We start from the raw sequence: 115343 nt of genomic DNA, 5'->3' as shown, positions 1-115343 counted from the left end.
AAGAGAATTTATAAATAAGTGTATATTTTTATAATTATTTATAGAATTTAACTTTAAAACATGAAGATTAATATGAATATTTTATACTAGTTTTATATTTATGAAAGGAGGTAATTATCAGCTTTAAATAGGTTGATAAGTATTTATGCGAAGTAGAGTTAATAAAATAAATAATCGTACAGTTGCTGCTTTAGGAATAAAAAGTTTAGATGAAAATTTAGAGAAAAGTATAGTTAATATAATAAATTGTAATCCAGAATATATTATTTTAGGGTGTAGTGAAATTCCTTTTACAGAAAGAATTTTGAAAGCTTTAAACAATGCTAATTGTCCTAAGATTTTAATACTTACCTTTAACTATAGGTTTAGAAATCAAAGAGAGATAGTTAATGAAATTAAATTTATGAAAAATTTCCCTGAAAATAATATAGCAATTATATTAAATTCAGTAAATGATTCTAATTTTATCTTAACGGATAAAATTTGTTATATATCTTCAGGAAGTTTAAATAATAATGGTATAGCAAACAATGTAAATTCCTATGAAATAATGAATGACAAAGATTGTAATTATAAATTATGGGAATCAGAAATCTTTGATTTTATAAATAAAGAAATAATAAATTACAGGAGTAATAATCAAAGGGAGCAAATAGAATACATTTTAAAGGAACTTAAAAAAAGGTTGTTTATCAATATTTCTAATAATTCCAATATATTAAATGAGGAGTATATATACATTCTTCTAGATATATTAAATAGCATAGATAGATTTATTATGATAGGAACTGATGTTTATCAATATTTTGATAGGGATTTTTTAGACATAATAAAGAGTAATAAAAAAATATTAGCTAAAATAAATTCCATAAGAAATGAATTATTTAGAATACTTTTAAACATCAATGAAGGAAAGAATGATATTAATAACAAGATTTTTAATTGCTTAAAAAATGAATTTTTAGTTCTTTTAGAAGAATTAGAGGAGTTAATAAATTTAAGAGAAAATAAATATCATAATTCTATTATGTCATGGAGAAAGGATGAAAGTATAAGCTCATTTTTATCAGCTAATAATACAATTAATAATTCTTTGATTAGGAAATTCTATGAAAGAATTATTTTAAATTGTGAAAGATAAGGAGTAGTGATAAAAGTGAGTAATGTAAAGAATAAATTTGCACTAGGAAATTATACAAAGGGAGCGGTTAAGAGTTTTGAAAAGAATATAGTTAGCGAAAGGGATTATTTAGAAAAGATAAAGAAAAATAAATAAAGTGTTTACTCTAATAAACAATAATAATTAATTTATTATTGTTTATTTTTTTATAAGTATATTTTTAGCTTATAATATAAATATAAAACTTAATTATAGTATTATTCTAGAATTTACTATAAAAATAGTATAAGTTTTTGACAAGAGGTGATAAAACATGTGGAAGAAACAAATTATGTATCTTAAAATGTTTTTGATAGTGGTAATTTCTATACTAATATTTGTTTTATTATTTGGAAAAGAAAATCTTTTTATTGGATTAGCCGCTGTTATTACAGTTACTACAATGTTTGGAGAGGATTATACAATAAATCCAATACATCATACATTATACTTTACTGGAGTTGAACTTTTTGTAGGTTTAGGAGCATATTTTGCAGGATTAAATCCTATTTTAGGGGCCATAATGACTTTAATTGTATCATTCTTTATATACTTTTCTTTTACTTATGATACAAAGCCTACTAAAGCCTTAGGATTTATACAGTTATATTTATTTTTATTATATGAACCAGTTACAACTAGCGAATTACCAAAAAGAGTATTTGCTTTAGTTTTTGGTGGTATAGTCATAATGACACTTTACTATATCTTAGCTAGATATAATTTTAATAATATATTTAACAAATCAATAAAAGGGTGTATTAATTCATTAATTGAGAACTTAAATGAATTGATAAATACTGGTTGTATAGAAAAAAATAATAGTGAAAAGGTAGCTTTAATGATTAAAGAACTTGAGATAAAGGTTTATGAAAGATTGGAATTAGATAAAAATCAAGTTTATTCTATATATTCAAAAGATTTAATAGTAGTTTTTCTAAAGAGAGTATCAAGTCTTTCATCTGAAGCCATGAAGAGAGATGTTAATAAGGAACTTATTAAAAAGACCATTGAATTACTTAAAAATGTGCAAGACTTTATAGAGGATGGAAATAAGGAAAAGTTAAAAAATATACTAAATGAATATTATAATTATTTAGATTCTTTTAAATTAAGAGATGATTTAGATAGGTATAGCTATTACAATGCTAAATTAAGTGTAAAGGAGTTTTTACAAGGACTTAATGTGAAAGAAAATCAGATTGAAAGCTATTCAAATTATATTGCAAATTTTTTAAAAGCTTTAAAATCTAATTCAAATAATTTTAGAAAAAGCCTAAACATAAGATCCCTAAGATTTAATTTGGCAGTAAAAGCAGCCATAACATTGGCTTTTTCAGTATTTATAGTAAATTACTTTGAAATTTTTCAAGGTAAGTGGGCATTATTCACTATTTCCTTATTATTAATTCCCTATGCGGAACAAAGTAATAAGAAGGCAAAGGCAAGGGTTTTAGGAACTATAATAGGAGCAATTTTATTTAATGTAATTTTTTATTTTATTCAGTCAAATGTAATACTGATATTTGCTTTTATAGTTGTTTGTATATACTTAAGTATGTCTGTTGTTTCTTATAAAATTAGATGTATATTTATAACATTAAATGCATTATTAATGGCTGGGGTAATGGACCCATCACATACTCCTTATTATGTGCTAAGTGAATATAGGGTATTTTTTATCTTAATAGCATCTATAATTGTTGCTATAGTAATGAATTATATTTTCCCTTATAAAATGAAGGATGAAACTAATAAAGCAATAAAATTATATGTTTATTTAAATGAGAGAATACTAGATGGTTTAATAGAAGAAAATTCAGATAAGGAAAAATTAATATTATCTTTTTTTGAAAGTTATAGAATATGGAAGAAGATAAATTATAACAATAAAGAGATGAAATCAGAGCAAATTCAAGAGTTATTGATATTGCAAAATGATTTTGTATCAGATGTAAACTTCTTAATAAAAAGCCCTATGATACATAATAATAAAAGCTTATTTAAAAAGAGCTTTGAAGACTTTAAAAATTATACTAAGAAAAAAGACTTTGAAGATTTAGCAATAGAAGATTTAGAGAAGGCAAAAACAGAAGAAGAGAGATTAATACTTGTATTGCTTTATAAGCTTTTCTATGTGATAAAAGAGATGAGAAAGTTAAGTGATTTAATATGTAAAGAATAAAAATGGCATATATCAAAATATAATATAAAACTTACAAACATATTCCGAGAATTACTAGATTTCGCTAAGAATTTATAATTATTACTCCGAAGATATTACTAAAACTTCGAAACTTGCTTCGTTTCGAACAGTCTCAGTTTTTTTACGTAATATCTTCTCCATAATAATTTAAATTCTAAAGCTCATCTAGATATTCTCTTCATACTGTTTGTAAGTTTTATAAAAAGTTATTCTGATACAGCCTTTTTTATTCTTCTGGCAAAGTTAAATCGCAGGTTGAAAGCATATTAAGGGTTTCATTTACATCATGCTTAACTCCAGCAAGGATTACTAGGTCATTTTCCTCTAGAATTGTATTAGCATTAGGCATAAACTCATGGTCATCTCTTACCATTGAGAAAATCCTACATCCTGTAGGTAACTTACAATCCTTTAAGGCTTTACCTATATACCATTGGCTACTAACAAGTACTTCACGGATTATTATTTTTTCATCTTCTTCTACAGTATCATTAGTATCTCCATTAAGTGTAATTAATTTTTCAAATAGTATCGGGAAGAAGATACAAGTTATTACTGTGGTAACTACGAAAGCAGAGTAGTCTGCAGCAGTTATGTATCCTAAATTCAATGCCATTTGAGAACCAACTATAACTAAACTAAGCTGGGCTGTTAATAACATAGATGCTGCTAAGGAATTTCTCTTTCCATATTTCTTTTTAAGTAAAAGTGATGGAATGAATTTTACTAAGAAGAAAATTAGTATAAACAAAGGTATTTTAGCAATTGATTGAGGATTTTCAACAACTGCCTTTAAATCAACATTAACTCCTACCATTATAAAAAATATAGGAATTAAAAAACCATACCCAACCACATCTAATTGGTGAGAAATTTCTTCTTTGGCTTTCCCAACTATTAATGAAAATACCATACCAGCTAAGAATGAGCCTAGAATTATCTCAGAGTCTACTTTTTCAGCAACAGCAACAAGTACCAAAACAAGAACAAAGGCACCTCTTACGCTAAGGTGAAGGTTTTTAAAGGCAATAGTAGAAAAATCATGAACTTTAAATATAATCTTTGATAAGAAATATACTACTATAGCCACTGCAAATATTATTAAGAAAGTAAAACTCTTTAAGGTAATACCATTTACTGCAACAGAGGCCACAAAAGTAACACCTATTAAACTTACTAATTGAGTTATTATTCCAAAAACAAGTAAAGTTTGACCATAACTACTATTTATTATGTGTTTTGTTTTTAAAATAGGTACAAGTAATCCAGGAGCAGCAGCTGTAAATAGCAATGCAAAGAATATATACCCTTCTGAAATACCTGCAAATTTTAATGTAAATGATAAAATTATAGCTGTTATTATAGATACAATAAACATCTTTATACTAGTGAATAACTTAGAATCCTTTAAAAGTTCTCCCTCCTTAGGTTTAAGCTCATCAAAATCTATAGCAAGACCGCTTAAAAACATTAAATAAGCTAATCCTAAGTTTGATAAAAATAAAATCCAAATATCTGGTTTAATTATGTTTAAAAAACTTTTACCCAATAATATACCTATAAATATTTCCCCTACTTGATAAGGGATATTTACTCTTTTTAGCCTTGAAACTAAAAATGGAGTAAAAAAGGCTACTACAGATAAGATTAACAATGAATCATAATTTATAGTTTCATTCATAAATAAATCCTCTCTTTTCTTTAGTATTTTATATTAAATTTAAATAACTAAGTTCATATATAAGGATTTTTTCTCTTGAGTCATATTCATACTTATTAGGAATCTTTATTTCCTTCTTTAAAGAAAATGGAGTGTAGTTTTCTAAATAGTATATGTAATCATCAGAGGGATAATAAAGTATAATATCTACTGGTCTCTCATGATTAGATACAGAATCAAGAATATTTCCAACAACTTTTATAAATATTTGCTCTGAAAAGGGATTAAAAAAGTAAAATTTATTATCCTTTGAATCTATAGGATACCTTTCAGCAAAACAATTTATAAAATTTAATTTATCTTCCTTAACTTTATTTTGTGATAAATAAGATTTTTTATTTCCTAAGCATTCATTAAAAAAAAAGTTATTCATCTCTATTCCTGTAACTTTAATATTTAAAAAGTAATTTAAATAGAAATTAAGTCTTCCTTTACCACAGCCAAAATCGATTAAGGAATCTTCTTTAGAAAATTCATATTGAGAACACATAGCTTCTAATACATCATAAGATGTAGGTTCATATCTATTGTAATGTAGAGATTCATTAAATATTTTTTGTTCTCCAGAAGTTTTTATGTTTAGTAATTTTTCAAAATATTGTTCTTTCATTTTCTCCTCTTTCATAAAAATTTAGTATTTAAATTTACAATTATCAGTATAGTATTTTACCTTAAATAGGGCAAGGTAAAATTTAGGGTGAGGAATTCTTAGTTAATTGAAAATACTTTATGTAAATTAAACTAAAGAAGAGATAATAGATTTATAGAATGGAAATTTAATGTTGGTCAAATTTTTATAATTAGATACAATAGTAAATGAATGTTTAAATACATAGGAGGAGTTTTAATGAGAAGCAATTATCATACACATACATATAGATGTAATCATGCCACAGGAACTATTGAAGATTATGTTAAAGAAGCTATAAAAGCTAATATAGATGAAATTGGAATTTCTGATCACTTACCACATCCAGGTAAGAATATAGATAATTATCACAGAATGGCTTATGAAGATTTAGAGGATTACTTTGGAAAGATAGAAGAAGCTATAGAAAAGTATGGAGATAAAATATCAATAAAAAGATCCATAGAATGCGAGTATTTCCCAGACTTCGGATGGCTTTATGAAGAGCTAAAGGAGAAATATAAGGCAGATTATTTAGCTTTAGGAGTACATTTTTTCCCTTATAAAGGAGAATGGGTGTATGTTGGAACAATAGAATTAACGCCAGAAATCCTAATGATTTATGCTGATTTTGTAGTGGAAGCAATTAAGAGTGGATATTTTTCATATTTAGCTCATCCAGATTTATTTGGAATGACATATAGAAATTGGGATAAACATGCAGAAGAGGCCTCAAAAAGAATTTTAAAAGCTGCAGAAGAAATGGATATGCCTATAGAAATAAATATAAATGGAATGAGAAGAAATAAACTTTCTTATAATAATGGAGAAAGATATCAATATCCAATAAAAGAGTTTTGGGAATTATCTAAGGAATACAATGTTAAAAGAATAGTTGGAATTGATGCTCATAATCCAGAAGAAATGCATGATTTAGATATGGGGTTAAACTTTGCTAAAGAACATGATTTAACTATTATAGATAGATTAGAATTTAATAAATAAAAAAATAGGAGCTTAGTTAAGCTCCTATTTTTTATTTATATGTTGTTTTACTTGATGGCTCATTGGATTCATATGGAGTGTTTTCATTAGCTTTATTTTTAACTTTTTCATTATAATTATTTGAACATGGTGAGATGGAATCAGTTTTATGTTTCTTACAGTTTTTACTCATGATTTGGCCTCCTATTTATTGTGAGAAAGTTTTGATCTTTTAGTATATTTTTTACCACTTGAATGGGAACCTTTTTTATGACCATTTTCAATTCCTATTTCAGAACCAGCTTCTGAATACATTTTTCTTTTCTCAGCATTTGATTTAGGTCTATCTTTTAATCTGTTTTTATTATTATCCACCTTTTATTACCTCCTTAATATTTAGCTATATTTTTATTTAATATTGACTTTTAAATTAAAATACCATTAAAGCAGAACTTAATTATGGTTTAAAAATCAATATAGGTTTAAGATTTTAAATCTTGATAATAGCTTATCCATTTATATATTTCATATAACAGGCAAAAGGGTGAATTATATACGTTTTTTGGTAATAATAAAAAAGGCATGTATTAAAATAATTTTTAATAAAACTTACAAATATATTTTCATAGACATTATATTCATAATACTTGTAAGTTTTATTTTTATATTTTCATACAGCCCATTATTTTGCTATTTAAACTTTATACATGTAGGAGATGGAATAAATATATCATTTTTTAAAAGTTTTAGTGTTCCATCTGGATTTTTAAGATAAATTGTTAGGTTATCTGATTTTTCATTTGCAATGATTAAGAACTTATTACATGGACTGATTTCAAAATCCCTAGGGAAATCACCATGTGAACTATAGTGATTTATAAGTGATAAAGAACCAGTTTCTTCATTTATTCTAAAGGCTGATATTCCATTAAAGCCTCTGTTAGAAACGTATAGGAATTTATTACAAGGACTTATTTTTATTGCAGAACCAAAATTTTGTCCTCCAAAGCCATTAGGAAGTACATGAATATACTGAACTAATTTAAATCCTTCTTCTCCTAAATATTTTAATATAATGATTTCAGAACTATTTTCACATATAACATATGCAAACTTTCCATTCTTTGAAAATTCTATATGCCTTGGACCGCATCCTTTAGCACAATAAAAACTTAGATTTTCAATGTAACTTAAGGTATTATTAGAATTAATTTTAAAAAGTTCTATTCTATCCATACCTAAATTTACAGCACATATAAATTTATTATCTGGAGTTATTGATGCAAAATGCATTTTTGAATCATCTTTATGAGAAAATGCACTTAGTGAAGTATCTATATCAAAATTCTCATTTAATGAATAAGTATTAATTGATTTTTCATGATAATTACTTGAAACTATTAAGGATTTATCTGCAATTATATTAATATGACAAGGTTTTTTACCTTGAAGTAAACTAGCACCTGTTAATTTTAATGAATAATCCTCTTCTATATTATAAGAAGCAACACCACCTAGGGTATCTAGAGAAAATGGGTTCCCAACTGTATATAGTTTATTGTTATGTATGCACAAATAAGTAGGATTACCAAATCTAGCTACTAAGGATAAATCTTCAATATTTCCTTTATCAGTATCTAGACATAATCTATAGATACCTTCACTAGCCCCATTTGTGTAAGTACCTATATATGCAATAGATTTGTTCATTTTTAAAGCCCCCTCTGACTTGAGTATATTGTTAATTTTACGTTTTATTTGTATGATATAAGATATATTAACAATTTTTATAAATAATATTAAAGATTAAATATTATTTGTTATACCATATAAAACAAAAATAGTAAAGAATATAAAATAAAAAACATATATAATTTTTAACGTTTAGATTTTTTTAATGGAGGACAAAGATGAAGAAGACTATTGGTATATTAGCTCATGTTGATGGAGGAAAAACCACTTTTTCTGAGCAACTTTTATATCATACAAAGAGTATAAGAAATAGAGGAAGAGTTGATCATAAAAATTCTTATTTAGATAATAATGAAATAGAGAGGGATAGGGGGATAACTATATATTCTGAGGTGGGGAAATTTTCTATAGAAAATCAAGAATATTATCTTATAGATACTCCAGGGCATATAGATTTTTCACCAGAAATGGAAAGAGCTATTAGTGTTTTAGATTATGCTATTTTGATTATAAGTGCAGTAGAAGGGGTTCAGGGACATAGTGAAACAATATGGGAATTATTAAATAAGTATAAGGTTCCTACTTTTATTTTCATAAATAAGATTGATAGAGAAGGAGCAGAAGTAAATAAAGCTATAAATGAAATGAAACACAAACTTAGTGAAGATATTATTTTCTTTTCAAGTAAACTAGAGGAGGGGACTATAGAAGAAGTAGTTGAAAGCGATGAGGACTTACTAAACTTATATTTAGAAGGAAATTTAAGTGAAGAAGAATTATTAAATAAAATACCAAGCATGATAAAGGAACTTAAAATTTTTCCTTGCTTATGTGGTTCTGCTTTACTAGATGAGGGCATAGAAGATTTTATAAGGTGGTTTCACAACTTATCATTTACTAACTATGAGGAAAGAGAAGATTCTTTTAGAGGAAGAGTTTTTAAAGTAAGACATGATGAAAAGGGAAATAGATTAACTTTTATAAAAGCTCTAAGTGGAACTTTAAGAACTAAGGAAGAATTGACATATTTAAAAGAAGGAAAAGAGTCTTTAGAGAAAGTAAATGAAGTTAGAATATATAATGGAAGTAAATATGAACTTGTAAATGAAGTCAGGGCAGGAGATATATTTGCGGTGGTAGGAGTTAAAGGACTAGAATCAGGTGATGGGATTGCTATAGAAAATATTGATTCATATGATATGATTCCTACTTTGAAGTCTAAGGTGGTTTATAGAGAAGGGTTAAATCCAAAGGAAGTACTTTCATGGTTTAAAATTTTAGAAAGTGAAGAGAGTACTTTAAGTGTATCTTGGGATGAAAGATTAAAAGAAATTCACGTTAATATTATGGGAAAAGTTCAATTGGAAGTTCTTAAAGAAGTTATGAAAAATAGATTTAATGAAGAAATAGAATTTGGAACTCCAGAGATATTATATAAGGAAACATTAAATGAAGAAGTGATAGGATATGGCCATTTTGAGCCTTTAGGACATTATAGTGAGGTTCACTTAAAAATTGAGCCTGGGGAAAGAAATTCAGGAGTAGTATTTGAAAATAAGTGCCATGCAGATGATCTTACACCAGGAAATCAAAATTTAATAAGGACTCATATATTTGAATGTGAGCATAAGGGAATATTAACAGGTTCGCCTATTACGGATCTTAAAATAACCTTATTAACAGGAAGAGCTCACAATAAACATACAAGTGGTGGAGATTTTAGAGAAGCTACCAAGAGAGCTTTAAGACAGGGATTAGAAAGTGGGGAAAATAAACTTTTGGAGCCCTATTATAAGTTTAAAATAGATGTGGATCTTAACCTAATAGGAAGAGTAATGAATGATATACAAAGGATGAATGGAGAGTTTAAGGATCCTATTATAGATGGAGAGAGAGCAACCATAGAAGGAAAGGGGCCTGTTTCTACATTTACAAATTATGGTATGGAGTTTCAGTCATTTACTAAGGGAAAGGGAGGACTTTCTCTTAAGTTTCATGGGTATGATTTATGTCATAATGAAGAAGAGATTATTGAAAAGAGGGCATATGATAGAAATGCAGACATTGATTATACTTCTACTTCTATATTTTGTTCAAAGGGTCAAGCTTATTTAGTTAAAGGAGAAGAGGCAAAAGAACATATGCATTGTTTAGTTTAGAGAAATTTTTGTTTTTAATATGGCTTTGTATAAACTTTAAAGAAATTTATGAAATTAAAATTTAACTAAATTATATTGATTAGACAAAAATATATAGCTTAGTTATAATTTATAGAGAAAGTTTAAACTATTTAAGATGAATTAATTTTCTATGAGGTGAAGAAATGGAATTAGTAAATATTTATGATGAATATAGAGAAGTAAATAAAAATTATGTAGATTTTATAGAGGAACTAGTAAATAAAAATTTTGAAGGATTTAGCGAAGATTTTGTAATGGGCAATCTAGAAAATTTTCAAAATTCCATTGGAGATTTAAAACTAAAGGCTGATGATCTTCAGGTTGAGGAAGAAAATAAAGATAATTTAAAGGATTTAAAATATTTAATTGTTGATACATTATTCCTTACCTTTGATTTAAATAACTTTTATAAGCTTAAAGAATTTGAAAGATTTAAAATGAGATTTGCAAATTATGTTAACAAAAGAAGAAGAGATGAGATGTTAAAATCTTTTTAGAATAAAGAGAGGGCTTTTATCAAAAAATAATAATAAAACTTACAAACAATATGAAAAAATACTGTTTGTAAGTTTTATGAAAAGTTATTTTGATGAAAGTCCTTTATTTATAAACACGTTTTAAAGTAGTGTGTTCAGTAGATCCTAATATTAAAGGAACATTTTCAATTTCAATTTCACTAGATTCAAGGCCGAACCATTTAGCTGGAGAAACTGTGAATTTTTTTATGAAAAGCTTAGCTTTAATTATCATTGAATTCCATGATTTAAGCTTGCTTTCTGATGATAAACATTCATTTATAAGAATAAATCTGAAATCTCCTACATTTCTGTTAGGAAGTGTAGTATACTTTCTATTTTGAACCTTAATATCACCATTATTTATAAGTTCACATACTATTTGACGTAAAAATACATTTAGTTTTTGGTTAACCCTAAAACCAAGTTTAAGTTGCACCTTAACCATATAATCAGTGCCAAATGTATTTACAGTATATTCAGCTGTATAGGGTTCATCAGTTACAATTACATTTACAAACCAATATACATCTGCTCTTTTAGGCCTTTTATCTAATATAGAATACATTATTTTTCTTTCTATTCTTTTGGATTTTTCTGAACTTGTTAAATAAACAAGATTTGTTGCATATTTAGGTCTATCTACATCATTCTTTAATTCTTTTAATTGATTTTTATAATTTTCAATAGGAATATAGTCTAATAGACTCATTTTTATATAATGACCTTTTATCCATATATACATTATGCTTAAAATACATAAAGCTATTAATACTGAAACAAAACCACCTTTTTCGAATTTAACTGCACTTGAAATTAAGAATGAAAATTCTAAAGAGCCAAAGAAGACTAGTATAATTAGTGCAATTGGTAATGGAGTTTTTATTTTTAATAGATAATTGAATAAAAGTATGGATGTCATAAGCATTGTTACAGTTATTGATAATCCATAAGCTGCTTCCATATTATCTGAACTTCTAAAATATAAAACTATAGCTATACAAGCTATCCAAAGTATTCTGTTTATAGCTGGCATGTAAATTTGTCCCTTAGAATTAGAAGGGTAAAGACATTGTAATCTAGGGAATAAATTCAATTTAATAGCTTCTGAAACTAAGGTATATGAACCTGAAATTAAAGCTTGAGATGCTATAATAGCTGCTAATGTAGAAATTAAAACTCCAAATAGTAAAAGCCAACTAGGCATCATTTGAAAAAATGGATTTAAGCTTTCAATTCCATATAATTTAGTATTATTTTTTTGTGATAATATCCAAGCAGCTTGACCAAAATAATTTAATAGTAAGCATATTTTAACTAAAGGCCAAGTAAGATAGATATTCTTTCTACCAACATGACCAAGATCAGAGTACAAAGCTTCAGCTCCAGTTGTTGATAAAAATACTCCTCCAAGAATAAAAAAACCTAAATGATTATTTGGACTAAATAAAATTTTTATTGCATAATGAGGAGAAAGTGCTTTTAAAAGATACAAATTTCCTGATAAATTTACAATTCCTAATATGGCTAAAAATGCAAACCAAATAAACATAACTGGTCCAAAGATTTTACCTATTATTTCTGTACCAAAATGTTGAATAAAGAATAAAAAACTTAGTATTACTAGTACAATGATTATAATTATATCTTGATTATTTCCAAATATATCATTAAAACTAGGCAAGATTTTTAAACCTTCAATGGATGAAGTAACAGTTACTGCTGGGGTTAGCATTCCATCAGCTAGCAGAGCAGAACCTCCTACCATGGCAGGGATAATAAGCCACTTAGCACGACGACGAACTAAGGTATAAAGAGAAAATATACCTCCTTCTCCCTTATTATCAGCCTTTAATGTTATAAGAACATACTTTATTGTTGTTAATAAAGTCATAGTCCAAAAAATAAGAGATAATACTCCAAGGATAAAATCAGGAGTAATGCTTTCTAAACCTCCATTGCCATTTATTATTGATTTCATAACATAAAGAGGAGAAGTTCCAATATCTCCATAAACAACTCCTAAGGCTATTAAAAAGCTTCCTAAAGTAATTTTTTCAATAGAACTTTTATTAGTACTCATATCTATTCTTCCTTTATTATCATAAGTTAATTATTAAGTTGAAAAATATTAATAAATTATTAATGTGTACACATAAAATTAAAATCTAATAAAATTTATACTAGCACCATTATGAAATGATGTAAAGTTATAAATTAAAAAGAAATTAGTTCTATTTTATTAAAACTTTTACATTGAAAAGTTTATTAAAAAATATATAAGTTTTTTGAAAAAATTATAATGAATTCCTGATGAGTATTAAAGTAATCTAGTAAAATAAAAAAGGCTGTATCAAAATATAATAAAGATTACAAACAGTATGAAGAGAATATCTAGATGAACTTTAGAATTTAAATTATTACGTAGAAGATATCACGTTATAAAGCTGAGACTGTTCGAAGCGAAGCAAGTTTCGAAGCTTTAGTGATATCTTCGAAGTAATGATTATAAATTCTTAGTGAAATCTAGTAATTCTCGAAATATGTTTGTAAGCTTTATCAAAAGTTATTTTGATACACGCCCTTTTTATTGGTAACTTTAAATTTAATCTATTTTGTAGTGGTTGGAGGAGTGAATACTCTTGCTGCTAATTCATCATCCATCATATATAAGGCAGCAGGGTTACCTTCAGATCTTCTAACTTTCTTTAATAATGAGTGGAAGTTGTTTTCTTCTTCAACTTGTTCATCTATAAACCATTTAAGTAAACTCATAGTTGCATGTTCTTTTTCTTCAAAAGCAACATCTGCAAGACCATATATTTTACTAGTTACTAATTGTTCATGTTCATAACCTTTTTCAAAGGCTTCAATTATATTTGCAAAATTAAATTTAGGTTTATCTATTTGTTCTAATTCAACAACGCCATTTTTTTGGAATATATAATCGTAAAATTTCATTGCATGGAATAATTCTTCTTGAGCTTGAACTCTAAAAAAGTTAGCAAAACCGCTTAAATCAACTGATTCAGCATAAGCAGCCATAGCTAAATAAGTATATGATGAATAGAATTCAAAATTAACTTGTTCATTAAGTCTTTGTAATAGATTTTCACTTAACATATATGTACACCTCTTTTTATTATTTCTATAAAATAATTGTAGTCTTAAAAAGAAAATTAAGCAAACTAATTTATAAAAATTATTAACAGAAATTATTATTCTATTAATAATAGATGGCAGAATCTTCAGATTACTTTATAATACTTAAATTATGTATTTTTTTCTTCAGATGGAAGTAATCCCATATACTTTTTATAAGTTTTTGAAAAATAAGATAAGTTATTAAAACCGCTTTTATAAGCACTTTCAGATATAGTATATCCATTATATAGGATTAAATTTCTAGCATTAATACATCTAATATGATTAATATAATCTAAAATAGTTTGCCCTGTTACCTCTTTAAAGGTACGACAGGTATAATATTTACTAAAAGCAACATGGTTACATATATGATCGATTGAAATTTCTTCTTTATAGTTTTCTTTTAAATAATTTATTATTTCTTTTACCATTAGTATTTTATTGTTATCTTTTATTTTTATTAATGATGAGTTTTTTTGAGCATGGTTTCTCTTAATATGAATTAAAATTTGAAGTATATCTGATTTTATAAATTCTTTAAAATAATCATTTTTATTATTTAATTCTCTATTTATTTCCTCAATCTTGGTCTTTAAAAAGGAATCTTTAACTAAGTTTTTAAATCTAAAATTATCAAAATCATTTAAATTATCATTAAGTAAATCTTTATCTATAATAAGACAGTAATATTTACAGGAATCAGATATTTTTTCTATGGAATGAAGTTCCTTTGAATTAATTATTATAATATCATCAGCTTTAGCTTGAAGTATTTTATTATCACAAACAACCTTAGCATGTCCATCTAAGAAGTAGAGAAGTTCTATATTTTCATGATAATGCATCAAAAAACTAGGTCTATTTTTATTTAAAATATCACAATGAAATATTACTGGAAAATTAGGATCCCTATGAAAGTGATTTTCATATATGTAATTACTCATAAATCCTCCTATATAAAAGCAATATTGTGTTAAATAACAGCAAAATACTTACTTAAATAACTAAAATTATTTTATATAATAATAGTAAACATTTAAATTGTTTATTACCATTATGAGCAAATTTTTGTAGAAAGTAAAGTATTATTAGGGGGAAGAGAAATGCATTTAATACCAAGACCAAAAAGTGTAATTAATCATGAAGGTGAATTTTTTATAGAAAGAGATACTGAAATTATATTAAGTAGTGAATTATCCTTTGAAGATTTAAATTTAGCAATTATGATTCAAAAGGAAATAGAAAGAGTATTAGATTTTAAACTTAACATAAATAAACTTTTTATGGATAAGAAATATAGTAACTCAATAATTTTAAGAGAATGCAAATTTGAAAATGAAGAGGAATATAAAATAGAAATAAAGGAGAATAAGGCAATAATAGAAGGGGCTGGTGCTGGATTATTTTATGGATGTCAGAGTTTTAGACAACTTGTAAGAGAGTTTGGAGCATGTATTCCAAATCTAACAATAGAAGATTCACCATATTTTAAATATCGTGGATTTTATCACGATGTAACAAGGGGAATGGTACCAACCTTAGATACATTAAAAAGCTTAGTTGATAAGGCAGCTTTTTATAAAATAAATCAGTTGCAACTATATATAGAGCATACCTTTGCTTTTAAGGGAATGAGCGAAGTTTGGATGGATAAGGATCCTTTAACAGCAGAAGAAATATTGATTTTAGACAAGTATTGCAAAGAAAGACATGTGGAACTTGTACCATCATTATCAACCTTTGGTCATCTATATGAAGCTTTAAGAAGTAAATCCTTTAGAGAACTTTGTGAATTAGAAATAGGAGATGAAGAATATTCTTTTGTAGATAGAATGGCACATCATACCTTAGATGTTACTAATCCTAAAAGTTTAGACTTTGTTGAATCAATGCTTTTAGAATTTATTCCTTTATTCAGTTCAGATAAGTTTAATATTTGCTGTGATGAAACCTTTGATTTAGGAAAAGGAAAGAGTAGAGAGAAGGCTGAAAAATTAGGAGTAGGTAAAATATATACAGAGTTTTTAAATAAGGTATACAACATTGTAAAAAGGTTCAATAAAAATGTTATGTTCTGGGGAGATATAATAGTTGGATATCCAGAGCTTTTAAGTGATATACCAGAGGATTTAACTTGTTTAACTTGGAACTATCATCCACAGGCTAATGATGTAGCTACAAAAATTATAGCAGAGCATAATAAAGTACAATATGTTTGCCCTGGTGTAGGTGGATGGAATATGATGATGAATCTTATAGAAGGTTCTTTTAGTAATATAAGAAGAATGGTTAACCACGGAATGAAATATGGAGCTATAGGTGTTTTAAATACAAACTGGGGAGATTATGGAAATATAAATCTATTAGCTAATTCAATACCATCTATGATTTATGGAGCAGGAATTTCATGGAATCCAAAGGAAGAGGAGTTTAATGAAATCTTTAAGTCTATATCCCTTATGGAATTTGGTGATGAATCTATGAATGTAGTTTCTTTAATGGATAAGCTTTCTAAAAATCAAGTTGCAGGTTGGGGAGAGCTTGTTAGATGGAAAGAAAAGTTTAATGAAAGAGAAGAAACCAAGGAAGAAATTAAGAATATAGATACTTTAAAAGTTTTTGAAGGATATAAGGTTGCTTCAGAGGTAAGAAGAGAGTTTATTAAATTACTTAAAAATACAGAGGATAAAGAAGCTATTCAAAGCTTTGTTGTGTCTTCAAAGGGATGGGAGCTTATAGATAAATTTTTTATGGTATTACTTGAAAGAGAGTTTAATAAAAAAAGTTTATTAGATATAGATAAAAAAGACTTAGCTAAGGATTTAGAGCTTTGGTTTTATGATTACACATCAATATGGAGAAAATATAATAAAGAAAGCGAGCTTAATAGAATAAGAGAAGTTATAGTATATATGTGCTCATATTTAAGGGGTTAAGAGGATTTTTAAAGGCTAAACAAATATAAAATTAAAGAGTATAATAAATTATAAAGTAATATTTACTTTGTTGATAACTTTATTTTTATACTAATAGAATGAAAGAAGGTAATAATTATGAATTATTGGCAAATATCAGCAGAGATAGGTAACACAAATTTAATAGATATATTCTTTGATTTAGGAGTAGCAATTGTTGGCCCTGGAGACAAAGGAGATTATTTTGACAATAAAGAAGAGTACGATATCTTAGGTAAAGAGGGAATAGTTATAAAGAGATTTGCTGAAGAAGTTAAGGTAGGAGATGTACTTATTTTAAAACAGATAAATTCAAGGGATGGAAGCTTTACTATTGTAGCAGCTGGTAAAGTAACAAGTCCATATAGATTTGAACCTGTATTTAACAAAGTAGGACTAGATGAATTGCCTATGCAGCACTGTAGAAGGGTAAAATGGTATATTCCTACTGATGGCTTAGTAATAGATAAAGAAGGGTTAAGTATTGGATTACAAAAGCTTAAGGATGATAGCCCACTAAAAATAAAAGCTCAAGAATTTATGAATGAATTAAAGGATGAGAATTAAAAATTAATTATAAAAATTAAAAACCAAGCTTTAGCTTGGTTTTTTAGTTTGCAGTTTAGAAATCTCCATAATGTTTTTATAATTATTATTTATAAATTATTTTAGTGAAGTTTAATTTTATTAAGGCTTCAATTTATCAAAGTAGTCAAGAGATTCAATATCATCTACTTGAAGTATTGTATCAGCTAACCATTTATCCTCTTTTCTTATAAATTTCCAAAATTCTTCAAATGAATTTGCTGTTGAATAGTCTCCATCAATTATGCAATTATTTTCTTCATTTATAGTGTAATCAATCATTTTAGCCTTTAATAAAACCCAAATAAAATCCTCTCCATTTTCATCATTTTCTACTGCTAATATAGGAGTTACCTTCTTTAATTCTACATCAGATAAAATATTCTTTTCCTTCTTTAAAAGCATCCAATTCATTTTTACAGTATGAGTATCAAAAAAGTTATCTGTCATTAAATGTTTTACAGGTGAATAATCCCTATTCATCCAAGCCTCTTGAATTAGAGGAAAGGATTCTTCAATCTGAGTTTCTATTTCATAGAAATTCCATGCTGGATTTTCAATCTCAAAGTCTTTTAGAGTAGACATAGCTTCTCTTTTTTTAGAATAAACTTTATATCTAGATACACTTCCGTTTTTCACAAACAAGAAATTTATTCCTATGAATGAACTGAATATTAAGAAGTTAATCATATTTCCATAAGGGGAGCTTGAGCTGCTTCCATGAGAGCTATGTGAAGAAGATCCTCCTCTACCACCTCCGCCACCTCCACCACCTCCGCCTCCGCCACCACCGCCACCACCGCCGGCACGACAAAGAACTGTTGTGGATGGAATTAAAAATAATAGTATTAACATTATACTTAAAATCTTTCTTAAATTTTTCATTTATTGTCCTCCTTACTCCTATAGAGTATTAATTACTACAATATTTAACAAAATCCTTCTTTTTTTATTAAATATTCTTATTTATTAAATGAAAAATTAAGAAATTTAATATAATGTAATTAAATTTTGATTATTCTTCTTTTTGCTTAGGTACTAATCTTACTCTAAAGATAAGTGCTTTAAGTGCTTTCCAGTCAAGGGGAATAAGAGGATAAAGATAGGAATCACCAGTTAAAGTTTTATTACTTGCAATTAAAACTATTCCTATTATTAATCCTACAAAAAATCCTATTACATTAAATAGGCTTGTTAATATGAGTAGGAGAGTTCTCCAAAATTTTAAGGCATAGCTAAGTTCTAAACTAGGTTGAGAAAAGCTTCCTAGTGTAACTATGGCCATATATAATATGGTTTGTGGTAAAAACCACCCAGTATCTACAGCAAATTGACCAAGTATTAATCCTCCAATAACAGATAAGGACATACCAAGGGCATTTGGCGTATTTAAAGAGGCAAGTTTTAATCCATCTACTGCAACTTCAAGAAGTAAAAATTGTACTATCAATGGAACTTTATAGCCATCAACAGGTAATAAAAATTTTAAGTAATCAGGTATTCTATAGGCATTTTGGATTAAAAGCAAATAAAGTGGGGTTATAAAAATAGTAGAAATTAGTATAAAATTTCTTATTAAACGAATAAAATTACCTGTTATTACAGGAAGATAATAATCATCAACATCCTGTATAAAATCAAAGATAGTAGTTGGTAAAATTATAACTGAAGGAGAGTTATCTATAATAACAACTATCTTTCCCTCAGTTATATGGGCAGCTGCAACATCAGGCCTTTCTGTATATCTAACCTTAGGGAATGGATTATACCATGAGGCATTTGAAAGAGATTCAACAAGGCTTTGTTCGCTCATGGTTAATGCTTGTATATCTAAGTTTTCAAATTTCTTTTTTATTAGATTAAGAGTTTTTTTATCAACTACCTCGTCTAAAAATGATATAACCACATCTGTTTTTGATACATTTCCTATAGACATCATTTCAAAGGTAAGTCTAGGATCTCTTATTCTTCTTCTAATTAATGCAGTATTAAATACAATGGTCTCTACAAAGCCATCCCTAGAACCCCTTAATACTTTTTCAGTTTCTGGTTCTTGAGGCCCTCTAACTGGATAGGTTCTTAAATCTATCATTATTGCACTGGAGAATCCTTCTAAAATTAATGCTGTCTGTCCACAGAGAACTTGAGATACTATTTTATCTATGGATACTTCTTCAGCTACTTCTACATAAGGGATTTGTCTTCTCATAAAATCCTTAGGTGATTTTATTAAGTTCATTTCAGTTTTGCTTAAGGAAAAGAAGTCACTCATGATTAATTCCATTACGTCATCTTTTACAAATCCATCAATATAATACATTGTGGCTTTTTTATCCCCAATTATTATTGAACGCTCAATTATATCAAAACTTTTTCCAACCCTTAAAGCTTTAGATAAAGTATTTATATTTTTATCAAAATTTGATGTTAAGTCCAAAAAAATTCCTCCTTAGTAAATAATATAAACTTATTATTTCAAAGGAGAATAAATAATATTCCTATAATAATTTTATAGTTTAGTATTCTTATAATAAAAAAACTTACAAACATATTTAGAAAATTAATAGATTTTCCTAAGAATTTAAATTCCAAAGCTTATCTATATAATTTTCATATTGTTTGTAAGTTTTATAAAAAAGTGATTTTAATACACTAATATTTTAAATGTTTTAAAAGTGTACCTGTACTAATAATAGTAAGGCTGCAAAGGCTGCTATAATTCCCATTAAAGGCATAATAAATTTCAGCCATTTATTATAGGTTACATCAACCATAGCAAGGGTAGCTAAAATTAATCCTGTTGGAGTTATAAAGGAGATTAATCCTTGACCAAATTGGTAAGCACTAACTATAACATCCCTTGGTAAACCAACTGTATCTGCAAGTGGTGCCATTATTGGAATTGATAAAACAGCAAGACCAGATGAAGATGGAATAAAGAATCCTAAGATTATGAATATAACAAGCATTAATATTATAAATATATTTTTATCCATACCTTGAATTCCATTTGAGGATACATAAAGTAAAGTATCTGATATTTTACCATTTTCAAGTATTAAGTTTATAGATCTTGCAACACCTATAACTAAGGCAACTCCTACTAAATCAGCAGCACCAGCTATAAAGGTATTAACAAATTTCTTTTCTCCAAGTCCTGAAAGGAATCCTAAAATTATTCCAACTACAAGGAATAGAGCAGTCATTTGTATAAATCCCCATCCTTTAGCTGAAACTCCATAAACTAAAATTATAAATGAACCAGCGAAGATTAAAAGCATAAGTTTAAGTCTCCAAGTAAATACTGGCACATCATTACTAGATTCATGAAGGAATTTAGAATCTATTTCATCTTTTTGATCATATACAAGGGATTTAGAAGGATCGTTTTTAACTTTTTTAGCATATCTAAGTATATAAATTATTGTTATAAGTGTAGCTAAAACTAATCCTATCATCCTAAAATCAAGGCCTTCTTTAAAGCTTATTCCAGCAGCTGTTGAAGCTATTACTGAAGAGAATGGGTTTACAGTTGAGAACATTGTTCCTATAGATGAACCCATGTATATTGTGGCTATACAAACTATAGCATCATAGCCAGAAGCTAGGAAGATTGGGAGCAGAATTGGATAAAGAGCAATTGTTTCTTCTGCCAATCCAAAAGTAGTACCACCAAGAGAAATAAGTATTGATAATAATATTATAAGTATATATTCTTTTCCCTTAGTTATTTTAGAAAGGCTAGCAATTCCAGCATTAAATGCTCCAGTTGTATTTAAAACTCCTATTACTCCACCAATTATTAAAACGAACATAATTATATCTATAGTGTCATAAGTTCCTTGAATAGGAGCTTCTATTATTTGAGCAATACCTTGAGGATTTTGAGCAACCTTTTCATAAGTATTTGGTATAGCTATTGGCTTATTTATACTTCCATCAGTAAATTTACTTAAGTCTATTTTTATACCAAGTTTATCTAAGGTATTTTGGGTTGCAGCTTCCTTAGTGCTTTCCCCTTGAGGATTTGTAACAATAAAGGTATTTTCAGCTTCATTATAAGACAACTTTGAATATGATCCTGCTGGAATCACATAAGTTAAAACAGCTGATAAAATTAAAACAATAAATAATACAGTAAAGGCTGTAGGGAACGAAATTTTTTTCTTTTTACTCATTTTTTTACCTCCTCTTAAGTTTTTTATATTGTTAAAGTTTACAATTAATAATATTAATAAATAAATTTTATTAATTAAATACTTGTATTATATTAATTATACTCTTTTGTAATTTAGGGGTAAAATTAGAAAAAATTATTAAAATAATGAATTATTGATTAAATAAAGATATATATACTATTAATTAACTTTAAATGAAATAATTTGAACTTGACTTAATATAAAATTTAATGTAGAAAATATATTTAATATATTATTTTATCATATTTTTACATAATTAAAATAAACTTAATATATTGTTTTAAAGTTCCAAAATGAATATAATAAAAATAAAATAAGGGAAAGAATGTTTTAACTTGAAAATAATTGATTTTCATAACTTAAAGGGGAGTTATACTATTATGAAGGATTTTAATTTTGAAGAAATATTAGAGTCATGTCCTATGGATTATATTTATGGGAAGCTAAAGAATAAAGATTCTAGTGATTTATTTGTACTTAAGTCTAGCATAAAAGAATTTAATAGCAAATTGTTAAGTGAAGTACTAGGTAGTGATATAGATTTTAAAACTATATTTAGTAAAAGTAATATTCATGGAGAAGGGTATTATAAAGACTTAAATGAAAACTTTAGTTTAAAGCTTCTTAATAATGATTATGTAATTATTTGGTTTAGTCAATATTTATTGGAGAAATATAATAAACTAGAAATTAATCTAAAAAAAGAAAAAGACATGTTAGATTTATTTTTAGATTCTTTAACAGATTACGTATTTTTTAAGGACATTGATGGAAGATATATAAATTGTAATAAGGCTTTTGAAAATAAAGTTGGAATTGAGAAAAAATATATAATTGGAAAAACTGATAAAGATATATTTTTTGATGATCCAAGTAAGGTAGACACATTTATTAAAACAGATAGAGAGGTTATTAATTCAAGAGAAAAGAAAGTTTATGGTGAAGAATGGGGATTTGAATGTGAAGATGGGTATTTAGAAGAGACTGTAAAATCCCCATATTTTGATGAAAACAATGAAGTTAAAGGTATAATTGGACTAACAAGGGACATTTCCTATAAAAAAGCTATAGAATATAGGCTTAAGAAAAATGATAAAATGTTTTTTGAAGTTTTTAATTACTTAGATGATGTTGTAATTATAAAAGAAGGAGAAAAAACTATTTATGTAAACCATGCCTTTGAAAAATTATATGGATTAAATTGTAAAGAGTTATATAAAGAAAAAAGTATGATTGTGAAATTAGATAGAATTCATCCAGAGGATAGATATAAGTTTAGTAATATTGATTTTGGGAATTTTTTTATGGAGAAGGCTAGAATTGTTAGAGCAGACAATGAAGTTAGAAATGTTTTGTTTAGAGCAAACTCCATAAAAAATGAAAATGGAGAATCTATAAGGAGAATCATAGTTATAAATGATATTACAGATACTATAGAAAAAAGTAATGAGATGGAAAAGCTTAGAGTGGAGTTCTTTGCTAATATATCTCATGAATTTAAGACACCTGTAAATTTAATATACAGTGCACTTCAGCTTTTAGAATTAAAGTTGAAAAATAATATAGATAGGAATGAAGAGAGTTATATTAATTATATTAAAATGGCTAAGCAGAATGTTTTTAGATTATTAAAGTTAATAAATAATTTAATAGATAGTACTAAGCTAGAAGCAGGCTTTTTTAATGTTAATATTAAAAATCATGATATAGTAAGTTGTGTTGAGGATATAACAATGTCTATATGTGGTTTTGCTGAAAAAAATAAAATTTCCATAACTTTTGATACAGAAGAGGAAGAAAAAATAATTGCTTTTGATTTGAATCATTTAGAAAGGATACTATTAAATATTTTATCCAATGCTATAAAATTTAATCGGGAAAATGGTAATATAGATGTCTATATGAGTTTTGATGAAAGGTATGCAAATATAAGTATTAAAGATACGGGTATAGGCATACAAAAGGATAAAATAGACTTGCTTTTTCATAGATTTAAAAAAATAAATAATAGATTAACCAAGGTTAATGAGGGAAGTGGAATAGGACTTTTTATAGCTAAGGAGCTTGTAAAAATTAATGGGGGTGAGATGAGAGTTAATAGTGAACTAGGAGAAGGAACAGAGTTTATAATAAAACTTCCAATTAAAAAGATTGAAAGTGAAGTTTTAGATGAGATAGCCTTAACATCCTGTGAAAGAGAAAATAGAGAAGAACTTTACAAAGTGGAATTATCAGATATTTATAGCCTTTAGAAGAAAAGCTGTATCAATTGATACAGCTTTTTATTTTTTATTATACTATTAAAAGTTTAAATTTGAACATTTATGTTATTTATTATACAAATTTTTAATAAGTAAAATAAATTGTAAATTATACCATGAAAACCTTTTCTAGGGTGAAATGCTGTTGTAAAATGATTTTACTAATAAAATGATTTTATTATTAAATTTAAAAAATACATAGGGGGATTTTATTATGCAAATCTTATTTGGAACATTATTATTATTATTAGTATTAGGAGGCTTTACATTATTTAGTTATAAGGCACCACATGGAATGAAGGCTATGGGTGGATTAGCAAATGCTGCCTGTGCAAGTTTTTTAGTTGAAGCCTTTCATTTAGCATTTTTTGGAGATGTATTTCAAATACCTTTTTTAGCACAAGTAGGTGCATCTAATGGAAGTCTTGGAGGAGTTGCAGCTGCAATTTTAGTACCTTTAGCACTTGGAGTTTCTCCTGTATATGCAGTATTAACAGGTCTTGCATGTTCAGGATTTGGAATATTACCAGGATTTATAGCAGGTTATCTTGGTTCATTTGTTATAAAGTTTTTAGAGAAAAAAATACCAGCTGGTCTTGATTTAATAGTTATTATTGTTCTTGGAGCTCCACTTGTAAGGGGAATAGCAGCAATCTCAAATCCACTTGTAGAAACAACTCTACAAAATATTGGAGGAGTTATAACAGCTACATCAACAGCTAGTCCTATAATGATGGGAATTATACTTGGAGGAATAGTAACAGTGGTTGCAACTGCACCTTTAAGCTCAATGGCTTTAACAGCTATGTTAGGATTAACTGGACTTCCAATGGCAATTGGAGCATTAGCAGTATTTGGTTCATCATTTATGAATTTTGTATTCTTTGGAAAAATGAAATTTGGAAGCAAAAAAGATACTATTGCAGTTGCTATAGAGCCTCTTACACAAGCAGACATAATTTCTGCAAATCCAATACCAGTGTATGTAACTAATTTTATAGGGGGAGCTCTATCAGGAATAGTTGTTGCATTAATGGGTCTTACAAATAATACACCAGGAACTGCTACGCCAATAGCTGGTTTTGCTGTAATGTTTGCATATAACCCAGCTATTAAAGTTTTAATTACTGCGGCAATAATAATAGTTCTTAATGTTATTGCTGGTATGATAGGATACTTAATATTTAGAAATTATAAAATAATGAAAGCAGATGAAATTAGAAATAATAAAGATTCTGAAAATAATTTAAATGTTGAAGATGAAGAAGTTTTAGTAGTTTAATAATGATGGATAAATAGAGGAAGGGATAGTTATGAATAATCTTTGTGTTTTTGATATATTAGGTCCAGTAATGGTTGGACCATCATCATCTCATACAGCGGGAGCAGCTAGACTAGGAAAGGTAGCTAGAGCAGTTGCTGGAGAAAAAATTGTAGATGTTAAATTTTTGCTTCATGGATCTTTTGCTAAAACATATAAAGGTCATGGAACTGATAAGGCTTTACTTGCAGGTATATTAGGAATGAAGCCAGATGATGAAAGGCTTAGAAGTTCATTATCTATTGCTAAAGAGGAAGGATTAAACTTTGAATTTATAGAAAGAGATTTAGGAGATTACCATCCAAATACAGTTAAATTTGTTATGGAGTGTGAATCTGGAAAAGTTTGCGAGGTATTAGGTTCATCAGTAGGTGGAGGAAGCATAGAAATAGTTGAAGTAAATGGAAATGAAGCTAATTTTAGTGGAGCATATCCAACACTTATTACATGTCATGATGATAAATTTGGTACTGTAAATAAAGTAACAAAACTTCTTCTTGAACATGAAATTAATATTGCTTTTATGAACGTTTCAAGAACTCAAAAGGGAATGGACGCTACCATGACTTTAGAAATAGATAATAAGATTGATGAATCTGTTATAAAGAGAATGGAAGAAATAGATGGAATAAAAAAAGTTATACTTATAAACTTAGAAGAAGAGGAGAAATAACATATGAGAGTTGCAAAAACTGGAGAAGAACTTTTAGCTATATGTAAAGAAGAAGGGATTAAGCTTAGTGAATATGCTTTAAGATGTGAAATGCAAAGTAAAAATCTGTCTAAAGAAGAAGTTTTAGAGAAACTTTCAAAAACTTTAGAGGTTATGAAAAAATCATCATCAAAAGGAAGAGAAGAAGAAGTATATTCACTTAGTGGATTAATAGGAGGAGATGCTTTTAAACTTCAAAAGTATTTAGAATCTGGAAAATCTTTCACAGGTAATGGAGCTATATTAGCTATGGCTATGGCTATTTCTTCATCTGAAGTAAATGCTTCTATGGGAAAAATAATTGCTTGTCCAACAGCAGGTTCTTGTGGAATTCTTCCTGCGGTAATGTTAACAGCTAAGGAAAGATTAAATCTTCAAGATGAAGATTTATTATATGGACTTTTAGCAGCATCAGCTATTGGACTTATAATTGGGAAAAATGCTACATTTTCAGGAGCAGAAGGTGGATGTCAAGCAGAATGTGGCTCAGCATCTGCCATGGCAGCTGGTGCCCTTGTAGAACTTATGGGAGGGACACCAGAAATGTCATTAAATGCCGCTGCAATAGTAATAAAGAATATATTAGGTCTTGTTTGTGATCCTGTTGCAGGTCTTGTTGAAATTCCTTGTGCTAAAAGAAATGCTTCAGGTGCCGTAAATGCTATATGTGCAGCAGATCTTGTAATGGCTGGAATAGAATCAAAAATACCTTTTGATGATACAGTAAGTGCTATGGCTCAAGTTGGAAAGGCTCTTCCAGAGACCTTAAGAGAAACAGCACTTGGAGGAGTAGCTATTACAAAAACAGGGCTTATGTTGAAGAAAAAAGTATTTGGTAAGTAATTTTAATAATATAAATTTATATTATGTATTTACAAAAAAAAGTGTACAAGTTAATACTTGTACACTTTTTACATTTTCTTTACAATTTCTTTATCCCATACAAACATTTGATCAGTATTAGTTAAAGATTTAAATAAATTTTTCTTAAAACCAGGCATAGTTTTATCTAAACTTCTAATAAGATTTTTCATATCTTCTCTTTTAGTTTTACCATCTGCAGGACAAGGATTTTTTATTACTGGGAAATTATATTCTGTTGCTGCCTTTCTTATTTGACTTTCCTCAATAAACACCATAGGTCTTATAAGAGTTAAATTATTTTTATGCATAAAGCTTTTAGGAGAGAAGCAGTTTATTCTTCCTTCATAGCTTATGGAGAGCATAAGGGTTTCTAAGGCATCATCTTTATGGTGTCCTAAGGCAACTTTGTTGCAACCAAGCTTTTCAGCATTATCATTTAATGCACCCCTTCTGAGATTTGCACATAAGGAGCATGGATTTTTTTCTTTCTTTATATCAAAAACTATTTCCTTTATATCTGTTTGAATTTCATAAAAAGGAACATCTATATTTTTACAAAGCTCATGTAATGGACTGTTATCAACTCCTCCAGGATTTAAAGTTATAGCTATTAATTCAAATTTTTCAGGAGAAAATCTTTGATAGTTTTTTAATATATGTAAAAGTGTTAGACTATCCTTTCCACCAGAAAGTCCTACGGCTATTTTATCACCATCTTCAATAAGGTTATATTCTTTTATAGCTTGTCTAGTTTTACTTAATAATTTTTGCATGGTTTTCATAAAAATCACCTCTTAATCTTTATTTAATTATCTTATAATAAAAAGGTGAAAATTAAAAGAGTGAAAATTTTAGAATAAAATTAAATTTGTTGTCAGATATTTAAATTGATATTCCAATTTAAACATGTTACATTAAAACTTAGATTAAGTATTAAAATTAAAAATTTAAATTTATATATTTAAATTTTTTTTGAAAGGAAATTAAAATGAGAAATATAAAAATTACTTTAGATTATGATGGGAGTAAGTACAAGGGATGGCAAAAGCAAAACCAAAAGGGAAGTAATGTTTCCACAGTTCAAGATAAATTAGAAAAAGTACTAACTAAAATGACTAGTGAAGAGATTCAACTAATTGGTTGTGGAAGAACTGATAGTGGTGTACATGCAAAAAATTATGTAGCAAATTTTAAGACAAATTCTCTTATGACTCTAGAACAAATTATTGAATACATAAATGAATATTTACCTGAAGATATAAGGGTAACGGAAATAAGAGAAGCAAGTGAAAGATTTCATGCTAGATTTAATGTTAAGTCTAAAACTTATGAATATACAATTGATAACAATAAGTTCAAAGATGTATTTTTAAGAAAATATGCATGGCATGTTGAAGAAAAGTTAGACCTAGAAGCTATGGAAGAAGGAGCAAAATATTTATTAGGCACTCATGACTTTAAGAGTTTTACAAGTTTAAAATCAAAGAACAAATCAACTTTAAGAACTATAAATAGCATTGAATTTCATGAAAATAATAATATATTAAGTATAAAGATAAATGGAAATGGCTTCTTATTAAATATGGTTAGAATAATAGTAGGAACTTTAGTAGATGTAGGACTTGGAAAAATTGAACCCAAATATATAAATGATATACTTGAAGCGAAAGAAAGAGCAAAAGCTTCAGAGAAAGCACCAGCTCATGGACTTTGTCTTTTAGAATTAAATTATTAAATAAAATCTGTATAAAAGAGTAGTTAAACTATTAATTAGTATTTATACTCTTTTATACAGATTATTTTATGCTTCTAATAAATCTTTTTCTAATTCATTCATAAGTGTCTCTACAGATACTATTTTATCTATTTTTGAGGCATTTTCACCACAAAAAATAAGTCCATTATCTATATCGCCTTTTACGGCATTTATAAGTGCTTGACTTATGCAATAAGGAGTATCAGCAGGATTACAAGGGATTAGGCAATTATAACAATGAGAAACCTTAGATTTTTCTGTTTCTGTAAATTGAACAAAGGAGTTCCTAATAGCTCTTCCTGGCATTCCAACAGGACTTTTTACTATGGATATACTTTCTTTATTACAATTTATATATGCTTCTTTAAACTTTATATTTGCATCACATTCATAAGTTGCCACAAAACGAGTTGCCATTTGAACTCCACTTGCACCTAGTTTTAAATATTTTGCAATATCCTTTCCATCAAAAACTCCACCTGCAACTATTATTGGAATTTTCTTTTCATATTTATCTTCATAAATAGAAGTTTCTTTTATTATATCTAGTATTGTTGAATCAAACTTTTTACTTTCATCTTCAAGTGATTCTTTAGTAAATCCTAAATGTCCTCCAGCTTTTGGTCCTTCAATTACAATCATATCTGGAGATACTTTATGATGCCTATCCCAAAGTTTTAAAATTACTTTGGCAGCTTTAAGGGAAGAAACTATAGGAGCTATTTTTACATTGCTACCTTTCGTAAATTTAGGAAGATGAGAGGGAAGGCCAGCTCCTGAAATTATTAAGTCAACTCCAGAGTCTATAGCAGCCTTTACATGCTCTGCGTAGTTATTCATAGCTACCATTAAATTAACGCCTATAATTCCATTTTGTGATTTTTCTTTAGCTATTCTTATATGTTTTTTTAAAGCTCTTAAATTAGCTTCTAAAGGATTATTCTTAAAGTCTTCTTCTAAGTATCCAGGTTGAGCACCGGATATAATTCCTATTCCTCCAGCTTTTGTTACAGCACTAGCTAAATTTGAAAGGGACACTCCAATTCCCATTCCTCCTTGTATAATAGGTAATCTAGCTGTTAAATTTCCAATTGTAAGTGGTTTTATATTCATAGAAACTATCCTTTCTGTCAAAAAAATTAGAAAAACAAATATTTTGATTGTTAAAATATTTGAATATAAATATATTATAAGGATAAGTTAGGAAATAAACAAGTATTAAAATAAATTAATTAATAGTAAAAAAATATGAATAAATATATTATAATTAATACTAAAGATATAGGATTATAAATAAGAAGTTAGGAGAGAGCTATGAAAAAATGTGATTGCAAGGGCTATAAAAGTTGTTTATGCAACAAGGAGCTTACTATATTTAAGGATTTAACAGAGGAAGAATTTAATAAATTAGCTACTGGAATGACATGTTTTCATTTTAATAAAGGGGAATATATATGTTATGAAGGTGAAAAGCTTTCGAAGCTATTTCTAATAAGTAAGGGAAGTGTAAAGACATCAAAGTTGACAAAAGGAGGAAAAGAGCAAATAATGCACATATTCTCTGTAGGGGACTATTTTGGAGAGACAAGCCTCTTTAATAATGAGGGAGGAATTTTATTTAATGCTATTGCTTTAAATGATGTTATAGTTTGTGCCGTAGATAAGGATAAAGTTGATAGTGTCTTAGAAGAAAATCCAAGAATAGCTATAGTTGTTTTGAAATCCTTAACTAATCGTTTAAAGGACACTGAAGAATTTGCTCATAAATTAGTAACTAATGATGTTAGAGTTAGAATAGCATATATGTTAAAAGAGTTTAAGAGAAAATATGGCAAAATAGAAAATGGGGAAATATTTATTGATTTACCAATTAATAGAGAAGATATGGCTAATTATTGTGGTATAACTAGAGAAACAATGAGTAGAAAACTCTCTATATTTGAGCACGAAGGATTAATAGAAATTAGAGGAAATAAATCTCTAATAATAAAAGACATAGAAAAATTAAATAAAATAATTTCATAGGAAATATTTATTCCTATGAAATTATTTTATTTTTAGAAAAAATTCTATTTAAAAGTTTATTTTTTCATAACTCCTTCATATTTAAATGAGGGAACATAGGCTTTTGAGTTAGTTCCACTTTCTTGTATAAATGCATTTTTAACTCCTAAAGATGCTGCATAATCTATAAGAGATTCATAATGTTTAGGGTTTAAAGGCTTATTTATTTCAGGATAATCACAAGACTTATTCATAGGAGTATATTGATTCATAATGCTTATGTAAACATCATCTCCAAATTTAGAAAATATAGTGTCTATAACTTTCTTTGAATCAAATAAAAGACCTGGAAGCATTAAATGTCTAATTATCATGCCCTTTAAAAGTTTACCTTCCTCTGAAAATTTTGGAGAACCTACTTGTCTAAACATTTCATCTAATACTGGAATTAAATTGTCCTTATAATTTTTTATCTTTGAATATTTAAGTGCATAATCATCCTTAAAATATTTAAAATCAGGAAGATACACATCTATGTAACCATCTAATAATTTTATTGTTTTTAAACTATCATATCCATTAGTATTATAGAGAATAGGAATACTTAATCCTTTTTCTTTTGCTATTTTTAAAGCCTCTATTATTTGAATTGCATAATGTGTTGGAGTAACTAAGTTTATATTTTCAGCTCCCTTTTCTTGAAGCTCTAAAAAGATTTCTGCTAACCTTTCAATTGATATTTCAAGTCCTTTAAAATCTTGACTTATTTCATGGTTTTGGCAAAAAACACATTTTAAATTACAATGAGAAAAAAATACTGTTCCAGATCCATTCTTAAAGGAAATAGGAGGTTCTTCCCAAGGATGAAGTTCTGCTCTAGCTACCTTAACTTTTTCACTAGCCTTACATACCCCAAGAGATTTAAATCTATTAACTTTGCAGTTTCTAGTGCAAAGAGTACATTCTTCTAATAGTTCTTTATTTTCCATTAAAACACCTCTAATCTATATTCAATATTAATTATATATTTTAAGAGATTAAGTAACAAGATTCTTAAAAATAGAAATAGTAATTTATGGCATTATATGGCCTATATGTTATAATTAATATATAAATAGAGGGGGCGAAATATATGGTAAGTATAAACAAAGATTTTATTTTAGATGTAGCAAAAGAAATTTTAAGTTTCCATAGTCCAAGTGGATTTTGTTTTGAGATTATGGAAAAGGTAGAAACAATAGTTGGTGAGCTAGGATATAATATAGAATTGACTAATAAGGGATGTGGAGTAATAACCATTCCTGGAGAAAGTGATGAAAAGGTTATTGGATTAGCTGCTCATGTAGATACCTTAGGGGCTATGGTTAGATCTATAACACCAAATGGAACTTTAAAGTTTGATTTAGTAGGAGGTCCAATAGTAGCAACTTTAGATTCAGAATACTGCATAATAAGAACAAGGGAAGGTAAAGAGTATACTGGAACTTTCTTAAGCACAAGCCCATCAATACATGTATTTGATGATGCATCAAGCAAGCCTAGAGATCCTAAGAATATGGAAATCAGAATTGATGAAAGAGTTTTAAATAAAGAGGATGTAAAGGCCTTAGGAATAAACAATGGAGATTTTATTTTTATAGATCCAAAAACAACAATAACTGAAAGTGGATTTATAAAATCAAGATTTATAGATGATAAGGGAAGTGTATCAGCTTTAATAGGATTATTAGAGCTATTAAAAAGAGAAAATATAAAGCCTAAATATAAAACAAAAATCTTTATATCTGTATATGAAGAGGTAGGACATGGAGCATCATATTTACCAGAGGATATAACTGAATTTATAGCAGTAGATATGGGATGCATTGGTGATGACTTAAGTTGCACAGAGTATGATGTTTCTATTTGTGCAAAGGATTCAGGTGGACCTTATGACTATAAAATTACATCAGATCTTATAGAATTAGCTAAAAATAATAATTTAAGCTATGCAGTAGATATATACCCTAGATACGGCTCAGATGTTGGAGCTGCCTTACGAGGTGGAAATAATATAAAAGGTGGCCTTATAGGCCCTGGAGTTCACGCTTCACATGGTATGGAGAGAACTCACCATGATGCTTTAGAAAACACCATAAAACTAATATATTTATATTTAACAAGGTAAAATAAGAAAAATAATTAACAAATTTGAGTCATCTAAAAGTAAAAAATACTTTTAGGTGACTTTTTTTAGATTATTATATAACTATTTATATATTTCACTTAAAAATATAAGATATGAACTACATAATTAATAATTTTTTTACTTGAATTAAGGATTAGCTAATATTAAAATTAATAAAACTGAGAATAGTTAAATTGAATTTTATTACTTAGATAATATTAGAATTAAGTGAAATTAAATTATAAGGTGATTAATAAATAAAACTTTTGTAAATAATATACTTAAGATAAAGTTGATTGGAGTGTAGAGAATGAAAGAGTTTTTAATAGTAAGTATTTTAGTTTCTACTTTATTCTTAAGTGAAGGATTAATTTATGGAAGTACTTTTTTAGAAAAAGAAGTTAATTTAAACAATGCTACAAGTATTTCCTTAGATAAGGAGTCGTATAAAGATTTGTATTATACTGGGGAAAAAGCCCCTTTAACTAATGAAGAAAAAAAGATAATAGAGAATTATGCTTTAAAATATAGGGAAAGGACTACTTTCTTAGATTTAGGCGCTAATATAGATGGATTTAAAGAAATAGGAAAGGAAATATATTATCAAATAACCTTATATTCTAAAAGTGTAAAAGGTAATGATTTAACAGGAATAGTAGATAGAGTTCTTATAAATAAAAAGGGAAATGTTTTAAAGGGTGAAAATGGGGAACCTTTAAGTGGAATAGAGGGTCTCATAACAAATTTGAATATAAGCAATAATGAGATTATGGAGTTAGAGAATATTGCAAGAAATTATGAAGCAAAATTAAATAATAAAGATTTAGATGTAGACATATGGGGAGAAAAAGAAATTAATAATGAGATTTATTATGGAGTTAATATATACTCTAATACTTTGAAAAAAGAAGGAATTTTTGAACCTTTAGAAAAATTATATATAAATAAATCTGGAGAAGTTATTAGAAATACAGAGACTTAGATTAGGAGGGTATAAATGGAATATGGAGATATTAAATTTTTAGTTAGGAAAAGTTTAAATACAGAAGAGGGACTAAATATAAGGCTTAAGATTAAAGATGTTAATTTAAGAGAAATTCAGCTTTATAGGGGTAAAACAAAAATAAACAATATAAAGTGTAAAGAGGAGTTTTATTGCGATTCAAACTTTATATATATTAATAATAAAAGCAGGGATTTGATTTTAGAATATGAGGTTTTAATAGGTAACTTAGGAAAGCATGGAAAAGGTGGAGAAATAGAAGAGGATTTAATAAGCTTTATGGGTGAACAAATACTTATGTTACCAGTTGAAATGCTTACAATGAATGATGACCTAAAATTAAATTGCATCCTAGAAATAGATTTTACCAATCTTATAGAAGATATAAAGAGTGAAGTCTATAGTGAAAAGGATTATAAAAGTATAATACCTTTTAAAGAAAATGATTTTAAGTCAAAGTGTGTAGGGGGTACTTGGAGCGATCTATATGAAATAATGAAGTCTTCATATACTTTTAGCTTTTTTGAAGAAATAGTTTTAATGAAAAACTATGGAGAAGTACATTTATATAGTAGTATTGAAAATTCATTTTTAAATGACAGTAGTAAGGAAGAGCTTATAAGAAATATAAAGTCTATTTGTGATTATTATTATGATTTATTTAAAATAGATTCTTTAAATAAGAAAGATTTGAATATAGTTTTACTTAGAAAGAGTAAAAAGGAGAACTCTTATATATTAGGCGGAAGTGGGAAAAATGTTATAAGTGCTACTTTTGATATGAATAAAAAGAGAGATTGGCAATTATTATCCCATAGAATATTTCATGCCTTTATGGATGATCTTTTAAAATCAAGAGTTTATCATCTTCCTCCAAATCTTTGGTTAACAGAGGGTTTAGCTACTTATTATGAAAACTTAGCTTTAGAATCCTTAGAAGAGGGATTAAAAGAAAGACTAGATATAAAGTTTAAAAAGGAAATGGCAAATTTATATACTAGATATTTATATATGACTTTAAAAGAGCCAAGCAGATTTAGAATAATTCCTATGGAAGAGGGAAGCATAAGAAGTCATGGTAAAATAGAGTTTTTACATTATACAAAGGCTCCCTTATTAGTATATTTTATAGAAACTTTAAATAATTCATGTGGTAATAAACATGAAATAATAGAATATTTAATTAATAACAAAGACAAAAGTTTTTCTATGCAAAATCTTTTTTATAATCTGTTAGGTTTTAGGTGTGATAGCTTTGCATCTAAATATTTATTTGGAAATAGTATAATTCCTCTATGGAATTTAAAAGAACATTTAGATGACAAAGAGGTTATTTGTAACTTACAGGAATATGAGTATATTTTGTGGACATGGTTTTTAGGAGAAGAAGAGAATTATATTAAAGATGATCTTAGGGAATATAACAAAAATATTGAGGAAATCATAAGCCTTAGAAATATTAATATTTATAATTCTTATTTAACAAAGGAAATTGAGGATTATTCTAAGGAATTAAGCTTTTTATTAAAGGCTTGGATTATTAGAAGTAATATATGTAGTGTTTCTTCTCAAGATGAAAATATTAGATATAAACTTTTAAAGGATAAAGAGAATCTTAGAATTTGGAAGGGATTTGTACAGCAATCCATAAAAAATAAGGTGAATATATAAGATAAGGCATCTATTAATTTTATGAAGGTTATAATATGATTTTTTTAGTTATAATATAAAATATTTAATAAATCAACATAATATATAAAGCTAACAAAATAATATAAATGAGCCTTTAGTAAAGTTAATATTATTATATTAACTTTATAATAAATACATTATAAGCTTATTCATTATGTCTAAATATAAAAATATATAAAGATAAAAGTTAAATATCAATAATTTTAATAAGGGTATTTTATAAGAAGTGAAATATACTAAATAATAGTAGTAGGTTATTTATGATATAATAATTTATGAAATAATTATATTTAAGAGTGGTAATATTTTTGTTTACAACTTTAAAGAATCTGATATAATAGAGTTTGTTATTTAAAATGAAATATTTTAGTGCTATGATGAAGAAGAGTATATAAGTAATTATTTTAAAGCGATTTAGGGAGGGTGAGAGCCTAAAAAATAATCTTATAGAAAGAAGCTTCGGAGCTTAGACTGAAAATCTTAAATTTTAAGGAGTAGGTCTAGGGGTAATTCCCTTAATTGATTATGAGTGAGTTAGCTTAGCTAACTAATTTAGGTGGTAACGCGGAAGTTAAGTCTTTCGTCCTAATTTTTAGGACGAGGGACTTTTTTTATTACATAAATTTAGAAAGGAAAGTGAAAAGAATGAGTTATGAAAATTTAGCTAATTTAATATTCCCAAACATAGACAAAACACCGGAATATTATTTTGAAAAATATCCAAAGAGAGATTTAAAAGAAGGGGCTAAAGTATTAAGATATGCACCAAGTCCAACTGGATTTCAACATATAGGAGGAGTTTTTGCTTCATTAATAAATGAAAGATTAGCTCACCAAAGTGGTGGAATATTCTACTTAAGAATAGAAGATACTGATCAAAAGAGAGAAGTTGAAGGTGCTATAGATGATACTATAAAAACTATGCATAACTTCGGAATGGATTTTGATGAAGGAATAACTGGTGAAAACTCAGAAAAGGGAGCTTATGCACCATATAAACAAAGTCAAAGAGCTGATATATACAGAGCTTTTGTTAAAGATCTTTTAAGAAAAGGATTAGCTTATCCATGTTTTATGACTTCTGAAGAATTAGAAGCTTTAAGAGAAAAACAAATTGCAGAAAAATTAACTCCAGGATGTTATGGAGAGTTTGCTAAATATAGAGATTTATCACCAGAAGAGGCTATAAAGAGAATTGAAGCTGGTGAAAGCTATGTTATAAGAATGAAGTCACCTGGAAATCCTGAAAAGAGAGTTGTTGCTCATGATATGATAAAAGGAGAGGTTTCATTCCCAGAAAATCTTCAAGATGTAGTAATAATAAAAGGTGATGGCCTTCCAACTTATCACTTTGCTCATGCAATAGATGATACATTAATGAGAACTACTCATGTTATAAGAGGAGAAGAATGGTTATCATCACTTCCAATACATCTTCAAATGTTTGAAGTTTTAGGAGTAGAAGCACCTAAATATGCTCATATTCCAACAATAATGAAAATGGATGGAAGTTCAAAAAGAAAATTATCAAAGAGAAAAGATCCAGAAAGTGCAGTAAGTTATTACAGTGAAAAAGGATATCCATCTCAATCAGTTATTGAATATCTTTTAAATATAATAAACTCAGCTTTCGAAGAGTGGAGAGCAGAAAATCCAGATGCAGATTATCATGATTACAAAGTTGAACTAGATAAAATGAGTAAGAGTGGAGCTTTATTTGATTTAGTTAAATTAAATGATGTAAGTAAAGATGTTATCTGTAAAATGAAACCAGAAGTTGTTTATGATTTATATACAAACTGGGCTAAAGAGTATGATAAAGAAATGTATGATTTAGTTACTTCTAAAGAAGCTATGATGAAAGAAGTATTCAATATAGATAAAGAAGGTCCAAAGCCAAGAAAAGACTTTGCTAAATGGGATGAAGTTAGAGAAAAAATATTCTACTTCTTTGATGAGTTATTTGATAAGGAAACAGCTAATGATGTTGAATTACCAAAAACTTTAGAATTAGAAGAAGCTAAGAGAATAATAGAAGCTTATGAAAAAGCATATAACTTTAATACAGATAAGGATACTTGGTTCTCAGATTTAAAAGAAGTTGCTGTAGAATTAGGATATGCTACTGATAGAAAGAAATATAAAAAGAACCCAGAAGAATACAAAGGAATGGTTTCTGATGTTGCAGGAGCTGTAAGAGCAGCTTTAACTCACAGAGCTAATACTCCAGATCTTTATACAATAATGCAAATTATGGGAGAAGAAGCTGTAAGAGAAAGATTTAAAAAATTCTTAGCTCTATAATTTGATTTTAAGAGGTTTTAACACAATGCTAATAAAAAGCTTGCAATGTTAATTTTTTAGTGGTATAATTAGAACATAACAGAAAAAGCTTTAAAAGATGAATAAAATTTTCCTTAAACTTAAAGAAAATTTTTATTAATCCATTTAAATCTTTAAATTTAAGGAGGATGTCAAAATGGCAGATAGAACATTAAAATGTAAAGACTGTGGAGCAGATTTCATATTCACTGAGGGAGAGCAAGCTTTCTACAAAGAAAAAGGATTTGAAAATGATCCAGTAAGATGCTTAGATTGCAGAAGAGCAAGAAAAGCTCAAAGAAACAATAGATAATAATTTGTTTATTATAAGGTTGTAAGATTAGTCTTACAACCTTTTTTATTTTTATAATAAAAAATTCTTTCTAAATTTAAACTATATATAATTTTTAATATATAGTGAAAAATCTATATTGTTATTAAATAGGGGTTGTAAACTTTAAAATAAACCATTTTCTAAAAGAGTTAAAATCAATATTGATCTTAGTTTAGTATTATAATTAAATTTTGGAGGTGTTTTATATGGAGATATATACTATAGGACATTCTAATTATGATTTAAGTAGACTTGTTGACATGCTAAATAAATATAATATAAATTGTGTAGTTGATATAAGGGGAATACCTTATTCTAAATATAATGTGCAATACAATAAGGAAGCAATTCAAAAAACTTTAAATGACTTAGGATTTACATACATATATATGGCAAAGGAATTTGCTGCAAAGAGAGATAGCAAAATATCTTACAATAAAGAAGGCTATGCTGATTTTCATAAGGTTATTAATGAGGAATCTTTTAAAAATGGAATAGAGAGACTTAAAATAGGAATAAGTAAAGGATATAGAATAGCTTTGTTAGGTGCTATGCAGGAACCTGTAAGATGTCATAGGAGTATATTAGTCGGAAGAGAATTAGAAAAATACGGATTTAAGGTTAATCATATACTTCACGATTATTCAATATGTGATCAAAGAGAAATAGAGAATATGCTTTTAGATAAATATTTTAAGGATAGAGGGCAGATTACCATAGATTCACTTATAGGAAATGAAAAGAGTGAAGAGGAAATGATAGAAGAAGGATATGATTTAGCAAATAAAGAAATTGGATATAGGATGGAAAAGCTAAAATAGTAGTTTAGAATAACTACTATTTTAGCTTTTATTAATTAAAGTTTAATGTTAGGTGTAATAAATAAAGTTAGGTTACAATAATATTTTATTTTTTATTTAGTTGAAGATTTCCAATAATGAACAAAATCCTCAAGGATTTTTCTAAGTACAGTTCCTATTTCTGAATAAGCATCATCATCTAAATTAGCTAAAGATATTCTTACTGACCATTCAGGCCCTTGGAATCCACCACCGCTTAATAAGACAATAGATGATTCCTCAGCTAATTTATATAAAACATCTACAGGTTTATAATTTGATTCTAAATAATTTGCAAATTCAGGACCATAATTTTTAAGAGCCCATTGCAATAAATCAAACTCAGCATAATATGATGCATCATATGGATTTTCTTTAATCGGTAAGTCTAGTCCTTCAAATAATAATTTTTGACGTCTGTGGCATATATCAATAGTTTGATTTTTATATGTATTTTCTTTATCAACTAAAGAGAATGCAGAAAAGAAGGCCATTTGCACTTGTTGAGGGGTTGAAAGCCCAGCAGTGTGATTTAGTGCTACTTGGCGGCTATCAGCAACTATTCTATCAATAAATGGAATTTTTTCTGGGTCTGTTGATAGAGACTCATATCTTTTATTTACCATTTCCTTTTTCTCACTAGGCAGTTCACTTATTAGTTTATCAAATATATTATCTTCATAAAGGGCCAAGGTACCAAGTCTCCAACCAGTTACTCCAAAGTATTTAGAATATGAATAAACACCTATGGAGTTATTAGGAAGATCAGCCACTAATGATTGAAACTTATTAACGAAGGTTCCATAAACATCATCAGAAATTATCATTAAATTTGGATTATAGTTAGTAACTATATCCTTTAAAAGCTCCTTACTTTTATCATGAATGGCCATAGAAGGAGGATTGCTTGGGTTAACTAAAAATAAAGCCTTTATTGATGGATCTTTTAATTTGTTTAATTCCTCCTCTGGATACTGCCAAGTATAGCTTCCTTCTTCATTTATTTCACTAGCATGAATATATATACTTTCTAAATCATATCTAGGGAGTTGAGGAATTTCTAAATAAGGAGTAAAAATAGGTGTCATTATAGCTATTTTATCTTTTCTTTGAAGTAACTCATTTGCTATTAAGGAATCAAAAATATAGCACATAGCGGCAGTAGCACCTTCAACAGCAAAAAGTTTGAATTTTTTTGAAGGTGGAAGATAACAAAGTTCTTTTAAAAGATAATCATGAACTATAGCTTCTATATGAGGAAGCATTCTATCTGGATAGGGATAATTATCTCCAATGATTGCATCACATAATTCATATAGGAAATCATCAGGATTAAATCCTTTTTCCTTTATGCCATAGTTAATTATTTTTTCTAATAATTCAATGGCTGGAAAATTTTTGTTTTCTTCTATAAATTTTAAAAATCTATTATATATTCCTTCTTTATGAGGAATTCCAGCTAAATCACAAGATTCAAAGGTTCTTTTTGTTTCAGATACAGCAAAATGACCAAAGGTAAAAAAGGCATCACGTGGTGTAGATGCTGTCCAGTTAGGATTTCCACGTCCAGCATCTAAAAGAATATGGGCACTTTTTTTGTCCTTAGCTAAATCTATTAATTTATTTTTAAATTCAAAGGGACTTATTTTTCCATATATTTTTTTTAGTTCTTCTAATTGTAGATTTTTATTTGTCATTGTAATTCCTCCTAAAATTGTGCTTAGTCATAGTATAGGTATAAAGAGGAATTTCTATAATCATAAAATAAAAAAGGGCATGTATCAAAATAAGTTTTATTAGTATATTTGATACAGCCACTTTTTAGTGATTATTTATTTGACATTGCTTGAAAAATTTCTAAGAAAAATTCTTCAAGTTCATTTATTTTCTTTTCAAGGTTACATACACGTTCTTCTAAAGATTTATCCCTATTACTTTCTAAGGAATCAGAGTTTATATTTTTTATAAAATCTGAATTAATTTTTAAATCTCTAAAGTCTTTTTTTAAGTCTTCTAAGGAATAGGCATTTGAATTTAAAAAATTCATTTCATCTAAGTCACAATCTACTTTAGGAATTCTTCTTCTACCTTTAAAGTTTTTAGGTATTTTTATTTCAAAAGGTAACTTGCTTTCACTGTTAAGACCATGAGAAGTTGTTTCTATTTCATCATTCACAGGAAGTTTTTCTATAGCAACTTCTTCTAATATATTACTATTTGTAGATTTTATGTTGATTTCTTTCTTATTAAAATTATCAGTATATTCTATCTTAGAAGAAGAAGGTTTATTTTCTTTCTTCTTAATTAAAAATATTTTAGAAAAACTATTTTTAAAATATGAAATCATCCTTTTAATTAGAGTTTTCTTTTTCTTCTTTTTTCTTCTAGCTGTTCTAGATACTCTAGGAATTTCTAAAGTCATACTTTGAGAAGTTTTAGTATTATCCTCTAAATTATCTTCCTTAGTAACACTAACTTTTTCAGATGTTTTAATTTCAGGTAACAATATACTAGTAGTTTCAATATCTTTTATGTTTAATTTTTCATTTATAGAATCTATTATAGATTGAACATCCTCACGTTCTGGTGTTTTAGGAAGGGAGGATTTACTTGTTTCAACTGAAGGCTTTATATCTATTGAAGTAGATTCTTCTTTATCCTTTTTAAAATAACCATCTGTACTATCAAAGAAAAAACCTTCTTCATTCATAAATTTTATTATATCTTTCTTTTGTATATCTATTTTTTTTGAAAGCTCTTTAAGAGAAATTCCATCTAGAACTAAAGAGTTATTTATTAATTTAACCTTATCTGAATTGTTCATATTTTTAAAGCTTATTTTTTTGTTACTCATAATTTCTCACCCTTAATACAAATATAAATTATGTCAATAGTAATGTGAGCTTTGCCATATTACAAAAGTTTCTAAAAATATTATAAAATAAAAACGAAGAATTTGAAATATATTACAATTAAAATAGGGAAAAATTTCAAAGATTTTTACATAATATATATAATTTTTATATATATTATAATTTAATTCTCATTTAATGAAGAATTTAGTAAGAAAGATTGTTGCTAAAAAATAGATACAAATGTAAAATAATATTAGAAATAAATTAAATCAAATTAAAGTTATACTAAAAAGGAGAATAAACATGAATATAGATGAATTAACAAAAAGAATAAATGAATTACACAAGAAGCATAAAGAAGAAGGTTTATCAGAGGATGAACATAAAGAAAGAGAAGAACTTAGAAAAGAATATATAAATAGATTCAAAAGCAACTTAAGAGAACAGTTAAAAGGAATTGAGCCGAAAAATAAGAAAAATTAAGGGTGATTTATGTGGGTGTTACAATAGAGAAGTTAATAAAGGATTTTAGTTTAGAGGTAATTCAAACTGGCGAAGAGAATGTCCCTATAAATGTTAGTGATGTAAATAGACCAGGATTACAATTAGCTGGCTTTTATAACTATTTTGCTCCAGAAAGAATTCAAGTTATAGGGAAAGCTGAATGGAGCTTTTTAGAAGATATGTCTCCAGATCTTAGGAAGAAAAGATTAAATAAATTTTTTTCATTTGATATATCTTGTCTTATAATAACTAGAGGTTTAGAGATACATGAGGAACTTTTAAAAGCAGCTAGAAAGAGAAACTTATGGATTCTTAGAAGTGACATGGTAACTACTAAGTTTATAAGTAAAATCACTATGTATTTATCAGATAAAATGGCTCCTGAAACAAGATTACATGGGGTTCTTGTTGATGTATATGGTATAGGAATGTTAATCACAGGGGAAAGTGGTATAGGTAAAAGTGAAACTGCCCTAGAACTTATTAAAAGAGGACATAGATTAGTAACAGATGATGCTGTTGATATAAAAGAAATAGATGGAGATTTAATAGGTAGATCGCCAGAGATAACTTTTGGAATGCTTGAAGTTAGAGGTATGGGAATAATCGATGTATCAGCACTATATGGATTAAGTTCAATTTTAAATTCTAAGCAAATAAAGATAATAATTCATTTTGAGCATTGGAAAGATGATGGAGATTATGATAGATTAGGTGTAAACGACGAATATCAAGATATATTAGGTGTTAAAGTTAAAAAACTAAGGGTTCCAATAAGACCTGGAAGAAACATAGCAGTAATAATAGAAGCTGCTGCAGCTAATTATAGATATCAACGTATGTCAGACATTTCACCAGTTGATATAATTGAAAAAAGAATGCTTGAAAGCATGGAAAAAGAGAGTAAAATTTAATAAAAAGTATAAACTATAACCATATCAGAATTAAAGGTGATGATATGGTTATATTTAATATTGAGGAAAATTTTAAAGTAGTTGAAGAATGGAAAAAGGATGAGTTTCCAGCATGGATTTTAATGGAAGAAGATGAAGTCAATCTTTTAGAAAAAATGTTTTCTTATGAGTGTATAAATGAATGTATTGACTATAAACAGGAACAAAGAATAGACTGTTTCAAGGATTATACATTTATTTTAATTAATATAATAGAGCAAGTTGAAAAGCAAATTATCTCTAAAGAACTTGATATATTCTTAGGAAAAAGTTTTATAGTTACTGTTTATAAGAGTAATATCTCACTTCTATATGATTTAATTGAAGATATAAAAGAAGAAAAGAATTGCCAGTTATTTAAAGTAGATAAGAGTCCATCTATTATTCTTTATTACATTTTAGATAGGATTATAATAAATAACTATAATATAATATCTGATTTGGAGACTGAAGGAGATAAGATTGAGTTAGAAATTCTTAAAGATCCTGAAAGCAAGCATTTAAATTCCCTATTATTTATAAGAAGAGAAGCTTATAAACTTAGAAAACTTATAAAGCCAATTAGGTATATTGGAGATACCCTTGTTATAGATGAAAATGAAGTAATAGGAGAAGGGAATAAAGTTTATTTTAAAAATATAAATAGTAAAATAGAAAAGTTAATTACATCCTTAGATACCTTATCACAGGAGTTAGCAATTGTAAGAGAAGCTTATGAATCAGAACTAGCCAACAAGACAAATGAATTAATGAAGGTATTTACAATAATAACAGCAGTTTTTTTACCTTTAGAATTAATAACGGCTATATTTTCTATGAGTTTTGAATCTATGCCCTTTAAAACATGCCCTTATGGATTTTATATTTTAGTTTTTATATTAAGTTTAATGGCTATAATCTTGCTACTAATATTTAAAATAAGAAAATTTCTATAGTTTGACAAAATATTACCAAAAATATAGAATTGAATTAGAAGATAAAATAGATTGGAGGGCTATATTATGAAAGATGTAAAAGTTTTAAAAAAAGAATATGAAAATGCTTGGACTAAATATGAAGAGGCAGATTTAAAACAGGTATTTTCATTAAGTGATAGATATAGGGAGTTCATGTCAGTTGCTAAAACTGAAAGAGAATGTGTTAAGGTTTTAGCTCATATGGCAGAAAGTAAAGGGTTTAAAAATTTTTATGAAGTTATTAAAAATGGAGAAAAAGTGACAGCAGGGGATAAACTTTATTCTATAAACATGGATAAAACAATAACTTTAATAAAAGTAGGTTCAGAACCATTAGAAAAGGGATTAAGAATAATAGGAGCTCACATAGATTCTCCAAGAATGGATGTTAAACAAAATCCATTATATGAAGATTCCGGATTAGCATTATTAGATACTCATTATTACGGAGGAGTAAAAAAATATCAATGGGTAACTATACCTCTTGCAATACATGGAGTTGTTGTAAAAAAAGATGGAACTAAGGTAGATATTAAAATAGGAGAAGATGAAAATGATCCTGTTTTAGGAATTTCAGATCTTTTAATCCATTTATCAGCAGATCAATTAGATAAAAAAGGAGCTAAAGTAGTAGAAGGAGAAGACCTAAATATTTTAGTTGGAAGTATGCCATTAAAAGGAACTGAGGAAAAAGAGGCTGTTAAAGCTAATATATTAGTTTTATTAAATGAAAAATATGGCATAACTGAGGAAGATTTTGTATCAGCTGAGTTAGAAGTAGTTCCTGCTGGTAAGGCAAGAGATTATGGATTAGATAGAAGTATGATTTTAGCATATGGTCACGATGATAAAATATGTGCATATACTTCAGCAGAGGCTTTAATGGATTTAGAAAATGTTGATAAAACATGTGTAGCATTATTAGTTGATAAAGAAGAGATAGGTAGTGTGGGAGCTACAGGAATGCAATCAAGATTCTTTGAAAATATAATTGCAGAACTTATGGATAGAAAAGGAGAATATTCTGAATTAAAACTTAGAAGATGTCTTCAAAATTCAATGATGTTATCAGCTGATGTTACTGCAGCTTTTGATCCAAACTATCCTTCTGTATGTGAAAAGAAAAACACAGCTTATTTTGGACATGGAGTAGTATTTAGCAAATATACAGGAGCTAGAGGAAAAGCAGGTTGCAATGATGCTAATGCAGAATATATAGCTCACTTAAGAAATATAATGGATAGAAATGGTGTTGTATGGCAAACTGGAGAGCTTGGAAAAGTAGACCAAGGTGGCGGTGGTACAATCGCTTATATATTAGCTCAATACAATATGGAAGTTATAGATTGTGGAGTAGCATTACAAAATATGCATGCGCCTTTAGAAGTAGCATCTAAAGCAGATTTATATGAAACTAAAAAATGTTATAAGGCATTTTTTGAAGAAGCATAATTAATCAGTTAAGAAAGGCTGTATCAAAATATCTAATCTAATATATATGATTTAGAGTATATTAGATGTATTTATGGTACAGTCCTTTTTATATTAAAATAATTTGTTTGATAAGGATTTATATATGAATAAAGTATTAAAGGGGAATTTAATTTTTTTAAGTTTTATATTGTTAGTAACATTAATTTTTATAGAAAGATATAATGGTGAAAATATTCTTTTAATTTTAAGTTTGATTTTTTATCTTGAAATAATATTTATAACAAGGAAATTTCTTAAATACATAAATTTAGGTCAAGCTATAAAAAATAGGAGTATTTTTAGTAGAGAACACAAGAATAAAAATAAATTTATTAATAAAGTTTTGTTAGAGGAGAGATTAGACCCTCTAAGCAATGTATTTACTAGATTTGAATTTAAAAATAATCTTGAAATGTGGAAAGGAGAATATACACTTTTCCTAATTGATTTAAGAAAATTTAGTTTAATAAATGATGCTTTAGGCAGAGGTAAAGGAGATGAAGTTTTAAGGGAGTTTGGTAATGGATTAAATAATATATCAAAAAGCTTAGCTTCTAAAAATTTATATGGTGTATATGGAGGAGAAGAATTTTTAGTTGCAATTAATAGTAAAAATAAAGAAGATATAATAGAAGTTTTAAATAAGCTAGATAATTTGAAAAAAATAAGATTAAATAGCCTTAATAAAGAAATTAAAATGGAATTTAATATAGGATATTCTATAAATTTAGGAAATAAGAGTTTTGAGGAAATAATTGAAGAAGTGTTTTTTGCTAAGGAAAGAGCTAAAAAAGAAGATTTTATATCTGTCATAGAATATACAGAAGAACTAAAGGGCATAAGAAAAAAGAATAATTTAATAATAAGAGATATTAAAGATGCATTAATAAATAAAAAGTTATATACTGTTTATCAACCTCAAATATCATCCTTAGATGATAAAATAAAAGGTTATGAGACTCTCATAAGATGGAATCATGAAACTCTAGGCTCTATATCAGCTAGTGATATAGTTAAAAGCTTAGAAGAAATAGATGCTATTAAGGATTTAGATTTATATGTTTTTGAATCAACCTGTGAATTTCAAAGTAGGTTAATTCAAAATAATATTGAGTTACAATGTTCAGTTAACATATCAATAAACACCTTAAAACATAGAGGGGTAGGATCTAATCTTTATAAGATAAGTAAAAATTATAACCTTAAACCAGAAAATATTACCTTAGAGATTTTAGAGAATTCTGATTTAGAGGTTAGCGGAAATGCTATAAATGAAATTATTAAGCTTAAAAAATATGGATTTAAAATATCTATAGATGATTTTGGAAAGGGGTATTCATCTATAAATAGAGTATTAAAGATACCTTTTGATCAAATAAAAATACCAAAGGACTTTATATCAGATATACCTAATAGTAAATATATAGCCATAATAAATTCAATTTCAAATTTTGCTAAGACTTTAGGAGCTGAACTTGTTATTGAAGGTGTTGAAAGCAAAGAATACTATGATTTTTTTAAGTTATTAGATTTTGATGTTATTCAGGGTTTTTATTTTTCAAAAGCATTAAATGAAAAAGAGTTCTTAGAATATGTAAATAATTTAGGTGTAAGTGTTTCAATATAGGATTATTTAAATTTATAAAAGTTAATTTATTGTTTAGTTTAAGTTATTATTTCAATATGTTCTTATTTAGGATATAATTAATTGTGTAAATGTTTAAAAAAGAAAGGAAATTTTACGAAAATAAACATAGTTACTTTGTTTGTTTAGGGAAAAAAAGGGGAGAGTCAAATGAAAATAGCATTAATAGCACATGATAAGAAAAAAGAAGAAATGATAGAGCTTGCAAAAGATTTTGAAGATAAGTTAAGTAAACATATACTTGTTGCAACAGGTACTACAGGACTTAAAGTTATGCAAAATACATCTTTAGACGTTAAAAGATGTAAAAGTGGCCCACTAGGGGGAGATCAAGAAATAGGAGCAATGGTAGCAAACCATGATGTTGATATGGTAATTTTCTTAAGAGATCCATTAACAGCTCAACCTCATGAACCAGATATTAGTGCATTACTTAGACTTTGTGATGTTTATAAGGTTCCACTAGCTACAAATACAGAAAGCGCTAAGCTTATAATGGCTGATATTTAAAGTTAATATAATAAAATAAGAAGTTAAAAGGTACTTTTTTATATTAAGTTACTTCATGGTTAAGAAATAAAAATTCCATGATTAAATAATATAAGGAGGTATCTTTTTTTATGGTTAGAAAGAGAATTGCTAAACAAAAAATACAACAATTTGATATGAAAGTATCAGAATTATTAGAAGAATATATTAAGGAACTCAAAGTAAATCAATGTTCTATTCATACAATAGAAACTTATCGAACTGCATTCAAACGTTTTATAAAAGATGAAGGTGATTTAAGCATATCTGATATTAATATAAGTGTTATTAATAATTTTAAATTAAATCTAAAAGATAAGGTTAGTCCTAGAACAATAAACACGTATACTTCTCATATTAGAACAGTTTTTAATTATGCTTATAAACAAGAGTATATGGATAAGTTAGATATTAAATTAATTAAAGTGCAACAAAAAGTTAAATATATACCAACAGAAGAAGAAATGGAATTATTGTTATCAGAAGCTAAAGGTGAAACCTACAGTAATTATATATCTAGGTTAGCTTGTTTAGTAATGAGTACAACTGGAATAAGATGCGAAGAATTTCTAAGTTTAAAAATTAAAAATTATAACAAAGACTATATAAGTACAGAGCATACAAAAAATAGATCGCTAAGATATATGCCAATACCAACTTTAGTATCTAAAGAAATAAAATCTTATATAAAAAATTATAGAAAAGATGCTAAATTAGATGAGACATTATTTGTCAATGTATATGCAAAACAATATACATCTAATGGTTTTAGAAAAAGTTTTTCAGAGTATGCAAAGAAGAAAATAGGACATTCAATAGGAACACATTCACTTAGAAGATATTTTATAACTAAAGCATTAAATAACAACGCTAATCCGATTTTATTGTCTAGGATAACTGGACACCATGATACTAGAATGTTCCAGTACTATTATAAATGCAATATAAATGACTTAATAAGAATGGATAGTATAAACACTATAGCAGATTTAAATATAGATAATTCTCATAAAAAAATGCTTAGAAGATAAAAAAATAGTAGGCACTCACAATACCTACTACTTAAAACTTAATATCGTTTTATAAAACTTTGCATATCCTCAACTAAAAGGATATACCAATACGCTAATAGTATTATCTCAAAAAAAGTGAGGATTTGCAAGCTTTATTTCCTATACCCTAAATTAAGTATAGGTTGAGTTGTTAGGCACTATGCAACTTCTATAAATAAGATAGTAGGTATAATAGAGCCAATGCAGAAAGTCTATTCGGTTACTTTTATAATATACATTTATAAAGTATGACGTAAGTCTTAGTGAAACTTTCTTGAAGATGTTAAGTCTAAGGTAAACAATATTTACTATGACAAAATAGAACGGTTTGAGGCGTATCAGTAGTAAGATAAATTACTACAAAGAAAGGAACATACAGAACAATAGAAATATTGGACAAGTAGGGGTGCAATTCTTGTTTTGATGTATGAATTAGTTGAAATACTAATTACTAATGTATTATTACCAAGACCATAGGTTAAAGTGGCGAGGCTCTAAATACAGAAGTATAAGAGTGGTAATATAGTTGTCTTGTTGATTTTTAGTGTCGACAGGATAACTATATACATTTGGAGGATAAGCCAGAAGTATAACGCCTTTGGCACTTAAAAATCAATGTCTACTTAAAGAAATATTTAGAATATAGTAGAAATTTCTTTACATAAATTTGTAAATATATTACAATAAATGTAAAGAGCAAATGTGTATAGGGGAAATATGTATGATATTAAGGTTAATAAATGATGGTACTGTAACAAAACATGAGGAAAAAACAGTTAGAGACTTTATAGATAATATTATTTACAAAACAGAAGATAGAGAAAATAAAGTGTTTGTAATCCATACTATACAAGCGTTAAATGGTAAACAAAATATGATATTATATTTCCAAGATGGAGTTTTAAAAAGTCATCATACAACATTTCAGAAGTTTGATTATAATGATGTACTTGATTATGAAATTTCTCCTTCTTATAAAGTTAAATATGTGTTGTTTGAAGATATACGTAGTGTAGATGATGACTATGAAGAACAAATGGAAGATAGCTATAGTAGAAAGAGAGTAAGTAATTATAGATTTTCTTATATATATAGACATGATGATATATTAGAAAGAATGTTTGATGATGATAAACTTAAAAGTTTTATAAAGGAACAAGAAGATGATAAATTGATCGAAATAGTTTCTATTTTGTGTGATAAAGTTTTAGAGAATGAGAGTTATATTTTATCTCTAAAAAACACTGTAAATAATCATGCTAGAGATATTTATATATTAGAACAACAGATTAAATGGTTAAGTAAAAAGAGTGAAATAAAAAAATCTAATGGAATAGATGCTCTAAGTGAAGAAGACTTGGATGATTTATTTGATATAGATGCATTTAGATTTTAATAACAACCAATAGAGAGTATATCCAGGTGGTATGCTCTTTTATTATGCCTAAAAACAGGAAGATATATTTCCCTAAAAGCATAATATAATGTTGCAATTATTATTGTAGTAAATTCCTAATAGGAAAGTACTTATATCACATCTGAAAATTGAATAATGCATAATATGCACTTTAGGAAATGAGGATATGGTACGTTACACTTTGCAACTAATGGACTAATTGTCCAAAACTCAATAGAAGGCTCATAGAACACTTTATTTTAGCTTAGACTTATAATTCATCAAAACTACTCTAAGATTAAAAATATGAGCCATTTAGCTACCAAGTAATGCGTATTGTAGCTATATGTAGATATTAGATTTGTCGACAAGTTTGGATATAGATTTAACCGACATCCGAAAATTCGCTCGTTAAAATGGATTAGTCAAAATAATTACGAAGGCAAAATGCCAACGTAGATATATGCTGCATGTTATTTATGTAGCTTTTTCTTATGCAAAAAGATAAGACCTAGCCATAAGACTAGATCCTATCTTAGGTTTACTTTTTAACCCATTCAATTTTATAACCAATTATATCAGCTATTTGTAATACTTCACTGTACTTTAAAGCTTCCTTACGTATTTTATTACTTAGGTTTTGTACAGTATAATCACTACCATTACGTTTATTTAGTTCTTCTGCTAATCTGGTAATAGTAAACCCAGAGGATATTATATAAGCTTTGATGTCTTCTCTTATTCCCATAATATTCACCTCAGTAAAATTGTAACATTCAATTTAAAAATGGTCAAATAGATTGTTTTTTTAACTATTAAATTTAAAATTAAATTAATAGATTTAAAAAGTTGTTGACATTTTAAACTTATAGGTTTAAAATTAAATTGTAGACACGAGTTAACAATAAATTAATATCTACAATTAAATATATGCGGAGATGAGAATTATGAGTGTAAAAACCTTCAAGAAATTCATTGAAGAATTAAGAGAGCAAGGTATAAGCATTGAGAAACTTATCACAAGTAAGCGAAAGTATGAAATTATATAAGATTTTAAATAAGTAAAAGGGAGAGAAAAAATGATTGATTTAAATTTTAAAGTTTGTGATGGAATATTTATAGATCCAAAGGAATTTTTTAGTAAGACTAAAAACAAGGAATTAAACCTAGAAAGATTTGTTTATGATAATAAATCAGTTCTTTTTAAAGAAAGAATGAGTGGATTTGATTTTAGATGTTTGTTAAGCGGTATTATAGAAGAAGTTGAAGCTGATGGAGAATACATAACAATAGCTAAGGTTAACGACGGAATTATGATAAGACATAAGGTATTTAATGAACTTGAAGGAGAACTTATCAATGAATGGTTTCTTAGATATAGAGGAATAGATTAATATACCTAAGTAGTAAAATTGTAAATAATTTGTTAATAAACTCTTTTTGAATACAAATGCGACTTTTATAGGTGTATAATATGAATACAAAATACTTAATGTATTCAAAAGGAGTTTGTTAAAATGATAGGATTAGAATATTTATGTAGTTTAAACAATATTAGTTATTCTGAATTAGCTAAAAGAATGAATATAAGTAGGCAAACAGTTACAAATTGGATTGCTGGTAGAAGAAATATAAATGAAAAATATTATGAAGATCTAAAAGATATTTTTGGAATAGCTCCAGAATGGATTGTTAAAGAAATAAATAATATAGATAGGATTAAAATTCAAGATATATTATTACAAACAAGTTTAGAAGAATCTTCAAAAAAGTCAAGAAGTGAAATTATTACTAAAGATGTAGTAAATAAGTCTGTAAGAGATTATAGAATTGCAAAACAAGAGTTAGTGGAAAATCTAATTGATTATTTTGAAAAAGTATATATAAATGCATATGAAGAATATGAAGATGATTTTGATGCAGCATTAACAGCTAAAAGTGTAGTAGATATATTTAGCACAATTTTAAAAGTTTTAGATAAAAAATATATACATAGGGGTACAGTACAAACTATAGTTTATGCGTTGGAGGTTGCTAATAATCCAGATATTGATGAAGATAATCTAAATAAAAAAATGAAGCTATTTAAGGCTATGATTGAAGCAGAAGAAGAAATAACAAGTTGTGAAATGTTTGCATTAGGAGCAAATTGGGAGTAATTAAAATAAAATTTTTAAACAAAAGGAGAAATATATTATGAGAAAAGAACAATTAACCAAAGAATTAAAAAGTGAAGGAGTAGAGAATATGAGCGTTATTAGAGAAGACTTTATAAGACTTAGTAAGCAAGAGATAATGTTAGAAGACCTACAAATAATCAAAGAAATAACAGGAACTAGCAAAATAACAAAGGATACAGTTCCAGATTTATTATTTGCATTACAAAGTCATTTACTATTAGTAGAAGAAGGAAAGACAGAGCTTAATACGGAGTTTACAGAAACAATAAGTTTGTTAGTAGCTAAACTGTATAATAGATAAAACTTAAAGAAATACAAATCTAAAAACAAAAGGAGAGAAGTATTATGACAAAAGTAATTAACTTAGCAAACTATAAAAAAGAAAAGGGGGCTTTATTAGATGAAGAAGAAGTAATTTATGATATTGTAGATTTAGATATTACAAAAACTGAAAATGGGAAATTATTAGTTTGGATAGAAGGACACATATATTTTGAAAGTTTAGAAGATTTAAAAGCAACTTATATAAATTTTAGAGATAGTGTTTGTAATGACTTTAATATAATAAACAACAACAAATTAGATGAGGTTGATTTTAAACTTAAATATTCTAAAAAAAGTGAATTTTATAATGTAGATATAAATGATTTTTATATAAATGATTATGAAAATTTAGTTGAAAAACTTAATTATATAATTGCAAATATAAAAAAAGATAATGTTAAAATACAAGAATAATATGTAAATAACTCAAGGCTTATACCCAGGTATGAGCCTTATAATAACTAAAAATATATTAAATAAAAAAGGATGGGATGGAATTTATGAAGAAATTACAACAATACAAAGTTAGTTACGTTAGAAATGGAGAAAAGGTAAAGGAAATAAGTCTTAGTCAGAACGTTATTTTAGAAGCACTGAGTATTTATAATAATATAAGATATAAGAACGGAGAATATATAGAAGATATAATAAAGGTTATTTTTAAAGATGGAGAACAATTAGAAAATCTTAAGAATGAAATTACATATAATGAAGAAAAATATATACCACTCTTAACAAGTCCTTCTATGCAAAAACATGAAGAAAAGATCGGTAAGAAAACATACAAAATGGAATATTTATTTATTAAAGAATCTAAAGCAGAATTTAGAGATATATTAGAAAACATATTAAGCTTAGGTAAATCTAAACAATGGGAAGGAAAAAATATTCCTATAGTTAAAGATGTTACGGCTAGACTAGGTTTAGCAATATCAGGTACAAATAAGATTAATTACACACCTAAATTTATAGTATTACAAGACAGAGAATATACATATAAACAAGATAATTATGTAGCCTTTACAAATGGATTAGATAAAGTAGAACCTATTACTCCAGAAAGTCATCCAGAAGCTTATAAACATACTATGTTCGATGGTGCTGGTCTTATGTCTCCTAAAATGGCAGAAATAATACAGGAGCAATTAGGATTAAATTATAACGTAGACTTTGCTATTATCAGGGGATATAACGGATTAGCTATCAAGGGATTATGTCTTAAATTCGACTTTATGCAATACATAGCCGATAACTATAAAGAAGATATAGAAGGACATTTTGAGAAGAGAGAAGATGGATATTATGTTAGAGATTTTTGGGGAGATATGCAATGTATAAATAATGTAGACTTAATTCTTACAGAAAGTCAATGTAAATGGGCAAAGAATTTTTCTAGCATGACAGAATACTTAATAGCAAGAGAAAGTTTCGATAATAAATATAAAACAATTACTAATAGTTTATATATCACAAAAACTAATAAAGATCCTAAAAAATTAAAAACACACGCCTTAACTAATTATCAATTACTTAACAATTTAGCAATAACTTATAAAGAACTAATAGAATTAGCACAACCAACAATAGATTATTATAAAAAGCTTATAGACTTCGATTTAGATAGTATAAGACTTTTTCTAGGAGATATAGCTAAAGACATCATAATAGATGATGACGGTATTGTTAACAACTCAGAATTATCAGCTTCTTTTAAAGCTCATAGAATGCTACAAACAATAGGAGATAGTGCTTTAAAAATTAAACCAGTAAGAACTACAATAATAAACATGATTAAAAAGAAAATAAGATTGCTTAAAGGTGGTAAATTTTATATAGAAGGTGGATATAAGATTATAGCACCTTGCCCTGTCACATTCTGTAATATGCTAATGTTAGGACATAGGGGAGATAATGGACTAGCAGAAAAAGAATTTTACATACCTACTTGGGCTAGTGAAAAAGTTACAATATCTCGTAATCCTATTGCATGTTATCAAGAGATACAAAAAACAATTCTTACAGATAAGTTAGATAAATGGTGTAAAGATTATACTTCAGAAATAATTTTCTTCAATCAAAAAGACAATACTCATATGTTGATGTCAGGAGCTGATGAAGACGGAGATGGATGTTTAGTTTCTAAAAGTGACATATTATATAACGCAGTAATTACTTCAGAAAAAATATTTGTAAATTTATCAGACGGAATAGAAAATCCTAAGCATATATATAGTAGAAAACAACGTTGGGAGAATGAAGTGCTATCGAGTGGTAATCTTATAGGAAAAATAGCTAATAGTACAGTTATTATAAATAGTATTGCACAAACTAATTATTATTATAAAAATGATCATAAGTATTCCTATTTTAAACTTAGAGATATTTGGGGAGAAAATAAGTTAGGCAAAGAAAAATGGGAAGAATTAAATGAGATTTGGTCTAAGCATGACAGAAAAGCTAAAAAAGAAGAATGGATAAAACTACAAAAAGAATTCAGGGAAATAAAAAAAGAATTCAACAAAGCTTTAGAAAAAAGTTTAAAGAAAGGTACTTTAGTAGAACAAGTTAGTTTTGATTTAAATAAACAAAAAGAATTAATAACCGAAGGTTTCTTTGATAAATCTATAGCATCATATCAATGTATTCAACTATCTATGCAAGCAATAGATGCACCAAAAACATTGAGATTTCCTGGGGAAGAAGATTTGTCTTATATAGAAAAATGGGAGAATATAGATAAACCTTATTTTATGAAATTTAATAAAGATGATATTTATAAAGTTATGAATTATAATAGTTCTTTGGATAAATTTGCAAAATATGTAGGCAAGGAATTGAAATATGATATAGATAAAATTAATGATGATTTTACCGAAGAAGAAATAGAAGGATCTAAAGAAGACTTTTCTACTGATACAGTAATTAGTAAAAAAAGTAGTATTAAGAGCAATAAAACTTTATTATTTGAAGAAATAGATAAAGCTGTTGATATGACAGGACTAGGGAAATTAAATGGGAGATTAATGGAATTAATATCAAATTATAATAAAAAAAGTTCTAATGGAAAAAGTGGTAAAGATAATAAATTACAATGGAATTATTGTAATCCTTTCTTTATTAGAAATTTTTTAAATATATCTGAAGATTTTACTGATTTAGAGTGTTTAGATTTATTTAAGTTATATTCTATAAAAGAGTATAGAGAAGCTATAAAGAATATAGAATATAATGATATTTTAAGAATGTTAAAAATAGATAAAAGTATAATTAAAGTAAACTTCTTGTTTGATATTGCTTGGGACACAATAGATAAAGTGCTAACAGAAAATTATAAGACTAAAGCTTATGCTTATATAGAAGATATTAATGGAGAGATAGACTGGATGTTTAAGAAGTATTCTAAGATAGATACTAGATTTAAAGACAATAACTTAATAGATAAAGATAGAATAGCGGCAGAAAAAAGATTAGGTGGATTACATAAGATAGGCTTTAAGAAAACTGAAGAAGGATTTGAAAATAGTATAGAAACATATACAAGACTTATATTTACTAGAGAAGGATTTAAATTAGGAGAAAATAAATTAGGTGGATTCTATGAGATACCTGATTTAGAAGATGGACAAGAAGTAGAAGTAGTAGAGTACAAGCTTAATAAAAAAAGTGTACATATAGTTTATAAGTTAATATAAATGAAAATAGATATGGGCTAGAATGTCACAGGAAGAACAAGAGAAGTTTTTTAATGATAATAAGTGGACACCAAAGAGTGAGAGCTTGTAAGGACTTAGGTTACAGGGGTATTCCTTACCCCTTACACCTTCGGTTATGGAACGAGAGTTCTACAAAATTAAAGATACAAAGGGGAGAATGTAATGTATAAGAAATATTATATATATAACTGGCAACAGGCATATTTTTATATGCAAAATGGCGTTATGCCTTTAGAAAGACCAGCAGTAAATAAAGTTACTGGAAAGATTTATTTTGTATTTGGATCAGAAGAAACAAAAGAAGTTTACGATAAATGGTGTAGAAATAAACAATAGAAAGGATATGGTGAAAAATTATGGTGAAATTAAACTTAAAATGGATAAGTGATGTAATAGGAGAGAATTATAAACATTGGAAAGATGGAGATATAGTAAAAATACAAGCTCAAACTGGTACTGGAAAGACAAGATTTATAATCGGCGATAAAAATAATCGTGGATTAGTAGATAATATGAATTGTTTTGAAAAGATGATCTACATATGTAATAGAACAGAATTAAAAAGACAAGTTAAATTAGACTTATTAAGAAAATATAATAAAAAAATAGAATATATAGACAAAGAAAAAAAACAAGTTGATACAGAATGGTTAGATGAGCAAACAGTTATAGAAAATGTAACAGTAGCTACTTATCATGCTATATCAGAAGGAAAACTAGATAATATATATCTTAATAAAGATAACTCATTAGATTTTTATAAATATATAGTTTGCGATGAATGTCACTTCTTTTTAACTGATAGCAGTTACATGAATAAGACTTATTTAGCTTTTAAAGAGCTTGTAGAAAAATCTTATAATAAATCTATAAGAATATTTATAAGTGCAACAATGGAAGAAGTTAATAATACAATAAATAAATACAATGAAAATAATAATAAAAAAGTGTTAGGTAGAAAAAAAGAAATACATGAATATACTTCTAATATAGATTATAGTTATCTAAATGTTAAATATTTTAAGAAATTAGAAACAGATGTATATCAGCTTATCAAAAATGATAATACAGATGATAAATGGCTTATATTTGTAACTTCTAAAGAAAAAGGACAAGCTCTAAAAGAAAAGTTAAATGATAACAATATAACAGCAGATTTTATACATTCTAGTAAGAAGTCTATAGAAAAAGAAAACATATTGAATACAGGTACTTTTAAAACAAAGGTATTAATAACTACAAAATGTCTAGATAATGGTGTAAATATAAAAGATGATAAAGTTAAAAGTTTAGTTATTCTGGCATATGATAAAGTTACTTTTATACAAGAGCTTGGAAGAAAGAGATTTAATATATTAAATGCACCAATTATAAATTTATATATTCCTATGTTAAGTGTTAAGAGTTTTAATACTTTATTACATAGACAAGGTAAAAAGTTTAATGATCTAGATTTATATAAAGATAATATAGAAGCTTTTAAAAGAAAATACAATGATAACACTAATTATCCTAAAGATCTATTTCACTTGAATAAAGATATGGAGTATACAGTAAATTTACTAGGATATGCAAGATTATTTAATGATAATACTTTCTGTAAAGATATAAGGAATAAACTATATAATGATGAATTTGCATATATTAAAGAGCAATTAAGCTGGTTAGGATTAGAAGATACATTTGATAAAAATAATTTAATAGAAGATGTAGTTGATATTGAAGAAGTTGAAAAATTAGAAGATTTTTTAGAAAGAATAGTTGGACAAAGATTATATGAAGAAGAACAACAAAAATTATCAGATTTAATTGTTGGAGAATTAATAACTATAAAAACAAATAAAGATTATAGAACTAAAAAATTAAGACCTTCTACAATGGAAAATATAATTAGAGATGATTTAAATTTAAGTTATGCAATAAGTAAACCTAAAAAAGAAGGTAAAGGCATTAATAGGGGTAAAAGATATATTATTGTTACAAAAATAAATTAAGATGTTCCACTTTTACTATAAAATTTATTATATAAAAAGAATAGTAAAAGTGGAACAATAATATATTAATTTGTAACATTTTATATAATGGTATTGCATTTTGGCGAGAAATTGAAGTATGTGTACATTTTTAGGAAAATTACAGCAATCCCATATATATAGAAGTGTTGTTTTTTTCTCTTTTTTGTACATACACTATTTGGAAATAAAGAAATATGTTATTGCGTGGACACCCAAAGGTGGCTAGCAAAGTCAAGCCCCTTGAGGGGCGTTACACTTTAGTGTATGACTAGGGGTGACTAATTAGTGTAGTATTTAATATTATAATTTAATGACTTAGAATTTATTATCTTAGGCTGTTTTTTGTTTTTGTATATTTATTATATGAAAGGCTTTCTAATTATAGCCCTTTTTCTACAAAATCATACATTAAGTTTGCTAAATTAACAAAAAGTTAACAACTTTGTCACTTTTTCAGGACAAAAAATGTTATAATTAAGGTAAACAAGGAACAATTTTACAAAATTTGACTAATGAAATTTCTTTAATTGGACAAGCTTTACATGTTATCATAAAAGTAAATATATGGTAATAAGGTGATGGTTATGATTATAAAGAAATGGAATAGTAAAGCAAAGATTAAATGTAATGAAAAAAAAGGAAGTAAGTGTATTGGCGACAAGGAGGAAATAAGTATGGGAGTATCAATGGGAATATTACAAACATTGGAAGGAAGAGTGGCAAAAGAATTTTTAAAAGAATCAGAAAAAGCAAAAATAAGTAAAGATACTATTAAAAAATGCTTGGATTTAGTAAAGGATATAAAAATAAAGTAATATGGAATTAGTTTTAACTAAGCTAAATCAATCATTAGAGCATTTAAGATTAGTAGGAGATTTTGAGTGTTCAGATGAGAGTATAGAAAATTTTTTGAAGAATGATGCTCATAATTATGATTGTTCTGGTGAAGGAAATACTTATATATTAATAGATGAAAAAGACAATAAAATAGTTGCATATTACACTTTGAAATGTAATGGAATCCAAGTTAAAGATTATAATTTACATAAAGTTTTACCAGCATTAGAAATAGCAAGATTAGGTGTAGATATTAATTATGAAAAACTTGGTTTGGGATCAAAAATGTTAGCGATGGCTGTTAAAGTTGCAATTCATTTAAAGGAAGAACATGTTGGTGTGAAATATATCCATTTGTTTTCAGTTCCAGATTCTGTAGACTTTTATATGAAGAAAAATAAGGCTGGATTAAAATTTCATGAATATCCAAAAGGATATAGTTTCTTGAAAGAGGAGAATTCTCAGGAGGGATGTAAAGCATTATATGTTACTTTAAATGAATGTGAAGACTTATACAAAAAAGAACTTAGCAAATAAACAAGCTAGGTTCTTTTTTTATGTATGAAAATATTTAATTATTAAGCATTAGTGTGTTAGCTACCGCAAACGTTCCACGTTTTGCGTACGCTTTCGGTTATGAAAAGAAAATTATTCATAAATTCCTCGTATTTTTTTTTCTTATACAAGTGATACTTATTAGGGCTGCACACTTAATAAAGCAACTCTATACCAACACATCGGCACCATTCCGATTAATAAATGGGTAGTAGTCAGGGGTATTATTATGTACTGGCGAAGTTAGGGTTTCTCTATGTACCGAAAACCTAGGAAACAAACATAGATTTGATACAATTGTCGCTAACCGATATGCGACTAATAAAATTTCGGTTTGCTTAGTAAAAAATACAATGCTGTTTAAACAGTCATCCTAAAAGGGATATTTTTAAATCAAAAATGGAAAATCACACGAGACTAGGAGTGCCTTGTTTAAGTACAAAACAAGATGGTTAAGCTAACTATGTACTAGGACTTAACAGTAGCAAATGTGGTGTGTGCCGTAGCTTGTTTAGATGAAATCATGAATTGGGTTTGGAGCTACAGATTAGAGATTACTATTAATTTAGTAGTCTCTTTTTTATTGCAAAAAATATTATACGAAGGTGGTATGTAAAAATGATAAAAGAATTAGAAATAATAATAACAAAAAGATTAAAACATCAAATATTTATTGATGATGAGTTTTCTGTAAAGATAACTAAGCAAAAGTTAGGATATAAGTTATCTATTAAATCTACAGATAATAAAATAGAATTATTTGCTGATGTTTTAGAAGATATAGATTTAAGTCAACTTATGTATTTATTTATTAAGAATCTTTATTATACAGAAGTTAATTGGAGAACTAAAGAAATACATAGAACTAAGAGTTTCTTGTACAGAAAGGCTAAACAATTAGCTACTTGGAGTGCTAGAAATAATATAAATAAAGTAGAGAAGATTAACAAAGAAATAGTAGAAAGATATAAAGAAACAGAAAATTTAAAACAAGAAGTGGCTTATTATAAGCAATTTGTTAGTGTTTTCTATGATATAAAAACAGATATAGAAGAATGGGAGTGGCTTAGATAGACACTCTTTTTTTATACCCTTTTTTCTTAAGAATTAAGGCTAGTAGATAATAGTTACTCTTTATAATTAAATATCAAATTTAGTAATCCTTTAGCTAGTATGCGTACAACCAAGCAAGCTAAGAAAGTTAGATCATAGGTGGGTTTATTACACAGTTAAGATGTTCTGTGTTATCAAAAACATCAAAAATTTATTATAAAGGGGATATTAAAAAATGAAGGAATTACAATTATTAACAGAAAAATTTGAAGGACAAAACATAACATTTAGAATGGGTGAAAATACAAGTGAAGTTATGATTGATGATGTAGCTAAGTTTTGTGGTTGGACTAGAGTAGCAAAAAGTGGTAATGAAGTTATTAGATGGGATAGAGTTAATGAATATTTAACAGAATTAGGCGTACCCACTTGTGGGCATGGTGATTTCATTCCAGAATATGTAATGTATGCACTCATTGGTAAAGCGAAAAATGAAAAAGCTACTAAATTTATGCTTTGGGTAGGACAGGTATTAACCCAACTAAGGCAAAAAGGCGTTGTAATACTAGAGAATGCTACTAAAGAAGCTATTAATTTCGAAGAGAAGTTTGGTACATACAGAATTAGAAAAACATTCTTAAACTCTACAAATATTACAGAAGATTATAAATTATTTACAGAGTTATCTAAACAAGAGTGGAAAGCTAAAAGATTAAATAATAGTGATAGAGTTAAACTATCTAAGCTAATTGTCAAAGGTTTAGAACAAAGACTAAATAGAGATAAGTCTAAGTTAAGAGCAAGTGAAATGTTAGCTATGCAGGAATTATTAACTGATATAAATAAAGATATTATTAAGCTAGAAAATAAAAAACATGGAGGTCTTAAGACAGGGCAACAGAAGCAGATAACTAAATTAAAGCAACAATTAGAAGATATAGAAACTAAATATGTTGTTAGAGATGAAGAATTTGTGACGTTAGATTGTCATGGCTTTAGTAATAATTATATGTATAGCTATATAGAAGGTAAATGCGTTAAGTCTAATGCTTATAAGAATTGGATTAAATATTTTCCTTGTAATCAAGTGCCAGATATAGATTATTGGGATGTAGACTATAACAAGCCTATAGAATTATTTATCAACTATACAGTAAAGAAAGATGTAGACATAGCTAATTTAGATAAAAGCTTCATTGATATGATATTTAATAGGATCTATAGTGTAGACGATAACATAGTACAAGCAGTACATAGACAAGGTATTGCTACAGTAGAAGACTTTGCAGACGGGAAAATATCTTTTTACATAAGAAATATAGAAGAATAGTAGGTGATTATACAATGATAATTGATTATGTTTATTTATTAATATTTGCGTTGTTTATTTTGACAATTTATAAAGTCGCAAAGATAGAAAATAAATGGGGTTTAATATTGTATGCAGGAACAATAATTATTTGCTTAATAAAAATAATAACAGGAGTGTGTAGTATATGTTAGATGTAAATGAATTAAAATTAAAAAATATAAGATTTTATAAAGGAAGATATGTTGTTAGATTAATGAGAAGTTATAAAACACTATCTGAAGCAAAGAAATTAAAGAAATTCTTAAAGCAATATATAAATTGTGTTAGTATATATCAAACAAAAAATGGATTTATGGTACAAACATATAAAGAATATAAAACTTTAGAAGATGCAATAAAGGTAAGAGATTATTTAACAGAAAAATTAGAAGAACGAAAGAGTGTAGCTTAATGTTTATAACAAAATAAATATGTTAGGAGAGATATAGATATGAGATTTGAAGAAGTTATGAAAAATATAAAGCAAGGTGAAAGATATGTAAATGTAGTAACAAATGATGTAGTTAGAAGTATAGAAATGACAGAATACGGACTAGCTATAGATTTATGGCAGCCTAGAACTGGCTTCATTATTTCAGGAAATTTTATAAGAGAAAGAGCAATAAGACAAATTGCTGCCGAAGAAGGATTGATAGAACCATTAGGATATACAAGAAAGAAAATGGAGGATTAAAAAAGATGATAGGATTTACTAGAAAAGAAAGAAAAATTATAAAAACATATTTTAATAGAAGAAATAATTTAAGACATTTAGCTGATAATATAGAAGTAATTGAAAATAAAGAGTTAGCTAATATTTTAAGAAAAACTTTATTTAATAGATATAAAGTAGAATTTATCTCAGGAAATGAAGATAGATTAGCAGATATCTATACTAAAGAAATGTTAGAAATTGGTGTTAAGTCTTATTGTATATTATAGATATTATTATCTTAAATAAAATACACGTAAGTGAGTATTAATAATAAAGGAGAGATATAAATGCCTATATATACAATATGTGGTAAATGTGGAGATAAAATAAAGGTAGGAACTAAGTGTGAACGGTGTACTAAGGAAACCTATAGACAGTATAAGCATTATAGAAAAGATAAGAAAGAACAACAGTTCTATGCTAACAATCAATGGAAAACATTATCAGAGATTATTAAGAGAAGATATTTAGGCATGTGCTTATGTTGTTGGGACAAAGGTATTATAGAAATGTGTACTACTACACATCATATTGTAGAGTTAAAAGAAGATTGGAATAGAAGGTTAGACAAAGATAACTTAATACCATTATGCACTAGATGTCATCAGAAGATACATAATGAATATAAGAATAATAAGGCTATAGAACAAGCTAGGTTAAGAGATATATTAAAAAAATATAAGGAGACATATAAATTATAAGATACCGGGGGAGTGGTCATTGATACGATAGAAATGTCAAAAAGTCCGAGTCACTCTCTCAGTAACACGAATTTCCCTTATGGATTATTTTAGAAAGGAGGAGGATAATATTGGCTAAAGCATCTAAACCAGTAAATTTACTAAATAAACATTTAACTAAAGAAGAAATTGCAAATAGAAAAGAACAGGAAGAAAAGTTAAAAGGTAGAGATAATAAAGTTTATAGAACTCCTACCACCCTTTCTAAAGAAGGGAAAAAAGTTTATAAAAATTTAGTAGGAGAGCTAAGAGAAAGCAATATATTAAACAATTTAGATATAGAAATATTATTAACAACTGTAGATTCTATATTAAGAATGCAAGAATGTAAAGATATAATAGATAAAACTGGAGTTATTCTAACTAAGGAAGATGGTACATTATATAGAAATCCAGCCACGACTATTTATAAAGATTATAATGCTATATATAATAAATGCTGCATGGAGCTAGGATTAAGTCCTTCAAGTAGAAGTAAATTAAGCTTAATTAATGTTAATGCGAAAGCAAAAGAAAATGATCCTTTGCTTGCTGCGTTAGGTGGTGGCAACAAATAATGTTACTATTAGATAAAGCTATAAGATATGCTAAAGATGTAGTAGATGGAAAAGAAATTACTACTAAAGAAGTTAAACAACAATGTCAAATATTTTTAGATGATTACTATGAAAAGCAATATGATGAGAGTTTTGAGTTTTGCTTTGATGAAGATAAATTACTTGTAATAAATAATTTATTAAAGTTATTTAATTTTGCTACAGGATTTATTAAAGGTAATGTATTAGAAGGTTTGGTTGGTTTCCAAGCCTTATTTTTATGTGCAATTTTTGGATGGAGATATAAAAATGATAGGGACAAATTTAGATATAGAGATGTAGTTCTATTTATTCCTCGAAAAAATGCTAAAACATTTATTATTGCTATAGTAATAATTCTTTTAATGTTAACGGAAGAAGAGTATAGCGAATTTTATTCTATTTGCTTAGATAGAGAGTTAGCTACAGAAGTCAAAAAAGCAATGACACAAATAATAAATGCTAGTCCAGCTTTAACTAAATATTTTAATATAAGTAAAATTTTAAGTGGGAAAGTAACTTGTAAATTAACCAACTCTTATTACCAGGCAAGAACAGCTGAAGCAGACAAGAACAACGCCATAAGACCTTGTGTAGTATGCGTTGATGAAGTAGGAGCATTTAAAGATAATAGCAATATACAAGCTATGAGAAGTGGACAATTAAGTGTTAAAAATCCGTTAATGCTTAAGATAACAACAGCTTATGCTAATAGTGACAGTATAATGTTGGAAGAGTTAGAGTATGTAAAGGCTGTTTTAGAAGGTACCATAGAAAATAAAAAATTATTTGCTTTACTTTATTATGCAGATAGAGAAGAAGCATGGAGAGATAATGCTATATATAAAGCTAATCCGCTGAGAGTTGAAGAAAACTACAAAGAAATAATGGAAAATAGGGATATAGCTAAAGTGAAAGTTAGTGAACAAGAAGAGTTTCTTACTAAACATTTAAATATTTTCTTAGAAACTAACGAGATTAATAAGTATGTAGATATAAATGCATGGAAGAAATGTAGAGTAGACAAAATAGATTTTAGTGGTAAACATATTATGGTTGGAGTAGATTTATCTGTAACTACTGACCTTACAGCAGTATCTATAATGTATAAAGAAAATAATATACTGTATTGTCATAGCAAAGGATTTTTACCAGCAGATAGCTTGGCTAAACGTAGAGAGAGAATAGATTATAAAAGATATGCAGAACTTGGATATTGCGATATTCATGACGGTATGACGGTAAATTATACTTTGGTAGAAGAATATATAAGAAGTTTAGAAGATAAATATAATTGCACTATAGACTATATTATAACAGATCCTATGAACGCTGGAGAAATGATGGATAGATTAAAACAAGATTATAATGTAATAAAGTTAAGACAGACATATACTAATTTAAGTCCGGCTACTAAAGAGTTTAGAAAAAAAATATATGATGGAGAAGTTAAATATGAAAAAAATGAACTTCTGGATTGGTGTATGAGTAATGCTATAACAACTAAGGGTAAAAGTGATGATGAAATGTTAGCTAAAGAAAATAAAAATAAACAAAGAATAGATATGGTTGCTGCATTGATATTTTGCTATACACAATTACTTAAAGATAACAATAATTATAATGCAATAGAACAACTTTTAAATATGGATTGGTAGGTGATACAATGAAAAATATTATAAAAAAACTTAAAAATAAAATCTTATGGTCGGAGTTATTTATAATAGCTTCTATTTTTTTATTCATTTTTACTACCTTTCTATTAAATTTTTGGATTGGAATGTATTTGCTTAGTATATTTCTAGGTGTACTAGGTTATTTAATATTTAAAATTTATTAGAAAGGGAGGTGAATAGATGTTTTTGGATAAAATAGCTGAAAAAAGAAGTGAAAGCAACAATACTTATGATTTTGCTAGTTTTTTAAGGGGAGAAAATATAGATACTAAAAATGCACTAAACAATAGTACATATATAAAATCTATAAATATATTAGCAGATACTATAGCTAAATTGCCTATTTTATTAAAGAAAACAACAGAAAATGGAGAAATAGAAGCTACAGAGCAAGATTTATATACTCTATTAAGACTTAGGTCAAATAAAGAGATGAGTGCATTTGATGTTATTAAATCTTTAATTCTTACTTATAAGCATTACGGCATAGCTGGATTATATATAATTAGAGACAATAAAGGTGTTCCCACAGCGTTATACCCCGTACAGATAAATTCTATAATTATAGATAATTTAGGATTAATCAAATCTATAAAACAAAATAAAATTGTAGTAGATTTTTCATGTGGTAATTCTACTGGTAGTTGCTTTTTAGAAGATATTATTATTCTAAAAGATAATTCATTTGATGGTGTAAATGGTAAATCTGTAAGAAATTATGCTAAAGATAGTATTAATACTAATTTACAAGCACAAAAGTATCAGAAAGACTTATTTGAGAATGGGTTAACAAGTAAAGCAGTAGTACAAACTGTAACAGATATAAAAGATGGAGGACAACTAGGACAAGTACAAGAAAAGTTTAATAATCTTTATAAAAGTAATAATAGAGTTTTCTTAGTACCAGCCGGATTTAATATTAGTCCTTTAAATTTATCTTTGGTAGATAGTCAGTTTGCAGAACTAAAAGTAGATGGTAAGAAGGAAATAGCTAATATTATAGGTGTTCCTTATAAACTTATAGATAATGGAGTGTTAACAGAAGAAGAAAATATATCTTTTTTAACTAATACTATAAGCCCAATAATTACACAATTAGAGCAAGAACTAAATTATAAGTTATTAACTAATTTACAGATTAAACAAGGCTATAAGATAAGATTTAATGTTAATGTTATGCTTAGAGTTAATCCAAAAGTACAGCAAGAAATCTTATGTAATTATATTAAGAATGGTGTCTATACAACAAATGATGTTAGAGAAATTTTAGGATTTAACAAGATAGAAGGAGCAGATATTTTAACATATCCAAGTGGACAAGTTACTTTAGAAAATATTATTTCTGGAGAAGCTAGTTGGCTGAAGGGAGGTGAGAAGAATGGAAAAACAACAGAAGGAAATTAGAAAAATTATCGCTAGTGATTTAATTACTAGAACATTAGAAGACACAGAAGAAAAAGTAATAAGTGGATACATAAATAAGTTTAATACTCGTAGTCAGTATTTAGGATTTTTTGAAGAAGTCTTACCAGGTGCTTTTGATAAAACTTTAGCTGATGGTCATAATATATATGCTATGTACAATCATAATTCTGATATGATTTTAGGTTCTACAAAGAGTGGTTCTCTAAAATTAAATACAGATGAAGTAGGACTACATTTTGAATTAAAAATAAATTCTAATATATCTTATGCGAACGATCTATATGAATTAGTTAGCAATGGAGATATAGATGGTTGTAGCTTTGGATTTTATGTATTAGATGATGAATGGACTTATACAGAAGATAAAGTGGACTTAAGAAAAGTTAAGGAAGTAGAGTTAATAGAAGTTACTATTACTCCATTCCCAGCTTATTTAGACAGTGAAGCTAGTTGTAGAAGCTTTGAATTACATAATAAAGAAGTTGAAAAGGCTAAAGAATTAAGAGATTTAGAAAAAGAAATTGAATTATTAGAAATTGAAGCAGAACTACTATAAATGGTGGTTCTTTTTTTATGAAAGGAGATATTTAATATGAAAATAAATGAAATTAAAGAACAAATTAAAAACTTAACTGGAGAAATTAGAAATCTAACTAATGCTAAAGATTTAGATGGAGCTAAGGCTAAAATGGAAGAGTTAAGAAATGCTAAAGAAATGCTAAGAATAGAAGAAGAATTAGCAGAAGAAGAAATGAGAGATTTACAGAAACAAAAAGAAGAAAGAAAGGATGATGTAAAAATGGAAAATAGAGAACAACAAACAGCAAAAGAATTAAGAGCAATTATTAAAGCTGCAACAGGAAAATCTATAAATGAAGAAGAAAGAGCATTATTAGCTAATAACCCACAAAATGGAGAAGGATATATATTACCACAAACAGTATCTACTAAAATTGTAGAGTTAATAAGACAATATAAATCTTTAAGAGACGTTGTAGGACATATGGAAACTTCTACATTAACAGGATCTTTCCCAATAGAAAATTTTGAAACTGTATCTGGTTTAGTAGATTTTGCAGAAGATGGTTCAGCAGAATTAACAGAAGCTAAAGATATTAAATTTAAGAATGTAACTTACGCATTAAAAGAAAAAGGAGCATTTGTTGCATTGTCTAATACTTTATTAAATATGTCAGATAACGATTTAATAGGTTATGTTGCTAATGTATTTGCTAAGAAAGCTATAATAACTGAAAATAAAATGGCAATAGAAACATTAGGTAAGGGTAAAGTTAAAAAGCCTTTAGCAGACCATAAAGCTTTAAAGAAATCCTTAAGTGTAGATTTAGATCCTTCTGTATTATATGGTTGTGTAATTGTTACAAACCAAGATGGATTTGCTTTCTTAGATGCTATAGAAGATAAAAATGGTAGACCATTATTACAACCTAATCCAACAGATGCAACTAAGAAGATGTTTAATGGCTTCCCAATAGAAGTATTCTCTAACTCTATGTTACCAACAGTAGGTAAAAAAGTACCAGTTATTTATGGTAACTTAGAAGAAGCTGTAAAGTTTGTAGATAATGGTAAATATTCATTTGCTACAAGTGATCAAGCTGGTTTCTTAAAAAATGTTACATATGCAAGAATTATTGAACATATAGACTGTGTACAAGTAGATGCAAGTGATAAATTATATTGCTATGGAGAACTTACTATAGAATAATAAAAATAATTTTAGAAGGGATTAATCTCCCTTCTTTTTTATTATAAGAAAGGAGTGAATCTATGGTTAGCTTAGAAGAGATGAAACAATATCTTAGAATAGATTATTCGGATGATGATGAATTAATAACAAGTCTAATACAACAAGCTCAAATATATATCGATAGTTGTTGTGGTATTAATTATAAATTACATACAGATAAAGTTAATCTAGCTAATTTACTAATTAAGAAAATGGTTTCTGACCAGTATGATAACAGGGGATTATATTTAGATTCTAAAAAAAATGGTTATGATAGAATGTCTAGCACTATATTAGAATTATTATCTAATTGTGAGGGTATTGTTAATGAATAATAGAATAAGCATTAAGAAACTAGAAGATAAAATAGTTAATGGTAGAAGGCAAAAGGGAGTTCCATCAGAGTTCTATAATTGTTGGGCAGAAATATTAGATCTGTATGGACAAGAATTATATGAAGCTATGGAAATTAAGCTAGAGAATACTATTGTCTTTAAGATTAGATATTGTAAAAAGTTAGAAGAACTTAGAAAAAAAGATAACTTTATAGTAGAGTGGCAAGGGCGTAAATATAGTATCTATTACCCAGATTTTATGGGGTATAACAAGCAATACATTAAGTTGAAATGTAAGGAAGTATTATAAATGAGTAGCTTTAGCATGGAATTTACTGGTTTAGATGAGCTTATAAAGACTTGTGAAGAATTAGGTACAGAACAAGATTTAGAGAAAACTAATAAGAAAGTTCTTAAAGAATGTGGAGATTTAGCTTATAAAACTGTACAACCATTGATTCACAAGAGTAGAGACAATAGCAAGAGTGGGAGAAAAGGTAGTAGACCATCAGGACATGCAGCAGATAATATTCCACAACCTAAATTTAAGAAAATTAAAGGAAGACAATATGTAATTGTTGGATGGGATAAATCAGATAACAGTAAATATTGGTATATGAAAATAGAAGAATGGGGATCTAGCCAAAGACCACCGCACCACTCATTTGGTAAAGTTAATAAGATATTAAAGAAACAATATGACAATATAGCAATTAAGGAATATGAAAACTTGATAAAAAAATTAGAAAGATAGGAGGTAGGCATGGAAGAAGAATTAGATATTATAGCATTAGTTAGTGAATCATTAGCTGGTCTAAATGTAGATGTTATAGAAGGTTGGTATGATAAAGAACTTAATAATACACATATAACGGTACATGAATATTTAGATCAGGAAGATGATTTTGAAGATGACGATGCTAGTACATTAGAACATAATTTACAAATAGATGTTTGGAGTATGGATTCTTTGGAAGCTTATACTCTTAAAAAGAAAATTAGAAAATTAATGAAAAAAAATGAATTTAAATATGAAAGCGGACAAGATTTTTATGAAGTAGATACAGGTATTTATCACAAAGCTTTACGCTTTACATATTTAGAAGAGATTTAAAAGGAGGATATATAGATGGCAGAACAAGTATTAAAAACAAGAAGAAAAGCACTTAAAGATATATATATAGCTATAGTAACTAAAAATGATGCAACTGGTTATACAGCAGATACACCAGTTAAATTAGGAAGGGCGATTAGTGCGAAAGTTACAGTTAAGAAAAGTACAGAAGCAACTAGAAGTGACGATTCGATAGAAGAAATTATAGAAAGCGATGAAGGAACAGAGATAGAATTTGATGTTAATAAATTAAGTATGGAGCAAAAAGCTATACTTCGTGGTGCATCTTATAAAAACGGTATGCTTGTTTATAACAAAGATGATAAAGCTAAAGAAGTAGCAATAGGTTGGAGATCTAGAAATACAAATGGTAAGTATGAATTTGTATGGCATTATTGTGGAAAATTTAATAGTGGATGGACAGAAGACTATGAAACGGAGCAAGATAAGACTAAAACTCAAACAGCAAAAATGAAAGGTACATTTTATGCCAGAGAAAAAGATGGAAATTCTTGTGTTGAAGTAGACGAAAGTTATCTGTTAGAAGAACATACTAGTGCTAAAAGTGCAATAGAATCATGGTTTACTAAAGTACAAGAGCCAATAGAAAAATAGTCGGAAGGTAGATTATTCTACCTTCTTTTTTATTAAGAAAGGAGATTATAATATGCAAGTTATAGTTAATGGTAAAAAATTTGAAAGTGGAAAAATAACAAGAAGTAAATATAGGGTTTATACAGAAGTTAGAGACAAAATAGCGTCCAAAGAAGTTTATGCTGATTCTGATTTAGATGAAATGGTTAGTGTTCTTGTAAAGATATTTGATAATCAATTTACAGAAGATGATATTAACGATGATATGGATGTATCTGATATTATGCTAAATTTTAGTGCAATAGACTTTGATATAGCTACTAAAGTTAATAACAAAGCTGAAAAACTACAAAAGGCTTTTACGAAGGGCAAGAAATAGAAATTGATGATATAGCTATTAATTGCCATTACTTAGATAAATTTACTACTTATAATTATAAAAATTTTATAAAGCTATCTAAAAAATATGAAAATGCAGACATCGATTTATGCTATAACATCGTTTCTAATATTTTTTCAGATTTAAGTAGGAATGAAATAATGCAATTAGAAATATATGATTTTTTTGAAACCTATATTTTTATTAGAAAATATGTAGACAAAATACAAGATAGAATTAGAGAAATATTTATTGGCAATGAAGAAATAACAATAGAGAAAAGTGCTTTTGATGACTATGACAGAGAAAATGGTTATTTAGAAGAGATAGAAGAAGAAAATATTTATGATAATTACCTAAATGTTATAGATAACATAATACACTACTCTATTAAGAATTTTAACAATAGCTTAGAAGCAACATTAAATATGAATATCTTAGATTTATTAGATTACATAGAGTTTAGTATAAATCAAAGAAATGAGGAGGAGATAGAGTAGAAAGGAGGTAGTTACATATGGCAGCTAATGTTAAGATTGGTGCTAATTCGAGTGATTTTCAGAAGCAGATGAAGGAAATGACACAAGAACTTAAGAAAGTTGGAAGTAGCTTTAATTTAGCTAATACACAGGCTAAACTTTTTGGAAAAAGCACAGATTTACTTAAAAGTAGACAATCAGAATTAACTTCTAAGATGCAGATTCAAAATAAAATGATTGATGCACAAGCAAATAATATTAAAAAGTTAAATGGAGATTTAGATAAGCAAAAATCTACACAAAAAGACTTATCTTCTAAAATAGAAGAAACTACTAGAAAATATAAAGAAAGCGTAGAAGCAACAGGCAAGAATAGTAAAGAATCTAAAGAATTAGCTAAGGAGCTTAAAGGATTAAAAGAAGATTATGCACAAAATACTAAGGCTATAGAAACTAATACTACTAAGCTTAATAATGCAGAAACTAAGCTTAATAATAGTAAGAAAGTACTGTTAGAGAATAAGAAAGCATTAGAAGAAGTTAATAAAGAGTTAGAGAAGAGTAAATTAGATAAATTTACAGAAGGACTTGGAAAAGCTGGAGAAAAAGCTGGTCAAATAAGCAATAAAATGAAACCAGCTAGTGTTGCTATAACTGGCTTAGGAACAGCTATGGCACTTTCTGAAATGAAATTTGAAGATGGAACTGCTAATATTAATACTTTGTTAGATGATCAAAGTCATTTAGAAGGGTATAAAAATAAGATATTAGAAATTTCTACAGAAACAGGGAAAAGCTTAGAAGATACAACAGAAGGTATGTACACTTGTATTTCTTCTATCGGAGATGCTGGAGAAGAAACTGGAAGAATTTTTAATGTTATGGCAAATAGTGCCAAAGCTGGAGGATCAGAGACAAATGATGCAGTTGCCTTGATTAGTGCTGGTATGAAAGGATATAACCAAGTAAATGAAGAGACAGCTAAACAAATTTCTGACTTAGCGTTCCAAACAGCTAAATTAGGGGTAACAACTTTCCCAGAAATGGCATCAAGCATGAAACCTTTATTCCCTTTAAGTTCAACATTAAATATTAGTATGCAAGAATTGTTTGGTTCAATGGCTACTTTAACAGGTGTAACAGGTAATACTGCTGAAGTAAGTACACAAATGAAAGCTGTATTTAGTAACTTGATTAAACCAACTACAGACATGGATAAGTTAATAAAGAAATATGGGTATAGCAACGGACAAGCTATGATAAAAGCTAAAGGGCTTACAGGAGTTTTACAGATCTTGCAAAAAGAAACTGGTGGACAATCAGATAAGTTGGGTAAATTATTTAGTAGTACAGAAGCACTTACAGCAGTTACAGCACTTACTGGAACACAATTTGATAATTTTAAGGATAAAACAAAGGCTATGAATGATGCTTTAGGTTCTACAGATAAAGCTTTAGAAAAAATAAATAATACTACTGGTAATGATTTAAGGACTTCTTTGAATATGGCTAAAAATAGTCTAGTTGGATTTGGAGAAGTATTAGCACCTTTTATTTCTATGGGAGCTAAGGCATTGAGTACATTAACTAAAGGACTACAAGATATGTCTGGATGGCAAAAGAATTTAGTGGTTGGTTTTGGAGCATCTTTTGTCGGAGCTAACTTATTGCTAGGTGGATTTAGTAAACTATCGAAAGGTTTAAAAGATAATATAAAATTTGCTAAAGACACAGCAAAAGCATTTAAAAATGGTGCTGGTAAATTAAAAGACTTTGCTAAAGCAACAAAAGAAGGTACTAATATAATTGGAAAATTTGGTAAAGGTATTTTGAATAGTGTAAAAAGTGTTGGTAAATTTGCTGTTAGTTTAGTTAAGTCAACTGTAAAAGGTGTAATTGAGTTTGGTAAATGTATTTTATTAGTAGTTAAAGAATTAGGAAAATTAACATTATCTTTAATTAAAAATACAGCTATATTAATTAAAAATGGAGTAGTATGGACAGCTAGTAAAGTTAAAATGTTGGCTTATAAAACTGCACAAGTTGCCGTTACGGTAGCAACTAAAGCAATGACTTTAGCACAAAAAGCTTTAAATTTAGCCTTATCCATGAATCCAATCGGTTTGGTTATAACATTACTAGTAGCATTAGCAGCAACATTTGTATATTTATATAAACACTGTGAAAACTTTAGAAATGGAGTTAATGCGGTATGGTCAAATGTAAAATCTATATTTAAAGGATTTGCTAACTTTTTCAAAGGAGCATTTAGTAGAGATTGGACACAAACATTTGGTCTACTATGTATTCAACTTAATAGTTTCTTTGGTACAGTAAGTGTAATATGGAATGGTGTTAAAGGTGTCTTTACTGGAATAATAACATTTATTAAAGGTGTCTTTACTGGAAACTGGAGAAGTGCATTCCAAGGTTTGGCGGATATAGTTAAGTCTATTTTTGGTATGCTAGGTGGAATAATCAAAGCCCCTATTAATGCTGCAATTTCAGGAATTAATATGGCGATTCGAGGAATAAATGGATTAAGTTTTGATGTACCTTCATGGATTCCTGGCATAGGTGGAAGTCATTTTGGTGTTAACTTGCCTACTATACCAGCTTTAGCAGAAGTGGGAATAGTTACTAAAGCAACTATGGCTTTAGTAGGAGAAGGAAAAGAACATGAAGCAGTAATTCCACTTTCTAAATTAGATAAGTTAGTAAGTAGAAGTGTAGAAAAGGTTCTTAATGCTAAAGAAGATAGTAAGGACAATAAGCAAAACAATAATATTTACGAAATTATAATACCTGTAGATGGTAAAACTATCGCTAAAGTAGTCATAGATTCTATGGGAAATATATTAAATAGTAATGCAAATAGTAGAGCAGTTGTAAGGGGAGGTGGAACAAATGCTAGATTTGCTTTTTAATCTTAAATTTTTAAAACAAGATATAAAAGAAAATGAATTAAAACCTGGAGATTTAATTTTTATGCATTTCACTGCACCAAATACACCGCAACATGTATTTATGTATAGTGGTGAAAAAGATGGACAACATATGTGTGTTGAAGCACCTAGAACTGGATTAAATATAAGAGAGAGAGCATTTACATGGGGTTCTGATTATAGAGCAAGAAGAATAATAAAAGATACCCCAGGAGGAAATGTAAATGGAAATGCTGGAACTAAAGCAAGTAAAAATATAATTTATTATGTTAAAGGTATAGAAGGATATGCACCTTACCATTATTATGATTCCGTTGGGGTTAAGACACTTGGCTATGGAATGACAGGAAGCGAATTATCTGGTGTAAGTGTTCCATTAAGTGAAACAAGTGCTACACATTATTTAGTAAATAATTTTAATAGGCTCTATTATGTACCAGTTTTAAATATACTTAAAGCTAAAGGTGTGACTAACATGCTACAAAGAGAAGTAGATGCCTTGCTTCATTTGCTTATAACTGTGGTGTTGATGGTTTCAAAGGTAGCCAACTTTTAGCTAAATATGTAGCTGGAGAAAGGGGCGAAAGCATACATAATGAGTTTAAAAAATGGGTGCATGGTGGCGGACAAGTTCTACCAGGATTAGTTAGAAGAAGAGAAGAAGAATGGAAGATATTTAGTGGTTCTAGTTCTCCAGTAGGAGGATATAATACAACACCTTCTATATCTTACATAGGAACTAATGGTTTACCAACAGGTAGAGTTGTAACTGAAAATGGTGGATATGGAGCAAGTCCATATTAGAGAGTAGATTAATTTCTACTCTTTTTTATTTAGAAAGGAGGGTATTATGCAATATATACAGACTAAAACAGTTTATATAGATAGAGATGAATTAATCGAGATTAAAGCAATAGAGCATGATGTTAAAACACGCTTTATAGATTTTAAATTTATAGCAGCTAATAAGATTTTAGATATAAGCCATTGTATTGTTAGAGTTTATGCACTTAATAGTAAAGGAAATGAAATATTCAATAATCTTACCGTAACAGATGGAGCTAAAGGAATAGCAAGGTTGGAATTAACAGATGCTTTATTAGTGCCAGGAACTACAGAATATATGTTAAAGATAACTACAGATAACGGTGGTATTCTTAGTTCTAATAGATTTAATTTAATAGTAGATAAGGACTTAATGACAGGTAATGCTATAGAAGGAACAAATGAGTATAAAGCACTAGATGAAGCTTTAAAGACAGTTGGGGAACTTAATTCTATGAAAGTAAATATAGAAAAAAATGCTACTAACATAGATAAAATAACAGAAAAATTAGATTATACAAGCGAAAGAATGCAAGATAATACAGAAACTATTATCTATAATCTTAAAAATAAGGAAGGTTCCTATGGGGATTGTATAGTCATAAAGGCGGATGATGGAACTTTTAGTATGATTGATTGCTTCATGGAAGAAAATTATCAAGTGCAAATTCAACAACTAGATAAAATTGGATTAACAAAGTTAAAATATCTTTTTATAACTCATGATCACTCTGACCATATTGGAAATGCTCCTAAAATAATTGAAAAATATAGACCTGACTTTATCGTTTATAAAGACGGTATAGATTATTCTAGGCTACCAGCTACAGAGCAAGAATGGGACACTAAAGGATATCACGATAGAATGTTAGCAGCAGCTGATAAATTCAATGTGCAAAAGATAGTTGCTAATGACCAACAATTTAAAATAGGTAAAAATGACTATATAGAAGCTTTTGCATCTAAATTTTATGATTATACTAATGAAAATAGTATGAGTGTTAATTATCTTCTAGTATCTCATGGAACTAAATCTTTGTTTCCTGGTGATAGCACAGTAGCTACTGAAACACATCTACAGAATAGAATAGGTAAAATTGATTTATACAAATTAAGTCATCACGGAGCTGACGGTGGAAATAGTGATAAAAGATTTGAAGAATTACAAGCTAGGTATTGTTTAATAGATAGATTAGATGTTTATAAGAAAGATATAATAAAAAACTTTGCTTTAAAATGTCTAAAATATGGCGGTAAAGTCTACAGTAATGATAATAACGATATGACAGTATTTAAAATAGCAAGGGGTGCTATTTATCCATGTTGTCATGAATATAAATTACCACTTCAATTCCTTGATTACTATAGTGGGAAATATAAAATGACTAATGAAGCTGGGGGTATTGCAACCAAAGGAATATATCCTTATAAGAGTGATTTCTATTTCGTAAAAGATGATGGATTTATTGCTAAAAATGAGTGGATAAAACATGATGGAATTGATTATCATGCAAGTTCTTCAGGTGCTTTAGATAGAAACTGTTTTATTGAAGGTACTTTTAATGAAAAACCTTGTTATTATTGGATAGATGAAAATTGCAAAATGGTTATAGAGCCTAAGCTTATTTATTATAACAATAATACTTATTTAATTAAGTCTAATACCTTGATGGCAGAAGAAGAGTTTTATGAATACCAGGCTAACTATTATTATGCTGGTAAAGGTGGAGCGTTAAAGAAGAACGAATGGCTTTATAAAGATTCTAATTATTATTGGCTAAAATTTAATGGTGTAATGGCTTCCGAGGAAACTTTATTTATTGAAGGCAAGTGGTACGACTTTAATGGAAGTGGAGTATGTACTAATCCAAGTGCTGGAAGAGATACAAAAGCTAAATAGAAAGGAGAGTGAACTATGAGTGAAATAGGACTAAATATTAATGTTGATTCTTATAATAACGAAGGCATTAAAACAATAAAAGGCAATAATAACGCAGAAATCTATAAACTATATATCTTAAAGAATAAAAGAAGATTAAGTTTAGTAGGTAAGAATGTTAAACTTGGCTACGTAATGGCTGGAACAACTAAAGGGGATGTAATAGAAAATTTAAATATTACAAATGCAGAGCAAGGAGAAATAACTTTCCCAATAACTAATAGAATATCTAAACAAGATGGTGTCTATAGTTGTCAATTAGCTATTTATGGAGCAGATGGATTCTTAGAGCATACAGCAACATTTGGATTAACTGTAGAAGCTAATATATTTACTAAAATAGCTGGAGAAATAGCAGATAGTAAAGACTTTACTTATTTAGAAAATATACTAGATAAAGCTAGTAAGTTAAGTGAAAAGTTAAAAGAAAATACTTCTACTGCGACTAATGCAAATAGTAATTTAGAATCTAATATAACAGAAGCTAATAATATTAATTCTAAGCTCTTAGAAAATACTTCTACTGCTACTTCTTTAAATAAAAATTTAGAATCTAACATAGATCTAGCTAAAGAAGTTAAAGAAACTATAAAAGATTTAGATACTAAAAATACAGAAGCTACAAGCAACATAGGTCAATTAACAGGTTTAAATAATAAAGCACAAGAACTATCGAATAATATCAATCAAGCTCTACCTTTAAATTCAGAATTAGTTAAGAATACTGAATCAGCTAAAGCTGCTAATACTAATCTTGCAGCAACTAACCAAGAAGCAACAACTAAAAATGCAGAACTTCAAGCTTCTTTGGAAAAGACTAAAGAATTCATAAATGGACTAGATGGAAGTCAAAACATTCCTCAAATTCGTATGGATGTAACGGAACTACAGAATGGACTTAAAAGCAATCAAGCTTTAAGTTACGAAGGAAGTTCTATAAGTGCTAATGATACTCTTGAAGGCAGAACAGAAGGAATGAGGATTGGTGGTAGGACTTTAGTTAATTTATTGAAAGAAAAAATAGATTTTATTTCTAGTTCAAATTCTCCACATACAGGACAAAAAAAATTAGTTTTTGCTACAAGCCCTAATAAACCATTTACCTTTATAGCCGACATAAAATATACTGGAAGTTTGCCAACTCAATTATTTGTCAGAGGAAATAAAACTGATTCCACCTTTGTTGAATTTGGTTCAATAGAGATAACAAGTAATTTAAATGGAAAGATAGTTTGTGTATGTAAACAAAATATAGACAAAGGATGTTCATCTGTATTAATAGGATTTAGGTCTAATAGTGATAACAGCACTATAAAAAATGCCATGATTTTAGAAGGAGATTGGACAAATAAAGAAATACCGTCTTATTTTGAAGGGTTAAAAAGCTTTGGAGAAGCAGAGAAAGTTGAAGATAAGTATAAAATTAGTATTTTATCATGTGGATTAAATATTGTAGATATACCTAAATGGAGCAAAAAAGAAACTATAGATAATAAGCAATGTTGGGTTGGTGATGGTTACTTATCAGAGGGAGTAAAGAATGGTGAACCTATCGTGTTAAATTTGGCAACCCCAGTAAAAAAAGGTGATACCGTTACTTTAGTATCTAGTAATAAAGCAACTCAATATTTTAATAGATTTCAGCTTTTTAATAGTGTTACAAATAAAGTTCAAACAATAGGTACAAATAGTACTTTAAATTATTGGACAACATCTAATTTTTCTACAACTTCTGATTCTGAATACGATTCTATTCAAATAAATACGGGTGGAATTGGTGCCAAAAGTTATATCGAAACGCTATTTATTGGAATAGGGAGTGCTTTAAATTATAAGTCTTACAAAGAAGACAAAAAAGATATTTTAATCAAAGAGCCATTAAGAAGTTTACCAATAGGGGTTTTAGATATTTTAGAAGAAAATAATGGACAGGTTAAGATTAATAGAAATGTTAAACAATTTACTATTACTGATGCTTTTAATGATATTAAAGCTCTCCCATCAAATGAGAAATTTATAACATTTCAAATTTTATTGTCAGATATGTTAGCAGATAACAGCTATTCAAACTTGGATGTTGCAAGGAATAGTATGTGTTCAAATTTTAAATGGATTAAGAGAGCGTGGGATTTAACTGATGTTGATTCAAAAGATTTAGAAGGTTATAGTGTATCTAATATAAATGGTTCCTTTTATATTAAAATATTAAAATCTAAATTAACTACACCTGATGTGAATGGCTTTAAAGCTTGGTTAAAAGATAATCCAACAGAGATTATATATCAACTTGCTACACCAGTAGTAGAGGTAATAGATAGGGTAATAGATATAGATTTAGATACTTACCAAGAAAAAACTTATTTTTCTATAGAAAATCTTTTACCAGGAACTTTAGACTTTAAAGTACCTTCAAACCTAGGAAGCTCTTTGCAAAACTTAGCTAAAGAAGTTAATAATATTTGGGATGTTATTAATAATTTATTAGTACCATCCATATTAGATGTAAATAAAAAAGTTGCATTAGCAACAATAAAAAATAATTTAAAATAAGAAAGGATGATTAATTATGATGTACGAATTATGTAAAATGCAAATAAAAAATGGGAACTGTGACAAAAAAGATATGATGGAGTGTATAGGATTATTTAGAATTACTGGACAGTTAACAAATGACCAATATATGGAGTTATTTAATATGTTAAATCCAGTTAAAGTAGTTACTCAAGTAGAAGCAGAGCCTAAAGAACAAGCTTAGAAAGGGGCGAATAAATGAATGATGAACTAATGGAACATAGAATAAATAAAGTAGAAGAAAAAACAGAAGAACATGACAAGAGAATAGATAAGATAGAACAAGGACAGGCAGAATTCAAGATAGAAATAAAAAACTTGTGTGATAGTATAAAGGGACTTACAACAGCGTTAAAATGGGGCTTATGCTTCTTAATAACAACTTTTGTAGGTTTCTTTTTTTATGCTATACAAAACCACATATTTAAGTAGGAGGTAGATATATGAAATATTTAGATTTAATAACAAAACTATTAAGTATTAAGAGAATAATTGCATTTATGCTTACTTCTGTTTTTTGCTATATGGCTATAGTTGGAGAAATAAAAAGCACAGAATATATTACTATATTTGCTACTGTTATAGCTTTTTATTTTGGACAAAGTTTAGCAAGTAGAAGTAATAATAAGCAAGGGTTAGGAGAATAATCTCTTAGCCTTTTTGTTTTATAAGGAGGTAATTAATATGGATATTAAGAAAGTATATTTAAAAGGTCAAGAAGAAGCTAAAGGATGGAATAAACCAAACAAAATTATAATACACCATCCAGAATATAACGGATCTATAGAAGGACTAAACGATATTATGAGAAGTATGGGATTTTATATGATAGGATATAATTTCTATGTACGTAAAGATGGTACAGTATATGAAGGTAGACCAGTATGGGCAACAGGAGCTAACTGTTATGGTCACAATCATGATAGTATAGGTGTATGTTTTGAAGGCAATTATGATAAAGAAACTGATATGCCACCTGAACAATTTAATGCTGGTGTAGAACTTATAAAATACTTAAAGTCTAAATATGGTATTAATGAAGTTAATGGACATAAACACTATTACAATACAGCTTGTCCAGGACAATATTTCCCACTAGAAAAAATGTTAAGTTGCTTGGATGGACAATTACAACAAGAAGTTATTTCTAACACACCTCAAGTTACTGATAATATAGATATTAAAGCTAATGCTAAAGTTATTAATGATTTTTTATATGCTAGAGATTCAGAAGGTAATAAAGTAGGTGGATATGCAAGTATAGGAGATAATATAGAAGTATTAGATGTTAGCTATAGTAAACAACTAGATAGAATCAAATATCCAACAAGTAATGGAGCTAAAGAAAGATATGTTACAAATGCAACTAACTGTATAGAATATTTCTATCAAGACCAATGGCAAAATGGAAGCACTCCAGAAATAGTATATCAAGATTCAGACTGTAGTTATCCTATAGGAACGTTAAACCCTTATGAAAAAGCTACTCCTATATACAGAAAAGACGGTGTCCTTCACATAGTTTATTCTACAGATAAGGGTAGAAATACAAAGTCTGGATTTGTTAAATATAATGGTGAATTTAGTATTTTTTAAATGTTTATAATACATATTAGATGTTAATAATTAGAATGATGAAATATTATCTGGAGGGATTAATTATGGAGTTATTCTATGGCTTATTAAGTTTTGCAGAACTATTATTATATTTTATATATTTTGTTTTGTTTGTTATATAATGTTTAGATTAAGAAATTAGATTATATGGTTAGGGAGTAATCCTTAGCCATATTTTTGTCTTATATAGTTACATAATGATTGACAATATATACTAACTTATTTATACTTAAAGTAATATAAATAAGTACCAAATAAGTTATTTTATAAGCTGACAAAAAAATATGGTAGCAAACCATGATGTTGATATGGTAATTTTCTTAAGGGATCCATTAACAGCTCAACCTCATGAACCAGATATTAGTGCATTACTTAGACTTTGTGATGTTTATAAGGTTCCACTAGCTACAAATACAGAAAGCGCTAAGCTTATAATGGCTGATATTTAGTAAAAATAAAGCTAAATCACCTAATTTTGTTAATCTAACATCATGATTACATATTTAATCATGGTATAATTTGATATAAAATTAAGGTGATTTTTTTGTTAGAAAAAGATTTTTCTTATTTTTTAGATAATAACCATAAAATCATGCTAAGAATATAATAAATTGTAGAATATTATAAAAGGAAGCGATTATATGCATGATTGGAGTATGTTAAAGAACTATAGATTATGGTTAGCTATCTTTGCTTTAATACCTTTAATACTTGAAGGGTTCAATTTGAGCATTTTGCCGTCAAATTATAATGAAATAGTAACTTTATTTTTATCAATATTAGTTATGGGAGGAATATTAAATAATCCTAATCCTGATAAGGTAGAATTGAAAGAGAATAAGGGATCAGAAAATTGCACAAAAAAAATAACTAGTTCAGAGGGAGAAGAAGAGAAGAAATAGTAATAATCCATTGAATTTAAATTTTTGCTGTATTAAAATTAAAGTATCAGAAGTAATGTGTTGAAGAATAGGAGATGTTTTATATGGCAAAAGAAATAATAAAAACAAACAAAGCACCAGGTGCAATTGGACCTTATTCACAAGGAATAAAAATAGGAGATTTTGTTTATACTTCAGGACAAATTCCACTAAATCCTGAAACTGGAGTAATGGCAGGATCAATTGAAGAACAAACAGCTCAATCTTTAGAAAATGTAAAGGCTATCTTAGAAGCTGCGGGAACTTCTATGGATAAAGTAATAAAAACTACAGTATTTTTAAGTGATATGAATGATTTTGTAAGAATGAATGAAGTATATGCTACTTATTTTACAGAAAATCAACCAGCAAGAAGTGCTGTAGAGGTTGCTAAATTACCTAAAGATGCTAAAATAGAGATTGAAGTTATAGCTACTTTAAAATAGTTTCTATATCTTCATAATTAGCAAGATAGGGGAGATTTTACTTATGAATTATAAGACTACAGGAGTTTGTGCTAAGGAGATTAATTTTGAAATCGAAGATAACAAAATAAAAAGTGTTAGCTTTGTAAATGGATGTCCAGGAAACTTAATGGGAGTTTCTAAGCTTGTTGAAGGAATGGATGTTGATGAAGCTATTTCTAAATTAAAAGGAATAGATTGCAGAGGAAAAGGCACATCTTGTCCAGATCAACTTGCAAAAGCTTTAGAAGAATATAAAAAAAGCTTATAACAAGCACAAAGAGCATATAGTTTAAGTAATTTTTGCTTAAGTTTAATATATTTCTCTAAATAAAAAAGTGACTATATAAAATTTATATAGTCACTTTTTATTTTATTTATAGTAAATCATTTGATAAAGCAGCTGCTTTAGATAGTTTATTATCTATTGCTATTATTATTTGTCCTGCTTTAGAAATATCACCAACTATAATTCCTCCAACTAAGATGTTGTCTTTGAAGAATAGTTTAGTATATTGACCTTTTGATTCATCTTTAGAACTTATTTTTTCATAAGAAGAATCGTTAAATCTTATTAAACCAGCTGAGAATACATGAGTATTTAAAGCATCTAATATTATAGATGGTGTAAAGTTTTCAAATGCTTTTTCTGCTTCACATGCATTTGCACCAGCAGTTTTACCCATTTCTATAGCAGCAGGCCAGTTTCCGTAAACAAGACCATTAAATTCAGCTACATCTCCACAAGCATATATGTCTTTAATACTTGTTTCCATTCTTTCGTTAACAATAACACCTCTATTGCATTCAATTCCAGTTTCTTTAGCTAATTCTATATTACTTCTAATACCTGTTGAAACTAGAAGAATATCAGCATCTAAAGTTTTTCCGCTCTTTAAGTTTAAAGAAGTTAATTTGCCATCTTTAGTTATTATTTCAGCACATTCCTCTGATGTTATGAATGTTATTCCGCAATCAGAAACTTGGTTTCTAAAGATATCAGCACCTTCTTGATCTAATTGGTTATTCATAAGATTTGGTAAGAATTCAACTACTGTAACTTCTAAACCAGCAAGTTTCATTTCCCAAGCTGCTTCTAATCCAAGAGGACCAGCACCTATAACAACAGCCTTCTTAGCTTCTTTCATTTCTTCTTTAACATCAAAAGTATCTTTTAAATCTTTAATAGAGTAGATACCTTTAAACTCATGAATATTTTCACAATTTAAAGTAACTTCTTCATTATTATTTTTAACTTTAAATGGTGGAATAAAGTTATGGCTACCATTAGCTAATATAAGTTTAGTATATGGTATTTTAGTACCATCTTTTAAGATTACTTTTTTAGCATCTTTATCTATAGAAGTAACAGTAACTCCTAGTAATTCTTCTATATTATTTTCTTTGTACCAAGAAGATTTAGCTAAGTAGAAAGTATCTAAATTCATTTCTTCATTTAAAAGATCTGAAAGATTTGGTCTTGAGTAAGAAGATACTTCTTCACTTGAAAGTAATTTAACAGAAGCTGTACTGTTTATTTCTCTTATTGTTTTAGCAGCATAGAATCCAGCAGCTCCATTACCTATAATAACGAAGTTATCATCAGTATCATTCTTTTCAAAAGTATCCATTTCCACTTCTATAAATTGTTCTTTTCCAGCTCCACAAACAGGGCAAACTTCAGGGCATACTGGACTTTCGAATATTTCACCACAAACTAAGCATTTCCAGTATCTTGTTTTACCATTTCCAGTTAATACTTCTTTAGTTTCTGTAGCATTATTTGGAGCATAATCAAGTTCCTTTTCTCCAAACATAGTTCTTGAGAAATCTCTACCAAATTCAAAAGCTTCTTTTAATTCAGTTGTTGATGGTTTAAACTTAATTCTTAAACCAGGTCCAAATATATTCATTTTTAATTCTTTTAATCTAGCTTCTATTCTTGGAACAGCTTCACCACTCCAACCAAATGAACCAAAGGCTGCAGCATATTTTCCACCATGAATAATAGGGTTTAAGTTAGCTAAAAGAATTCTAATAGGAGGTAATAATTCTCCAACTATTGTTGGTGATCCAAATAGTATACCATCTGATTCTCCTATGTCAGCTAATACATCTTCTTGCTTGCTATAAGTTAAATCATATAATTTAACTTCAACATTGTGCTCAGATTGTATTCCCTTAGCTATTTCTTCAGCTAATTCTTTAGTATAACCATAAGCTGATACGTAAGGAATAGTAACTTTCTTATCTCCATTTATTTTAGGTTTTACTGGAGTACTCCATTCCTTATAAGTATTTATTATCTTCCAAGGATCTTGTCTAAGGATAGGACCGTGACCTGGGCATACAAGTTCTATATCTAAATCTTTAATTTTATCTATAGCTTTTAAAACATATGGTTTGTATGGTCCAAAGATACAATCATAGTAGTATCTTAAGGCATCTAAATATTCTTCTTCATTAGGAACTAAGTCATTAAATACTTCTTCACAAGAATAGTGGCTTCCAAAAGAGTCACAAGTTATTAAAGCTTTATCTTCTGGAATATAAGTGTACATTGAATCTGGCCAATGTAAAAATGGTGCAGAGATAAATTGTAATGTTTTGTTTCCTAATGAAATTGTGTCATTGTCTCCAACAACTATATATTCAAAATCTTTATTAACTATATCTTTTAAGAATTCTATAGCTTGCATTGAACCTATAACTTTAGCTTTAGGAGATAATTCAAGTAATTTTTCAACAGATCCAGCATGATCAGGCTCTGTATGATCAACAACTATGTAATCTATTGATTTAGGATCAATACCTAAGCTATTAAGTTTTGATAAGTAATCATCAAAACATTTTTCTTTTACTGTTTCAAATACAGCTATTTTTTCACTACCTTTAACAACATATGAGTTATAAGTAGTTCCATAAGGAGTGTACATAATAATATCAAAAACTCTTAATTCAGGATCTAAAGATCCAACCCAATAAATATCTTTTTTTACTTCTAAATAATTCATAAAAACACCACCTAATATATGTTAAAATTATAACAATCAAAATCAACTAATATTAATTATTAATTAATACCTACAATTAAATTATATTCTTTTTCATTGAAATGTAAATACTTTTTTTAATAAAATATTAAATTATTTGAGATTATAAAAAAATAATGGTAATTTGGCAGTTAAACCATATTACCATTATTTTAATCATTAATATTATTTTTTATTACAATTATATTTTTTTAGAAATTTTTCAAGATATTCTTCTGGCATACTCATGCATCCAACATGACCATGTCTTTCATCTCCTTCATGATCTCCATGAAAATCTGAACCACATGTTATAAGAAGATCATGATGAACAGCATATGAAATAAAGAAGTCAGTATCTTTTTTATTATTTTGATAGTAAATAGCTTCTATACCATCAAAAGGAAATGCCATAACTTCCTGTACAGGAACTCTTTTTATAAGCTTTGGATGAGCAAGCACTGTTATAGCATTATTAGCTTTTAATATATTTATTCCTTCTTCTACAGAAATTTTTTTGTTAGGAACATAAGCTGGGCTATCATTTCCTATGAAGTTATCAAATATATATTCCCAATCATAAGGATACCCAGCTTCTATTATGCATTGAGCTATATGAGGTCTAGCAACAACACCTTTTCCCTTTGCTAAGACATCTTTATAATCAAGTTTAATATTAAAATATTTTTCTAAATTAGCTACGATTTTTTTTGCTCTACCTATTCTAGAATCCTTTAATTCATTTAAGAACTTTTGAAAATCTTCGGATTTATAAGAATCATCTCTAAAATATCCTAGTACATGAACTGTAGACCCCTTATGCTCACAACTAAGTTCTATTCCAGGAATAAATTGAATATCTAGTTCTTTTGCGGCTTCTTTTGCTTCATCAAGACCAGAAGTTATATCGTGATCTGTTAAAGCTATTAAGGATATACCTGCTTTTTTAGCTTCAGCAATTACCTCTTTTGGAGATAGTGTTCCGTCAGAAGCTAATGAGTGACAATGAAATTCTGCATTAATATTAATAGTAAACCCTCCTTTAAAACTTAAAAAATCAATGTATGTATAATAATTATTTGAATAATATTGTTAATTTTAAAAAATTTGTAGTATAAATATTTTAACACATAAATGAGAATAAAATAAATTAATTTTTAACTTTAAATTAAGTAATAACAATACTTAAGATTATTAATTAGAAGATTCAAATATATAAATGGTATAAAATTCATATTTTTTTTTAGGTGTTTTTGATATAATGATTTTAAACTAAATATTTTAGAGGTGAATTAATGTTTTTAATGATAGATAACTATGATTCCTTCGTGTTTAATTTGCTTAGGTATTTTAAGGAATTAAATGAGGATATAAAGATAAAGAGGAATGATAAAATAACTATAGAAGAAATAAAAAGATTGAATCCAGAGGGAATAATAATATCTCCAGGACCTAAAGCACCTAAGGATATGAAAGAATGTTTAAATATTATAGAGGAATTTAAGGGGAAGATTCCTATTTTAGGTGTATGTCTTGGTCACCAATGTATTGGATATTCCTTTGGAAGTAAAATAAAAAAAGGGGATTTTCCAGTCCATGGAAAAGTGAGTAAAATAACTCATGACGGAAAAGGGATTTTTAAGGGAATCAAAAATAATATAAATGTAACTAGATATCATTCTTTAGTAGTTGATAGAAATTCTTTAGGAGAAGATTTAGAGATAACTGCCTTAAGTGATGATGGGGTAGTTATGGGCATAAGGCATAAAAGGTACAATATAGAAGGAGTACAGTTTCATCCAGAGGCTGTTTTAACTGAATATGGCCATGAAATGCTTAAAAATTTTATTGATAATGCTAGGAAATTTAATATTATAGAAAGGTGAGTAATTTGAATTTTGAAATTAAGGAAATAGAAAATAAGCTTAAGCCACATGAAGTATATTCTTTATTTAAAGATGAAATAAACAGTATATTTTTAGATAGTTCAAAGGAAGATAGCGAATTTTCTTTATATTCATTTATAGGATTAAATCCTTTTAAAAAGTTTAGCTCTAAGGGAAATGAGATTTTTATAGATGAAAAACTAGTCTTAGGAGATCCTTTTGAAAAATTAGAAGAGCTTATTTTAGAATATAAAATAAATTATAATAGTGAGATACCTTTTTTAGGAGGTGCTATGGGCTATTTTTCTTATGATATAGGAAGAGTTATTGAAGATATGCCTAAAAGTGCTAAGGATGATGTGTGTATTCCAGATAGTTATTTTTTATTTTATGATAATGTAATAATATTTGATTTGAGAAATCAAAAAACATATATAACAGCCCTAGGAATTAAGGAAGAGTCAGAAAAAAGTATAGCTAATATTTATGAAAGAATAAAAGATAAGTATATAAATTTAAATATCAGCTTAGATAAAAATACTGAGTTTACTTCAAATTTTTCAAGAGAAGAATATATAAATTCAGTAAAAAAGGTTAAAGAGTACATAAAAGAAGGGCATACATATATTGCAAACCTAACACAGAGATTTTCCTGTGATTTTAATTCTGATCCTTTTGATACATATATAAGTTTAAGAAGTATAAATAAAGCCCCTTTTTCCTGTTATTTAAATTTAGAAGGTTTTCAAATTATAAGTTCTTCTCCTGAAAGGTTTTTAAAGGTGTTTAATAATAAGGTTGAAACAAGACCAATTAAAGGCACAAGACCAAGAGGAAAAGATAAATTAGAAGATGAAAAGAATAAAAAAGAACTTTTAAATAGTGAAAAGGATAAGTCAGAGCTTTTAATGATTGTTGATTTAGAGAGAAATGACTTAAGTAAGGTGTGCAAACCTTTTTCTGTTAAGGTTACAGAATTATTTAAATTAGAGGAATATGCTACAGTATTTCACTTAGTTTCTACAGTTATAGGAGAACTAAAGGAAGATGTTAGTTCTGTAAAATGTATAAGAGAATGTTTTCCAGGAGGTTCTATAACAGGTGCTCCTAAAATAAGAAGTATGGAGATAATAGAGGAACTAGAAGGCCTTAGAAGAGGGATATATACTGGGGCCATAGGTTATTTTGATTTAAGAGGAAATTGTGATTTTAATATAGTAATAAGAACTATATTAGCAAAAGATAATAAGGCCTATTTTGGAGTAGGTGGAGGAATAACTATTGAATCAGAAGAAGAGATGGAATATGAGGAAACTTTAGATAAGGCAAAGGCTTTAATGAGAGTATTATAATTAGGTTGTGATATAAAGTGATTTATATAGGAGAAAATAAAAAAGGTTATAGTATGGTTAAGAAATGTTCACTTACCATAGATTCTTCTGTTTTTTTTGGACGGGGAATTTTTGAAACTATACTTGTATTAAATAATGGAGTGTTTTTAAAGGAACATCTAGAAAGACTAAAAGATGGATGTTTAAATTTAAATATTCCTTTTAATATTAATGAAGAGGAATTAAGAGAGTTTATTAAAAATGAAAAAATAAGAAATAAGGCTTTAAAAATAACTCTTACTGAAAAAAATATAATTTATTCAACTAGAGATATTCCTTATGGCATAGAAGATTACAATAGAGGATTTTCTCTAAAACTTAGTGAAGTAAGAAGAAATAGAACCTCTAAATTAACTTATTTAAAGAGCACTTGCTATATTGAAAATATTATGGAAAAGGAAAAGGCTAAAGATGAAGGCTTTGATGAAGTGATATTTTTAAATGAAAGAGAAGAGCTAACAGAGGGGGCTACTAGTAATATATATTTTATTAAGAATAATAAGATATGTACTCCAAAGGTTAGCTGTGGTCTTTTAGATGGAATAATTAGAGGATGGATAAAGAATAACTTTCAAGTTGAAGAAGGATGTTATAATATAGAAGACTTAAGAAATAGTGAAGGGATTTTTATAAGTAATTCTCTTCTTGGAATAATGAGAGTAAGTCAATTTGAAGAAGAATTTTTTGGGGAAAAAGACTTAATAGAAGAAATAAAAAGTAAATATGAAAGTTCTATTATAAGCTTTTAAATATGGAGGGCAAAATGATCGATAAAGATAAGATAAAAGAAGGAATGAAACTAATACTTGAAGCAATAGGAGAAGATGTTAATAGAGAGGGTTTAATAGAAACTCCAGATAGAATTGCAAGAATGTATGAAGAAATATTTTCAGGCATAGGAATGAATGCAAAGGATCATTTAAGTAAAACTTTTGAAGTTCATAGCAATGATCTTGTTTTAGAAAAGGATATAACTTTCTATTCTATGTGTGAGCATCATTTAGTTCCTTTCTATGGAAAAGTTCATATAGCATATATACCAAATGGAAGGGTTGTAGGTTTATCTAAACTTGCTAGATGTGTTGAGGTTTATTCAAAAAAACCACAACTTCAAGAAAGGCTTACAACGGAAATAGCTGATTCTATAATGGAATACTTAGATGCACAAGGTGTAATGGTAGTTGTAGAAGGTGAACATATGTGTATGACCATGAGAGGTGTTAGAAAACCAGGTGCAAAAACAGTAACAACAACTTATAGAGGAAAGTTTTTAGAAGATGAAAGCTTAAAAAATGATGTTTTTAGAATGATTTCTATGTAGATCTTAATTCTTTGAGGTGTTTATTATGGAGAGAATAAATAAGATACTTAATAATAGTAAGTATAAAGACTATTTAAATAAGAATTCTTTCTGTGAAAAGGATAGGATTTTTTGCAAACATAACTTAGAGCATTTTTTAGATGTATCAAGAATTGCCTACATAATGGTCTTAGAGGAAAATATGAATGTATCTAAGGAAATTATATATGCAATAGGACTTCTCCATGATATAGGACGATGGGTAGAATATGAAGGTGGAGAAAAACATAATAAAGCTTCTTATAAATTGAGTTTGGATATTTTAAAGGAATGTGATTTTAATAAAGAGGAAATAGAGATTATTTTAAGTGGAATTTTAAATCACAGAAATAGTGAAGCAGAAGGATTAGATAAAATTATTTACTTAGCTGATAAAAAATCAAGAAGCTGTTTTTTATGTAATGCTGAAAAACTTTGTAAGTGGAGCAAAGAAAAAAAGAATTTAGACATAATTATTTAAGGGGGAACTTTTGTGAAAATAGGAAATAAAGAGTTTGAAATAGGAAAAAGAACATACATAATGGGAATTTTAAATGTGACTCCAGATTCATTTTCAGATGGTGGAAAATATAATGATATTGAGTTAGCTCTAAAGAGAGCTGAGAAGATGATTAATGATGGTGTTGATATAATAGATATTGGAGGAGAGTCAACAAGACCAACTCATACCCCAGTAGGAGAAGAAGAGGAACTAAATAGAGTAGTACCTGTAATAAAAGCCTTAAGAGAAAAATTTGATATACCTATATCAGTTGATACATATAAGGGAAGAGTGGCAGAGGAAGCTATAAAAGCAGGTGCAGATTTAATAAATGATGTATGGGGTTTTAAAAAGGATAAATATATGGCTACTGTGGCTGCTAAATATGGAGTACCTTGTTGCATAATGCACAATAGAAATGATAATGAATATGGTGATGACATCATAGAAACTATGAAATCTGATATGGAAGAATGTATAAAGATAGCCCTAGATGCTGGAGTTAAGAAAGAAAATATAATTTTAGACCCAGGTATAGGTTTTGCAAAGGATTATGATCAAAACTTAGAAGTATTAAATAGATTAGATGAGTTTTGCAATATGGATTACCCAGTTTTATTAGGAACATCAAGAAAATCAGTAATAGGTAATACTTTAAATCTTCCAACAGATGAAAGATTAGAAGGGACTTTAGCTACAACTACTCTTGGAATAATTAAAGGGTGCGAATTTGTAAGAGTTCATGATGTTTTAGAAAATAAGAGAACTGCCCTTATGACTGATGCTATGGTAAGAAGATAGGAGTTAATTTTCATGGATAAAATTATTATTAAAGATTTTGAGGTTTTTGGTAATCATGGAGTCTTTGAAGAGGAGAAGAGACTTGGACAAAAATTTGTTTTAAGCATAGAACTTTTCTTAGATACTAGAGAGGCTGGAGTTACTGGAGATTTAAGTAAATCTGTTCATTATGGAGAACTTGCACATAAGGTTGAGGAAGAGTTTAAAAAGCAAAGCTATGATTTAATAGAAACTGCAGCAGAAAAATTAAGTGAGTTTATATTATTAGAATACTCTCTTGTTAAAAAAGTGAAGGTTTCTTTAAAGAAACCATGGGCACCTATATTAAGAAGTTTAGATACTGTATCTATAGAAATAGAGAGAGGATGGAACGAGGCATACCTTTCATATGGGTCTAATATAGGAGATAAAAAATATTATATAGAAGAAGCTTTAAATGAAATAAATAAGGCTTATCATACTGAAATTATAAAAAAATCTAATTTAATTGAGACAGAACCTTGGGGATATACTGAGCAGGATGAATTTTTAAATGGTGCTTGCAAAATAAAAACTCTTTTAAACCCTAAGGAATTAATCAAGTTTTTATTAAGTATAGAGCAAAAGCTTAAAAGAGAGAGAAAGATTAAGTGGGGTCCTAGAACTATAGACTTAGATGTAATATTTTTTAACGATTTAGTAAGTGAAGATGAAGATATCATACTTCCACATCCAAGAATGCATGAAAGAAGTTTTGTTTTGGAGCCATTAAATGAAATTGCTCCATATAAGATTCATCCCTTATATAGGAAGCGTGTATTTGAACTTTTAGAAGAATTAAACAAAAACAAATAAATATAAACAATCTATTATTAATAAAGATATAGAATTTAGTATAAATCACTACTAAATCCTATATCTTTTTTTATTGTTTTTTATTAAACACATACTGGCAAAATGGTTCTAATTTAAAGGAATTAGGAATGTCTTTTAAACTTAAGTAATCCTTCCTTACATCACTGTCCCAAGGATAAAGGGTTATTAAATCATCTCCATAAATATCTATTACATACTTTTCGCTATTTAAATCTATAAAAATTTTATATAAGGGTTTATTAGGTAAAGGTTCCTCATTTATAAAGTTAGAATCTTTTAAGCTTTTTAATAAGTCATCAATAATTCTTACATCTTCATTATCAACAATTACTTCACTATAAATATTCATATCTAATAATCTGATTTTTATATTATTCTTAGAAACTAGTTCACTTAAATTTTTAGTGTGATAGTTTAAAGAAGGTTTTTCCTTAGAAGGAATATTAATTTTAGAACATGAAATTAAAAGAAGAGAAAAACATAGGGTTATTAAAAATATTTTAGTAATTTTTTTCATCAAATTTATCACCTCCTTCAGTTTAATTTATGAAACTTATGTTTTTAGTAGAACTTTTTTTAAGAAAATGAATAATATATATTACAATTGTCCTTAGAATTAAGGTGGTGATTTATAGTGAAATATGCATTAGATATAAATGACTCCTATTTAAGAAAAGTATTAATAAAAAAATTAAAGGAAGAAGGAGATCTTACTATAGATTGTTTTAATGAAGAGTGTTGCTTAGGAGAAAGTTTTTTTAAGAAAGTTTTATTATCTAATAATACAAAGGCAGATATATTTATAAGAATAACTAAGAGCATAGGAGAAGATAAGAGAATAGAAATTTTAGGGGATGATCAAATTCTTAGGCGTGTTGTATCCTTAAACTTAGAAGAAATGGTTGATTATATAGGCCTTTCACAGATAAGTATCAAAAGTGGAAAAGGATTATATTTAGTAAAAAATTTAGATTCTTTATGCTTAATTATAAATATAAGTGATACTGAAGTAGATAGTATAAATAAAGAAAAATTAGCAGATGCACTATATAAAATAATTAAAGAAGTAAGCTAATCTTATTTCTTTAATTAATAGGTTTAGTTATCCATATTTTGCTTTAAGCTTTATTTTAAGTTAATATTAATTTTAAGATATATACTTAAAATTAACAGTAGTTTAAATATAGCCTTGCTTTAAAGAAGTTTTATCAAGACTTAAACAGAGAGTTTACAGTTTATTGACAGAACTTCTTTAATTATAGTTTTCTTAAGAAACTTTTTATGATTATACTAAGTATTTTTACGGATAAACTCAGTAGTAATAAATGTTATTATGTTAAGTGTTTTTAATTGATAAGATATATAAATAATATTTAAAGCTTATTATGCATATAAATCAATGAGTAGCAATATTTATGGGGGAAGTTATGGATATTATAGGCAGTATAAACACCAGATTTTTAAGCAAAAGTGAACAGAGCAAAAATGAAATCTTCAATAAAATAGATAACATAGTAAAAGGTGGAGGCAATATAATTAGGATGAATCTATCCCATGGCAAGCATAGAGATGTAGAATGCTGTATAGATTACATAAGAAGCAATCATAAGAATGTAAAAATTCTTTTAGACTTACAGGGAAATAAGATTAGGGTAGCTAATAATATATATGGAACATTTAAAGTTAATACAGGTGATTTAGTTTATTTTTGTTCAGAGGAAACTTATGATGTTTATCTTAAAAATATTGATAGAAATAAACTTATACCTTTAAATATAAAAAATAAGTTTATATACAATAATACTTTTAAAAAGATATATATGAAAGATGCCACTATGGAATTTATAGTAATAAGCAATAACAATGGGTTAATAAAGACTAAAGTTAAATTAGGTGGAGTAGTTAGAAAAGAAAAGGGATGTAATCTTCCTAATTTAGATAGGAAAAATTGGGGTGTAAGCGAAAAGGATTTAGAAGATATTAGATTTGCCTTAGATAATAAAGTAGATATTATAGATTATTCTTATTGTTCTTATATGGAAGAATGTAGAGAGTTTAAAAATATTGTTTTTAAAAATTTAAAGTCAAATCAATTTATTCCTAAGCTTTGGGGGAAAATTGAAACTAATGAAGGAATAAATAATATTAAAGAAGTTGCTAAAGAATTAGATGGAATAGTTATAGCAAGGGGAGATTTAACAGCAGAAATTGGAATATTAAATGTTCCTATAGTGCAAGAAAAAATATTATATGCTTTAAAAAATGAGAATAAATCAATAATAGTAGCCACAAATGTACTTTCATCTATTAGAAATAAACAAAATAAGCCTACAATAAATGAATTAAGCGATATATATCATTTTATTAGGTGTGGCGCAACAGGGTTTATGCTTACTGGAGAAACTAGTACTGGGGAAAATGAAGAGTATGTTGTTACAACCTTAAAAAATAGTATAAAATATTACGAAAAGTTATTATCAAAAATAAAAAAGAGATCAAAGAGAGTCTAAAAAGACTTTCTTTGATCTTTTATTTTAGATTTTTGTATAAGTTCATAGGATTTTATAACTATTAAGAAGCTTAAATATCCTAATAAAGCACCTGTTAATACATCACTTGGATAGTGAACAAGCAAGTATAATCTAGAAAAAGCTATTAAAGAAGCTAAGGAATAGATATATACTCTTATATTTTTAAAATAATAAGCTAACATAAATGCTGCTGCAAAGGATGCAGAGGTATGACCAGAGGGCATAGAGTAACTACTTGGTTTAGGTATCATTATATGTAAGCTTTCATATGTTGCAAAGGGTCTAGATCTTTCTATAATATGTTTAAGAAGTCCTTCACCAAGCAGGGTGTTAACAATTAAAACAGCTAAAGTTAATAATCCTATTTTTCTATATTTTTTTGAAATTATAAGTAAGATGCTTATGGCAATCCATATAAAGCCTAAATTACCTAATGAAGTTAAGAAAATCATTATTGGATTAAGAAACTTATTTTGTATATTATTTTGTATAAAGTAAAGTATATTTATATCTATATTTTGAATAAAATGCATCTTATTGCCTCCTAAAATTAATAAATATATTTTATTACTAAATTTTTAAGAAGTCTACTATAAGTATGTAAATAAGTTTATAAAAAAAAGTAATATTATATAAAAAATATTCATTTAAAGAATTAGAGAAACAAAATATAATGTAGATGTAATAAATAAAAGGAGGTCTAATATTGAGAAAATTAGAAAAATCTCTTTTAATTATTATAAGTGCAATACTTATGATATTTCTAATAATATTTAATATAATTAAAAATGGAAACTATATTAAACGTTTAAATAATGAAAATATAGAGCTGGTTTGGTACACCATTGGAATAGAACCTGACGATATGGATAGAGTTGAAAGGGAAGTAAATAACTATTTAACTAAAAAAATAAATGCAACTATTGATATTAGATTTGTAGATTATGCTGATTTTACAAAGGTAATGAATAATAAAACTAAAGAAGGAGAAAATTTTGACCTTGTATTCACATCTTCTTGGGCTAATGATTATTATCCTAACGTAAAGGAAGGGAATTTTATTAATTTAAATAACCTGATTAAAGAGTATGGAAAGGATGTTTATAAAGCTCTTGATAAAAAGTTTTGGGAGGGAGCAGCAATAGATGGTTGTATATATGCTATTCCAAACCAAAAGGAGATTTCTAGTATGCCTATGTGGGTATTTTCTAAAGAATATGTAGAAAAATATAATATTCCTTATAAGGATATAAAAACTTTAGAAGATTTAGAAGCTTGGTTAAAGTTAATTAAAGAAAATGAAGAAGGGGTAATTCCTTTTTACGTTGATGATAGTTATTCAGTTCCTATGTTTTGGGATCAATTAGCCCCTGCTTTAGGAATAAATTTAGAAAGTAATAACTTTCAGGTAGTAAATATATTTAAAACTGAAGAGATGATTAATAATTTAAAGACTATGAGAAGATATAAGGAGCTTGGATATACCAATACTAAAATTGGGAATGCTGGTGATTTTTCCACTAAAAGATTTGTAACTAAAGCTGATGGGCAGCCTTATGCTGAAAAAATATGGTCTATTAAAAGTGGAGGAGAGGTTGTTGCTACACCAATTTTAGAAAGTTATATTACAAATGGATCAGTAAATGGTTCTATGATCGCCATATCAAAAAATTCAAAAAATCCTGAAAAAGCTATGGAGTTTTTAAATCTTTTAAATACAGATAAGTATTTAAGAAATCTTATTAATTATGGAATTGAAGGAGTTCACTATGAAAAGATTTCAAATAATAAAATCAAGCTTTTAGAGGAATCTAAAAATTATATGGTTGATTACTACACTTTAGGAAATTTATTTATAACATATGTATTAGAAGATGAACCAGAAAATAAATGGGATGAATTTAAAGAGGTTAATAATAAGTCTAATGTATCTCAAGCCTTAGGATTTAAGTTTGACCCTAGTAAGGTAAGTATTGAACTAGAGGATGTAAATACTGTTCTTGAAGAGTTTACAAGAAGTTTATATACTGGATTAGTAGATACAGATGAATATGTTTCAAAGCTTATTAATAAGCTTGAAAGTGCTGGAATAGATAAAGTTAAGGAAGAATTAGAAAGACAATTAAATGATTGGAAAATAAAAAAGCAGACTTTTTAGTCTGTTTTTTTATTTAAAGATATTACCTGAATATTATCTATAACCGTAATGGTTCCAGTTTCTATCATAGGCTCAAGGATTTCTATTAATTCATTTATTTTTTCCTTACTTTCAATAACTTCTATGACTACAGGTAAGTTTCTAGCAAGTATTTCAATAAAATCAGAATGTATTTTATGATGGCTATCTAAGCCTTCAATTCCTCTTATTACAGTTGCCCCCAAGATATTTTCTTTTTTTAGTACTTTTAATATCTCTAAGTAAAGTGGCTCACCATTATACTTATCAGATTCATCAATAAATATTTTTAAAAAGCTACCTTTGAATTCATTTCTCATAAAAGATTCCTCCTAAAAATTAAAATAATATCCTAGCAAGTTTTTGTCCTATTACAACAAATAATAAACTACAACCTAAGTTTAAGATTATATTTTCTATTCCTAAAGTTATATTGCCATTAGTTAACATACTAATTGTTTCATATGAAAAAGTAGAGAATGTAGTAAGGCCTCCCATAATACCAGTAGTTAAAAAAAGTTTCATATTAGATGAGATTAATGCACTATCCATACTGAATTCCATAATGAAACCTATTAAAAGAGCACCTAAAATATTGGCAATTAGAGTACCATATGGAAAGTTTCCTCCAAAATTTTTGGCTGCAAAAATTGAAATAAGATATCTCAAGGATGCACCTAAAAATCCACCCAGTCCTACTATTAAAGCAAGTAAAAGTTTTTGCATTTTAATTATCTCCTTAAATATTATTATAAATATACTTTTTTATAATGTTAACAAATTTTAAATAAAAAGTAAAAGTATAATTCTACAGAATAATAAGTCTGATTAAAAATATATCATACATTTTAATCATATATGATTAGAGAAAGAATAAAAATATTCAAAATGTAATAGTTATATTACAAAAATTTCAAACTTTTTAAAATATTTAAAAAGTTAACAGAATATATATAAAAATCTTTTGATGTTAAAAACCCTTGAAATGTAGTAAAATAGCCTGTTTGACACATTAATACAGGACTTTTTTGTAATGTTGACTTTTTCACTGTTATGTTATAAATTAACTATAGAAACTTTAATTTACTTAAAGCTTCTCAAACAAAATACTAAAAAATATATATGATTATCATATTAGTTTTAATTAAATTTGATAAAGTATATGATTATTGTAAACGTTTGTTTAGTCTTTGAGATTAAGGGATCTAAATGGTATAAAAATAGTAATATGAGGGGGAAAAAAAATGCTTAGACACAAAAAATTATTAGCATTAATTTTAGGAGGAGTAATGACTACATCTGTAATGCTTACAGGATGTGGCTCAAGTGACAAAAAAGCAGAGGGAGGAGCAGCAAGTGAGGAGCCAGTTAACTTAGTATGGTATGTAATAGGTAAACCTCAAACAGATGGAGAATTAGTAGAAGAGGAAGTAAATAAATATATAAAAGATAAAATAAATGCTACTGTAGACATAAAACATATTGACTTTGGTGATTACAGCCAAAAAATGAATGTAATAGCTAACTCAGGAGAAGAATATGATTTAGCATTTACATGTTCATGGGCTTTCCCATATTTAGAAAATGCTAGAAAAGGTGCTTTCCTTGAATTAAATGACTTATTAGATAAAGAGGGAGCAGACCTTAAAGGGGTTATAGATGAAAGACTTTGGAAGGGTGCTGAGGTTGATGGAAAAATATATGGAGTTCCAAACCAAAAAGAAATAGCAGGAGCACCTATGTGGGTATTTGATAAGGAGCTTGTTGAAAAATATGATATTCCATATCAAGATTTACACTCAGTAGAAGATTTAGAACCATGGTTACAAATCATAAAAGAAAAGGAACCAGATTTTGTACCATTCTATACTCAAGGGGATTCAATTCCATTAGAGTTTGATGAAATAATGAGACCATTAGGAATATTCTACAATGATGATACTTTAACAGTACAAAATATGTATGAGACAGAAGAAATGAAGTCTATGATGACTAAATTAAGAGAATACTATGAAAAAGGATATATAAATCAAGATGCAGCAGTTAATAATATGAAAAATGAAGTTAAGAGATTTATGTGGAAGGCTGATGGACAACCATATGCAGAAAATGGATGGGGACAAGCTTTAGGTAGAGAAGTTGTAACATCATCAATAATCCCTCCATATGTTACAAATAACTCAACAACTGGAGCTATGACTGCTATATCAGCAACATCTAAGCATCCTGAAAAAGCTATGGAGCTTATAAACTTAGTAAATACTGACTCTACATTAAGAAACCTATTAATGTTTGGAATAGAGGGAACTCACTATGAAAAAGTTAGTGACAATCAAATAAAGAGAGATCCAAATGGACCATATAGTGTTACAAGTTGGGCTTACGGAAACTTATTTGATACTTACGTTTTAGATAGTGACCCAGCAGATAAATGGGATGCTTTTGAAGAATTTAACCAAGGTGCTAAGACTTCACCAATCTTAGGATTTAAGTTCAATACAGAGCCAGTTACAACTCAAATATCAGCAGTTAATAACGTATTACAAGAGTTTGAAAGAACTTTATACTCAGGTTCAGTAGATCCAGTAAAAGGATTAGATGACTTAAATAAAAAGTTAGCTGCATCTGGATTAGATGACATAAAAGCTGAAATGCAAAAACAATTAGATGAATGGAAAGCTTCTAATAAATAATAAATTTTAAATATAAAAAGAGTGGTTTTAAGCCACTCTTTTTTATTTTTTTTAATAAATTCAATCTGTTTTAATAAGAGTTAATATCATTTTAGAAGAGAGTAAAATATTAAAAAATAAATTTAATTAAGAAAATACTTAATTAGATATTGAATTTCTAGAAAAATAGGAGTAGAATTTAATTAAGGAAATGCTTAATTAAAAATAAGAGGTGGCTTATGGAAGATAAAATAAAAATATTTAAAGCACTAGGAGATGAAACTAGAATAAATATACTACATCTCATAAATAAAAGATCTATGTGTGCAAAGGGAATAGCTAGAGAACTTAGCATTTCAGAATCTGCTGTTTCTCAACAAATAAAAATATTAAAAGATGCAAATCTCGTAATTGGATATAAAATAGGTTATCACATTGTTTATGATTTAAATATAGAGCAGTTAGAAAGCATTAATATCTTAATTAATTATATCGTAAATAATGATAATAATATAAAAACAAAAGAAAATATCTATGAAAAATGTAATAAGATATGTAAACATGCTAAATGCATAAATAATAAAAATTTGAAGGAGGAAAATATAATGAGAATTTGTTTCCCAGTTAAAAATAATGAAGGAGTTAAAAGTGTACCATATGGTCATTTTGGTACTGCTCCAACTTTCGTAATATGTGATTTAGAAAAAGATGAAGTAACTACTGTAGGCAATGGTGATTTAGGTCATGAACATGGAAAATGTCAACCAATAAAAGCTTTATCAGGTGAAGTTGTAGATGCTGTAGTTGTTGGTGGAATTGGTGCTGGTGCTATAAGTAAATTAAATTCTATGGGAATTAAAGTTTACAAAGCTATTGAAGGAGATATAGAAGCTAATTTAGAAGCATTAAAAAAAGGTGAATTAAAAGAGTTCTCAAGCACACATACATGTAATCATGATGGATGCAGTCATTAATAAAGAAAAAGCGAGTTCTTTTTATTATTTAGAATAAAATATTTATAAGAAAAATACTAAAAAGGTATTACATTTTAAAGATGTAGTACCTTTTTTATTTAAAAAAATTAATTTAAACATTAATAATTTTTTAAAAGGTTTATTATACAGAGAAGGTAAGTATTATTAAGTATATGTATTTTTAAAAATTATTTAATGTGGAGGATTAAAATTGGATATTGAGAAGTTTTTAAGGGAGATTAGAGAAAAAATAATTAATTATAGAAGGGATTTTCATAAATATCCTGAAATTGCATGGAAAGAATTTAGAACATCTTCTTTAATTGGAAAATATTTAAGAGAAATGGGTTATGAAATAAAAATAGGAAAAGAAATAATAAGTGAAGAGCATAGGTTAGATGTACCAAACGAACTTGATTTAAAGAAAAGTTATGAAAAATCCTTAAATCAAGGTGCCTATAAAGAATTAAGTGATTATATGATTGGGGGATACACTGGAGTAGTTGGGATTTTACAAAATGGAGAGGGTCCAACTATTGCTTTAAGATTTGATATAGATGGAGTAAAAGTACTTGAATGTGAAAATAATGAGCATTTTCCTTTTAAAAATGGTTTTTCTTCTTTAAATAGAGGTATTATGCATGCTTGTGGACATGATGGTCATATAGCTATTGGTCTTGGAGTTGCAGAAGGGATTATTAGATTTAAGGAATATTTTAATGGAACAATAAAGCTTATTTTTCAACCTGGAGAAGAAAGCGTCTGCGGTGGAAATCCAATGGCTCAATCAGGAATCTTAGATGATGTAGATTATTTATTAAGTGGTCACATAGGAATAAAGGCAAGGAAATCAGGAGAAATAATCTGTGGAACAAAGGGATTTTTAGCAACATCTAAAATTAATGCTGAATTTACAGGGAAGTCTTCCCATGCCGCAGTTGCACCTGAAAAAGGGCATAATGCTTTGCTTTCTGCATCTACAGCAGTATTAAACTTAGATGCTATACCAAGAAATGGTGAAGGCATAACAAGAATAAATGTAGGAAAGTTAATTGCAGGGAGTGGTAGAAATGTAATTCCTGGAAAAGCTTTTATGGAAGTAGAGACTAGAGGAGAAACTACAGAATTAAATGAATATATGGAAAGTTATGCAACTAGAATTCTAAAAGCTTCTGCAGATATGCATGATAATCATGTGAAAATATCCTGTTTAGGAAGATCCATAAGTGGTAGTAGTGATAGAGAGTTAATTGATATTATTAAATGGGAGGCAAAAAATATAAAGGGATATAACAATGTAATAGATGAAGAAGACTTTGGTGCTAGTGAAGATATATGTTATATGATGAAAAGAGTACAGAAAAATGGAGGAAAAGCATCTTATATAATGTTTGGAAGTGAGTTAAAGGATGAACATCATTCTATTAGGTTTGATTTTAATGAAGAAGATCTGTTTCCAGCAATAAATTTATATTTAAGAGTAGTAATGAATCTTTGCAATAAAAAATAATAAAATTTTTAAAAGATGAATTATATTTAATAATTATTCTATGTATATATGGGATTATATCAAAATAACTTTTTATAAAACTTACAAACATATTCCGAGAATTACTAGATTTTAAGTGAAAGTCCAAATTTTTAATTTGGATTCTTGAACTTATGCAATTGAACTTTGTGAGATTGTATTCCTAAGAAATTAACAGTCTCAGCTTTTTAACGTGATATTTTCTACGTAATAATTTAAATTCTAAAGCTTATCTAGATATTCTCTTCATACTGTTTGTAAGTTTTATTGTTATATTTTGATAAAGCCCTTTTATAGAGTGGATAATAAATCATCTATGATCATATTTCCACCTAATTTATAATCATATGTAGAATTAGTATTTAAAGACTTTAAGAAGCTCCAAGAAGCATTCCAAAGCTTAACTACAAAAAGGTAATTTTCTAATTTTTCCATTAATTCATAAGAGTAGTAGCCAAAATAACTTTTTATTAAAAAATATCTCTTTTTTTCATCAAGCATCCAAGATACAGTAGCTAAATCAAAAAATATATCACACATAGCAGAAAATTCAAAATCAATAAAAAGAACATTTTTATTATGATATAGTACATTTGAAGAATTTAAATCGTTATGACAAAGGCCAAGAGTCATATTTTTGCTTAATTTTTCTTCAAGAATATTTAATTTATTTAAGACTAAATCAATGCCTTCATGAAAATTAAAGTTTTTAGATTTTAAAATATGAAAATTTTTTCTTATATGTTCAAAAGGGTTAAAAATATGTTCACACTTAAGAATATGTAGTTTTTTTAAATTAATTGAGAGTTTTTCAAGGAATTCTAAAGATGTAAATGTACTCATATTTACCTTTGAATCTTCTAAAAATTTGCTTATTAGTATTCCATTATCCTTATTATGATATATAATAGGGGGGGATAGCTTGTTCAAATTAGCAAATATTAAAACAAAATTTTCCTCTGAAAAATTATTTTTATTATCTTTACTAGGTATTCTTAAAACATATTTATTATTTTCACACTCTAATAAATAATTTGAGTTATTAAGACCGCCTAGTTTGGTTATCTTATGATTTTTCATTTTGTTAGTCATCTTAATCTCCTTATATTCTAATGAAAATATTATATCAAAAAATAAGAAGGGATGGAAAAGGATAATGTTAAATGAGGTGTTAAAAGGAATAGAAGGTTTAGATAATGACATGATTTTAAAAGCTAAAAATAGAGTAGATTCTTTAGCTAAACCTTTAGGAAGTTTAGGGAAGTTAGAAGATATAGCCATAAGGTTATCTGGAATAACTGGGAATATGTTTAATAATATTGATAAAAAGTGTGTGATTATAATGTCTTCTGACAATGGAGTTGAAGAAGAAGGAGTAGCCTCAGCACCTCAATGTGTAACCTTACTTCAAACAAAAAACTTTATAAAAGGTACTACGGGAGTAGCTACATTGGCAAAATCTAATGGAACAGATTTAATGGTTTTTGATGTGGGAATTAATTCAGATGAAGTTGTAGAAGGAGTTATAAATAGAAAGATATCAAAGGGAACTAAAAATATTTATAAGGAACCAGCTATGACTTATGAAGAAGCTAAAAAATCCTTAGAAATCGGAATAGAAGCTGTAAAAATAGCTAAGGAAAAGGGATATAAAATACTTGGAGTAGGTGAAATGGGAATAGGAAATACCACTACTTCAGCAGCAGTATTAAAAGCTCTTATTGGGTGTGAAACTTCTCAAGTAGTAGGAAAAGGTGGCGGAATAAATAATGCTTCTTTTGAAAAGAAAAAAAGAATTGTAGAAGAAGTGGTTAAAAAACATAATATTAATTTTGATGATCCTATTGATATTATTTCAAAGGTTGGAGGATATGATATTGGAGCAATGACAGGTGTATTTTTAGGAGCAGCTTTCTATAGAATCCCTGTAGTGATAGATGGATTTATATCCGTTGTGGCAGCTCTTTTAGCTAATAGATTAAATCCTTTAGTTAAAGAATTTTGTTTTACTTCTCATAAATCACAGGAAATAGGATATGAGTTAGCTATAAAAGAGTTAGGTTTAGATCCTATGTTAGATTTAAATATGAGATTAGGAGAAGGAAGTGGATGCCCAATAGCTTTCTCAGTAATTGATTTTGCAACAGCCATGATGAATAATATGGCAACCTTTGAAGAAGGAAATATAGATAACAGCTATTTAGAAGATGTAAAGGATGAAGAATGTTATATTGTTCTTTAAAACTTTAAAAATATTATAGGAGTTAATTTAATTAGTTATGATAGTTTTAATTATTGGAGGCGCTAAGAGTAGCAAATCTTCTTATGCTGAATTTTATAGTAGTAATCTTTCAAAAAAAGGAAAAGGGAAGCTTTATTACTTAGCTACTATGAACCCTTATGATTCAGAGGATTTAAAGAGAATAGAAAATCATTTGAAGAATAGAGAAAAATATGATTTTAAAACCATTGAAAAACATAGAAATTTAAATGAGATATTTTATAAATTTTCTAAGGAAGATACTGTTTTACTAGACAGTTTAACCTCTTTAGTTACTAATGAGATGTTTGTAGGAAAAGAATTTAATGAAAGTGTACATAGTAATATTTTAAAGGACATAAAGAGACTAGGAACTAAGGTTTCTAATTTAGTAATAGTTTCAGATTATGTTTTTAGTGATGGAATTAAATATGATTCTTATACTGAGTCTTTTAAAAGAGAATTAGGCAAAATAAATTGTGAATTAGCTTCCTTCTCAGATGTGGTTATAGAAGCTTCCTTTGGAAACTTAATATTTCATAAAGGAGAGGAGGTTTTAGAAGATGAAAATTTTTTATAAGGCTATAAATATGACCTTAAGCATGTTTACAGTTATTCCATTGCCTAAATATGAATGGGATGACAGGGCTGCAAAACATATAATGAAGCTTTATCCTTTCATAGGGTTAATTATAGGAGCACTTTGGTATTTAAGTTTTTTTGTATTAAGTAAGCTAAATGTACCAATTATGCTTATGGCAGCTCTTATTTTAACGGTGCCATATATTTTAACTGGATTCTTACACTTAGATGGTTTTATGGATGTTTCTGACGCACTTCTTTCTAGAAGAGATAAGGAGACAAAGCTTAGAATTTTAAAGGATTCTACAGTTGGAGCTTTTTCAGTTATTTCTGTAGTTTTATTACTATTAGTAGAATTTGCTGGAATGTTTACTGTTTTAAATAAAAATTTAGATATGAGAATATTAATATTTATACCAATAGCATCAAGGGCAATAAATGGATACTTTATTGTAAGTCAAGAGATGCTTGGACAAAGTTCTCTAGCAAAATTTTTTAAAGAAGGAACTGGAAAAGTAGATGAAATAATTTTACTAGGAATATATGTATTAGTTGCATTAATAACGTTTTTCACCTTAGGAATAAATTATTTAATAGCTATTTTAGCAATGGGACTTATTTCTTTTATTTTACTTTTAAAAGTAAAAAAAGAATTAGGAGGAATAAATGGAGATGTTGCAGGATACATTCTTGTTCTTATGGAGTTTACAGGAATTTTACTTTTAGGAATTATTTAAGGAGGAGAAGCTTTTGAAACTTTTATTTGGCGGTGCCTATAATGGAAAACTAAGGTATGTAAGAGAAAAGTTAGGCATAAATGAAGAGGAAATATTTTATTGCAAAGAAGATTCTATAGACTTTTCTAAAAAGGTTATTAGTGGAATAGATAGATTAATTTATTTTAATGCCTTACAAGGAAAAGAGTCTTTAAGCTTTTTTAAGGAAAAAAAAGAATTATTAAAAGATAAAATTTTAATTTGTGATGAAATATCTTCAGGAATAGTTCCTTTAAAGAAAGAGGAAAGATTATGGAGAGAAGAGACTGGAAAAGTTCTTCAGTTTTTATCAAAGGAAAGTGAAGAAGTTTATAGAATATTTTTTGGAATAGGAACAAGATTAAAGGGTGAATAATAAGATGATAATTTATTTAATTAGACATGGGAAGACTTATTGCAATGAGAATAAACTTTATTGTGGAATAAGTGATGTGCCTTTAAGTGAGGAAGGAAAAAAAGAGTTAGAGGAAAAAAGAAAGAGTGTGAGTTTGCCAATATGTAAGAGAAATTTTACAAGTGGAGCAAAAAGAGCTAATGAAACATTTAATATTTTATATCCAAATAAGAAGTATGAAGTCATAAAGGAATTTGGTGAGTATAATTTTGGAGATTTTGAACTAAAGTCTTATGAAATGCTAAAGGAAGACAAGGAATATTTAGACTGGATCTTAGATGAAAGCAAGGAAGTTTCATGTCCTAATGGTGAATCAAGAAGGGATTTTGAAAAGAGAATGAAAAAAGCATTTTTAAAATTACTTCTAACCCTTAAGAAAGAGGGAGAAGAGGAAGCTTTAATAGTATGTCATGGAGGAAGTATAGCTTGTATTTTAGAACTCTTTGAAAAGGATAAATTAGACTTCTATACTTATCAACCTAAGTGTGGAGGAGGATATAAGTTAAAAGTTGAACAGGATATCAATAACTTAAAAGGAGATTTTTCAAGTCTAGAGTTTGAAAAAGACATAACAGATAATTTAAGACTAGAAATAATAGAAAGGTTTTAGAAATGATAAAAATTATAATAGGATATGTTTTAGACCTAATAATAGGAGATCCTAATAATCCATATCACCCTATTAGATATATAGGAAAACTAGCATCTAATATGGAAAAGCTTTGGAGAAAGGTTTTCAAGAAAAATCTTAAGATTGCAGGCTTCTTTGCTTGGCTTTTTATAGTTTTCATAACCTTTGGAGTAACTTTAGGAATTGTACATATTGCTAATAAGATTAATCCTATTTTAGGAACCATAGTATCTGGAATACTTATTTATTTTTGTATTTCTGCTAAGGGACTTAAAGTTGAAGGACTTAAAGTAATTAAGATTTTAAAAGAAGGAGATATTGTTAAGGCTAGAAAACAATTATCTTATATTGTAGGAAGAGATACTGAAAATCTAGATGAAGAAGCTATAGTTAGAGCTGTAGTGGAAACTGTAGCAGAAAATATGTCAGATGGTATTATAGCACCTTTACTTTTTGCAGGAATTGGGGGAGCACCTTTAGCTTTCTTATATAAAGCAGTAAATACATGTGATTCAATGTTTGGATATAAAAATGATAAATATAAGGATTTTGGATTTTTCTCAGCTAAGCTTGATGATGTGTTTAATTATATTCCAGCTAGATTAACAGCTTATCTTATAGTAATCTCTTCTTTTATTTTAAGACTTAATTGCAAAGACAGTTTTAAAATATACAAAAGAGATAGATATAATCATTCAAGTCCTAACAGTGCTCATCCAGAAGCAGCTGTTGCAGGGGCTTTAGGAATAAGACTTGGAGGAGCAAATTACTATTTTGGAAAGCTTGTAGAAAAACCAACCATAGGAGATGCTAAAAAGAAAATAGAAATTTCAGATGTTTATAAGACTAATAATATATTAGGAATGGTTTCTTTTTTAGGAATGGTAGTAGCACTTATTATTAGATGTATTTTAGAGGTGATTATATGAATTTAGGACATGGTGGTAATGTAGAAGAAATTAAGAGGATTTATGGCTTAAAAGAAAATAAAATTATTGATTTTTCAGCTAATATAAACCCCCTAGGAATCTCTGAAAGAGTAAAAGAGGCTATGGTAAGAGGAATAAATTCTATAGAGAGATATCCAGATATAACTTATTATGAGCTTAAAAAAGAAATTTCAAACTTTGAAAAGGTAGCTTTAGAAAATATAGTTCTAGGAAATGGTGCAGCAGAGGTTATTTTTAATATAGTAAGAGGAATAAAACCTAAAAAGGCCCTTATAGTAGCACCAACCTTTTCAGAGTATGAGGATGCTTTAAATTCTGTTGAGTGTGAAGTTAACCATTATATATTAAAAGATAATTATTCAGTAGATAATGGATTTTTAGAAGAAATCAAGGAAGAATTAGATATTATATTTTTATGCAATCCCAATAATCCTACAGGTGCTTTAATAGAAAAAGATTTTTCATTAAAAGTATTGGAAAAAGCAAAAAAAATGAATATTACAGTTGTTTTTGATGAATCTTTCTTAGACTTTGTTGAAGATAATTATAGATACTCTCTTATTAAAGAACTTGATAATTTCCAAAATTTAATTATAGTAAAATCTTTAACTAAATTATTTGCCTTTCCTGGAATAAGATTAGGTTATGGATTAAGTTCTAATAATAATTTTATAGAAAAAATAAATTCAGTAGGAACTCCTTGGAGTGTAAATACCGTAGCAGACTATGCAGGAAGAGAAGCATTAAAAGATGTTAAGTATATTAAAAACAGCGTAGCTTACATAAAAAAAGAAAATGAATTTTTATATAATGGCCTAGAAAATTTTAAAGATATTACTACTTTTAAAGGTGCAGTAAATTTTATATTTTTTAAATTGAATAAAAATATAAATTTAAGAGAAGAATTAATTAGAAGAGGTATTATAATAAGAAGTTGTAGTAATTATATTGGCTTAGACCATAGCTTCTATAGGGTGGCAGTTAGAACAAGGGAAGAAAACAAAAAGCTTTTAGAAGAACTTTCAAAGGTTTTAAAATAAGCCTTATACTATTACTTTTATTATTAATAGGTTTTATATTAAATTAAGAAGTTTGACAATGATAAAATATAATAATATAATCAAGTTGATTAACTAATAATTGGTGTGATTTTCGCTTAATAGGGAATGAAGTTAAAGTCTTCAACTACCTCAGTAACCGTGAAGCAGACAAAATCTCAATATGTCACTGCATTTTTTGTGTGGGAAGACGAGATGGAGGAAGAAGCAAAGTCGGGATACCTGCCTTTTATTTAAGTACTATTATCTTCTGAGGGTAGGATAATAGGGTGCGTATGATTTAAATATGCTTAACATACCTTCTTAAAATGGTATGTTTTTTTATTTTATACGTATTAATTTAAGCCTCAAATATTTTAATTGTTAAGTTTTATGAAAGAGAAATTTGATTTATGATGATTTAAGCTTAATTTAGGAAAGTTCAGATTTGCTTTTATAGATTGTAAGGGATGCTTAGCAATATTAAAAAAATACATATTAAAATCATTAAATAAAATCAAATAGGAATCCTTCATATAACTTAAGAATTTATAAAGGTGAAAGTGGAGGAAGAATATGAGAAACTTTAAAAAAGTAATTTCTTTAGTAATGATAACCATGATGGCATTACTTATGTTTACTGGATGTGGAAGTAAAACAGTAACAATGAAAGATATGGAAGGAACTGAATTTACAGTACCTAAAAAGATTGAAAGAATAATATCAACAGCTCCATCTAATACAGAGATATTAGTAGGTTTAGGACTAGGTGATAAAATAGTTGGTGTTGATAAATATTCGGCAGATGTAAAAGGATTAAATCCTGATATTCCTAAAATAGACTTTAGAAATCCAGATGCAGAGACTATAGTAGCTCTTAAGCCAGATGTGATAATAGCTTCAGGGCACAATAGAACAGGAAAAGAAGATCCATTTAAGGCTTTAAAGGATGCAGGAATACCTGTAGTTTATATTCCAACTAGTGATAGTATAGATGGAATATATGAAGATATCAATTTCTTAGCTAAGTTAACTGGAACAGAAGCTGAAGGAAAGAAAATGGTTGATTCAATGAAAAGTGAAGTAGATAAAATAAAAGCTATAGGTGAAACTATAAAAGATAAGAAAACTGTTTACTTTGAAATTGGATCAGGTTCAAAACTTTATAGCTTTGGAAGTGATACTTTCTTAAATAACTTATTAACTATAATTGGAGCAGAAAACATATTTGGTAATGAAAAGGGTTGGATTTCTCCAAGTGAAGAAGCTGTTATAAAAGCAAACCCAGATGTAATTTTAACAAATGAAAGTTATATTGAAAATGCTACAGATTTAATTGCTAAACGTCCAGGTTGGAATACAATAACTGCTGTTAAGGATAATAAAATATTCTTAGTAGACAATAATGCATCATCACGTGGAAGTCAATACGTGGTAAATGTATTAAAACAAATGGCAAAGGATATTTATCCAGAACAATATGCAGGAATCTAAAAAAAGAAAACTACTAATATTACTAGCTATTCCATTAGTAATATTAGTACTCTGTATTGGAACTTCCATAGGAAGTTCCAATATTAATATATGGGATACTATTTCTATAGTTGGGAATAAAATTTTTAATATTCCTCTTAGAACTGGTATAAAACCAGAGGACGTAGCAATTATTTGGGTAATTAGATTACCAAGGGTATTATTAGCTTTTGGAGTTGGAGCTTCTCTTGCAGTTAGTGGAGCCATAATTCAATCTATATTAAAGAATCCATTAGCATCACCATATACTCTAGGAGTTTCATCAGGAGCTTCCCTAGGAGTTGGAATATACATAGTTCTTGGAATTTCAATTCCTGTAATAGGAAATTTAGCTATGCCTATTATAGGATTTTTATGTGGAGTTTTAACTGTTTTTGCTGTTATTATCTTTTCTAATAAAGTTGATAGAGGGCTTTCAAATAATACAGTAATATTAGCTGGTATGGTGTTATCACTTTTTACTAGTGCAATGTTAACAACTGTAACATCTATATGCAGTGAAGATTTAAAGGCTATTACAATGTGGCAAATGGGATCATTTGCTATGAAGAGTTGGTCATATGTTTTGGCTGGAATTCCATTTTTAATAATTGGAATTTTTATGGCTGTAAGATATACAAGGGAAATGGACATCTTAAGCTTTGGAGAAGATGGAGCAAAGGCAATAGGAGTTGAAACTAAAAAGGTGAAAAAGACACTACTTGTTTCAGTGGCAATTTTAACTGGAAGTGCCGTAGCTTTAAGTGGTGTTATAGGATTTATTGATCTTATTACTCCTCATATAGTTAGAAAAATATTTGGAGCTAGTCATAAGATAGTAATTCCAATGTGTATTATACTTGGAGGAACTTTAATGGTATTAACAGATTTAGTTTCAAGGACATTAATTGCCCCATCAGAATTACCAGTTGGAGCAATTACGGCATTAATTGGAGCACCATTTTTTGCATATCTATACTTTGGAAAAAGAAGTAGGTGATATTTTGCTAGAAGTTAAAAATTTATGTTGTGGATATGATGGTAATGAGGTTATACATAATTTATCTTTTAACATAAACAGAGGAGAAAACATATCTATAATAGGACCAAATGGGTGTGGTAAATCTACAGTCTTAAAAGCCTTAGCTAATTTAATAGAATACAAAGGTGAAATAAAGCTAGATGGGGTAGAAATTAGAAATATAAAAAGAAAAGATTTAGCTAAAAAAGTTGCATTGATGAGTCAAAATTCTGAAGTGTATTTTTCTTATACTGTTTTTGAAACAGTTTCACTAGGCAGATATGCTCATATGGATGGTATTTTTTCAAGCCTTACAAAGAAAGATAGGGATATAGTCTTAAAGTGTATTGAAAGCGTAGGATTATTAAATGAAAAGGATAGGTTAATAAATGAATTATCAGGAGGACAACTTCAGAGAGTTTATTTAGCAAGAGCCTTTGCTCAAGATCCTGAAATATTACTTTTAGATGAACCAACAAATCATTTAGACTTAAAATGTCAAATTGAAATTTTAGATTATATAAATAAATGGACAAAGGAAAATAACAAAACTGTTATAGGAGTTTTACATGATTTAAATTTAGTTCAGATGTTTAGTGAAGATGCAATTTTAATAAAAGAAGGTAAAATTTATAGTAGTGGAAAAGCAAGAGAATTATTAAATAGTTCTAAAATTACAGATGTATATAAAATAGACATAAGAAAATTCATGCTAGAAGCATTAGAAAGATGGAAGTAGGTGGACAATATGAAAAAAAAGTTTGTTGTATCATATAGTTGTGGAAAGGATAGTACATTATCATTATATAGAATGATAAAGGCTGGACATACTCCAGTAGCTTTATTAGTTACTGTTGATAAAAAAGTTTTAAGAAGTTGGTTCCATGGTATACCAGATAAATTATTAAAAGACGTATCAAAATCTCTAGATATACCTCTAGTTTTAGTTGCAAGTAACGGAAAAGAAAACTATGGTGAAACATTTGTTGAAGCTTTAAAGAAGATTAAAGAGGAAATGGGTGCAGAAGCTTGTGTATTTGGAGATATTGATTTAATGGCTCATAGAACTTGGTGTGAAGATAAATGTGAAAAAGCAGGACTTGAAGCTATTTTCCCACTTTGGGAAGAAGATAGAGAGGCTCTAACTTACGAGTTTATAGATAGTGGCTTCAAAACTGTAATTAAAAATGTAAAATTAAGCATTTTAGGGGAAGAATTCTTAGGTGAAGTTTTAACTAAGGATGTAGTTGAAAGATTAAAAGCAGCTGGTTCAGATGCTTGTGGAGAAAATGGAGAATATCATACATTTGTTTTTGATGGACCTTTATTTAAAGAAAGAATAAACTTTGAAACTGGAGATAATATATTAACAGAAACTCATGGATTCTTAGATATTAAGTAGGTGTGTTTTATGAAGTATAAAAGTATAATGCTTCTTGGTACAGCATCTTCCGTAGGAAAAAGTACTGTTGCAGCAGCCTTTTGTAGATATTTTAAGAAAAAAGGATATAGGGTTGCTCCTTATAAAGCTTTGAATATATCATTAAATTCCTTTGTAACAAAGGAGGGGGATGAAATAGGACGAGCTCAAGTGGTACAAGCTGAAGCCTGTGAAATTGATCCTAAGGAATATATGAATCCTATATTGATGAAACCTAGTGCAGGATTTAAAACTCAGGTAATAGTTAGAGGTAAGGTTCATTGCACTATGGATGCTTATAAATATAAGGAATTAAATAAATATCTTAAGGAAAAAGCAAAAGAAGCTTATGATGACATTTCAAATGATTATGATTTAATAGTTTTAGAAGGATCAGGAAGCTGTGCTGAAATAAACTTAAGAGAAACTGATATAGCAAATATGCATACTGCTAAAATAGCAGACGCTGATGTTATTTTAGTTGCTGATATAAACAGAGGAGGAGTTTTTGCTTCTATTGTTGGTACTATAATGCTTTTAACTGAAGAAGAGAGAAAAAGGGTTAAAGGGGTTATAATAAATAAATTTAGGGGAAAAAGAGAGTTTTTTGAACCTGCAATGAGACAAATAGAAGAAATAATAAAAATCCCTGTTTTAGGAGTTATGCCTTACTTTGATTTAGATATAGAAGAGGAAGATAGTGCTTCTATTAAATTAAGAAAAGGTAATGGTAAAGGGATAGATATAGCAATAGTTAGATTACCTCATATGTCAAACTTTACTGATTTTAATTCCTTAGGAAGAATAAAAGATGTAGGTATAAGGTATGCTGAGAATCCTAAGGATTTAGAAAATGCAAATATGATAATAATTCCAGGAAGTAAAAATACCATAGATGATTTAATTTATTTAAAAGAAAGTGGTTTTAAAGAGGCGCTAATTAATGAAAGTTCTAATGGAAAATTAATATTTGGTATATGTGGAGGTTATCAAATATTAGGAGAAAAAATAATTGATTCTCTTGGTGTTGAAGGTGACATAAGAGAAGAAGAAGGCTTAGGACTTTTAAATATAGTAACATCATTTAATAAAGAAAAAACTACTAAACAGGTTGTGGCCTTTGATTTAGAAGGAAATGAAGTAAGTGGATATGAAATTCATAATGGGGAAAGTGTTCCTACAGCTAAAGAGAATATATGGATAAAAGAGAAAAATGGTAATGTTCTTGGAATGAATAACAAAGAACAAAATGTTTTTGGTACTTATATTCATGGAATCTTTGATGAGGGAGACTTTGGAGAAAAGCTTATAAATAAGTTAAAGAAAGAATTAAACATAGAAGAAAGTAATGAAGTTAATTATAAAGATTATAAAAT

114 protein-coding genes, 2 pseudogenes, 1 riboswitch and 1 other annotated feature (1 of these 118 only partly in view) are annotated in these 115343 nt (G+C 27.6%); of the genes and pseudogenes, 92 read left to right on the top strand and 24 right to left on the bottom strand.

What is annotated here, in order from left to right:
• The first annotated feature begins 145 nt into the window (after positions 1 to 145).
• Both I6G60_RS10555 and I6G60_RS10550 read left to right on the top strand, forming a co-directional pair.
• Positions 146 to 1141, top strand: a complete 996-nt coding sequence (locus I6G60_RS10555) for a hypothetical protein (protein ID WP_110077422.1) — start codon at positions 146 to 148, stop codon at positions 1139 to 1141.
• 292 nt (positions 1142 to 1433) lie between these two features.
• Complete coding sequence (locus I6G60_RS10550) at positions 1434 to 3344, top strand: FUSC family protein (RefSeq protein ID WP_003456307.1); 1911 nt, start codon at positions 1434 to 1436, stop codon at positions 3342 to 3344.
• A 247-nt stretch (positions 3345 to 3591) separates the two neighbouring features.
• Here the strand turns inward: I6G60_RS10550 and I6G60_RS10545 are convergent, their stop codons facing one another.
• Positions 3592 to 5046 (bottom strand): cation:proton antiporter, encoded by a 1455-nt coding sequence (locus I6G60_RS10545; RefSeq protein ID WP_011590614.1) that lies wholly within the window; start codon positions 5044 to 5046, stop codon positions 3592 to 3594.
• Between the two features lie 28 nt (positions 5047 to 5074).
• Positions 5075 to 5695, bottom strand: a complete 621-nt coding sequence (locus I6G60_RS10540) for a methyltransferase (RefSeq protein WP_003474694.1) — start codon at positions 5693 to 5695, stop codon at positions 5075 to 5077.
• 237 nt (positions 5696 to 5932) lie between these two features.
• Between I6G60_RS10540 and I6G60_RS10535 the strand changes: the two genes are divergently transcribed.
• The gene (locus I6G60_RS10535; RefSeq protein ID WP_011590615.1) at positions 5933 to 6718 is read left to right on the top strand and encodes a histidinol-phosphatase; all 786 of its coding nucleotides are present in this window, start codon (positions 5933 to 5935) and stop codon (positions 6716 to 6718) included.
• Between the two features lie 31 nt (positions 6719 to 6749).
• Here I6G60_RS10535 and I6G60_RS10530 read toward each other — a convergent pair whose 3' ends face one another.
• The 3 genes from I6G60_RS10530 to I6G60_RS10520 form a co-directional block, all read right to left on the bottom strand.
• Positions 6750 to 6890 carry a hypothetical protein gene (locus I6G60_RS10530; protein WP_003456369.1) on the bottom strand — a complete coding sequence of 47 codons (141 nt, stop codon included), beginning with the start codon at positions 6888 to 6890 and terminating at the stop codon, positions 6750 to 6752.
• Positions 6891 to 6901: 11 nt separating this feature from the next.
• Positions 6902 to 7072, bottom strand: coding sequence for a hypothetical protein (locus I6G60_RS10525; protein WP_011590616.1), 171 nt, complete (start codon positions 7070 to 7072; stop codon positions 6902 to 6904).
• A 315-nt stretch (positions 7073 to 7387) separates the two neighbouring features.
• Positions 7388 to 8407, bottom strand: a complete 1020-nt coding sequence (locus I6G60_RS10520; RefSeq protein WP_011590617.1) for a lactonase family protein — start codon at positions 8405 to 8407, stop codon at positions 7388 to 7390.
• A gap of 200 nt (positions 8408 to 8607) precedes the next feature.
• Between I6G60_RS10520 and I6G60_RS10515 the strand changes: the two genes are divergently transcribed.
• Both I6G60_RS10515 and I6G60_RS10510 read left to right on the top strand, forming a co-directional pair.
• The gene (locus I6G60_RS10515; RefSeq protein WP_011590618.1) at positions 8608 to 10548 is read left to right on the top strand and encodes a GTP-binding protein; all 1941 of its coding nucleotides are present in this window, start codon (positions 8608 to 8610) and stop codon (positions 10546 to 10548) included.
• A 164-nt stretch (positions 10549 to 10712) separates the two neighbouring features.
• Positions 10713 to 11066: a hypothetical protein gene (locus I6G60_RS10510; RefSeq protein ID WP_060795459.1), complete on the top strand. Its 354-nt coding sequence runs from the start codon at positions 10713 to 10715 to the stop codon at positions 11064 to 11066.
• A gap of 103 nt (positions 11067 to 11169) precedes the next feature.
• Here I6G60_RS10510 and I6G60_RS10505 read toward each other — a convergent pair whose 3' ends face one another.
• The 3 genes from I6G60_RS10505 to I6G60_RS10495 form a co-directional block, all read right to left on the bottom strand.
• A complete protein-coding gene (locus tag I6G60_RS10505; protein WP_011590620.1) occupies positions 11170 to 13167 on the bottom strand; it encodes a KUP/HAK/KT family potassium transporter in 1998 nt (665 codons plus the stop codon).
• Between the two features lie 527 nt (positions 13168 to 13694).
• Positions 13695 to 14207, bottom strand: a complete 513-nt coding sequence (locus I6G60_RS10500) for a ferritin (protein ID WP_003448431.1) — start codon at positions 14205 to 14207, stop codon at positions 13695 to 13697.
• A 149-nt stretch (positions 14208 to 14356) separates the two neighbouring features.
• Positions 14357 to 15175 (bottom strand): AraC family transcriptional regulator, encoded by an 819-nt coding sequence (locus I6G60_RS10495; protein WP_110077924.1) that lies wholly within the window; start codon positions 15173 to 15175, stop codon positions 14357 to 14359.
• A 159-nt stretch (positions 15176 to 15334) separates the two neighbouring features.
• On the opposite strand from I6G60_RS10495, the gene I6G60_RS10490 reads away from it, so the two are divergent.
• Complete coding sequence (locus I6G60_RS10490) at positions 15335 to 17167, top strand: beta-N-acetylhexosaminidase (protein ID WP_110071246.1); 1833 nt, start codon at positions 15335 to 15337, stop codon at positions 17165 to 17167.
• 117 nt (positions 17168 to 17284) lie between these two features.
• Positions 17285 to 17752 (top strand): hypothetical protein, encoded by a 468-nt coding sequence (locus I6G60_RS10485; RefSeq protein WP_003448417.1) that lies wholly within the window; start codon positions 17285 to 17287, stop codon positions 17750 to 17752.
• Between the two features lie 120 nt (positions 17753 to 17872).
• Here I6G60_RS10485 and I6G60_RS10480 read toward each other — a convergent pair whose 3' ends face one another.
• From I6G60_RS10480 to I6G60_RS10470, 3 genes are all read right to left on the bottom strand, one after another.
• Positions 17873 to 18655 carry a Tim44 domain-containing protein gene (locus I6G60_RS10480; protein ID WP_110071247.1) on the bottom strand — a complete coding sequence of 261 codons (783 nt, stop codon included), beginning with the start codon at positions 18653 to 18655 and terminating at the stop codon, positions 17873 to 17875.
• Between the two features lie 130 nt (positions 18656 to 18785).
• On the bottom strand, positions 18786 to 20207 hold the full coding sequence (locus I6G60_RS10475) for a spore germination protein (RefSeq protein WP_057231370.1): 1422 nt from the start codon (positions 20205 to 20207) through the stop codon (positions 18786 to 18788).
• 232 nt (positions 20208 to 20439) lie between these two features.
• Entirely contained in the window at positions 20440 to 21948 is a 1509-nt protein-coding gene (locus tag I6G60_RS10470; RefSeq protein WP_003448442.1) for a YfcC family protein, read from the bottom strand.
• Between the two features lie 401 nt (positions 21949 to 22349).
• Here I6G60_RS10470 and I6G60_RS10465 point away from each other — a divergent pair, with 401 nt between their 5' ends.
• The 4 genes from I6G60_RS10465 (at position 22350) to sdaAA (ending at position 27106) form a co-directional block, all read left to right on the top strand.
• The gene (locus I6G60_RS10465; RefSeq protein WP_138329693.1) at positions 22350 to 24221 is read left to right on the top strand and encodes a sensor histidine kinase; all 1872 of its coding nucleotides are present in this window, start codon (positions 22350 to 22352) and stop codon (positions 24219 to 24221) included.
• 223 nt (positions 24222 to 24444) lie between these two features.
• Positions 24445 to 25512 carry a PTS sugar transporter subunit IIC gene (locus I6G60_RS10460; protein WP_003460396.1) on the top strand — a complete coding sequence of 356 codons (1068 nt, stop codon included), beginning with the start codon at positions 24445 to 24447 and terminating at the stop codon, positions 25510 to 25512.
• A 31-nt stretch (positions 25513 to 25543) separates the two neighbouring features.
• On the top strand, positions 25544 to 26224 hold the full coding sequence (gene sdaAB / locus I6G60_RS10455) for an L-serine ammonia-lyase, iron-sulfur-dependent subunit beta (protein WP_110078086.1): 681 nt from the start codon (positions 25544 to 25546) through the stop codon (positions 26222 to 26224).
• Between the two features lie 3 nt (positions 26225 to 26227).
• Positions 26228 to 27106 carry an L-serine ammonia-lyase, iron-sulfur-dependent, subunit alpha gene (gene sdaAA / locus I6G60_RS10450; protein WP_110083609.1) on the top strand — a complete coding sequence of 293 codons (879 nt, stop codon included), beginning with the start codon at positions 26228 to 26230 and terminating at the stop codon, positions 27104 to 27106.
• A 68-nt stretch (positions 27107 to 27174) separates the two neighbouring features.
• Here sdaAA and I6G60_RS10445 read toward each other — a convergent pair whose 3' ends face one another.
• Positions 27175 to 27900, bottom strand: coding sequence for a tRNA 2-thiocytidine(32) synthetase TtcA (locus I6G60_RS10445; protein WP_003481124.1), 726 nt, complete (start codon positions 27898 to 27900; stop codon positions 27175 to 27177).
• 215 nt (positions 27901 to 28115) lie between these two features.
• On the opposite strand from I6G60_RS10445, the gene truA reads away from it, so the two are divergent.
• On the top strand, positions 28116 to 28862 hold the full coding sequence (gene truA, locus I6G60_RS10440; RefSeq protein WP_003448403.1) for a tRNA pseudouridine(38-40) synthase TruA: 747 nt from the start codon (positions 28116 to 28118) through the stop codon (positions 28860 to 28862).
• 66 nt (positions 28863 to 28928) lie between these two features.
• Here truA and I6G60_RS10435 read toward each other — a convergent pair whose 3' ends face one another.
• Positions 28929 to 29996 (bottom strand): NAD(P)H-dependent flavin oxidoreductase, encoded by a 1068-nt coding sequence (locus I6G60_RS10435; protein ID WP_070956738.1) that lies wholly within the window; start codon positions 29994 to 29996, stop codon positions 28929 to 28931.
• A 201-nt stretch (positions 29997 to 30197) separates the two neighbouring features.
• On the opposite strand from I6G60_RS10435, the gene I6G60_RS10430 reads away from it, so the two are divergent.
• Positions 30198 to 30908 carry a Crp/Fnr family transcriptional regulator gene (locus I6G60_RS10430; protein ID WP_061427646.1) on the top strand — a complete coding sequence of 237 codons (711 nt, stop codon included), beginning with the start codon at positions 30198 to 30200 and terminating at the stop codon, positions 30906 to 30908.
• 56 nt (positions 30909 to 30964) lie between these two features.
• Here the strand turns inward: I6G60_RS10430 and I6G60_RS10425 are convergent, their stop codons facing one another.
• Complete coding sequence (locus tag I6G60_RS10425) at positions 30965 to 31876, bottom strand: radical SAM protein (RefSeq protein ID WP_111744177.1); 912 nt, start codon at positions 31874 to 31876, stop codon at positions 30965 to 30967.
• A gap of 143 nt (positions 31877 to 32019) precedes the next feature.
• Between I6G60_RS10425 and I6G60_RS10420 the strand changes: the two genes are divergently transcribed.
• The 6 genes from I6G60_RS10420 (at position 32020) to I6G60_RS10395 (ending at position 39226) form a co-directional block, all read left to right on the top strand.
• Positions 32020 to 33054, top strand: coding sequence for a M42 family metallopeptidase (locus I6G60_RS10420; protein WP_111744178.1), 1035 nt, complete (start codon positions 32020 to 32022; stop codon positions 33052 to 33054).
• A 310-nt stretch (positions 33055 to 33364) separates the two neighbouring features.
• Positions 33365 to 34036, top strand: a complete 672-nt coding sequence (locus I6G60_RS10415) for a hypothetical protein (protein ID WP_111744179.1) — start codon at positions 33365 to 33367, stop codon at positions 34034 to 34036.
• Positions 34037 to 34051: 15 nt separating this feature from the next.
• On the top strand, positions 34052 to 35728 hold the full coding sequence (locus I6G60_RS10410; RefSeq protein ID WP_111744180.1) for a hypothetical protein: 1677 nt from the start codon (positions 34052 to 34054) through the stop codon (positions 35726 to 35728).
• 386 nt (positions 35729 to 36114) lie between these two features.
• Positions 36115 to 36340 (top strand) — a binding site (T-box leader).
• A 54-nt stretch (positions 36341 to 36394) separates the two neighbouring features.
• Positions 36395 to 38053 (top strand): glutamate--tRNA ligase, encoded by a 1659-nt coding sequence (gltX, locus tag I6G60_RS10405; protein WP_003448423.1) that lies wholly within the window; start codon positions 36395 to 36397, stop codon positions 38051 to 38053.
• Between the two features lie 175 nt (positions 38054 to 38228).
• On the top strand, positions 38229 to 38384 hold the full coding sequence (locus I6G60_RS10400) for a zinc-ribbon domain-containing protein (RefSeq protein WP_003481131.1): 156 nt from the start codon (positions 38229 to 38231) through the stop codon (positions 38382 to 38384).
• 227 nt (positions 38385 to 38611) lie between these two features.
• Entirely contained in the window at positions 38612 to 39226 is a 615-nt protein-coding gene (locus I6G60_RS10395; RefSeq protein ID WP_003458534.1) for a DUF488 domain-containing protein, read from the top strand.
• Positions 39227 to 39318: 92 nt separating this feature from the next.
• Here the strand turns inward: I6G60_RS10395 and aspD are convergent, their stop codons facing one another.
• Positions 39319 to 40941 (bottom strand): aspartate 4-decarboxylase, encoded by a 1623-nt coding sequence (gene aspD, locus I6G60_RS10390; protein ID WP_111744181.1) that lies wholly within the window; start codon positions 40939 to 40941, stop codon positions 39319 to 39321.
• A gap of 131 nt (positions 40942 to 41072) precedes the next feature.
• Positions 41073 to 42098 carry a hypothetical protein gene (locus I6G60_RS10385; RefSeq protein ID WP_111744182.1) on the bottom strand — a complete coding sequence of 342 codons (1026 nt, stop codon included), beginning with the start codon at positions 42096 to 42098 and terminating at the stop codon, positions 41073 to 41075.
• Between the two features lie 304 nt (positions 42099 to 42402).
• Here I6G60_RS10385 and I6G60_RS10380 point away from each other — a divergent pair, with 304 nt between their 5' ends.
• The 8 genes from I6G60_RS10380 to I6G60_RS10345 all read left to right on the top strand — a co-directional run bounded on the left by I6G60_RS10380 (position 42403) and on the right by I6G60_RS10345 (position 50606).
• Positions 42403 to 42582: a DUF896 domain-containing protein gene (locus I6G60_RS10380; protein ID WP_003448677.1), complete on the top strand. Its 180-nt coding sequence runs from the start codon at positions 42403 to 42405 to the stop codon at positions 42580 to 42582.
• A gap of 11 nt (positions 42583 to 42593) precedes the next feature.
• Positions 42594 to 43517 carry an HPr(Ser) kinase/phosphatase gene (gene hprK, locus I6G60_RS10375; RefSeq protein WP_003448672.1) on the top strand — a complete coding sequence of 308 codons (924 nt, stop codon included), beginning with the start codon at positions 42594 to 42596 and terminating at the stop codon, positions 43515 to 43517.
• Positions 43518 to 43561: 44 nt separating this feature from the next.
• Positions 43562 to 44491 carry a magnesium transporter CorA family protein gene (locus I6G60_RS10370; RefSeq protein ID WP_011590638.1) on the top strand — a complete coding sequence of 310 codons (930 nt, stop codon included), beginning with the start codon at positions 43562 to 43564 and terminating at the stop codon, positions 44489 to 44491.
• Between the two features lie 66 nt (positions 44492 to 44557).
• The gene (locus I6G60_RS10365) at positions 44558 to 45964 is read left to right on the top strand and encodes an aminopeptidase (RefSeq protein WP_057257742.1); all 1407 of its coding nucleotides are present in this window, start codon (positions 44558 to 44560) and stop codon (positions 45962 to 45964) included.
• Between the two features lie 124 nt (positions 45965 to 46088).
• Complete coding sequence (locus I6G60_RS10360; protein ID WP_111744183.1) at positions 46089 to 47612, top strand: EAL domain-containing protein; 1524 nt, start codon at positions 46089 to 46091, stop codon at positions 47610 to 47612.
• A gap of 168 nt (positions 47613 to 47780) precedes the next feature.
• The gene (locus I6G60_RS10355; RefSeq protein WP_003476019.1) at positions 47781 to 48140 is read left to right on the top strand and encodes a methylglyoxal synthase; all 360 of its coding nucleotides are present in this window, start codon (positions 47781 to 47783) and stop codon (positions 48138 to 48140) included.
• Positions 48141 to 48250: 110 nt separating this feature from the next.
• Positions 48251 to 49189, top strand: a complete 939-nt coding sequence (locus tag I6G60_RS10350) for a tyrosine-type recombinase/integrase (protein WP_110002957.1) — start codon at positions 48251 to 48253, stop codon at positions 49187 to 49189.
• Positions 49190 to 49931: 742 nt separating this feature from the next.
• Positions 49932 to 50606, top strand: coding sequence for a hypothetical protein (locus I6G60_RS10345; protein WP_197925306.1), 675 nt, complete (start codon positions 49932 to 49934; stop codon positions 50604 to 50606).
• A 541-nt stretch (positions 50607 to 51147) separates the two neighbouring features.
• Here the strand turns inward: I6G60_RS10345 and I6G60_RS10340 are convergent.
• A complete protein-coding gene (locus tag I6G60_RS10340) occupies positions 51148 to 51354 on the bottom strand; it encodes an LLM class flavin-dependent oxidoreductase (protein WP_164812174.1) in 207 nt (68 codons plus the stop codon).
• Between the two features lie 331 nt (positions 51355 to 51685).
• On the opposite strand from I6G60_RS10340, the gene I6G60_RS10335 reads away from it, so the two are divergent.
• The 40 genes and pseudogenes from I6G60_RS10335 to I6G60_RS10145 all read left to right on the top strand — a co-directional run bounded on the left by I6G60_RS10335 (position 51686) and on the right by I6G60_RS10145 (position 83968).
• Entirely contained in the window at positions 51686 to 52000 is a 315-nt protein-coding gene (locus I6G60_RS10335; protein ID WP_197925304.1) for a hypothetical protein, read from the top strand.
• Between the two features lie 123 nt (positions 52001 to 52123).
• A complete protein-coding gene (locus I6G60_RS10330) occupies positions 52124 to 52765 on the top strand; it encodes a helix-turn-helix domain-containing protein (RefSeq protein ID WP_110078266.1) in 642 nt (213 codons plus the stop codon).
• 37 nt (positions 52766 to 52802) lie between these two features.
• Positions 52803 to 53087 (top strand): hypothetical protein, encoded by a 285-nt coding sequence (locus tag I6G60_RS10325; protein ID WP_223932443.1) that lies wholly within the window; start codon positions 52803 to 52805, stop codon positions 53085 to 53087.
• Between the two features lie 44 nt (positions 53088 to 53131).
• Entirely contained in the window at positions 53132 to 53524 is a 393-nt protein-coding gene (locus I6G60_RS10320; protein WP_197925302.1) for a hypothetical protein, read from the top strand.
• A gap of 86 nt (positions 53525 to 53610) precedes the next feature.
• On the top strand, positions 53611 to 56802 hold the full coding sequence (locus I6G60_RS10315) for an RNA dependent RNA polymerase (RefSeq protein ID WP_197925300.1): 3192 nt from the start codon (positions 53611 to 53613) through the stop codon (positions 56800 to 56802).
• 183 nt (positions 56803 to 56985) lie between these two features.
• Positions 56986 to 57159 (top strand): hypothetical protein, encoded by a 174-nt coding sequence (locus I6G60_RS10310; protein ID WP_158524061.1) that lies wholly within the window; start codon positions 56986 to 56988, stop codon positions 57157 to 57159.
• Between the two features lie 20 nt (positions 57160 to 57179).
• Complete coding sequence (locus I6G60_RS10305; protein WP_197925299.1) at positions 57180 to 58817, top strand: DEAD/DEAH box helicase; 1638 nt, start codon at positions 57180 to 57182, stop codon at positions 58815 to 58817.
• Between the two features lie 605 nt (positions 58818 to 59422).
• Positions 59423 to 59653, top strand: coding sequence for a hypothetical protein (locus tag I6G60_RS10300; protein WP_197925297.1), 231 nt, complete (start codon positions 59423 to 59425; stop codon positions 59651 to 59653).
• A 1-nt stretch (position 59654) separates the two neighbouring features.
• Positions 59655 to 60212 (top strand): GNAT family N-acetyltransferase, encoded by a 558-nt coding sequence (locus I6G60_RS10295; protein ID WP_057232557.1) that lies wholly within the window; start codon positions 59655 to 59657, stop codon positions 60210 to 60212.
• A 636-nt stretch (positions 60213 to 60848) separates the two neighbouring features.
• Positions 60849 to 61304, top strand: a complete 456-nt coding sequence (locus I6G60_RS10290) for a hypothetical protein (RefSeq protein ID WP_110002967.1) — start codon at positions 60849 to 60851, stop codon at positions 61302 to 61304.
• A gap of 214 nt (positions 61305 to 61518) precedes the next feature.
• Positions 61519 to 62613: a hypothetical protein gene (locus tag I6G60_RS10285; RefSeq protein WP_110002968.1), complete on the top strand. Its 1095-nt coding sequence runs from the start codon at positions 61519 to 61521 to the stop codon at positions 62611 to 62613.
• Positions 62614 to 62779: 166 nt separating this feature from the next.
• Positions 62780 to 63046 (top strand): hypothetical protein, encoded by a 267-nt coding sequence (locus I6G60_RS10280; RefSeq protein ID WP_011010250.1) that lies wholly within the window; start codon positions 62780 to 62782, stop codon positions 63044 to 63046.
• A gap of 39 nt (positions 63047 to 63085) precedes the next feature.
• Entirely contained in the window at positions 63086 to 63328 is a 243-nt protein-coding gene (locus I6G60_RS10275) for a hypothetical protein (RefSeq protein ID WP_197925295.1), read from the top strand.
• A gap of 5 nt (positions 63329 to 63333) precedes the next feature.
• Positions 63334 to 63576 carry a hypothetical protein gene (locus I6G60_RS10270; protein WP_124229129.1) on the top strand — a complete coding sequence of 81 codons (243 nt, stop codon included), beginning with the start codon at positions 63334 to 63336 and terminating at the stop codon, positions 63574 to 63576.
• A 60-nt stretch (positions 63577 to 63636) separates the two neighbouring features.
• Positions 63637 to 64050 (top strand): HNH endonuclease signature motif containing protein, encoded by a 414-nt coding sequence (locus I6G60_RS10265; protein WP_110083490.1) that lies wholly within the window; start codon positions 63637 to 63639, stop codon positions 64048 to 64050.
• A 110-nt stretch (positions 64051 to 64160) separates the two neighbouring features.
• Positions 64161 to 64646 carry a phage terminase small subunit P27 family gene (locus I6G60_RS10260; protein WP_041707768.1) on the top strand — a complete coding sequence of 162 codons (486 nt, stop codon included), beginning with the start codon at positions 64161 to 64163 and terminating at the stop codon, positions 64644 to 64646.
• Positions 64646 to 66322, top strand: coding sequence for a terminase large subunit (locus I6G60_RS10255; RefSeq protein WP_197925294.1), 1677 nt, complete (start codon positions 64646 to 64648; stop codon positions 66320 to 66322). The genes I6G60_RS10260 and I6G60_RS10255 overlap by 1 nt, the downstream gene beginning before the upstream one ends.
• 198 nt (positions 66323 to 66520) lie before the next feature.
• On the top strand, positions 66521 to 67744 hold the full coding sequence (locus tag I6G60_RS10250; protein ID WP_011010258.1) for a phage portal protein: 1224 nt from the start codon (positions 66521 to 66523) through the stop codon (positions 67742 to 67744).
• Positions 67719 to 68321 (top strand): HK97 family phage prohead protease, encoded by a 603-nt coding sequence (locus I6G60_RS10245; RefSeq protein ID WP_197925292.1) that lies wholly within the window; start codon positions 67719 to 67721, stop codon positions 68319 to 68321. The genes I6G60_RS10250 and I6G60_RS10245 overlap by 26 nt, the downstream gene beginning before the upstream one ends.
• Positions 68322 to 68357: 36 nt before the next feature.
• Positions 68358 to 69494, top strand: a complete 1137-nt coding sequence (locus I6G60_RS10240) for a phage major capsid protein (protein ID WP_011010260.1) — start codon at positions 68358 to 68360, stop codon at positions 69492 to 69494.
• A 62-nt stretch (positions 69495 to 69556) separates the two neighbouring features.
• A complete protein-coding gene (locus tag I6G60_RS10235) occupies positions 69557 to 69850 on the top strand; it encodes a head-tail connector protein (RefSeq protein WP_197925290.1) in 294 nt (97 codons plus the stop codon).
• A complete protein-coding gene (locus I6G60_RS10230; protein ID WP_197925288.1) occupies positions 69843 to 70160 on the top strand; it encodes a phage head closure protein in 318 nt (105 codons plus the stop codon). The genes I6G60_RS10235 and I6G60_RS10230 overlap by 8 nt, the downstream gene beginning before the upstream one ends.
• The gene (locus I6G60_RS10225) at positions 70161 to 70604 is read left to right on the top strand and encodes an HK97-gp10 family putative phage morphogenesis protein (protein ID WP_197925286.1); all 444 of its coding nucleotides are present in this window, start codon (positions 70161 to 70163) and stop codon (positions 70602 to 70604) included. It begins immediately after the preceding gene.
• Between the two features lie 9 nt (positions 70605 to 70613).
• Positions 70614 to 70964: a hypothetical protein gene (locus I6G60_RS10220; protein ID WP_011010264.1), complete on the top strand. Its 351-nt coding sequence runs from the start codon at positions 70614 to 70616 to the stop codon at positions 70962 to 70964.
• A 15-nt stretch (positions 70965 to 70979) separates the two neighbouring features.
• Entirely contained in the window at positions 70980 to 71579 is a 600-nt protein-coding gene (locus tag I6G60_RS10215) for a major tail protein (protein ID WP_197925284.1), read from the top strand.
• Positions 71580 to 71631: 52 nt separating this feature from the next.
• The gene (gene gpG / locus I6G60_RS10210; RefSeq protein ID WP_197925282.1) at positions 71632 to 71937 is read left to right on the top strand and encodes a phage tail assembly chaperone G; all 306 of its coding nucleotides are present in this window, start codon (positions 71632 to 71634) and stop codon (positions 71935 to 71937) included.
• Positions 71938 to 72098: 161 nt separating this feature from the next.
• Entirely contained in the window at positions 72099 to 72437 is a 339-nt protein-coding gene (locus I6G60_RS10205) for a hypothetical protein (RefSeq protein ID WP_003472924.1), read from the top strand.
• Between the two features lie 17 nt (positions 72438 to 72454).
• A complete protein-coding gene (locus tag I6G60_RS10200; protein WP_197925280.1) occupies positions 72455 to 75343 on the top strand; it encodes a phage tail tape measure protein in 2889 nt (962 codons plus the stop codon).
• Positions 75324 to 75967: pseudogene (locus I6G60_RS10195) on the top strand (glycoside hydrolase family protein); the annotation flags it as partial. The gene I6G60_RS10200 and the pseudogene I6G60_RS10195, both read left to right, overlap by 20 nt.
• A gap of 6 nt (positions 75968 to 75973) precedes the next feature.
• On the top strand, positions 75974 to 76165 hold the full coding sequence (locus tag I6G60_RS15300) for a hypothetical protein (protein ID WP_223932445.1): 192 nt from the start codon (positions 75974 to 75976) through the stop codon (positions 76163 to 76165).
• A gap of 46 nt (positions 76166 to 76211) precedes the next feature.
• Positions 76212 to 78086: an MBL fold metallo-hydrolase gene (locus tag I6G60_RS10190; RefSeq protein WP_197925278.1), complete on the top strand. Its 1875-nt coding sequence runs from the start codon at positions 76212 to 76214 to the stop codon at positions 78084 to 78086.
• A 15-nt stretch (positions 78087 to 78101) separates the two neighbouring features.
• Positions 78102 to 80675 carry a BppU family phage baseplate upper protein gene (locus tag I6G60_RS10185; RefSeq protein WP_197925276.1) on the top strand — a complete coding sequence of 858 codons (2574 nt, stop codon included), beginning with the start codon at positions 78102 to 78104 and terminating at the stop codon, positions 80673 to 80675.
• Positions 80676 to 80691: 16 nt separating this feature from the next.
• Positions 80692 to 80880, top strand: a complete 189-nt coding sequence (locus tag I6G60_RS10180) for a hypothetical protein (protein WP_197925274.1) — start codon at positions 80692 to 80694, stop codon at positions 80878 to 80880.
• 14 nt (positions 80881 to 80894) lie between these two features.
• Complete coding sequence (locus I6G60_RS10175) at positions 80895 to 81128, top strand: hemolysin XhlA family protein (RefSeq protein ID WP_003464111.1); 234 nt, start codon at positions 80895 to 80897, stop codon at positions 81126 to 81128.
• Between the two features lie 11 nt (positions 81129 to 81139).
• A complete protein-coding gene (locus tag I6G60_RS10170; RefSeq protein WP_011010275.1) occupies positions 81140 to 81343 on the top strand; it encodes a hypothetical protein in 204 nt (67 codons plus the stop codon).
• Positions 81344 to 81380: 37 nt separating this feature from the next.
• Positions 81381 to 82292 (top strand): peptidoglycan recognition protein family protein, encoded by a 912-nt coding sequence (locus tag I6G60_RS10165; RefSeq protein ID WP_110002985.1) that lies wholly within the window; start codon positions 81381 to 81383, stop codon positions 82290 to 82292.
• A gap of 305 nt (positions 82293 to 82597) precedes the next feature.
• Positions 82598 to 82762, top strand: a pseudogene (locus I6G60_RS10160) (methylglyoxal synthase); the annotation flags it as partial.
• 192 nt (positions 82763 to 82954) lie between these two features.
• Positions 82955 to 83215 carry a phage holin family protein gene (locus I6G60_RS10155; protein ID WP_003458618.1) on the top strand — a complete coding sequence of 87 codons (261 nt, stop codon included), beginning with the start codon at positions 82955 to 82957 and terminating at the stop codon, positions 83213 to 83215.
• An 83-nt stretch (positions 83216 to 83298) separates the two neighbouring features.
• Positions 83299 to 83679, top strand: a complete 381-nt coding sequence (locus I6G60_RS10150; protein ID WP_003458553.1) for a RidA family protein — start codon at positions 83299 to 83301, stop codon at positions 83677 to 83679.
• A 43-nt stretch (positions 83680 to 83722) separates the two neighbouring features.
• Positions 83723 to 83968, top strand: a complete 246-nt coding sequence (locus tag I6G60_RS10145) for a TIGR03905 family TSCPD domain-containing protein (RefSeq protein ID WP_003448671.1) — start codon at positions 83723 to 83725, stop codon at positions 83966 to 83968.
• Between the two features lie 106 nt (positions 83969 to 84074).
• Here I6G60_RS10145 and I6G60_RS10140 read toward each other — a convergent pair whose 3' ends face one another.
• Together I6G60_RS10140 and I6G60_RS10135 are read right to left on the bottom strand one after the other, a co-directional pair.
• Positions 84075 to 86711 carry an FAD-dependent oxidoreductase gene (locus tag I6G60_RS10140; RefSeq protein ID WP_111744184.1) on the bottom strand — a complete coding sequence of 879 codons (2637 nt, stop codon included), beginning with the start codon at positions 86709 to 86711 and terminating at the stop codon, positions 84075 to 84077.
• A 204-nt stretch (positions 86712 to 86915) separates the two neighbouring features.
• Positions 86916 to 87758, bottom strand: a complete 843-nt coding sequence (locus I6G60_RS10135; protein WP_110078082.1) for a PHP domain-containing protein — start codon at positions 87756 to 87758, stop codon at positions 86916 to 86918.
• Positions 87759 to 88024: 266 nt separating this feature from the next.
• On the opposite strand from I6G60_RS10135, the gene I6G60_RS10130 reads away from it, so the two are divergent.
• From I6G60_RS10130 to folK, 7 genes are read left to right on the top strand one after another with little or no spacing between them, the layout of a single operon-like run.
• Positions 88025 to 88615, top strand: a complete 591-nt coding sequence (locus I6G60_RS10130) for an anthranilate synthase component II (protein WP_003464178.1) — start codon at positions 88025 to 88027, stop codon at positions 88613 to 88615.
• 5 nt (positions 88616 to 88620) lie between these two features.
• On the top strand, positions 88621 to 89967 hold the full coding sequence (gene pabB / locus I6G60_RS10125; RefSeq protein WP_111744185.1) for an aminodeoxychorismate synthase component I: 1347 nt from the start codon (positions 88621 to 88623) through the stop codon (positions 89965 to 89967).
• A gap of 17 nt (positions 89968 to 89984) precedes the next feature.
• Positions 89985 to 90755 carry an aminotransferase class IV gene (locus tag I6G60_RS10120; protein ID WP_197925273.1) on the top strand — a complete coding sequence of 257 codons (771 nt, stop codon included), beginning with the start codon at positions 89985 to 89987 and terminating at the stop codon, positions 90753 to 90755.
• A 14-nt stretch (positions 90756 to 90769) separates the two neighbouring features.
• Positions 90770 to 91327, top strand: a complete 558-nt coding sequence (gene folE, locus I6G60_RS10115; protein ID WP_003476032.1) for a GTP cyclohydrolase I FolE — start codon at positions 90770 to 90772, stop codon at positions 91325 to 91327.
• A 25-nt stretch (positions 91328 to 91352) separates the two neighbouring features.
• Complete coding sequence (locus I6G60_RS10110) at positions 91353 to 91826, top strand: HD domain-containing protein (RefSeq protein WP_003458609.1); 474 nt, start codon at positions 91353 to 91355, stop codon at positions 91824 to 91826.
• A gap of 12 nt (positions 91827 to 91838) precedes the next feature.
• Entirely contained in the window at positions 91839 to 92648 is an 810-nt protein-coding gene (folP, locus tag I6G60_RS10105) for a dihydropteroate synthase (protein WP_111744187.1), read from the top strand.
• Between the two features lie 12 nt (positions 92649 to 92660).
• A complete protein-coding gene (gene folK / locus I6G60_RS10100; RefSeq protein ID WP_111744188.1) occupies positions 92661 to 93482 on the top strand; it encodes a 2-amino-4-hydroxy-6-hydroxymethyldihydropteridine diphosphokinase in 822 nt (273 codons plus the stop codon).
• Positions 93483 to 93552: 70 nt separating this feature from the next.
• Here folK and I6G60_RS10095 read toward each other — a convergent pair whose 3' ends face one another.
• Positions 93553 to 94023, bottom strand: a complete 471-nt coding sequence (locus I6G60_RS10095) for a DUF4883 family protein (RefSeq protein WP_003458556.1) — start codon at positions 94021 to 94023, stop codon at positions 93553 to 93555.
• Positions 94024 to 94137: 114 nt separating this feature from the next.
• On the opposite strand from I6G60_RS10095, the gene I6G60_RS10090 reads away from it, so the two are divergent.
• Positions 94138 to 94578: a hypothetical protein gene (locus tag I6G60_RS10090; RefSeq protein ID WP_003476017.1), complete on the top strand. Its 441-nt coding sequence runs from the start codon at positions 94138 to 94140 to the stop codon at positions 94576 to 94578.
• A gap of 352 nt (positions 94579 to 94930) precedes the next feature.
• Positions 94931 to 96013 carry a pyruvate kinase gene (locus tag I6G60_RS10085; RefSeq protein ID WP_003476015.1) on the top strand — a complete coding sequence of 361 codons (1083 nt, stop codon included), beginning with the start codon at positions 94931 to 94933 and terminating at the stop codon, positions 96011 to 96013.
• Here I6G60_RS10085 and I6G60_RS10080 read toward each other — a convergent pair.
• Positions 96010 to 96567 (bottom strand): phosphatase PAP2 family protein, encoded by a 558-nt coding sequence (locus I6G60_RS10080; protein WP_003448881.1) that lies wholly within the window; start codon positions 96565 to 96567, stop codon positions 96010 to 96012. The genes I6G60_RS10085 and I6G60_RS10080 overlap by 4 nt on opposite strands.
• 173 nt (positions 96568 to 96740) lie before the next feature.
• Here I6G60_RS10080 and I6G60_RS10075 point away from each other — a divergent pair, with 173 nt between their 5' ends.
• Positions 96741 to 98192: an ABC transporter substrate-binding protein gene (locus I6G60_RS10075; protein WP_003458581.1), complete on the top strand. Its 1452-nt coding sequence runs from the start codon at positions 96741 to 96743 to the stop codon at positions 98190 to 98192.
• On the opposite strand, the gene I6G60_RS10070 is transcribed toward I6G60_RS10075, so the two are convergent.
• Both I6G60_RS10070 and crcB read right to left on the bottom strand, forming a co-directional pair.
• Entirely contained in the window at positions 98189 to 98530 is a 342-nt protein-coding gene (locus tag I6G60_RS10070; protein WP_003458628.1) for a DUF190 domain-containing protein, read from the bottom strand. The two genes, I6G60_RS10075 and I6G60_RS10070, sit on opposite strands and share 4 nt — an antisense overlap.
• A 19-nt stretch (positions 98531 to 98549) precedes the next feature.
• Positions 98550 to 98936 (bottom strand): fluoride efflux transporter CrcB, encoded by a 387-nt coding sequence (gene crcB / locus I6G60_RS10065; RefSeq protein ID WP_003458613.1) that lies wholly within the window; start codon positions 98934 to 98936, stop codon positions 98550 to 98552.
• 518 nt (positions 98937 to 99454) lie between these two features.
• Here crcB and I6G60_RS10060 point away from each other — a divergent pair.
• From I6G60_RS10060 to I6G60_RS10050, 3 genes are all read left to right on the top strand, one after another.
• Complete coding sequence (locus I6G60_RS10060) at positions 99455 to 100903, top strand: ABC transporter substrate-binding protein (protein WP_003458586.1); 1449 nt, start codon at positions 99455 to 99457, stop codon at positions 100901 to 100903.
• Positions 100904 to 101121: 218 nt separating this feature from the next.
• Positions 101122 to 101856: a metalloregulator ArsR/SmtB family transcription factor gene (locus I6G60_RS15450; protein WP_011590650.1), complete on the top strand. Its 735-nt coding sequence runs from the start codon at positions 101122 to 101124 to the stop codon at positions 101854 to 101856.
• Positions 101857 to 102067: 211 nt separating this feature from the next.
• Positions 102068 to 103366, top strand: coding sequence for a M20 family metallo-hydrolase (locus I6G60_RS10050; protein WP_011590651.1), 1299 nt, complete (start codon positions 102068 to 102070; stop codon positions 103364 to 103366).
• Positions 103367 to 103675: 309 nt separating this feature from the next.
• Here the strand turns inward: I6G60_RS10050 and I6G60_RS10045 are convergent, their stop codons facing one another.
• Complete coding sequence (locus tag I6G60_RS10045) at positions 103676 to 104476, bottom strand: choline/ethanolamine kinase family protein (RefSeq protein WP_011010189.1); 801 nt, start codon at positions 104474 to 104476, stop codon at positions 103676 to 103678.
• Positions 104477 to 104540: 64 nt separating this feature from the next.
• On the opposite strand from I6G60_RS10045, the gene cobT reads away from it, so the two are divergent.
• The 12 genes from cobT to I6G60_RS09985 form a co-directional block, all read left to right on the top strand.
• Positions 104541 to 105626 (top strand): nicotinate-nucleotide--dimethylbenzimidazole phosphoribosyltransferase, encoded by a 1086-nt coding sequence (gene cobT, locus I6G60_RS10040; RefSeq protein ID WP_011590652.1) that lies wholly within the window; start codon positions 104541 to 104543, stop codon positions 105624 to 105626.
• 37 nt (positions 105627 to 105663) lie between these two features.
• Positions 105664 to 106224 carry a bifunctional adenosylcobinamide kinase/adenosylcobinamide-phosphate guanylyltransferase gene (locus tag I6G60_RS10035; RefSeq protein WP_011590653.1) on the top strand — a complete coding sequence of 187 codons (561 nt, stop codon included), beginning with the start codon at positions 105664 to 105666 and terminating at the stop codon, positions 106222 to 106224.
• Positions 106208 to 106963, top strand: a complete 756-nt coding sequence (locus tag I6G60_RS10030; protein WP_003481152.1) for an adenosylcobinamide-GDP ribazoletransferase — start codon at positions 106208 to 106210, stop codon at positions 106961 to 106963. The genes I6G60_RS10035 and I6G60_RS10030 overlap by 17 nt, the downstream gene beginning before the upstream one ends.
• A gap of 13 nt (positions 106964 to 106976) precedes the next feature.
• Positions 106977 to 107357 carry a bifunctional adenosylcobinamide kinase/adenosylcobinamide-phosphate guanylyltransferase gene (locus I6G60_RS10025; RefSeq protein WP_003448817.1) on the top strand — a complete coding sequence of 127 codons (381 nt, stop codon included), beginning with the start codon at positions 106977 to 106979 and terminating at the stop codon, positions 107355 to 107357.
• 4 nt (positions 107358 to 107361) lie between these two features.
• The gene (locus tag I6G60_RS10020) at positions 107362 to 108006 is read left to right on the top strand and encodes a histidine phosphatase family protein (RefSeq protein ID WP_011590655.1); all 645 of its coding nucleotides are present in this window, start codon (positions 107362 to 107364) and stop codon (positions 108004 to 108006) included.
• A gap of 2 nt (positions 108007 to 108008) precedes the next feature.
• Positions 108009 to 108956 carry an adenosylcobinamide-phosphate synthase CbiB gene (gene cbiB / locus I6G60_RS10015; RefSeq protein ID WP_011590656.1) on the top strand — a complete coding sequence of 316 codons (948 nt, stop codon included), beginning with the start codon at positions 108009 to 108011 and terminating at the stop codon, positions 108954 to 108956.
• Positions 108953 to 110017 carry a threonine-phosphate decarboxylase CobD gene (cobD, locus tag I6G60_RS10010; protein WP_011590657.1) on the top strand — a complete coding sequence of 355 codons (1065 nt, stop codon included), beginning with the start codon at positions 108953 to 108955 and terminating at the stop codon, positions 110015 to 110017. Before cbiB ends, cobD begins: the two co-directional genes overlap by 4 nt.
• An 84-nt stretch (positions 110018 to 110101) precedes the next feature.
• A riboswitch (cobalamin riboswitch) is annotated at positions 110102 to 110279 on the top strand.
• Positions 110280 to 110590: 311 nt separating this feature from the next.
• Complete coding sequence (locus I6G60_RS10005) at positions 110591 to 111508, top strand: ABC transporter substrate-binding protein (RefSeq protein ID WP_003464144.1); 918 nt, start codon at positions 110591 to 110593, stop codon at positions 111506 to 111508.
• The gene (locus tag I6G60_RS10000) at positions 111495 to 112526 is read left to right on the top strand and encodes a FecCD family ABC transporter permease (RefSeq protein ID WP_003458539.1); all 1032 of its coding nucleotides are present in this window, start codon (positions 111495 to 111497) and stop codon (positions 112524 to 112526) included. Before I6G60_RS10005 ends, I6G60_RS10000 begins: the two co-directional genes overlap by 14 nt.
• Positions 112527 to 112530: 4 nt before the next feature.
• Positions 112531 to 113286, top strand: coding sequence for an ABC transporter ATP-binding protein (locus I6G60_RS09995; RefSeq protein ID WP_003472318.1), 756 nt, complete (start codon positions 112531 to 112533; stop codon positions 113284 to 113286).
• 9 nt (positions 113287 to 113295) lie between these two features.
• Positions 113296 to 113949, top strand: coding sequence for a Dph6-related ATP pyrophosphatase (locus I6G60_RS09990; RefSeq protein WP_003458530.1), 654 nt, complete (start codon positions 113296 to 113298; stop codon positions 113947 to 113949).
• A 9-nt stretch (positions 113950 to 113958) separates the two neighbouring features.
• Positions 113959 to 115343, top strand: the 5' portion of a protein-coding gene (locus tag I6G60_RS09985) for a cobyric acid synthase (RefSeq protein ID WP_011010197.1). 79 nt of this gene lie beyond the right edge of the window; 1385 of the gene's 1464 nt are visible here — the first part of the coding sequence; the start codon lies at positions 113959 to 113961; the stop codon falls past the right edge of the window.

Source organism: Clostridium perfringens (assembly GCF_016027375.1).
Classification (GTDB): Bacteria; Bacillota; Clostridia; order Clostridiales; family Clostridiaceae; genus Sarcina; species Sarcina perfringens.
Note: the sequence above shows the minus strand (reverse complement) of the source record. Positions and strands in the feature narration are given on the sequence as shown.

Coding starts and splice junctions, on each gene's coding strand:
- I6G60_RS10555 (WP_110077422.1), top strand. CDS start 146: ATGCGAAGTAGAGTTAATAAAATAAATAATCGTACAGTTGCTGCTTTA.
- I6G60_RS10550 (WP_003456307.1), top strand. CDS start 1,434: ATGTGGAAGAAACAAATTATGTATCTTAAAATGTTTTTGATAGTGGTA.
- I6G60_RS10545 (WP_011590614.1), bottom strand. CDS start 5,046: ATGAATGAAACTATAAATTATGATTCATTGTTAATCTTATCTGTAGTA.
- I6G60_RS10540 (WP_003474694.1), bottom strand. CDS start 5,695: ATGAAAGAACAATATTTTGAAAAATTACTAAACATAAAAACTTCTGGA.
- I6G60_RS10535 (WP_011590615.1), top strand. CDS start 5,933: ATGAGAAGCAATTATCATACACATACATATAGATGTAATCATGCCACA.
- I6G60_RS10530 (WP_003456369.1), bottom strand. CDS start 6,890: ATGAGTAAAAACTGTAAGAAACATAAAACTGATTCCATCTCACCATGT.
- I6G60_RS10520 (WP_011590617.1), bottom strand. CDS start 8,407: ATGAACAAATCTATTGCATATATAGGTACTTACACAAATGGGGCTAGT.
- I6G60_RS10515 (WP_011590618.1), top strand. CDS start 8,608: ATGAAGAAGACTATTGGTATATTAGCTCATGTTGATGGAGGAAAAACC.
- I6G60_RS10510 (WP_060795459.1), top strand. CDS start 10,713: ATGGAATTAGTAAATATTTATGATGAATATAGAGAAGTAAATAAAAAT.
- I6G60_RS10505 (WP_011590620.1), bottom strand. CDS start 13,167: ATGAGTACTAATAAAAGTTCTATTGAAAAAATTACTTTAGGAAGCTTT.
- I6G60_RS10500 (WP_003448431.1), bottom strand. CDS start 14,207: ATGTTAAGTGAAAATCTATTACAAAGACTTAATGAACAAGTTAATTTT.
- I6G60_RS10495 (WP_110077924.1), bottom strand. CDS start 15,175: ATGAGTAATTACATATATGAAAATCACTTTCATAGGGATCCTAATTTT.
- I6G60_RS10490 (WP_110071246.1), top strand. CDS start 15,335: ATGCATTTAATACCAAGACCAAAAAGTGTAATTAATCATGAAGGTGAA.
- I6G60_RS10485 (WP_003448417.1), top strand. CDS start 17,285: ATGAATTATTGGCAAATATCAGCAGAGATAGGTAACACAAATTTAATA.
- I6G60_RS10480 (WP_110071247.1), bottom strand. CDS start 18,655: ATGAAAAATTTAAGAAAGATTTTAAGTATAATGTTAATACTATTATTT.
- I6G60_RS10470 (WP_003448442.1), bottom strand. CDS start 21,948: ATGAGTAAAAAGAAAAAAATTTCGTTCCCTACAGCCTTTACTGTATTA.
- I6G60_RS10465 (WP_138329693.1), top strand. CDS start 22,350: ATGAAGGATTTTAATTTTGAAGAAATATTAGAGTCATGTCCTATGGAT.
- I6G60_RS10460 (WP_003460396.1), top strand. CDS start 24,445: ATGCAAATCTTATTTGGAACATTATTATTATTATTAGTATTAGGAGGC.
- sdaAB (WP_110078086.1), top strand. CDS start 25,544: ATGAATAATCTTTGTGTTTTTGATATATTAGGTCCAGTAATGGTTGGA.
- sdaAA (WP_110083609.1), top strand. CDS start 26,228: ATGAGAGTTGCAAAAACTGGAGAAGAACTTTTAGCTATATGTAAAGAA.
- I6G60_RS10445 (WP_003481124.1), bottom strand. CDS start 27,900: ATGCAAAAATTATTAAGTAAAACTAGACAAGCTATAAAAGAATATAAC.
- truA (WP_003448403.1), top strand. CDS start 28,116: ATGAGAAATATAAAAATTACTTTAGATTATGATGGGAGTAAGTACAAG.
- I6G60_RS10435 (WP_070956738.1), bottom strand. CDS start 29,996: ATGAATATAAAACCACTTACAATTGGAAATTTAACAGCTAGATTACCT.
- I6G60_RS10430 (WP_061427646.1), top strand. CDS start 30,198: ATGAAAAAATGTGATTGCAAGGGCTATAAAAGTTGTTTATGCAACAAG.
- I6G60_RS10425 (WP_111744177.1), bottom strand. CDS start 31,876: ATGGAAAATAAAGAACTATTAGAAGAATGTACTCTTTGCACTAGAAAC.
- I6G60_RS10420 (WP_111744178.1), top strand. CDS start 32,020: ATGGTAAGTATAAACAAAGATTTTATTTTAGATGTAGCAAAAGAAATT.
- I6G60_RS10415 (WP_111744179.1), top strand. CDS start 33,365: ATGAAAGAGTTTTTAATAGTAAGTATTTTAGTTTCTACTTTATTCTTA.
- I6G60_RS10410 (WP_111744180.1), top strand. CDS start 34,052: ATGGAATATGGAGATATTAAATTTTTAGTTAGGAAAAGTTTAAATACA.
- gltX (WP_003448423.1), top strand. CDS start 36,395: ATGAGTTATGAAAATTTAGCTAATTTAATATTCCCAAACATAGACAAA.
- I6G60_RS10400 (WP_003481131.1), top strand. CDS start 38,229: ATGGCAGATAGAACATTAAAATGTAAAGACTGTGGAGCAGATTTCATA.
- I6G60_RS10395 (WP_003458534.1), top strand. CDS start 38,612: ATGGAGATATATACTATAGGACATTCTAATTATGATTTAAGTAGACTT.
- aspD (WP_111744181.1), bottom strand. CDS start 40,941: ATGACAAATAAAAATCTACAATTAGAAGAACTAAAAAAAATATATGGA.
- I6G60_RS10385 (WP_111744182.1), bottom strand. CDS start 42,098: ATGAGTAACAAAAAAATAAGCTTTAAAAATATGAACAATTCAGATAAG.
- I6G60_RS10380 (WP_003448677.1), top strand. CDS start 42,403: ATGAATATAGATGAATTAACAAAAAGAATAAATGAATTACACAAGAAG.
- I6G60_RS10370 (WP_011590638.1), top strand. CDS start 43,562: ATGGTTATATTTAATATTGAGGAAAATTTTAAAGTAGTTGAAGAATGG.
- I6G60_RS10365 (WP_057257742.1), top strand. CDS start 44,558: ATGAAAGATGTAAAAGTTTTAAAAAAAGAATATGAAAATGCTTGGACT.
- I6G60_RS10360 (WP_111744183.1), top strand. CDS start 46,089: ATGAATAAAGTATTAAAGGGGAATTTAATTTTTTTAAGTTTTATATTG.
- I6G60_RS10355 (WP_003476019.1), top strand. CDS start 47,781: ATGAAAATAGCATTAATAGCACATGATAAGAAAAAAGAAGAAATGATA.
- I6G60_RS10350 (WP_110002957.1), top strand. CDS start 48,251: ATGGTTAGAAAGAGAATTGCTAAACAAAAAATACAACAATTTGATATG.
- I6G60_RS10345 (WP_197925306.1), top strand. CDS start 49,932: ATGATATTAAGGTTAATAAATGATGGTACTGTAACAAAACATGAGGAA.
- I6G60_RS10340 (WP_164812174.1), bottom strand. CDS start 51,354: ATGGGAATAAGAGAAGACATCAAAGCTTATATAATATCCTCTGGGTTT.
- I6G60_RS10335 (WP_197925304.1), top strand. CDS start 51,686: ATGATTGATTTAAATTTTAAAGTTTGTGATGGAATATTTATAGATCCA.
- I6G60_RS10330 (WP_110078266.1), top strand. CDS start 52,124: ATGATAGGATTAGAATATTTATGTAGTTTAAACAATATTAGTTATTCT.
- I6G60_RS10325 (WP_223932443.1), top strand. CDS start 52,803: ATGAGAAAAGAACAATTAACCAAAGAATTAAAAAGTGAAGGAGTAGAG.
- I6G60_RS10320 (WP_197925302.1), top strand. CDS start 53,132: ATGACAAAAGTAATTAACTTAGCAAACTATAAAAAAGAAAAGGGGGCT.
- I6G60_RS10315 (WP_197925300.1), top strand. CDS start 53,611: ATGAAGAAATTACAACAATACAAAGTTAGTTACGTTAGAAATGGAGAA.
- I6G60_RS10310 (WP_158524061.1), top strand. CDS start 56,986: ATGTATAAGAAATATTATATATATAACTGGCAACAGGCATATTTTTAT.
- I6G60_RS10305 (WP_197925299.1), top strand. CDS start 57,180: ATGGTGAAATTAAACTTAAAATGGATAAGTGATGTAATAGGAGAGAAT.
- I6G60_RS10300 (WP_197925297.1), top strand. CDS start 59,423: ATGATTATAAAGAAATGGAATAGTAAAGCAAAGATTAAATGTAATGAA.
- I6G60_RS10295 (WP_057232557.1), top strand. CDS start 59,655: ATGGAATTAGTTTTAACTAAGCTAAATCAATCATTAGAGCATTTAAGA.
- I6G60_RS10290 (WP_110002967.1), top strand. CDS start 60,849: ATGATAAAAGAATTAGAAATAATAATAACAAAAAGATTAAAACATCAA.
- I6G60_RS10285 (WP_110002968.1), top strand. CDS start 61,519: ATGAAGGAATTACAATTATTAACAGAAAAATTTGAAGGACAAAACATA.
- I6G60_RS10280 (WP_011010250.1), top strand. CDS start 62,780: ATGTTAGATGTAAATGAATTAAAATTAAAAAATATAAGATTTTATAAA.
- I6G60_RS10275 (WP_197925295.1), top strand. CDS start 63,086: ATGAGATTTGAAGAAGTTATGAAAAATATAAAGCAAGGTGAAAGATAT.
- I6G60_RS10270 (WP_124229129.1), top strand. CDS start 63,334: ATGATAGGATTTACTAGAAAAGAAAGAAAAATTATAAAAACATATTTT.
- I6G60_RS10265 (WP_110083490.1), top strand. CDS start 63,637: ATGCCTATATATACAATATGTGGTAAATGTGGAGATAAAATAAAGGTA.
- I6G60_RS10255 (WP_197925294.1), top strand. CDS start 64,646: ATGTTACTATTAGATAAAGCTATAAGATATGCTAAAGATGTAGTAGAT.
- I6G60_RS10250 (WP_011010258.1), top strand. CDS start 66,521: ATGTTTTTGGATAAAATAGCTGAAAAAAGAAGTGAAAGCAACAATACT.
- I6G60_RS10245 (WP_197925292.1), top strand. CDS start 67,719: ATGGAAAAACAACAGAAGGAAATTAGAAAAATTATCGCTAGTGATTTA.
- I6G60_RS10240 (WP_011010260.1), top strand. CDS start 68,358: ATGAAAATAAATGAAATTAAAGAACAAATTAAAAACTTAACTGGAGAA.
- I6G60_RS10235 (WP_197925290.1), top strand. CDS start 69,557: ATGGTTAGCTTAGAAGAGATGAAACAATATCTTAGAATAGATTATTCG.
- I6G60_RS10230 (WP_197925288.1), top strand. CDS start 69,843: ATGAATAATAGAATAAGCATTAAGAAACTAGAAGATAAAATAGTTAAT.
- I6G60_RS10225 (WP_197925286.1), top strand. CDS start 70,161: ATGAGTAGCTTTAGCATGGAATTTACTGGTTTAGATGAGCTTATAAAG.
- I6G60_RS10220 (WP_011010264.1), top strand. CDS start 70,614: ATGGAAGAAGAATTAGATATTATAGCATTAGTTAGTGAATCATTAGCT.
- I6G60_RS10215 (WP_197925284.1), top strand. CDS start 70,980: ATGGCAGAACAAGTATTAAAAACAAGAAGAAAAGCACTTAAAGATATA.
- gpG (WP_197925282.1), top strand. CDS start 71,632: ATGCAAGTTATAGTTAATGGTAAAAAATTTGAAAGTGGAAAAATAACA.
- I6G60_RS10205 (WP_003472924.1), top strand. CDS start 72,099: ATGCAATTAGAAATATATGATTTTTTTGAAACCTATATTTTTATTAGA.
- I6G60_RS10200 (WP_197925280.1), top strand. CDS start 72,455: ATGGCAGCTAATGTTAAGATTGGTGCTAATTCGAGTGATTTTCAGAAG.
- I6G60_RS10190 (WP_197925278.1), top strand. CDS start 76,212: ATGCAATATATACAGACTAAAACAGTTTATATAGATAGAGATGAATTA.
- I6G60_RS10185 (WP_197925276.1), top strand. CDS start 78,102: ATGAGTGAAATAGGACTAAATATTAATGTTGATTCTTATAATAACGAA.
- I6G60_RS10180 (WP_197925274.1), top strand. CDS start 80,692: ATGATGTACGAATTATGTAAAATGCAAATAAAAAATGGGAACTGTGAC.
- I6G60_RS10175 (WP_003464111.1), top strand. CDS start 80,895: ATGAATGATGAACTAATGGAACATAGAATAAATAAAGTAGAAGAAAAA.
- I6G60_RS10170 (WP_011010275.1), top strand. CDS start 81,140: ATGAAATATTTAGATTTAATAACAAAACTATTAAGTATTAAGAGAATA.
- I6G60_RS10165 (WP_110002985.1), top strand. CDS start 81,381: ATGGATATTAAGAAAGTATATTTAAAAGGTCAAGAAGAAGCTAAAGGA.
- I6G60_RS10155 (WP_003458618.1), top strand. CDS start 82,955: ATGCATGATTGGAGTATGTTAAAGAACTATAGATTATGGTTAGCTATC.
- I6G60_RS10150 (WP_003458553.1), top strand. CDS start 83,299: ATGGCAAAAGAAATAATAAAAACAAACAAAGCACCAGGTGCAATTGGA.
- I6G60_RS10145 (WP_003448671.1), top strand. CDS start 83,723: ATGAATTATAAGACTACAGGAGTTTGTGCTAAGGAGATTAATTTTGAA.
- I6G60_RS10140 (WP_111744184.1), bottom strand. CDS start 86,711: ATGAATTATTTAGAAGTAAAAAAAGATATTTATTGGGTTGGATCTTTA.
- I6G60_RS10130 (WP_003464178.1), top strand. CDS start 88,025: ATGTTTTTAATGATAGATAACTATGATTCCTTCGTGTTTAATTTGCTT.
- folE (WP_003476032.1), top strand. CDS start 90,770: ATGATCGATAAAGATAAGATAAAAGAAGGAATGAAACTAATACTTGAA.
- I6G60_RS10110 (WP_003458609.1), top strand. CDS start 91,353: ATGGAGAGAATAAATAAGATACTTAATAATAGTAAGTATAAAGACTAT.
- folK (WP_111744188.1), top strand. CDS start 92,661: ATGGATAAAATTATTATTAAAGATTTTGAGGTTTTTGGTAATCATGGA.
- I6G60_RS10085 (WP_003476015.1), top strand. CDS start 94,931: ATGGATATTATAGGCAGTATAAACACCAGATTTTTAAGCAAAAGTGAA.
- I6G60_RS10080 (WP_003448881.1), bottom strand. CDS start 96,567: ATGCATTTTATTCAAAATATAGATATAAATATACTTTACTTTATACAA.
- I6G60_RS10070 (WP_003458628.1), bottom strand. CDS start 98,530: ATGAGAAATGAATTCAAAGGTAGCTTTTTAAAAATATTTATTGATGAA.
- crcB (WP_003458613.1), bottom strand. CDS start 98,936: ATGCAAAAACTTTTACTTGCTTTAATAGTAGGACTGGGTGGATTTTTA.
- I6G60_RS10060 (WP_003458586.1), top strand. CDS start 99,455: ATGCTTAGACACAAAAAATTATTAGCATTAATTTTAGGAGGAGTAATG.
- I6G60_RS15450 (WP_011590650.1), top strand. CDS start 101,122: ATGGAAGATAAAATAAAAATATTTAAAGCACTAGGAGATGAAACTAGA.
- I6G60_RS10045 (WP_011010189.1), bottom strand. CDS start 104,476: ATGACTAACAAAATGAAAAATCATAAGATAACCAAACTAGGCGGTCTT.
- cobT (WP_011590652.1), top strand. CDS start 104,541: ATGTTAAATGAGGTGTTAAAAGGAATAGAAGGTTTAGATAATGACATG.
- I6G60_RS10035 (WP_011590653.1), top strand. CDS start 105,664: ATGATAGTTTTAATTATTGGAGGCGCTAAGAGTAGCAAATCTTCTTAT.
- I6G60_RS10030 (WP_003481152.1), top strand. CDS start 106,208: ATGAAAATTTTTTATAAGGCTATAAATATGACCTTAAGCATGTTTACA.
- I6G60_RS10020 (WP_011590655.1), top strand. CDS start 107,362: ATGATAATTTATTTAATTAGACATGGGAAGACTTATTGCAATGAGAAT.
- cbiB (WP_011590656.1), top strand. CDS start 108,009: ATGATAAAAATTATAATAGGATATGTTTTAGACCTAATAATAGGAGAT.
- cobD (WP_011590657.1), top strand. CDS start 108,953: ATGAATTTAGGACATGGTGGTAATGTAGAAGAAATTAAGAGGATTTAT.
- I6G60_RS10005 (WP_003464144.1), top strand. CDS start 110,591: ATGAGAAACTTTAAAAAAGTAATTTCTTTAGTAATGATAACCATGATG.
- I6G60_RS10000 (WP_003458539.1), top strand. CDS start 111,495: ATGCAGGAATCTAAAAAAAGAAAACTACTAATATTACTAGCTATTCCA.
- I6G60_RS09990 (WP_003458530.1), top strand. CDS start 113,296: ATGAAAAAAAAGTTTGTTGTATCATATAGTTGTGGAAAGGATAGTACA.